This window comes from Pedobacter nyackensis (assembly GCF_032678475.1).
Taxonomy (GTDB): Bacteria; Bacteroidota; Bacteroidia; order Sphingobacteriales; family Sphingobacteriaceae; genus Pedobacter; species Pedobacter nyackensis_A.
Map to the genome: position 1 here is coordinate 461,373 of NZ_JAVTSF010000002.1, position 115,343 is coordinate 576,715.

Consider the following 115,343-nt stretch of genomic DNA (forward strand, 5'->3'; position numbering starts at 1 on the left):
ACAATAAAGGGACCTGGTCAGGATTTGCACCCAGGTTTTCATATATACGTCCCATATTGGCCCGTTGTAAATCCCAGCCGAACTGAATGCCGAAAAAGCCGACACTCATATTAATGATCTGGACTAAACTTAGCTTTGGGTTTTCGGTTAATGTTTTTAAGCTCATCTATTTGGTTTAAAATTCTATAATCTGTGCAGAAACAGGTAATACGGTTATAGGAATATTGACTCCTTCGGAAATATCCAGCTTTTTACCGGTCAGCAAATCCGTAACAGGTACCGGAGCTTTTATATTCAAGATTTCTTCCGGAAGCACTATATTCGCAGCTAAGACATCTGTACGGTCGAAATTCACAATGATCAGCAAACGTTGTTTTGCTGTATATCGGATATAACCGTACATCCTGTTGTTCATATTGCCCAGGGGTATTTCATACATCTGTCCATTCTTAATGGCATCAGATGTAGCAACAATCCCCATCAGTTTTTTATAGTAATTGCGCAGCTCCAGCTGTTCTTTACTTAGCAAGGCCCCATCAAATGCCCCCTCATTCATCCATTTTTGATGTTCAGGAACGCCCCAATAATCAAATATACTGGTGCGGTTATCATCGCCACCAAAGCCTTCTATGCCTTTACCTGGTTCACCTACTTCCTGACCGAAGTACAACATGACAGGGCCGGCAGACAGGGTAGCGGAAACAACCATTGCCGGCAGCGCGTAGAAAGGATTACCGGCAAACCCGGTTGAAGCGATTCGCTCTTCATCGTGGTTTTCAAGGAAACGCAGCATGCGGTCGCCGAAGCCAGCGGTTTCGACCTGCCAAACCCTTGAAATCTCCTTAACATCTGCATTCGGTTCATTTCGGATAAGTCTTTTTAGTCCATCATACAAACCTACCTTATCATATAAATAATCAAAATGGCCTTTATTTAGATAGGTAGCATAAACGGCAGCATTGTAAGCTTCACCGATGAATATGATGGAAGGATATTTGGCCTTTACATTAGGAATCACCCATTCCCAAAATTCCACAGGCACCATTTCAGCCATATCGCAACGGAAACCATCGACACCTTTTGCAGCCCAATAAAGTAAAATATCACGCATTTTTAACCAAACCGGTGGTTTGGGATCAAAATACTTTTTCTCTCCGTTCAGATAATCCACACCATAGTTCAGCTTCACCGTTTCGTACCAGTCATTTTGCGAGGGTGCTTTAGAGAAAACATTGTTACCTGTAGCCTTGGCCGGCATTTCATCAAATTTCAGGTCTTTTAATTCGAACAGCGGATCGTTCTTATCCAGTTGTCCGGGTACTACAAAATGTTCACCTGGAATGTAATAAAAGTCATTGCTTACACTAAAAGCTTTTGTGAGATCGTCTTTTACACCAAAGTCTTCCACTCCTTTAGGTTTCATACGGGAATGATAATGACGGGCTACATGGTTGGGTACAAAATCAATGATCACCTTCATTCCCATTTGATGCGTGCGGGCAACTAAGGACTCAAATTCTTTCATTCTGTCTCGTACATCAACTGCCAGATCTGGATCTACATCATAATAATCCCTGATTGCATAGGGCGAACCTGCCCTGCCTTTAACCACATCAGCATCATCAGCTTTAATGTCAAAGGCACTATAATCGGTCATACTTGCATGAGCAATCACGCCGGTATACCAGACATGAGTAACCCTCAGTTCCTTAATACCTTCCAATGCTTTTACATTGATGTCATTAAACTTACCACTTCCATTCTGTTCAATGGTGCCATAAGTAACATTGGCGGTCTGTTTGTTTCCGAACAACCTCGGTAACAACTGGTAAATTACAGGTTTGTTTTGCGCCTGGCTAACAGCCGGGTCTGCAACAATAGTCAGTACAATCAAAATAAGGATTCTTAGGAGCGTCGTCATACCAATTGTTCGTTGTAAGTAATCACCTTTTCTCCGTTAGGAACTGTATAAGGTTGATTAAATATACTGATTTCCAATGCTTGATCTGCATTATTTACAATCTTGATTTGTGATGCCGTAATATGTACGTTTAACTGAGCACCTCTAAAACCAATGTTAAAGGAGAATGAATTCCATGCTTTTGGTAAAAAAGGTCTAAAGTTTAACTGTCCGTTGCGCACACGCATTCCGGCAAATCCTTCTACAATACTCATCCATGTGCCTGCCATTGAAGTAATGTGTAGCCCATCTTCTGTATCGTTGTTGTAATCATCCAGATCTAAACGTGCCGTACGCAGGTAAAATTCATACGCTTTCTCTTCATCACTTAATTTAGCAGCCAAAATACTATGAACACATGGTGATAAAGAGCTTTCATGGACAGTCCTGCTTTCGTAGAAGTTGTAATTCCGTTTTAAAGTTTCCTGATCAAATTCATCTTCAAAGAAATACATTCCCTGTAAAACATCTGCTTGTTTGATGTAGCAGGAACGTAATATCCTGTCCCAGCTCCATTTCTGGTTCAAAGGGCGCTCAGTGGCTGGTAGGTCTTTAACCAATATTTGCTCCTTATCCATAAAGCCATCCTGCTGAAGGAAAACCTGTTCTTTCTCATCGTAAGGATAGTACATCTGATCGGCCACAGCTGTCCAGTCAGAAAACTCCTGTTCTTCTTTGAAATTTGTCTTTTCTAAAATTGCCTTATATTTTTCCGGATCCTGTGTTTTAACAACTGCCGCCGCCTCAATCGTATATCTTAAACACCATGCGGCAAGCTTGTTCGTATACCAATTGTTATTGATATTGTTTTCATATTCGTTAGGGCCTGTTACGCCAAGCATGACATATTTTTGTTTGTCGACACTCCAGTTTACGCGCTGTTTCCAAAAACGTGCAATACCTATAAGTACCTCCAGTCCATATTGTGCCAGGTAATTTTCTTTACCTGTATACCTGATGTAGTTGAAAATAGCAAAAGCTATAGCTCCGTTTCTATGGATCTCTTCAAAAGTAATCTCCCATTCGTTATGACATTCCTCGCCATTCATGGTTACCATTGGATACAAGGCTGCACCATTGTTAAAGCCTAACTTTTTAGCATTTTCAATCGCTTTATCCAATTGTTTATAACGATAAACCAACAGGTTTTCTGCCACCTCCTGAGGGGCTGTTGATAAGTAGAAAGGAATACAATAAGCTTCAGTATCCCAATAGGTAGAACCTCCGTACTTTTCGCCCGTGAAACCTTTGGGACCAATGTTTAAACGGGCATCTTTACCTGTATAGGTTTGGTTGAGCTGGAATATATTGAAGCGAATGGCTTGCTGGGCTTTAACATCGCCTTCTATAACCATATCGCTTTCCTGCCATTTGGCAGCCCAGGCATCAATTTGTGCTTTAAGTAACTGATCAAAACCTTTTGCAACTGCCCTTTCCATCTTTGCTTTAGCGGCAGCAAGTAGTTCTTCTTTACTATAATTTTGTGAAGAGAGGTTTGCCGCAACTTTATAGATATCAACAGCAGTGCCTTGTTTCAAATATATAGCAGCAGTCTGACCAACATATTTTTCTTTAGAAACAGGCTTTAAATTTTGTGTCTCACTATTATACACTATAGTCGTATGGCTGGCCGTACAAACATCAAACTCTGTCTTTTTGGTACGCAACACCAGGTAATCGGTATCATTTACCTGCTCTTGTTTTACTTCGTTCCAGAATTTCTCATCATAGTTGGCATCCTGATTTTTTACATCACCATCAACAAATGAAGTGATCGCAATACTGCCTTCAAAATTAACCGCTGTGATTTTGTAACGTAAAGCTGCCAGCTCATCTTCAGCAATGCTACAAAAACGGATGGCTTCAACCTGAACAATTTTACCACTATTTAGTTCAGCAGTAAAAGTACGGCTCAATGTTCCCTGCTGCATATCCAACACTCGTTTAAATGCTGTGACTTTACAGGTAAAAAGATCCAGTACCTCACTTTCAATACTGATATCGATACCAATCCAGTTGGCTGCATTCAATACTTTGGCAAAATATTCCGGGTAGCCATTTTTCCACCACCCTACACGGGTTTTGTCTGGATAGTATACACCGGCCACGTAATTACCCTGCAGGGTTTCTCCAGAATAGGATTCTTCAAAATTAGCACGCTGGCCCATACGTCCATTACCAATACTGAACAAACTTTCTGACACTTTATTTAAATGAGGATCAAAACCTTCCTCAATAATATTCCACTCGTCTGCTTTTATGTAATTCTTCATCGTTATACTACTCTGGTACACTTTACGGTTAAACCTTCAGCGTACATTATCCTTTTTCTATTTCCTGATTTTTCAAATCCGAGAGTTCGGTTATTGTTATTTCTGAGAGGTCTTTTATCACCAGTTTTGCACCGGGTAAATTTTCGGGTTCGCCAATACCTACCACATGCATTCCGGCAGCAATAGCTGCCTGTACGCCTGCCAGCGCATCTTCAAAAACGATACAGTCTTTGTTTGCTGCACCTAGAAGTTCAGCAGCTTTCAAAAACACTTCCGGATCGGGCTTGGAGGTGGTTACTGCATTACCATCTACAATAGCATCAAAAAAATGAGTAAGGCCTGTCCGTTCTAATATCAGCGAAGAGTTTTTACTGGCTGAGCCCAGCGCGATTTTTATACCCTGAGCTTTCAAATCCTGTAATAAGGCTAAAGAACCCGGCAATACTTCCTCAGTAGTCATTTTACTGATCATCGCTACATACCATGAGTTTTTAAGCGAGGCCAGTTCTTCTTTTTCCGTTTCCGTTACTTCTACTCCACCCCAATTGAGGATCATGTCTAACGAACGCATGCGGTTTACCCCTTTTAGCTGTTCATTTTGCAAATGCGTAAAATCAAAACCCAGTGAGTTTGCCAGTTGTTTCCATGCCTGATAATGGTACACAGCGGTATCTACCAGGACACCATCCAGGTCAAATATGCAGGCCATTTGTTTTGTTGTATTGTTCATTTAATTCAGTTCAAGTACCAATGTTGTTTTTGCGGGTACTGCAATTGTTTTAAGTGTATCTAATTTTTCACCATTGATGATATTGGTTGCAGATGATGAATATCCAATACGTTCAGCAAATCTTGAAGTTTCCAGGCTTTTTGCTGTCTCTTCTGCATTTACAATAACCATTACCGTTTTACCTGCGTTACTTCCTGTAGTACCTTCAGGCTGATATCTGAAATAAGTATAAATACCATTTTCAGGAACAAACTGCATCAGTTTACCTGTTTGTAGGGCAGGATTGTTTTTACGATAATTGGCTAGCGTTCTCACAAAATTGAAGGCTTCGTTTTCTTTTTCCGTACGTCCTGCCGCTGTAAACTTATCTGTTTTATCCGTTGCCCAGCCACCAGGGAAATCAGAACGTACCAGGCCATCGGGGTTAGAATAATTCTTCATCAGGATCTCCGTACCATAGTACAATTGTGGGATGCCCCTCATGGTTAACAACAAAGCCATCCCTGACTTATACTTGTCTATGTCTTCATTTACCATGGAATAAAAACGGCTCATATCGTGGTTATCCATAAATATGACGTTACGTTCGGCATCCTGATAAAGGAAATCCTGTGCCACGGTAGAATATAATCTAAAAACGCCATCGGTCCAGCCCGACTTACCATTCAATGCTTCGTAAATTGCATTTTTTAGTACGGCATCTGTTATACCCGGCAGTTCGGTATCAAAACCACGATTTACGGTGTTACCACCTGTAAAAAATGCCTGCGCTGCAGCAGTATGCACCAGGGTTTCTCCAAAAATGGAGAGTGTTGGAAATTCCGCTTTAATTTTTTGTATCCAGTCTTTCATATAATCCGGATCGTTGTAAGGATAAGTATCCAGCCTTAATCCATCAATACCTGCATATTCTATCCACCATATATGATTTTGGGTGATGTAGTTTTGTACAAATGGGTTTCTCTGGTTAAAATCCGGCATACTTGGCACAAACCATCCGTCCAGCATTTTCTTTTTATCCGCTTTAGAAGTATATGGATCCATTACAGGCTCATCGCGATAACTGGTTTGCGTATAAGCCGGCCATTGATTTACCCAGTCTTTCATTGGCATATCATTGTATAACCAATGCCCGGTACCCATATGGTTGTGCACTATATCTTTGACAATCTTTAAGCCTTTTTCATGCGCTTTATCGACATAGCTCTTATAAAGAGCCAATGTGCCATAGCGTGGATCTATTTTGTAATGATCGGTAGCTGCATAGCCATGGTAAGAAACCAACGGCATATCGTTTTCTATTTCCGGAGTCATCCAGATGGCAGTTACACCAAGATCTTTCAGGTAATCCAATTTGTTGATCAATCCCTGAATATCTCCACCATGACGGTAGTACATGGAGTCACGATTTAACTTGGTTTCGCGCATTCCTTTTACCACATCATTTTTAAGATCGCCATTTGCAAAGCGATCTGGCATCAGCAAATAGATCAGATCTTTATTACTTACGCCTTGTATCCTTAACGGTCCAGTTTCCCTGGTTTTAAGTTCATAGCTATATTGCAGTTTTCTTTTCCCTGCCTGCAAGAATTCAATTGGGAATTTCCCTGCTTTGGCATCCGCAGCAATTTCAAGATCAAGGAAAAGGTAATTTGGGTTCTCCACCTTATTTACCTTTAGTAGCTTAACGCCGGGATAATTTAAGTTAACATCAAGTTTGGCGATGTCTGTTCCGTGTACCAGTAACTGTAATTTAGGATTGTTCATCCCTACCCACCAAAACATGGGTTCTACACGTTCCAGTTTCTGGGCATTTACCAGGCCAGTTAACAGGGTAAAAAATAATGCAATAAATAGTTTTCTCATATTAAACGGGGGTTAGGCGTTAGATCAGGAAAGCAATACCGACCCGGAATATTCCTGGCCGGCATTACTTAGTTAATCTGTTATTTATTATAGAAAATATAGTCTCCGGTCAAATCGTTAAACTGTATTTTGTAAGTTCCCGCCTTCATATTAATATTCTTGCCATCTCTTACCGCCTTTCCATATTTACCATTTACATTAGCTTCTACAGGGCCCCAGTTCACATCCCATCCCGTATCAATTCTAAATTTCATTTCAGTGTCTGCTGTGATGGTTTGCGTAATTGTCCAGATGTGCGGATTAAAGGTACTCTTACTCATAGCAGTAATATTTCCCCATCCGTTAAATCCTCCTATGATCCCAATTGAATTGTACACTGTTGCTCCTGAAGCATCGTAAGGACTGATGGAGAAAGTCAGCGCATTGATATCGATTTTAACCGTGTAGTAACCTGCAGTAGCTACATTATATGTTCCGGGATCAGGATCAGATCCTTTAGCTTTCAGTTTAACTCCGTTACTTCCATCATTGCCATACTGAGTTTCCCAACTGCCAACAACAGTAATAAATTTAAAGTCCCCGGCATTAAGGTAACCTGTATAAATGTAATTACCTCTATTGGTTTCATCACGGTACATATAGGTTGGGTTACCATTGTCCCATGAAAACTCAGAAGCGCTCCCCACCATAAACAGGCTTACATCCCTAAGAACAGAAACATCATTGGTATAATCAGAGAACTTTTTAAATGTACCAGAAGTAGCCTCAACACTCCATTTTAAGGTAGCAACGGCCGACTGATCTGCTAAACCGGCAGCAGTCAAAGCAGCATCAAAGTCTTTATAAGATACATTTAGGTTAGAGTCCAGCCCATTATTGTTTGAAGTCAGCTCAAATAAAGGGGTTTCAAAGGTGCCATCAGGTTTGATGAACTTAACTTTGTATGTAGTATTTGCACCTGCTTTTCCGGCAAACGATTTTTGCCATTTAAAATTAAGTGTCTGTTCTGTTAATATCGGGTTGATGGTAATTACATCGGCACTTGAAACAGGACCATATAATATAAAGTTAGATACCCCATCGCCAAATCTGGTTACAGAGATGTTAAAGGTATCTCCATTCACTTTTACCGTACCATTGTCGGCAACAACTCGCCAAATTAGCTCTGCTTTAGCACCGTCTGCTATCCCTTTTGCTTTCAGTGCATCATCCAGTTGTTTTTGGGTTAAAGTAAGTGTATTTGCCTTGCCACCATTATCTGATGGAAATTCTATGATCGGCTGATCTATTGAACCTGTCTTTAAAGCTGCTACCCATTTATAAGTAGGGGCTGTGCTTACACCTGGTTTTGCCGCTGTCCAGGTAATTTCAATTGTTTTACCTGGTGTCGCGGAATTGAGGACTAGCATTGTATTGTTGGCAGGTGCCGTTGCTGCAAAAGTTCCCAACGCCTCTCCTTTTGAATCCTCGTCATACGTATTTTTTTTACATCCAAATGCAAATGCTACAAGTGCAAGGAGTGTATATAATATTTTGTACTTCATTGCCTTTTAGATTAATTGAACACTGTATAAACCACTTCTATTACCGGACCGCTGGTTGTGACATCCAGTCCGTTTGCATCTTTTACTGTACCTGTAAACTGGTAACTGAACTTGCCTAGTTTTATTCCAGCAGGAATGGTAACCACCCGATCAGGAATAAAAGAGTAAGAAAAAAGAATGGCTGACTCTTTTGCTGTTGTGATGCCCTGTTTTGAGCCAACCGGATCCCCCGCTTCATTATAGAAACTTAAGTTTACCTTTATGTTTGTCATTCTTTGCAGGTTAATATCCGTAGCCAGACTCTGGTGAAAATAAACGGTAGCCATGTCCGTATAATCCAGCTTTGCAGGAAAAATCCTGAACTGCGAAGCGGTAAACACCAGCGGATCAAACTTAAATGGTTTATAATCCGGTGTTTGTTTAGAGCCATCTTTAGCTTTTCCAAGGAACCCGAAGTTAATCAGCTCGGCCGGACTTTGTCCGAAAAGTGTAGTTCCGGTAAATTTAAAGGTGAAGATGTTGGCTGCAGTTTTAGTCATTTTTGCATCTTCCGAAGAGTTGCCCCACTGTCCGTTGGTACTGGCATCTTTTCCTCCCCCAACACCATCGTTAGAAAATGCCCATATGTATACGTCGTTAGCTCCCTCCAATGGGGTTCCAGTAACATCTAAAGTAATCGTCACCTCGTCTTCGGCAGTAAATGTGGCCGGACTAAAAGTAACTTTTCCCTGTCCTGATGCCCACATTGCACCAAAACAGCATACAATTAATAATAATATCTTTTTCATAACCGCTTTACTTTTTGGTGAATTCATACTGGTAAGAAAGGATAACCTTTCCGTTCAATTTCTTGTCTCTTTTGATGATCAGTTTTCCTGCCTTTAAGCTTACATAAGAACCTATACTTAAGCTGTTGGTTACTGCTCCATTTATTAAAGAAATGGTAGTTGGTGCTTTTAGATCATCTACCTTCCAATTGCCAGATGTTAAATCGGCTATTTTAGGTGCATTACCAGAAGTAATGGTAAATGTGGTTGGATTACCTTGCGCATCTCCTAAAAAAGCAAGTGCCAGATCAGTATACGGATATACTGAAGTAATGTCCAGCTGTTTATAAGGGAAGCCCTTTGTACTGGCATCCTGATCAATTTGTGTTACTTTGGTTAGTCCCCAGTTGCCCTGGATTGATTTGACAACATTTTGAGGCTCGCCAATTGGTGCAAACTCCTCTGGCTTGCAGCTCCATATCGAGAGGATACAGATGGCGAAAAGGATATATTGAATACGTTTCATACGTTTATCTCTTAAAGTTTAGAATTAAAAACAGTTGCCTTCCGGATTGCGTTGGAAAGTCAGGTTTGTAGCCATTTCTTCCTGAGGGAATTGTAAAAGGAAACCAGGGCAGTTCCAAACTGATCCACGCTTATCTACATTCTCCCCACTTCTTGCACCAATACGTTTGATTTCTGAAAGTCTAACACCTTCGCCAATAAATTCAAGGTTACGCTCTAAACGTGCATTGGTAATGATAAATGCTGCGCTTGAATTTGTGGGGATACTTTTTGTACCTGCATAGGCCCTGTTCATTATATCATTAACATCTTTAACTGCTACATCAAGGTTGGCATTGGTTTCAGCAGCAGATTCCGCCCTGATTAGTTTTAATTCTGTTAAATAGACAACAGGAATATTAAACCTATCCTTATTGTACTTTGTAAGCGGATAAAATGCAGGGTATTTAACAGCATCCAAAAAAGTCTTTCTTACATCATTTGGTGTATTCAGCAAATCATAAGTCGCTTTTGTGAATCTAATGTTAGGTAATACAAAATCCGAACGCATATTGTCCCTTAAATGCCCACCAGCCTCAAACACACCTCTCGTTGAGATGATCTGGAAAACAGCTTCTTTAGACAGTCCTTCCGAAAAACGTGTGGTATAAGTGGGGTCCAATTGAAATTTATCGGTAGTAATTACCTGGTTGGCATAATTGTAAGCATTTTCAAAGTCATTCATTTGGAAATAGACTTTAGCCAATAAGCCCTTTGCTGCCCATTTTGTTGCAAACCCCGTATTCTCACCTGTCAATTTTGACTCTGCCAATTTCAAATCGCTAATGATCTGGTCATAAACTTCCTTTACAGTGGCTCTATTCTTAGACTCGGTAGACGTAGCAATACGTAAAGGAATACCTAAATGAGAATTGTCAGTTGTGCTGCCATAAGGCTGAGCAAACAGCTTTACGATTTCAAAATGAAGTATAGCACGAATAAATAATGCTTGTCCTTCAATATCATTTCTATTGGCAGGATTGGCTTTATCCAAAAACTTAAGCACAACATTTGAACGGTAAATACCTTGATACAACTCTTTGTACATATCTTTCTTGTAGTCACCAAAAATGGAAGATTTTCGCTGAAAGGTCTCACCAAAATCCCCACTTTGCTGGCTACCGTCAAGTTGGTCAGCAAGCAGTTCACTCATTACTTTTATCCTTCCACCAAATGCGAAATCGCCACCCACACTTTGATATCCAGCAATGAGTATAGTTCTCAATCCTGCTTCATCGGCAATTGCTTCCTCTTCGGGCATCTGCGAGGCAGGAGGTGAATCAAGAAATTTTTTACATCCTGTCCCTGTACCAGCTAATACAGCCAGAACAGCTACGACTTTTATAATATTTTTATAGTTGATTTTCATCTTCGTTTTATTATAGTCAACAATTAAAATGATGTAGATAGGCCAAATGTTACACTCTTTTGTTGAGGAGTCGTCAAATAAGTGACATTAGGACTCATATTTCTGTCCTGCGGATTCGCAAAATCTCTGGCTATTTCGGGGTCACCTCCAGGATACTTGCTAAAGGTCAGCAAGTTCATTCCTGCAGCAAATACTTTTAAACTCTGTAACCGTAACTTTTGTGCAAAACTAACAGGCAGCGCATAAGAAAGGGTAACTTCTCTCAATCTCACAAAAGTGGCATCGTATAAGAACAACGTTGAATTGTACTGCCATTCGCTCGCCAGTCCGGGATATGCATTCGTATTTAAAGTTAGTCTTGGGAATCTAGCGATGTCCCCAGGTTTTTGCCAACGGTCTGCAATATCTGTACGAATATTCCAATCTGTAACAATGCCTAACTGACGCTTTGCAGATCCATCATAAAGATTACCACCGATTGCAAAAGTGAACAGGGTGTTTAACTCAAAACCTTTATATGAAAAAGTATTCGTTAAACCTCCTACATAATCAGGCAATACCTGTCCGGTAATTACGCGGTCATCCAAAGAGAAGGTCTTAGTTTCGTACCCATCTTTATTCAGCCAAATTGGTAATCCATCAGCAGGGTCAACCCCTTTATATCTCACCAAAAAATTTACACCTAGTGGGTAGCCTATGGCTAACCGGGTATCATTTGTTCCACCAGACACCGCATCAGCAGAAAATCCATCTAAATCCAACACCTTATTGCTATTCTGAGATATATTTAATCTCGTCACCCATTTAAACTTATCAGACTGGATATTAATCGTATTTAAACTTAATTCCAGACCTTCATTTAAAATAGTCCCGACATTTACCCAACCAGTTAAAAAGCCAGTTGAAGGAGATACGGCACCGTTAAGTAATGCACCTGATGTTTTTTTATGATAGTAGGCAAGCTCTCCACTTATCCTATTGTTAAATAGGCCAAAATCAAGACCAAGATCGAAATTGCGACCTTCCTCCCATTTCAGATTAGGGTTAGCTACGTTACTTGGATATACAGAAACTCCTCCATTGTATATGCTTCCCGGACCATAATAGGCATTATACTGTGCAGAAGGAAACTGCGAACTACCGACTAAACCATAGCTTGTTCTTATTTTTAAATTTGACAGCACTTTATTTCCCTTCAAGAAATTTTCCTCGCTGATATACCATGAAGCAGATGCTGCAGGAAAATATCCATACTTGTTATTCGGCCCGAACTTGGAAGATCCGTCTCTCCTTGCAAGAACCTGTAAGTAATATTTATTGTCATAAGAATAGTTGATTCTTCCAAATAATGACTCAAATGTATCTCTAAGATCTCCAGGTACATAAAAAAGAGGTGTAGATTTTAGAATATTTATTGCTTGATTCAAACTTTCACGGTCTTTATTGAAAGGCCCGTTAGCCTCTCCATAAATACCATTAGGATGACGGTGACGGTAAGTAACTTGTGTTTCTACACCGGCAAGAAATGAAAGTTTATTCTTATCATCCAATTGCAAATCGTAATTAGCCGTTCCAGTTAAAGTATTGTTGAATATCTTAGTTGGCCATGAATTAGCATATCCTCTCGATTGATTTCTAAGTTCTGCAGGTTGAAACTGATTTTCTTTAACATTCATGTTATCGATGTTCGCAATCGCTTTGATGCTTAAGTTCTTTACAGGTTTAACTTCAAAAGTAACCCCGGCAATTACACGATCAGTAACCGCTTTCCAATCTAACAAATTCACATTTCTTACTGGATTAGCACCACTGTTGAAATAAGAGCCGTCGGCATTATAAACGGGATAAATTGGTAATGCTGTAGACATTGCCTCACCTAAACCACCGCCCCAGGCTGCATTTACCCTGGTATTCGTTCCTCTATCGTACCCTACATTAATGCTGGTATTGATATACGAATTTGCTTTAATGTCCAGATTGGTTCTGAAACCATATCGTTCGTAACTGTTACCTTTGAGAAAACTTTGATTATCACTATAATTCGCAGATACGAAAGCTTTTATACGCTCTGTCCCCTGACTGTATGAAATGCTTTGATCATTCGTATGCCCTGTTTTTGTTAACAATCCCCACCAATCAGTGTTATTTTTTTCAGCTGTTTCCCAACTTATTCCATTTGGCAAAGTAGCCAGGCCTACATTTCCATCATTAGCCCATGCTTCCTGACGCAATTGCAACCACTCCGATCCGCTCACAAATTCCGGACGGTTAGCATAGGTGGTCAACCCGTATTTGGTAGATAAATTGAAAGTCGGCCTGCCCAACTTTCCTCTTTTAGTAGTAATTAAAATCACCCCATTTGCACCACGGGAACCATAGATGCCTGCTGCACCTGCATCTTTTAATACCTCTACAGATTCAATATCATTAGGATTAATGGTTGCCAGTGGATTCTGGTTCATTCCACCACGATTATCACCAATAAATGGATCTGAAGTAATCGGAATACCATCTACTACATAAAGTGGATCACCACCGGCAGAGATTGAACCGATACCGCGGATCCTGATTACAGAACCACTTCCTGCAAGTCCGCTACCCTGGGTAACCTGTACACCTGGTGCCTGTCCTTGTAAACTAGCTTCAAAACTTGGTGTAGGAATAGCGGTAAGCTTCTCGCCGGTTACTTTGGAGATAGATCCTGTTACTTCACGGCGTGTTTGTGTGCCATAACCTACTACCACAACTTCGTTTAAGCTCTGTTGATCTGGCTTCAAACTAAAGTTAGCAACGGTATTGCCATTTATCTTTACTGATTCCTCTTTAGGCTGATAACCTACGTAGCTAATTAACAAAGCTACAGTACCATTATTTAAACCTGTAATCTTATAAGTTCCGTCAGCATTGGTGAGTGTACTTTTATTGATACTCTTGATCTGTACAGATGCGCCTGGTAGTGGAATTCCGGTCTCATCCAGTACTTTTCCAACCAGAGCTCCGGTCTGGGCATTTGCCCCTAGTGCTGTTAAAACCAAAAGCACCAAAAGGTAATGCTTTTTTAGGTAAAATACTTTCATATTTGAACTCGTTTTAAGGTGTAATATTCGGTTAACGTTAAGTGTATGTAACACTTAGGGTAAATTTACAGTCACCAACGACAATTCAAAATTTTATATCACATTTTTTTTTAACACCATATTTTATACTTCAAATCAGAATTTTTTTGCAAAATAATTTGCAAGCTCATTTTGCAAAAAAACAGCCTTTCAAAAACTTAAATATCTAAAATACAGATTATTAAAAAACAAAAACACCAAAGAAAGTGTATTTATTACACTTTACATTTTCCGCCTCTTTTTTCGGGATCGTTCCCGGGATCGTTCCCGGAGTTTTCAACACTTTTTAGAGAGACTGTTGAAGGAAAGAGTAAAAATTCTGCGTAAAACGGGAAAACCATCGGATATTTTTTTCAAAATTGCCCTTTTTTGAGGTTCCAAAATGCAGGGATTTTAAGGCTAAAATTCCACCCATCTCCTGACTTGTTAAAAAGAGGATTTTTGACCGGAATATCAATCGGGTTTAGCCTTCTTGAGCGGCCAAATAGCGGCGACAACAACTGTGCCCTGCTATCAATAATGATTGTTGGAAATTTGCTTATTTATTTTCTGTTGAACGTCTTTTAACCAGCTTTGAATTCAGGACAATCTTTTCTTTCGGATCTACAGACTCCGGGTTCTCCAGCATTTTAAACAAAAGGTTTGCAGCTTCTGTTCCAATCTTTGTAGCGGGCTGTGTAATGGTAGTTAAAGAAGGGTTTAGCAATGGAGCAATTTCCAGACTGGAGAAACCAATCACTTTTAGCTGTTCTGGCACAGCTATATTTAAATCATAGCAAGCATAGTAAGTAGCAAAGGCCAGCCTTTCTACAGAAGTAAAGACACCATCTGGTTTTAGCTCTTGCAGCATTTGCTTTAGGATTACATTATTCTTAGCGTAGCTATTGGTACAATCAACTACATAACGGTCATCATAGGGTATGTTATACTTCAGTAAAGCATCAATATATCCCTGCATTCTGAATTTACCTATAGACAGATTTTTATTGATGACCAGGTAAGCAATGTGTTTACAGCCTTGTTTAATCAGGTGTTGTGTAGCGGAAAAACTACTGTCATAATCATTGGTGATTACCCTTGGGGTGATGATATCCTCGTAAACCCTATCAAAGAAAACAAGAGGTAAGCGCTTCTGGGTTAATTCGTTCAGATAAGTATGATCGTTTGCTTCGCCTGTTACAGACATAATGATACCATCGGCCCTGCCATTATGTAAGTGTCTAATGAAGGACACTTCTTTTTCATAGACATCATCCGTTGAATAGATCAGGATGTGGTAACCTTTATCACGCGCAATTTTTTCAATACCATGTATGGCCTGTGAAAAAAAGTTATTGGCCAGCTCGGGAACAATTACCGCAATGGTTTTACTCCGTTGCTCCCTAAGATTACTTGCATAATGGTTAGGTTGGTAATTGAATTCTTTTGCTTTAGCCAGTATTCTTTCTTTTGTTTCCTTATTGATATCGCTATTATCCCTAAAAGCTCTGGAAACTGTTGATGTTGACAGGTTCAGGGCTTTAGCCAACTGCTTGATATTGATGTTTTCCATCGATGTATAGATAATGATTGGTAAAGAACCATTAATTTACCGGTAAATATAAATGAAAAACCAAACGTATTGTGATTTCGTAACTAAATAATAATATCAAAACATAAAATAATAATATGATACTCCGGTGATGTATGTTTTAATTATGTTACATTAGCAAATCGACACTAAGATACAATACTACCCAGCAGGGAATAATTTATGATAAAAAAGGTTAAGTTCACGAATGTCAGTAAGTCGACATTTTACGTGACAGTGCGGAAAAGGGTAGATGCTTATTTTACTGACAACAACATTTCCATCCATGCAAACCCAGCGATGTGGTTTAAAACGATTTTCTTTCTGGCCGGTATGCTGGCTATTTATTTATTGATACTTCTTGGAGGTTTCAATTCAACTATAACCCTTCTATTATGTGCTTTATTGGGCATGTTTGGTGCTTTTGTAGGGTTTAATGTTTGCCATGATGCCATCCATAAGGCCTACTCCTCGAATGCCAGAGTCAACCAGGTTTTTAGTTTCGTATTTAACCTCATAGGTGCCAGTCCATATGTATGGAACATCTGCCACAATATTGTTCATCATACTTATACCAATATTGCAGGGCATGATGAAGATATAGATGTTGCGCCCGGATTAATTCGGTTCTCGGAATCTGAAACGGTAAATAAGGTGCAGAGTTACCAGCATTATTATGCTTTTGCGCTGTATAGCCTTGCAATGCTTTCCTGGGTATTCAGAAAAGACTATAAGAAGTTCTTTCAGAAAAAAATTGGTGAACATGTAGCAAAACACCCTAAAATAGAATATTTTAAACTCTTCTTTTATAAAGGAATTTATTATTTCCTGTTCATTTTGCTCCCTTTACTGGTGATGGACATTACCTGGTGGCAATTTGTAATTGGCTTTCTGGTGATGCAGTTTTCGCAGGGTTTGGTATTGGGACTCGTTTTTCAACTTGCGCATGTGGTGGAAGGAACTAGCTTTCCTTTCCCTAACGACGAAGGGAATATTGAAGAGGCCTGGGCTGTACACCAGATGCAAACTACGGCAAACTTTGGGGGCGACTGCAAAATCACCAGCTTTCTTTGTGGGGGCTTAAACAGACAGGTGGAGCATCATCTTTTCCCTAAAATATGTCACATCCATTACCCTGCCATAGGCGCTATCGTAAAGCAAACGGCTGCTGAGTTTGATCTTGATTACATTGAAAGTCCAACTTTCGGTGCGGCACTCGTTTCTCACTATAAAACGCTTAGAAGACTAGGTAAGGAGACCTATAGCGAAACCCCATACATAAACAGGCCTGATCAATATATGAACAGGCCCGCAATGGCATATGTAAAGAAATAAGCTTATCAGATTATTTTAAATAGCCTCCATTTTTAAGTACTTCTGCCCATACCTGATATCCTTCTGGCTTTAGATGTAGTCCATCATGTGTCAATTCAGCTTTTAAATGATTCTCCGCGTCAAGAAAATGAGGATAAAGATCGATTATTGTTACTTTTTTTGCGGCTAATTTTCTGATTTCGGAATTCAGCCACAAAATGTGCTCGTCTTTACCATAATGGTTTTTAAACTTATTAAAGGAACTGTTTACCGGCAACAAAGTATAAAAATAGATTTTAGTCCTTTTGGAACCTTTCCTTATCCTGCTGATCATCTGCTTGTAGTTATTCAAAATAACACTATCAGGGATATTACGTGAGATGTCGTTTATTCCTATTAACACAAAAACTTTTTTGGGCTTACCAGTGACCACCTGATCCAGACGTTCCAAAACACCAAAAGTTATATCACCAGAGATTCCTCTGTTTTTGGCTTTTGGCAGATCCAGTAATTTAGTCCAGTCTGTTCCTGCGGTAATGCTATTTCCCAAAAACACAAAATCCTTTTTAGCGATACCTTCCATTTTAAAAGCTTCAACCTTTTTGAGATAAGCTCCTGGTCGGTAAGTACTATCCCATTTTATCTCCTGGGCATTTACTGTACTCAGGGTAAACATTAACGCAAAGCTTAATCCTGCAATAATCTTTTGAAATCTATGGTTCGTTAACATGAGTTGTTTAAAATAATTTTATTGTGCTGCCAAATTACGTTTTTCTCTGTTCCAGGTCAATGCGGTAAAGAAGATAGATAATAAACAGGCTGCAACGACTACCTCAAAACCTCCGTCCCATCCCCATTTGTCGACTACCAGACCTATAGCAATATTTGCGAACAATGCGCCGCCCATATAGCCAAAAAGACCAGTTAAGCCAGCTGCCGTACCCGCTGCTTTTTTAGGGACCAAATCAAGTGCCTGCACCCCTATTAACATTACGGGACCATAAATCAAGAAGCCAATTGCAACCAATGCTACGTTATCAATCCAAATGTTCCCCGGTGGATTTTTCCAGTATACAATTACTGCAACTGTTACCAGTACCATGTAAATAATGGTAGCGGGAGCCCTACGGCCTTTAAATACTTTATCACTGATATAACCGCAGAGTAAGGTTCCTGGAATACCTGCATACTCATATAAAAAGTACGCCCAACCAGACTCCTTTAACGAAAAGCCTTTTGCCTCTTCGAGAAAGGTTGGCGACCAGTCTAAAATGCCATATCTAACCAGATACACAAAGGCATTTGCAAAAGCAATATACCATAGTACGCGGTTATTGAATACATATTTAAAGAAGATCTCTTTAGCAGACAATTCTTTCTCATGTTCAACAGAGTAGTTTTTTGGGTAATCATTTTTATACTCTTCAATAGGTGGGAGACCACAAGATTGGGGTGTATCTCTAACTAAAATATAAGCGATAACGGCAAAAACCAGTGCTATCATTCCCGGGAAATAAAACTTACTGTGCCAATCGGCAAAGATTTCTATAGCCAGAATAGCGATAGGGCCTACTAGTCCGCCACCAACATTGTGCGCCACATTCCAGATAGACATCATGGTACCGCGTTCTTTTATGGAATACCAATGTACAACCACTCTCCCACAGGGAGGCCAGCCCATCCCCTGGAACCATCCGTTTAAGAACAATAATACAAACATGACGGCTATAGATGAAGTTGCAAAAGGAAACATCCCCATAAAAATCATGGTGAATGCAGAAAGCACTAATCCTACGGTAAGAAAATTACGGGCATTGCTTCGATCAGAAACATTTCCCATTAAAAACTTACTTAAACCGTAAGCGATAGATACACCAGACAAAGCAAATCCAAGTTGTGCTTTACTATAGCCCTGATCGATAAGATCTGGCATTGCCAGTGAGAAGTTTTTACGTACAAGATAGTAGCCTGCGTAACCTAGAAAGATGCCTAAAAAAACTTTAATACGTTGTTTCTTATATTCCGGATCGATCCTGCTTAGCGGCAAAAGCTCCTTATGGGGAGCAGGTGAAAATAATTTACTCATGTGAGTTGGTTAGTATTGCTGTTTAATTGTTGTTGATTTGTTGATGAGCGCGCTAAGGCTATTTGCGGACTAAAATTTAGTCGACCAGCAAATTGGTATAATCAGAAATGATCCCATCTACGTTTAGTTGTTTCAATGCAATAATTTCTTCCTTGGTATTTACTGTCCAGGGAACGACTTTGACGTTCCTGTCGTGGCATTTTTTTACCAGATCAGCGTCTACCATTTTGTAAGCCGGACTTAAAATAAAAGGATTAAATCCAAGATCTTCGAGGTTTTCTTCCACTGTCTTTTTGTTGTTTACCAGGAAAGAAGTTCTAACATGTGGGTACTTTTTATGTAACACCTGCAGCGTTCTTTTATCGAAAGATTGGATGACTACATAAGGGGTAATTCCTTTCTTTTCAATTACATCCATCAGTAGTTTTACAAATTCTTCCGGACCAGGGTTTACAACACCATCGCCTTTTGCACTGCATTTGGTTTCGATATTATAGAACATTTGTTTCTTTCCTTTACTATATTGCTGTACATCATCAATCAGATCGGCCAGTAAAGGAATATGTGTTTTTATCTTTTTTTGCTCCGGAAAATCGGCATGAAACTTTGAACCCAGATCAAATTGCTTCAATAAACTATAGTCCATCTGGTATACCGGATATTTCTTAGCATCAGATTTAGGGATTTCTTTGCCTTCGGGGGTCAACATAAATGAAGGGCTCAGATAATCATCATGTGTAACCACAACTTTTCCATCTTTAGTAATATGCGTATCCATCTCCAAAGTGGTGATACCAAAATCTATGGCATTCCGCATTGCGATAATGGTATTTTCGGGCATCAGGCCTCTTCCCCCTCTATGTGCTTCAGTACTAAATGCCGGGAATTCTACTTTTGTCGTTGAATTGGATTTTTGCATGGTTTTACATCCAGACAAACTTAACAAGGCCAAAGCGGCTACACTAACTACGTATTTCATTGAATCTAGTTTTGTTTTTTTTAATGGTATTGAGGCTATCATAAGCATATTTATTGCTGTTTTTAAACAGTAACTGTATATTTTTCGCCAAAGCGGTCTGTCGCCACGACTTTAACGTTTTTTACGTCAGGATTAAAATGCGCCATAAACAAGTGGTCCATTTTTCTTGGTTCAGCGAATGAACGGGTCGCCGGCATTTTATCACCTTTGTACAACTGAACGGCTAGCGGATCAAATCCTTTTTGTTGCTCGAGCGCGCCCATCGGCTTATCATCTAAGAAGTATTCGACCTTCCATTCCGGGTCCCAGTTCCATACGTTGGCTAACACCCTTTTTTGGTTGGTTAACTCTTCTACATATACAGTAAGCTGCTTGATCCTATCTTCTCCTGTTGATTTATAATACCATTTCAGATCAGTTCCATTCACTTCATACACACCATAGCCCCTCGGCGTACCATCTTCGCAGATTGGGCCTGTCCACCAGGCACCACACACTGTTCCGTGGTTATGTTCGTATATGCCATTGGTAATTTTATTGAGGTTGTAATGTGTATGGCCCGACATGATGTGGACATTCTTATATCCTTCAAGTAAGGCGTATAGCGCTGTATTATTTTTAACACCACTATGTACAGGAATATGCAAACTAATGATTACTAACTGATCTTTACTGACATACTGAAGGTCTTTTGCCAGCCAATCCAATTGGTTTTCGCTTATATATCCATCGTAGTTACGCTCGGTTCCAAGGTAACGCACATCATCCAACACGATATAGTGTGCCTTTCCACGGTTAAAAGAATAATAGGTTGGCCCATACACTTCTTTAAAAGTTTTGTCTGATGTTTCGTCACCTCCCATTCTGTAATCCATATCGTGATTACCTAGTGCCTGGAAAAACGGGATTCCCATTTCGGCCACCGCCTGATTATAATCAGGGAATAACGCATGATTATCCCAAACGATATCTCCAACGCAAATCCCGTGACATAGGGCATCGTACCCCATTGACTTTACCAGCTGTTGCACATCAGGTACCGAGGTATCCATCATTTGCTTTACATCTTTTTTTGTCTTAACCTGTGGATCGGCCCAGATGATAAAGTTGTGTTTGTTATCGTTCTTTTTTAATGCCTTAAGTTTAAAATCGTATTCGTTACGGCTTCCTAATGTTTCGTATTGTTTGGTTACGCTATAATCTGTTTTAAACTCATAACCTGCAGGCGTACTCATAAAAATGTTGGTCGCCTTATCGTCTGTAGTTATCGTATATCTTCCTTTTGCATCGGTAACCACAACACTATAGCCATCAGAGATGACTACGTTTGCTATTCCCTTTCTTCCGTCTGTAACAGTTCCAATAATGGTTCTGTTTCTCTCTAGTGTAGAGAAGGCATTGGTCTGTAAGCTAATGAATGCGCCCCCTGTAATGAGGCCAATGGATTGTATAAAGGATCTTCTGTTCATTTCAGGTGGTTCTAACTTAGTTTATTCCCGGAAGTTTTTTCATTGCCGAGTAATAGGCCTGGTAAGTATTGAAAATACTGTCGTAATTTTTAAGGAGCAATAAAACCTCGTTATTATTACGTAGCGCATTGGTGGTATAATTATGGCTCCCCGTTGCTACAATTTTGCACTGCTCACCTTTATATTTCCCATTAATTAGCATAAACTTAGAATGAATATTGGTTTGTGAGATATTATATATTTTAATTGTGGCGCCTCGGGTTTTCATATCCCTTAATACAGTCTGAACCTCCGCATCTATCTTATTTTTCACCACCACTTCAACTTTGGCCCCTTTAGACAAAAGTTCGCTTAGCTTATTGGCAACGTTAATTCGAGATACTACCCAGTCCGACATCCCCACCTGTATGGTTGCATTTGGCAAATCGGTAATGTTATCCAGAATCTCGATCATGGTGTCGTTACCATAAGATACTCCCCCTTTTCTTTTAGGGAAGAAAAAGCCTATGATTCCATCTGATGTTCCGTTGTATTCCCTATAGTCGAAGTTTTTCATGCCAGCCATTGCTTTAGCATTGATGTCTTTCCAAAAAGTTAAATAAGCAGCGTACAGTCCATCATTACTTAATGTTACCGCATCTTGTATTTTTTTAGAATCGTCTACTGTAAAATTATGTGAGGTTTGGAAAACTACATTTGTTGCTTTTCCCTTATTGGTGTTCAATTCTGAGAAAAGAACAAATTTATTGTGATTGATAGAGGATGTATTTACATCATTGGTAACCACAGAGAGCTCTGAACCGCTTTTTAGAAAAGACCTGATACGGCTTATCGTTAATACATTTTGAGTCTTCGTATCGTCGATGCTGCTGTCTATCATAATATGGAGTATAACTCCTCTATCGGACGCAGCCTTTAAGGCATCAATAACTCCTGCATGATCAAAACCAAAAATGGAAAGATAAATATCCGCTGATTTAGGGGTAGCATTGATCATTTCGATCAGCTTGTTCATAATTACAGGTGAGGCCTGTGCGATACCTACTTTGGTAAGGTCTGTGAAATAAACACCTGGTATATCAACAGAAACAGAAGCCCCTGTCTGGGCTTCTGTTCCATTGTTTGTACTTTTTTTACATGCTGTAAAAAGTAACAGCAAGATCAATCCTACGCTATTAAAATGTCTGATTTTACTTTTAATCATTATTTTTATTGTTCAATCGTAGTAAATCCTGTTCCTGTTTCAATGGCCGTTAATGGTGTGGTTTTATTAAGCGTAACATTTGTTAATGTTCTACCTACAGACCACCTACCTGTAGTTACGTTATAAATTCCACCAAGTTTCGCAAAACTTGCTGCTGCAGGAAAACCAAGACGACCAGTATTTGAGCCTTGCGTAAACATAGGTTGTTCTGCCTGACTTATTGGATTAAGCATATCGTAATAATCAGTATTTGTAATCCTATAACCTATTGGTGGAGGACCTGCAGAATAAACTGCTCCATTAGATGCAGTTCCCCAAAAAAGTACATCTATCGGAACAGAAGTAGCGGTTACAGTTGTTGTTCTGAATACCGCAATTCCGCCTGGATTTCCACTATTTGCGAGCAGATTGGTAGAAATACTACCCAAACCATCACCTTCTACAGTATTATATGCAATATTTCTCATCCATTTTGCATTGCTGATATCTGTTGAGCCGGCACCATTTATAAGCTTAGAAGTAGCGCCTACATAGAAGAACTCACCTTTTGCAACTGTACCAGAAGTAAGGTCAAACTTATAAGTCCGCTGATTACCCGTAGCCCAACCGTTTACCGGTGCACCGGTAGGAATATTACTACCTGCATTGTTGGTGGTAACCACAGAGAATGGATTAATGGCAAAATCTATAGCTTCTGTTGCCATCAGCTGAATGTACTCTTGATTAAAATCATCCCCATCTGGATTTGTCAAAAACCCGGTAATTAAAATAGGACTTGCTTCCAGACTTCGTAAAGGAACGATGTCATCCTTAGTCCTTGGCCAAATCTGATGATTTGAACCTTCGCCGCCAGCAAAAACAAGACCAACTACGGTTACACCTTCCGGCATCACTTCATTAGCATAATCTGCTGTTGCTTCCGTATGCAAGGTTAAATCTCCAAAACCATCATTAATGGTTTTATTTCCTGCATAGATTTCTCCTGCGGCGGGAGCTGGATTAAACGTTGCGTTCGTTACTGTTACTAATGTTCCTTCGTAATCCATTGGTTTAGCAATGATCAGATTTGATGGCACAGTTAACATTTTTTGCGCTTTACCTGAAGCTACTTTATTAATAGCATTTAGTGATATGCCTTTCAATCTTAGAGACCCATTTACATTTGCCAATGTACTTCCACTAAGGTTTATGGTTACAGAATCGCCGGGCACAAATGGCACATCTACATTGCCCAATTCTATGATTAGTCCCCTTGTAAAACCTCTTGCTGTATTTTGTACAACCACAGTTCCTTTTGGGATGTTGCCTTTTTGCGAATCGGAGATTACAACACCACCTGTACTGTTAGCTCCTTCTAAATTATCCGGGCCAAGTTTTACATCAGTCCCTTTATAAGCCTTTTTTACAACATACATTGCAGCAAAAGGATTTACAGTTCCCAATGCATTATTAGGATCTTTCTTACAGCTACTTAAAAACGTGCCGGTTAAGATAGTTGCGATTAAAAATAAATATATCTTTTTCATATTGATTACGTTATTTGTTCCACCACATTTTTGTATTCAGATCATCCGCACCAAATACTGATAAAGCTGCTTGGTAATTGGCTCCGTTTAATGATTGTACATAGACCGGATACCTCAATCTTACCGGCATGTTACCATCATTCTGTAAACCGCTACCTTTAGGTAGAACGGGGTGTCCCGTTCTGCGGTATTCGAACCATTGCTGGAAATCTGTAAAAAATAAAGTGTAATATTTCTGCGCATGAATTTTCTCCATCTTATTGAATTCTGTATCACCGTCGTTCCATACTAAAGCTGGATTAGCCATGTAATTAGTTGGTACATTTAGGCCCCAGAAAGTAATCGCATTATTCACCCCATTTTCATAATAAGTCTTGGCACTGCTGCTGATATAATTCTTCACCGCACATTCTGCCAGTATAAACTGTACTTCTGCATAGTTAATGATATTACCCAGTAATGGCTCGTTCATTAAAGCTGCATTGTACCTCGATTCTGGTTGAGATGCTTCTCCCCTTGGGTAACCACTAGGAATACCTGCGTATGCACCTTCATATAAAGTAGACCACTTAGCCCTGCGTGGATCTCCCCAAACATTTAAATTATTCAGGAAGAAAATAGTTAAGCCATTGTCTCCGTTAAAGTCAAATGGACGATACGTATTAAAAGGAGAAACAAAAGGCTGTATGGTTGTATACCTGATCACCGCTGACTCAGCATTTGATGAAATGATCGGGTATTTAGTTGGATTATTTACAATCTCATTGATCTTGGCAATTGCATTTGACTCTGTCCTGGCAGATGCACGTAATAACAATCTTAAATATAAAGAGTTGCTAAATTTACGCCATGCTGTAGTAGTTGCAGTTGAGGCCTGCGCTACATCTGGCATTGTTGAAAAAATCGCCTTACCGTAAAGTGGTTCAATAGACAATTGATCTGCAGTCATTGCGGTTGGCGCAGCCAACAAGTTATTTGCCTCTTCAAGCTTTCTAAACAGATCAGTATAAATACTCTGTTGTGTATCAAATTTAGGCTGAAGGATTCCTTCCTTACCTTTATTTGCCTCTGAGTAAGGTACATCACCAAATGTATCTGTGATCAATGAAGAAGTAAACACATCGCAGATTAACCCAAAAGCCATATAGGTTTTATTTTTCAAGGCCATACCGCTGGAGTACATATCCTTAAAGTTTGTAATCTGCAAATACCAGTTGTTCCACATATAGTCCGACTCACTTGGTCTGATCACGTATCTGTGAATTTCATCGCCATCGGTTGTGGTTACATGTACTTGCATCAATTCGTTGGTTAAACGTAATGCTCGGGTATTGTTTCTTGATACCACATCCCAAATTGCAGGCGTAAGTAATGCCTCCGGACGGGCAGCCTTACTGCCGTTTTTATCGGTATTAATTTCTTTAAAATCTTTTGTACAAGCACTTAACACCGTCAATCCGGTAAGTCCAAGTAAAATATATGTTTTTAATGTTTTTTTCATGATTGCATATTTTATGTTAGAAACCTACGGTTATGTTAAGACCAAAAGTTCTGGTTGACGGGAACTGTCCCGTTTCAAAACCCTGCGTAATTTCACCGTTACCACCGATCGTTCCGAATTCAGGGTCAAATACTGGCCACTTGGTAAAGACAAATAAATCTCTTCCATAAACACCAATGCTTGCTTTTTCTAACCCAAGCTTGCTAATCATTTTAGGGCTTAAGCTATAGTCGAATCTTGCCTCTCTGAATTTTATAAAGTTGGTGCTAAAAGTATTAGACTCTACATTGTCTCTATTAAAATGCGCTTTGTAGTAAGCTGCTGCAATTGGCGATACTACCGTATTAGGGCTATAACTACCATCAGCATTTTTAACCACGCCATTTCCAAGAATTCCATTATACCTACCTGGAATTGTCTTTTTCAATTTACCTTCTTCAGCCAAAACAGAATGGGTTAAGGAGTAAGCTACACCTCCAAACTGTCCATCGAACAAAGCATTAAACCTAAATCTTTTGTAGCTAAAGTTAACGCCCATACTTGCCTTATATGGCGAAGTAGTATTACCGATTTTCTGTGAGTTTAGGCCAAGAACCGGGTAACCTCCGTTATAAACTATCTGTCCATCAGGTGATCTTTCATAACCTAATCCATACAGATCACCCAAACTACCACCTACTCTAGCCTCTACTGTTCCTCTTGGGCCAGATGACATCACATAGGTACTAATGCTGTCCTGCAATTCAATTACTTTATTCCTGTTTAATGAAAAAGTACCGTAAACCTCCATATTGAATCCTTCCTTGTTAACTATGGGCTTACCACTCAACTGAACTTCAACTCCTTTGTTTTGAATTTCGCCGGCATTTAAGATGATGGAAGAATAACCTGTAGCTCGATCGATAGGGCTACTAATGATCTGGTTATATGTATTACTTTGGTAAACGGTTACATCTAAATTCAATCTGTTATTTAAGAATTTAACGTCTACTCCAAATTCTTTACTCAGTGTTTTTAATGGTTTCAAATTTGAGTTAGAGATCATAGTCGGATTACGTAAGCTACCAGGAAACAAGCTTCCGTCGTACACATAATCAGTATAATAAGGAGTTATACCTCCACTTCCAACATCAGCAATTGAGGCCCTAAGTTTTAAGAATGAAATAAATTCCGGCAGTTTAATTTTCTCAGATAGAATTGCGCTCAATGACACTGATGGATAGAAAAATGAGACGTTATCTGTTGAAGTTGGTGTTGCCAATGTACTTCCCCAGTCGTTTCTTGCAGTAACGTCCATATAAAGGAAATTATCGTAGCTCAAAGTACCTAATGCATACAAACTGTTCACTGCATACTCTGCCGTATAAGGTAAAGCAACTACTTGATTCTTCGAATTGGCAAAGGTGAAGATGTTAGGATATAAAAGCTGATCTGCTCTCAATTCATCTTTCTTATAGCGGTTCATCATGCGACTTCCCCCTCCGGTAATACTGTATTCTAACTTACTACCGATCTTATTGTCGTACTTTAATAAAAAGTCTGAGTTGACCTCCTGACTAAAAATATTTTGAGTACGGTACATACCAGTAGCATAGCGGTTGGTACTGAACGGACGTTGTTGTGACCTGGATTCGTAAGACAAATCAACAGCCGTTCTAACCATTAGGCTCAGGTTTTTTAGGAAATTATAAGTTGCACTTACATTTCCAGTAACCTGATTACGGTTAGACTTGTTTAACATCTCATTAGCAATAAGATATGGATTATCCAGCAAGCTACTAAAAGGACGTGTCTGCGTAAGTCCTTCTTCGCCCGGCACCCAATAATCTTTAAACCAATCAATATTCATGTTTGGTGTCATCCCTCTAAGGAAATACATTATTGTTTGGTTATTATACCCTGTAGAAGGAAGGTTGTCTGAGAATTTATTGTTATAATTTACTTTACTGGCAATTTGCAATTTGTCATTAAATTTGCTGTTTAAAGACAAGGAAACTGTGTTTCTGTTATAGCCAGTATTTGGAACGATCCACTTGTTTTTAAGATTGGTAACCGACAAACGCGCAGTATTTTTATCATTTCCTCCATCAAGCGAAAGACTGTTTATAAAGGTGTTTGCAGTATTAAAAAAGTCTTTTCTATTGTTTGGATAAGCTACCCATGGCAATCTTGTTGCACTTGTTGTTCTGGTAACAGGGTCGTATTGAAAATAAGACTGCCCATCAAACTTTGGTCCCCAGGCAGAACTTGTACTTCTTGTACTTGCACCATCCGCTGTTGCGAGATAAGAATAATATAAATCTTGTCCAGCATCACCCTGTCCATATTCATATTGATAATCCGGCCATCTATTGATGGTTTCAAAAGAGGTATTGGAGTTTAATGTGATCCCAACACCTTTACGTTTCATTCCAGATTTTGTAGTGATGATTACCGCGCCATTTCCTCCTCTATAGCCATACAAAGCTGTAGCTGCAGGGCCTTTCAAAACAGAAACACTTTCGATATCATCCGGATTGATGTCGGCCAAGCCGTTACCAAAATCTGCAGGTGATTCAGCAGAGAGGTATGCACCACTTCCCGTACCTGTAGAACGCCCACTACTTGCACTTGTAATCACTCCATCTATTACGATTAATGCCTCACTGCTTCCTCCTAATGAATTTTCACCACGCAGGACAATCTTGTTTGTTCCTGCCGGACCTCCTCCTGATTTTACAAGATTTAATCCTGCAACCTTACCAGTTAAAGCATTAGTCCAGTTATTTGACATTGCATTGGTCAAGTCTTCATTGGTTACTTTACCAACTGAATATCCCAGGGCTTTTTCTTCCCTTTTAATACCCAGCGCTGTAACAACAACTTCATTCAGCTCTTTACTTGAACTGCTCAGGCTGATACTTAAATTATCCTGATTCGCGCTGATCAGATTTTTTACCGTAGCATAACCCAACATATTAAAAGAAACCTCGGTTCCTTTCGCCACTTTCAGGTTGAAAACACCGTTTCCATCTGTTACGCCCAAAACCTTTTTCTCTTGATCGGTAATTGTTACACCAGGCAATGGTAAACCATCCGTTGCATCTTTTACAGTACCTTTTACGGTAACCGTTTCCTGAAAAAACAATTTACCTGAAACCGACGCTTCGTTGGCTTTAAGTAATTGTGGCAACTGTAAAAAAACCACCATCAATGCATAAGCAAGATATCCAAATGGCCTTTTAAATTGCACGTAGCTTGTAAAATTTTTAATCATAATGCTATTTAATAAATTGGTTTTTGTTCTTCTTTTTATCTTTTAGCCAAACCATAGCTATCCCAAGAGAATAATTACTCCTAATTATTATCCCTTAGCTAGTTGAACAATATCAAAGCCTACGCTAGAATTTTCTACATAGCGTTCAACTCCAATATGTCCATCAAACAATACTTTATTTTTAACAACTGAGGCAACCAACTGACCAACAACACGCTCCTCCCTCTCCTCATTAGACTCTGCATAAGCAAAACAAAAGAAAACGACAAACAAAACGAAAGCCGTCCATTTAGCCACCAGAGCAGAAAAATGCAAATCTAAGGATATATGGTAAAACTTCTTCATTCAATTTTAATTATTCGGCTAGTTCTTTTTGTTTTGCAGCATTTCGTTTTATTTCGATTTCCGAATTTGCTGCAAAGATCATGGTTGCAATTTTAAGCTAATGTTAAGTCTTCATTAAGTTAGACGGCCATTATTAATACCGCCAACCCAAATCTTATCCTACCGGCGAGTACAATAAATACCGTCCGACAAGCTTGGTAAACTCAGCAACCTGCACATTTATCCACTGTTCATCTTTACCCAACTCCTCAGCCATTACCTTAGCAACAGCCGGCGCCAGCATCAACGCTCCTTTCGCATCAAGAAACAACAAACGCATTCTACGGGAAAGCACATCCTCAACGGTACGGGACATTTCATTCCTCACCATCCACACCACTTCAGCTTTCACATATTTAAAGCCCACGTGCAAAACCTCACCCAATTCCGGTTTAGCTTTAATCAATCCACGAATCCCATCTGCATCAGCGCCATACAAACCAAGCGCACCTTTTTGCATCTCGGCAACATAACCATGGATTTTAACGTCCTGGGTAATACATTTCTTAGCTGTCAACTTACCCAAAGCAATCGCTTTATCTACTACATCCATCGCCATTCTGCGATAAGTCGTCCACTTGCCACCAGTTATAGTAATCAGTCCAGACGCACTAATGATCAACTTGTGGCTTCTCGAAATCTCTTTAGTACTATCCGTATCCTTACCTGGAGCAGCCAATGGACGCAAACCCGCAAATGCAGCCAACACATCTTTTCTTGAAGGCTGTTTTGTCAGATACTTACCCGCAGTAGTCAATATAAATTCAATCTCCTCCTCTAAAGGCCTCGGTTCTAAACTATGTTCATTTAAAGGCGTATCAGTAGTCCCCACTAATACTTTTCCATGCCAAGGCACAGCAAACAAAACCCTACCATCTGAGGTTTTCGGAATCATCAATGCACTATCACCATTCAAAAACGACGGATCGAGTACAACATGAGCACCCTGACTCGGACGAACAATCGCCCTACCTGTCGGCACATCCATTTTTAAAATCTCATCCACAAAAACACCAGTAGCATTAATCACTACTTTTGCATTCAAGTTGAAACTTTTGTTTGATTCCGAATCAACAAAACTCACTCCACTCACTTCGCCGTTCTCCTTGATTAAACCTACAACCTTTGTATAATTTAACAATACACCACCGTATTCAGCAGCAGTTTGCGCAAGGTTCAAAGCCAGCCGGGCATCATCAAATTGCCCGTCACTATAACTCACGCCACCAATCAAACCATCAGGTTTTAAACCCGGAATCACCTTCAAAACTTTTTCAGCAGACAAAAAAGAGGATTTCTTAAAACCACTCTTTCCAGCCAGCAAATCATAAAGCTTTAAACCAATCAGATATTTATATTTAGATAACCATGAATAAACAGGTATAATGAATTCCTGGTCTTTAACCAGATGAGGCGCATTCTTTAATAATAACCCGCGTTCGTGCAACGCTTCATACACCAATGCAATATCCCCCTGCGCGAGGTAACGAACCCCGCCATGCACCAACTTAGTGCTCCTACTCGACGTACCTTTCGCAAAATCAGACTGCTCCAACAACAAAGTACGATAACCTCTACTCGCAGCATCAACAGCAGTACCCAAGCCCGTTGCCCCACCGCCAATAATAATTACATCCCAATTTTCTTGCTCTTCTACCTGTTTTATGAAGGATTCGCGACTAAACACCATTTCGTTTGTTTTCAATTTTAAATATCAATATTTCATAAACTTTCGTTTACAATATCAAATGTAATAAAACGAAACTAAAAAAAGATATATATTATAAAAAACAAATTGTCATTTTTATTTTTTAGCCTTAAGTTTGTTCATGACTTAATTTTGGAATTAAAAATTATGTTTATATTACTAACGCTTTATTTATAGATAAATGATCAACATAGCTGAAAGACATCAGTATATTCTAAATAAAATCCAAACAGATGGCGCAATAGACGTGCAGTCTCTTTGCAAAAAACTGAATGTTTCGTCCGTAACAATTCGGAAGGACTTGAAACTCCTGGAAGACAAAAATCTTTTATTCAGAACACACGGAGGTGCAACACTCAACAATCCTTACACCGTAGATAAGCATGTAAATGAAAAGGAACATTTGCAATCTGCAGAAAAAATGAGGATAGGTGCCTTAGCGGCTGATTTGATTGAAGACAACGACTCCATCATCATTGCTTCAGGAACAACTGTATTGGCCATGGCCCGTAGCATTAAACCTAAAGGAAGCTTAACAGTCATCACCTCAGCCTTAAATGTAGCTCTTGAACTGCTTAACCGCAACGACATAGAGATTATCCAGCTGGGAGGTACATTAAGAAAAAGTTCGGCATCGGTTGCCGGTCCATATTCGGACAATGTACTTGGCAATGTTTTCTGCAGCAAATTATTCCTTGGTGTAGACGGCATAGACCTCGAATTTGGTTTAACCACAACCAACGCTTCAGAAGCTCACCTAAATAGACAAATGATTGAATCTTCACAGAAGATCATCGTATTGGCCGATTCTACAAAGTTCGGCAGACGCGGTTTCGGGAGAATCTGTGGAATTGAAGAGGTTGACCACATCATAACTGACGATGGAATTTCCGATCAAATTAAAAAGGGATTAGAAAGTCACGGTATTAAAGTCTCCATTATTTAACTGGAGACTTATTTTTTACGTTCTGTAGTATACCTAACCAGCTGCTCAAGCCCGGCCCTGGCATCGCAGGGTTCAAAAGAATGTAGAATATCGAATGCTTCCTGCTGATACTGGACCATTTTTTCGTTTGCATAACGCACACCTTCTTTTGCATTTACAAAATCGATGATCTCCTGTATTTTCGCGGGCTCTTCCTGATGGTTCTTCACCAGGTTGATGATTCTTTTCTTTTCTGCCTTTTCGGATCTGTTCAGTGCATAAATCAAGGGCAAGGTAACTTTCTTCTCTTTAATGTCAATTCCCAGCGGCTTACCCACATCGTCAGTACCGAAATCAAACGTATCGTCTTTGATCTGAAAAGCAATACCTACCTTTTCTCCAAACAGTCTCATTTTTTCTATTGTCTCCTCATCAGCACCTGCGGAAGCTGCACCACAAGCACAACAAGAGGCAATCAACGAAGCCGTTTTTTGCCTAATGACATCAAAATAAAGCTCCTCACTGATGTCCATCCTCCTTACCTTCTCAATCTGCAACAGTTCACCCTCACTCATCTGCTTTACAGCTTCAGAAACGATCTGCAGTAAACGGAACTCGGAGTTATTTACAGAAAGCAACAAACCTTTAGCCAACAAATAGTCACCTACCAGGACAGCAATCTTGTTTTTCCATAATGCATTAATGGAAAAGAACCCCCTGCGCTCATAAGCGTTATCAACAACATCGTCGTGTACCAATGTCGCCGTATGTAATAGCTCTACCAATGCAGCCCCTCTGTGGGTAGACTCAATGATTCCACCACATAGCTTAGCCGCAAAAAACACAAACATTGGCCTGATCTGCTTCCCCTTACGTTTTACAATATAATGGGTTATTCTGTCAAGCAATGGAGCGTCGCTATGCATAGACGCTTTAAACTTTTCTTCAAATGCAGCTATGTCGGCAGCGATAGGTAGTTTTATCTGGTTTATTCCCGGCATCTTGTTAGGCTTTCATCGCTTTAGAAGGACAAGCAAAATCAGTACGTTTTAACCCTGTATTCTTGATAGCGCCATAGCCCCCGGCAATATCAATTACCTGATCAACACCTCTGGCTTTAAGAATAGAAGCTGCAACCATAGATCTGTAGCCTCCTGCGCAATGAATATAGTACGTATCTTTATGGTCAATTTCAGTCGTCCATTCGTTGATATAATCAAGCGGACGCGTCATCGTCATTTCAAGATGCTCGGATTCATATTCACCTGGCTTCCTCACATCAAGTACATTGATAGCGCTATCCGTTTTTACAATCTGCTCAAACTCGTCAGCGCTTATAGATTTAATGGTATCTGTATCCTTTCCTGCCAGTTGCCACTCAGCAATACCACCAGCCAGATAGCCGATTGTATTATCGTAACCAACCCTTGCCAAACGAGTAATCGCCTCCTCTTCTTTACCTTCTTCCACAACCAATAACAAAGGTTGCTTCAGATCAGTAATCAAAGCGCCTACCCATGGTGCAAATTGTCCGTTCAGGCCTATATTTACCGAAGAAGGAACAAATCCCTTAGCAAACACCTGCGGATCTCTTGTATCTAATATTAAAGCACCGGTTAAATTTGCCATTGCTTCAAATTCCGCGGGAGCCAAAGGCTTAAGTCCTTTCTCAAAAACATCATCCACACTTTCATAACCATGCTTGTTCATTGCGGCATTTTTTGCAAAATATTGAGGAGGAGGCAGAATACCATCTGTAACCTCTTTTATAAATTGTTCTTTTGATGCTGCTTTGAGTGCGTAATTCACTTCCTTTTGGTGACCAAGGGTATCGAAGGTTTCTTTACTCATGTTTTTACCACAAGCAGATCCCGCACCATGCGCCGGATAAACCAGCACATCATCTGGAAGTGTTAATATTTTATGATGTAAAGAATCGTATAAAGTTGCAGCCATGTCTTCCATAGTCAGATCGCCTTGTTGTGCTAAATCGGGTCTGCCAACATCTCCAATAAACAAGGTATCCCCTGTGAACAGACAATAAGGTTTTCCATCCTTATCAGCAAGCAAATAGGTAGTAGACTCAGGCGTATGGCCCGGAGTATGCAACACCGTAATGGTCAGCTCTCCAACCTTAAACTGCTCGCCATCTTCCGCGATATGTGATTTAAATGAAGTTGTAGCTGTTGGCCCATAAACAATCTCCGCACCCGATTTCTCTCCCAGATCGATATGACCGGAAACAAAGTCAGCGTGAAAATGCGTTTCAAAAATATACTTAATTACAGCACCATCTTTTTTTGCCTTTTTAAGATAAGGTTCTACCTCGCGCAAAGGATCAATAATCGCGGCCTCGCCGTTACTCTCTATATAATAAGCGGCTTCTGCCAAACATCCTGTATAAATCTGCTCTATCTTCATTACTTTTTTATTGATCCTCAAATTTAAAATTATTAATCCTGCCTAAAAAACAAACGCAGAACTTTTACTTTATGCGGTTAATTCTCCGCGAAGCGACTGCTCCATCAATTTAACCACCTCAGTATAGTCATGTCCTTGTGCCATCAAATACATGAGTTTAGTAATCGTGGCTTCAAATGTCATATCATAACCACTTACCACACCCATTTCCTCCAACTGCTTACTGGTTTCATATTTACCTAACTCAACCGATCCACGCTGGCACTGAGAAATGTCAACGATAATTTTACCACTATTTACAGCTTCCTGCAAACATTTGATAAACCAGGGAGCAGTAGTGGTATTTCCAGATCCGAATGTTTCCAGAACAATCGCGTCTACCGATGAATGCGTAATCGCCATCACCGCTTGCTGCGAAATTCCTGGATACATCTTCAATACACCAATATTAGAGTTAAAATCCAGCAATACCTGTAGTTCCTTTTCAGGCTGAGGCAATATATAGTTATTGAAAAAAGTCAAATGTACACCCGCTTCTGCCAACACCGGATAGTTTGGAGAACGGAAGGCTTCAAATTTTTCTGAATTGTATTTAATGGAACGATTACCACGAAACAACTGTGAATCAAAATATATACAAACTTCGGGAACTTTAGCTTTCCCGTTATCTTTCATTGCAGCTATTTCCAGTGCAGTAATCAGATTCTCCTTAGCATCAGTTCTGATCTGTCCAATTGGAAGCTGTGAGCCTGTAAGGATCACTGGCTTGCTCAAGTTTTGCAGCATAAAACTAAGTGCAGAAGCTGTAAACGCCATGGTATCGGAGCCATGAAGAATTACGAACCCATCAAACTCATCATATCTGGTATAAATGAGCTTTGCCAATTCTGCCCAGATATCGGGATGCATATTTGAAGAATCCATAATTGGATCAAAAGAGTGCACCTCAAGTTCATAATTCAATCTGGCCAATTCTGGCACATTTTGTTGAATTTGCTTAAAGTTAAAGGGAATCAGTGCACCGGTATCGGTATCATTTACCATACCTATAGTTCCGCCCGTATATATGATGAGTATTTTGGTCATGTTAGATTTTAAAAATGCTGATGGAATTTGCTGTGGTCACAGAGGCAATCTCTTCTACGCTGGTATTATATATTTCGGCCAGTTTTTGCGCAATATGTACGAGGTAGCTACTTTCATTTGGCTTTCCTCTATGCGGCACCGGTGCCAGATAAGGGGAATCTGTTTCCAAAACAAGATTTGCCAAAGGCACATGTTTTAAAACTTCATCCAATCCTGCTTTTTTATAAGTCACCACTCCACCTATTCCTAAGTAAAAGCCTAACCCGATAGCTTTATTAGCCTGCTCAAGGTTTCCGGTAAAGCAATGCAAAATTCCTCTGAGCTGTTCGTCCTTTTCTGCTTCCAGAATCTCAAAAATCTCATCAAAAGCTTCTCTGCAATGAATTACAATAGGCAGATCTAAATCCTTTGCCCATTTAATCTGTTCACGAAATGCGGCCTGCTGAATAGCAAGTGTACTTTTATCCCAGTGTAAATCTATACCAATCTCTCCTATGGCATAAATATCCCTGTCGACCATACTCTGACAGATTTCATCCAACACCTCTTCATAATCTTCTTTTACATCACAGGGATGTAAACCAGCCATTGCAAAACAGTTCTTAGGATATTTTTTTACCATACCGTCAATTTTTGCGATAGATGCAACATCTACGTTAGGCAAAAATAAGCGCTCAATTTGATGATCAAAACAGCGCTGCATGAGCTCATCTAGTTTATCCGCATCCGTTTCGTAATACAGATGTGTATGGGTATCGGTTAAAAGCATTGGCGAAGTTAATAAAAACCATCGGAGCTTAACAAATAAAAAACCCGGTATGCAAAAGCACACCGGGTTTTTTATTTGTTTATCCAACTTATGGATAATATGTTAATTACTTTTTAGCTGTCGGAGCTGGAGTAACCGGGGCAATTGTAGCGCCAGCCTCTGCAGCAGGAGCAGCAGGTTTTTTAATGTCTGTTAACTCAACTTCAAATACAAGTGGAGAGAAAGGACTGATACCACCCTGAGGCATACCACCTTCGCCGTAAGCAAGGTTTGAAGGGATGATTAAAGTGATTTTCCCACCTTTACCGATCAACTGTAAACCTTCGTCAAATCCTGGAATTGCTCTTCCTAAAGTAATTGGACGAGGACCATATTGAGCCATTGCATTATGTTTACCAGCTTCTTTTGCTATTTTCTCATCACTAGTATCGAAAATATTGTCTTTACCGTCAGATTTTTTAGTAGTTAATTTACCAGTATAGTTAACCATCATAGTATCACCTAAAGCTGGTTTAACTGCATCACCTGGTTTGCTGATCACATATTGCAAGCCTGAAGCAGTAGTAGTAGTTTTCAGGTTATTCTCTGCAATATAATTTTTGATTTTACCAGCTTCAGCGCCTTTCTTTTTCTCGATGTTAGCTTTGTAATCTTTTTCAAAGAAATCTCTCGCTTTTTTCTGGAAGGTAGAATCTGCTTCATTAGCACCTTTAGCCAATACTTTTTCTACTTTAACAGTAAACACGATGTATTTATCTTTTGTGCCCGGAGGTTTTGGCTGACCAGAGCGTGCCGCCATTGTATCCAAATCCAATTTAAATGTTGCACTGTCACCTTCTCCGAACAACGTTAATACATCATTCATATCACCGTCATATACTTTTTTCGCTACTGGAAAAACCTGAGGCTGATCCATATCCCATGTATTGAACATCACAGAATCTTTCTCACTTTTTTGGATAAAGTTTAATTTAACAATATCGCCTTCTTTAATTTTTGCATTACCACCATCTTTATGGATGATGTAAGACAGGCCTCCCGGACCTTTTTTGTAGTTGTTACAAGCAGCCAATCCAAGTGTAGCTGCGAAAAGAATTACTATACCTTTCTTCATGTGGTTTTTTAAATTATACTTTTTATATGTTTATTTTCAATATTTACAAGCTACATGTTACCGCAGCAATTGGTTTTTATATTCGGTTAAAAGCGCTTTAAAATCAAGCACTGTATCTTCTAAATTCTTATCTGAATACCCTCCGGCAGCGTTTCTATGTCCACCTCCATTAAAGTACCTTCTACAAATTTCGTTCGCCGGAAAATCTCCGGTGGAGCGCAAAGATAATTTAACTTTATCAGTTCTTTCAATAATAAATGCGGCCAATTTAACACCATTTACTGACAATGCATAATTTACAATGCCCTCGGTATCACCGGTTACAATATTATATTTTTGTAACTCTTCTTTTGTTACCTTAATAATAGCGGTATTAAACTCCCTAAGTATCTCCAGTTTCTCACTTAGACAATGTCCCAGGAAACGTAAACGATTTTCAGTAGCATTATCGTATACCAGTTGATGAATTCTCCAGTGTTCGGCCCCCAAATCGATTAAATCAGCAGCAATGCGATAAACCGCAGCATTTGCAGACTCAAACCTGAACGATCCCGAATCTGTCATGATACCAGTATACAAGCAAGTCGCAATATCCTTGTTCATCATTGCGCCATCCTCTAATTCGTTTACAATAAAATCATAAACCAATTGTGCCGCAGCACAGGCATTGATACTCCAATGACGATAGTCATCAAAATCTTCAGGCTCCAGGTGGTGATCAATCATGACCTTGTAAGCCTCGGATGCCCTAACTAATTCACCAAGCTCATTGATCCTGCTTAAAGCATTAAAATCAAGGCAGAAAACAATTGACGCTTCTGCAACCAGCTTTGCCGAACGTTCCTGTTCATCGGTATAAATAATTACATCGGCATTATTGGGTAACCAATGCAAAAAGTAAGGATAATCGGTTGGGGTAATCACTTTCACATGGTGTCCTTTCTGGATCAGATAAGCATATAAGCCCAATGATGAACCCATTGCGTCACCATCTGGTTTATGATGTGTAGTAATTACAATTTTCTGTGGCGTAGCCAGTAACGATTTTAATTCTGAAATTGATAGCATAACATTCGCTGCAAAGCTAGTAATTTAATGATAATTGAAGCCTATAATATTTAGGGCTTTAAGCTATAATTTTAAACGTAATAAAACAGCCCTTTAATATTAACTGTATAAAATGTAATTTTGCAAAAAATTAAAAAATTAAGATGAGTACAAACAGAACTTTTACCATGATTAAGCCTGATGCAGTTGCTAATGGCCATATTGGTGCTATCATTAACGACATTACTGCTGCTGGTTTCAAAATCATTGCATTAAAATACACAAAACTAACTCCGGAAACTGCTGGTGAGTTTTATGCAGTTCACAAAGAACGTCCTTTTTATGCTGACCTGGTAAGCTTCATGTCTTCGGGACCAATCGTTGCTGCGATCCTTGAAAAAGACAATGCTATCGAAGATTTCAGAAAATTAATCGGTGCTACTAACCCTGCTGAGGCTGCTGAAGGAACTATCCGTCAGAAATATGCTAAATCAATTGATGCAAATGCTGTTCACGGTTCAGATTCTGACGAGAATGCACAAATCGAAGGTGATTTCTTCTTTACTGCTGCAGAACGTTTCTAAGCACTAAAATACTTCCTTCATCTAGGTTATCAATCTGACAACCTAGGTGATAAAAAATAAGCACCTCAAAAAAAGGTGCTTATTTTTTTATAAAGTTTGTACCTTTCAACCGCAACAAATAAAACAAATGAAGAAGACCGTAATTACACTAATGCTCCCTTTTTGTGCCTTAACGCTAAACGCACAAACCACAAAAAAAACTACTACAGTTAAAAAAACAACCACTACAGTAAAAAAAGTGGCCCCGGCAATTGTATTTAAATCGACATTGGATTCAGCAAGTTATGCTTTTGGTAACACCATGGCCAACAGCATGAAAAATGACGGTTTAAACAGCTTAAACTACGAATTACTGATTAAAGGCTTAAAAGATGGCTTTGGAAATGCAACACCGTTAATCTCTAAAGAAAAATCACAGGAAGCCATCAGTAAATTGTTTGCTAACGTAAGCAAACAAAAATATGCCCCTGCAATTGCCGAAGGCAAAGCCTTTTTAGAAAAAAACAAATTACAGACAGGTGTACAGGTTACCGCAAGCGGAATACAATACCAGGTAATCAACAGAGGAACAGGAATCAGACCTAAAGCTACCGATACGGTATTGGTTAACTACAAAGGAACCCTGTTGAATGGCAAACAGTTCGATAGTTCCTACGACAGAAATGAACCACTATCATTACCTTTAAATGGTGTTATTGCAGGTTGGACAGAAGGTGTACAATTGATGCAGACAGGTTCAAAATACAAGTTCTTTATCCCTTATAACCTGGCTTACGGAGAACGTGGTGCCGGTGCCGACATCCCTCCTTACAGCACACTTATATTCGAAATCGAACTACTAAAAGTTAACGGAAAATAGTACTAATAAAAACCATTGTCGCGGTTTATTGTTGTTTAATTACATCAACCCATTGAACCTATGACAACGAAAAAATATTTTCCATTAGCAATCATCGCCTTCCTTTCAACAACACTGATGAGTTGTGACCTTATACAGGGCATCTTTAAAGCTGGAGTCTGGACAGGCGTAATCGTAGTAATACTGGTATTAGCGCTTATCGTATGGTTAATCAGTAAAATATTTGGCGGATAGATTTTAATTAAAGAAAAACAATATCTGTAATCACTTCAACACCGGCACGTTCATTTATTTTTTGAATGATGCCGGTTTTTACCATTAATAGCTCATTCTTTATTACCGACGACTCAATCCTCAAAAACAACTTCTTTTGTGAAACATAGATTTGCTTTGTCCGGTTCGAAATAGCCTTCCCCATCAGGTCCGGCCACAACGCGACTACCGAAGTCTCATCAAATTTGCCTTTAAGCTTATAAACATTCAGCAATTTGCCAATGCCTTCTTTTAGTGTAATGTCATTAGGTTTACGCATGATTTATTGCTCCATTAGTTACCTCAAATAAAGTTATCGGCACCTCAATTTTATTAAATACAGCCAGCACACGTTCTCTCCCCGTATCTGTAATAAAGATCTGCCCAAAATCATGATGCGATACCATCTCCATCAGTTTGTGCATTCTGCTGTCATCCAGTTTATCAAAAATATCATCCAGCAACAACAAAGGCTTAAAACCTTTATATTTCTGAAGATAAGCATATTGCGCCAGTTTCAAGGCAATTAAAAAAGATTTCTGCTGCCCTTGGGAGCCAAACTTTTTCAAAGCCATATCGGAAATGGTAAATATCAGGTCATCTTTATGAATCCCGGTAGTCGTTCTTTCCAGAATTTTGTCTTTTTCTATCGACTGCAACAACAGCTGCTCAAAAGATGTGTCGTGAAGCTGACTCTGGTACTGTAAAGTTACCTGCTCCTTGTCATTGGTTAAAAACTGATAATATTTATCGAACAATGGGATAAACTCCACCATAAACTGCTGACGCTTGGCATAAATTTTTGTCCCTGATGCCACCAGTTGTTCATTATAGATTTCCAATAAAGTTGGGTCATAACTACGTGTGATAGCAATCTGTTTAAAAAGGGCGTTACGATTCAACAGATGGCGGTTATACATGATCAACTCGTCCAGGTAACCAGTATCCGTTTGCGAGATCACATTATCCATAAAACGTCTCCGCTCCTCACTCCCTTCCATAATAATATTGGTGTCATAGGGAGAAATCATCACCAAAGGAAATAAACCAATGTGATTGGCCAGCTTATCGTATTCTTTTTTATTCCGTTTAAATTGTTTTTTCTGATTACGTTTTACCCCGCAGGTAATCTTCTCGTTTTTTTCATCGCGATCAAAATCACCCTGGATCATAAAAAGATCATGACCAGATTTAATCTGCTGCGTATCGATAGGATTAAAATACCCTTTACACAGACATAAATAATGAATAGCATCCAGTAAATTAGTTTTACCAGCTCCATTATCGCCTACAAATGCGTTTACAGTTTTCGAAAAACTAACATTTGCATCCGTATAGTTTTTAAAATTAAGAAGGGTAATGTTTTTTAACCACATAGTATCAGTAGCCAAAGTTACCGTTTAGCTTTGTTAATTCTATGATTTGTTTTTCGGCTCCAACAAGCCATCCATTTATAAATATTAACCTTTACCTCGGTTCTAATTAACGCTCAGTTCATTAATTTTGTTTAAATACTTAGAAAAGGGTTGATACTTTGATGTAAAAATGTATTTTTGCAATCCTTAATTTTTTTAAATAAAATGTCTACAACAGAAAAAGAAGTAAATCAGCCGGTAAGAAAGGGCTCTTTTTTAGAAGAGAATTCGAAAAGCCTTTTATTCATTGCAGGTGCAATTGTAGTATTAATTGGTATATACTTCTGGTATCAGAATGTATATCTTAAAAACAGGGCTGAAGAAGCATCTGCTAAAATGTACAAGGCAGAACAATATATCGGTGCTGCCGATTCATTGGCTAACAAAGCGATTAATGGTGAAGGTGGATACCCTGGTTTAGAGAAAATTGCAGATGAGTATGCCAATACAAAATCAGCAAACCTTGCTAATCTGTACCTTGGAGGTATTTATCTGCGTAAAGGTGAATATAAAAAAGCTACTGAAGTTTTAGGAAAATATGCTGAAACAGGAAGCCCGGTTGCAGATCCATTAGCACTTGGTTTATTAGGTGATGCATACAGTGAGTTGAAAGACTTTAAACAAGCAGCTACTTACTACAAAAAAGCAGCTGATAAAGCAAGCAACAAATTCACTTCTCCTATGTTCCTTAAAAAACTAGGTTTGGTTTATGAGAACCTTAAAGACTTTAAAGGCGCTGAAGAAGCCTATACAAAAATAAAAACTCAGTATCCTGAAAGTCAGGAGGCAACTATGATTGATGAGTACATTGCACGCGCATCTGTACAAGTTAAATAGAAAGAGTTAAAAATTTGACTAAAAAGGTTAGCTTACAGCTAGCCTTTTTTTATGCCCTAACTTCAACTCATTTCTGAAATTTTATCTAAGTTTGCAGCATGGCAACACAATTAAAAAACCTTTCCGATTTTTCGCATACGACAATCCCTAATGGCAGTGCTTTCAAATTTGCAATCGCGGTTGCAGAATGGAATGCTGAAGTAACAGGCGCACTGTACAATGGAGCATTAGAAACCTTGCTTAAACACGGTGTATTGGCGGACAACATTATCTCTGTACCGGTACCAGGCAGCTTTGAACTAACCTCTGCAGCTGAAATACTTTTACAAAAGCATAAGGATCTGGATGGCGTAATCTGTTTGGGTTGTGTAATTCAAGGCGAGACGAAACACTTTGACTTTATTTGTGATGCCGTAGCCAATGGCATTACTCAGGTAGGCATTAAACATGCAAAACCAGTAATATTTGGTGTATTGACTACCAATGATCAGCAACAGGCGATTGACAGAGCTGGTGGTAAACACGGCAACAAGGGAGATGAAGCTGCCATTACTGCTTTAAAAATGGCAGAGCTAGCTGCAACAGTATAACAAACTTTGATTCTTTTGTTAAAATCTGTAGATTAGTACAAATATTTCATTAAAGAAACCCAATAAAGATGAAAAGAGTTGCAATACTATTGCTTGGCGTGTTTTTTGCAATAACTGTCCTGGAAGCCTGTTCTAATAAAATCTGCCCGGCATACAGTTCGTATCCCGAAGGCAAAAGAAGAAGAGGATAGGGCGGGATAATTTCGTAAATATGCAGTGGACAAACATTACCGATCTGGCACAGATCAATCAGATACAACAACAAGAAGGCTATAGCTTGATATTCAAACACAGCACACGCTGCTCTGTTAGCTTAATGGCAAAAAAACGTTTCGAAATGGACTGGTCTGTCTTGCCTGAAGACACTTCTTTATACTTTTTGGACTTAATCAGCTACCGCGACATTTCTGCGCAGGTAGCCGAAACTTTTCAGGTACATCATGAATCGCCGCAAATCTTATTGATTAAAAACGGCGATTGTATATTAGATGCTTCACATAGTGACATTTCAGCTGAAGAAGTAGCTGAGGTGATTAATAATTAAAAGTTACTGTTTTCTGAATATCCGGGTGTAAACTATACATCACAGGACAGGTATTAGCTGAACGTTCAATAATCTTTTTGTCTTTATCTGAATAGTTATTTGCCGGAAATTGGAAGTTAACTACAATCTCTGCAACTCTTCTAGGATTTTCAGCCATAATCTTTGTGATGTCACAAGTAGTACCATCAATGTTAAAGCCATGCTCATTAGCGGCAATACCAACAATGGTAAGCATACAATTCCCTAATGAAGTAGCTAATAAATCAGTTGGTGAGAAAGCCTCACCTTTACCTTTATTGTCAACAGGCGCATCGGTAATAATTTCCTTGCCGGAACGCTCATGTATCGATGTGGTTCTTAAACCACCGTTGTAAGTTATTTTTGAAGTGCTCATGACGTAAAATTAAACATTACAGCGCTAAACAAGCATATTTTTTCGCTGATAAATTCCATTTAGAATTAACTAACTTTAAATAAAAACAAGATCAAATACCATGAAAAAAATCATCACACTTATCCTTATCGCTATAAGTACCTTAACAGCCTGCAATACGATGAAGAAGGGTCAATCCAGCGAGAAATTAACTGGCAACTGGGAACTAAACTACATTACAGGAGTAAGAATTGCCTTTAATGGTTTATACCCGGACACTAAACCCAGCCTTAATTTTAAAGCCCCATTTAAAGAAGTAAGTGGCAATTCCAGCTGTAATGGATTTAGCACAAAGCTTGAAGTTAATGGAAACAAAATGACCGTTTCCCAACCTATCGCAATTACAATGAGACATTGTGAAGGTGAAGGAGAACAAAGGTTTATGGACATGCTGAAAAAAGTAACAGCTTACAGCATCGAAGGCAACACCCTTACCTTATTACAGGATGATATTGCTGTAATGAAATTTACAAAGAAATAAAATCTTCGTTTCTGCTTAGTTTAAAAGAGGTTTTATCATTAATTCAAAATAACGATTGAATTGATGATAAAACCTCTTTTACTTAAATATTTAGCCAGTACACCAGCTTAAGTACCAGCGCTCTGTTTTTCACAGAGAAAGGCTCAGGCAGATAATTATCAGTATAAACAATAAACAAGTCTGAAGCCGGACGATAACGCCACTGAAACCTGGTATTCAGGTTCACATTCTTGCGCTGTTCATTATATTGTGCAAACCCGGTAAAAAACAGGGTATTCGTCATCGTTACATCCAACCTTGGCCCTACCAGCCAAAAATCATTATTTCCCCAGGGTTGTTGCAGTTTTAATTTATTGTAATTCGCACTCATGGCCAAACTCACATAAGGCTGAAAACGATAACCAAATTCACCGCCTAAAGTCAGTCTTTTACCATCTGCATAATACCCCCCATAACGGGCACTTAAAGTATAGGTAAACAAACTCTGCGGTTTGGATACATAATCTACACCTACAGTGCTCCAATTGTGCTCGGTCCCTCTAGCTAAGCTATCCGTCCCGCTATTCAATGGATTAAATGGCTCTAGCAACTTAATATAAGTACCCGAACCCCATACATTCAGTGTATTTCTACTACGAAAAACCAAACCATAAGACGCCATTAACTCATTATCGGTACGGTTCATCTGCTCATCAAAGAAGTTAGTGGAAGTTATTTGTGGCCCATGACTCAACAAAGGTCCATGTTTAGGGAAGAAAAGACGGGTAATCTGTGGTGCAAATTTAACATACCCCTGTCGTGGTACATAACCTACCTCGGCTGTATAGTTTTTACCAACATACTCCTGCTGCCAGCTAATGTTCCATTCCCTACTGGTATACTGCAAATTGGCTGCGTGCGTCCAATCCTTACCCGTTTTACCCGGACTAAAAGATTTCAGCATAATTGCCTTACCGGTCCAAAAATTATTGGCGGAAGCCAAATTGTACTCCATCCCGAAATTACGGTTGTAACGGGAATAAGTTGGCGTCCCGGATGCCACCTGACCAGGATCATAATTAAGCGATTCCTTATTGATCAACAGGAAGCCGACATTAGAACGGGCAAACACCCTGCGTTGTAATGCAGCTACTGTAAAATTCTGTGCAGGCAATGAAGTAGAATGCTGCTTTTCAGTTTGCATATTCATCACACCCAGACGCCAGTCTTTATTGAGCTTACCACTTAAACGTGCCCCAAACTGAATTGGTACTCCTAAACCTATCCGACGAGAAAAAAAAGGACGAATCCCTGCATAACCGAAATTGCTAAACTGGTCCCCATTTTCAAGGAAGAATTGTCGCCGTTCCGGAAAGAAAAGTTCAAAGCGATCCAGGTTAGTCACCTGCTTATCCACATCCACCTGTGAAAAATCAGGATTTACCGTAAGATCAAGATTTAATGAGGAAGTAACCGCAACTTTAGCATCCAGTCCAACATCCCTGCGCCACTTAGTCGGAGTACCATTCTGATAATCTTTATTAATACCCCCAAGTACATAAGGGATCAATGAAACCGTAGTCCCAGGGTCTGGAGGTGGCACATCCCAAACCAATACACCGGTATAAGCAAGTGAAGCCGAAGGAAATTGTCTGGGTACAGGAGCCCAGCTACTTTTCTCTGTGGTTTTTAAATCATTACGCCCAAAGTTAATGCCCCAACGCGAAATCCCCTTTTTGTACCGGATACTTTTAAAAGGAATTACCGCTTCAAAAACCCATTTATCAGGATAATTTTTAACAACCGAATGCCATTTATTATCCCAGCTTAAATCGACCTTACCTCCGTCATACATCAGGCCATCCCATTGCGCGCCAGCCGCATTAGCGCCAAAAGAGAAACCGTTGGTCTGGTCATCAAAGGGATCCATAAACATCAAAAAGTTATCATTTTTCAAAAAAGAGAAATCGCGGCGTAGCGATTCCACCATATATGGACCGGGCATACCGTTGTAATTCACCACCAGCATATAGATATTTTGTGCGTCATAAGTCATCCGCACATCTGTACGCACCTTAGCATAGCTCGTATCCATTGGCAGCACCATGAAAAAATCAGTAGCAACATCAGCATCGGCCCAGGCCTGCTCATCAGCTACGCCATCTATCTTTACAGGTGATGACGCTTTACGAATATTTAATTGGTAAGCTTCATTCTTTTTTTGGGCGGTCAACTGTAAACAAAAGAAACAGAAAAGTACCGAGAGTGTTCTACGCACAATATTTGGTTTAGCGGTTAAAATTCTCCCAAGATAAAAAAATATAACATGTAATCGACAGACGCCTTTATAACAATTCAAACCTATTGCTTAACTTTGTGGCATGATCGCACTTCCGGTTGTTTCAGAAAACCCAGTACAACGTAAACCAGATTGGCTTAGAGTAAAGCTTCCTGTTGGTAAAGAGTATGCACAAGTACGCAGTTTGGTAGATACCCATAAGCTGCATACCATCTGCGAAAGCGGCAATTGCCCGAATATGGGCGAATGTTGGGGAGCAGGTACTGCAACCTTCATGATTCTTGGTAACATTTGTACCCGTTCCTGCTCATTTTGTGCAGTGGCAACTGGACGACCATTGGCTGTAGATACCGATGAACCTAACCGCGTTGCAAATTCGGTTAAGTTAATGCAGGTAAAACATTGCGTAATCACATCGGTTGATAGAGATGACCTTAAAGACGGAGGTTCAATTATATGGGCTGAAACTTTGCAGGCAATCAGAAGAGAAAGTCCTCAGACAACTTTAGAAACCTTAATCCCTGACTTCAAAGGTCAGTGGGACAACTTGTACCGCGTTTTGGAAGAACGCCCTGAAGTAATGTCACACAACGTGGAAACGGTAAAACGTTTAACGAAACAAGTACGTATCCAGGCTAAATATGACAGGAGTCTGGAAGCGCTAAAACGTATTTCAGAATTCGGTTTAAGAACAAAAACAGGTATTATGCTTGGACTTGGCGAAACTGAAGAAGATGTTTTAGAGGCTATGGACGACCTCGTTGCAAATGGTGTACACATTCTAACCTTAGGGCAATACCTGCAACCCACCAGAAACCATCATCCTGTGGTAGACTGGATTCACCCTGATCAATTTGCTAAATACAAAGAAATTGGATTAGCTAAAGGGTTGAGGTATGTAGAAAGCGGACCGCTTGTACGCTCTTCATATCATGCAGAAAAACATCTGTTTGATTTTTAATTAGTTCGACCCCATTTAGAAAAAACAAATATCTCTTTGTTCTTGTTGTTGTTTCTGTATATTAGTAAACAATTGACACCTACAAATAAAATATCCCTATCTGAAGATCAGCTGGTTGTTGCGATAAAAAGCCAAGACACCCAGGTGATGCATGCCCTGTATGATATGTATTCAGGGGCATTAATGGGGGTAATCTCCCGAATTATTCCGCAAACTGAAATTGCAGAAGATCTCTTGCAGGAAACTTTCATAAAAGTATGGAACGCTGCAGAGAGCTACGATCCTGAAAAAGGTCGATTATTTACCTGGATGCTCAACATAGCGCGTAATTTAGCCATCGACAAATTACGATCTAAAGATTTCAGAAACGCGGGGAAAAACCAGGACATAGAAAATAACGTAGATTTTATAGACGCACAAAAAGAAGTTACTTTCAATGCGGATACACTAGGAATAAAGGACATGGTAACTGATCTGAAACCAGATTTTTTTGTTGTACTTGATTTGGTGTATTTTAAGGGATATACACATGTAGAGGCTGCGGAGGAGTTAAGTTTGCCCTTGGGGACTGTAAAAACCAGGATCCGAATGGCAATTATGGAGTTAAGAAAGAAGTTTAATTAAGGTGGAAGAAGGAAGAGCATATATTGAAACAGGCATACTTGAAGAGTACGTTGCAGGACTGTTAACTAAAGAACAGCAACGTGAAGTTCTTGCAATGGCAGCAAAATATCCTGAAGTAAAACAGGAAATTGAGGCTATTGAAATTGCTTTGGAAAAATATGCTATATCAAAGGCTATCCAACCTTCAGACGGATTGAAAAACAAAATCATTAACCAGATTTCCAATCAATCACCTCAAATAAATACACCGGTAACAAAACCAGCAGCACTGGAAGCAAGAGCAGAAATCCCAGCAGATAAACCTGTAAATGAAATACCGATAGTACCGCTACATGCTTATGAGGCGAAAATAAAAACCCTCCGCATTGCACTTGTTGCCTGCATTGCATTGTTAGCAATGACTCTAGTCGCCTTATTTACTTCGCGAAACGAACTTGATGAAGCCAAGAACCAGATTATTGCTTTAAATCTGGATAAACAAAAATTCGCTTCGAAAGCAAGCTATCTGGAAGAAAGCAAAACAGAACTACAAAAAATTGCTGATATGGCCGATGATCCAGATTGGAAGAGGGTAAAACTTGCCGGAACAAAAATGGATCCTAAGGCCAAAATGGTTGTTTACTGGCATGTAAGTGGACAGCATGTAATGGTCGACAACTCAAAAATGCAGCTCCCACCTAATGATCAGGAACATCAATACCAGCTATGGGCCTTAGTTAATGGCAAACCTGTAGATCTGGGCGTGTTTGATATGAAACCAGACACAAACCACGTCCTGCTCAACATGAAAGAAATTACCGGTGCTCAGGCTTTTGCCGTTACACTCGAAAAACGAGGGGGAAGCGTTGCACCAACCATGGATCAAATGATTGTAATGGGTGGTGTTTCTATCTAATATTTCTATTTAAAAACCCTTTAACAGTTACAGGAATCTGCACTGCAAGCTGCGAAGCTGTTATATTATAATGGTTTAAAGCCAGTTCATCACCAGCTTTTCCATGAAAGTAACACCCTAGGATAGCTGCGGCTTTGGCGCTATAACCATGCGCAACATAGGCAGCAATCAAGCCGGCCAATACGTCACCCATCCCTCCCTGCGACATAGCAGCGTTACCTGATGGATTGATGAACACATCGCCTTCCTGATCAATAATAAAAGTATACTGATTTTTCAATACAATTACCGAGCCCAGCTTCTTGGCCATACTTCGGGCTGTTTGCAGGCGATCCCACCAATTCTTATGCTTACCAAACAAGGTATCAAACTCCTTGCAATGAGGTGTAAGTATAGAATTTTTTGCCAGATGTAAAAGCAGATCCTGCCGTTTAGATAAGATATTTAAAGCATCTGCATCTGCAACAATGGGCACTTTCATAACCACCAGCTCCTCAACAATACTTGCCGCTTCAAATAGCTTACCCAAGCCCGGACCTATGGCTATGGCATTGTATTTCTTTAAAGATTTAATATTAATCAGATGACTTCTTTCCAGATACATAGCTTCGGGCAGCACTGTGTTTAAAGCAGTTAGCCCTGTTTCGGGGATAGACACCGTTGTTAAACCCGAACCACCATATACACAACCACTTGCACATAACAATGCAGCGCCCATAGTTTTCACATCTCCGGCAATAATAAGCGCATGTCCATAAGTCCCTTTATGAGAAAAAGGCTTTCGTGGCTTTAATATAACGTTTATGTCCGTCGACTCAATTAATTTATAAGGAGAGCTTTCCGTTCCTGCACCTAACTTATCTAATCCCTCATCAACAACCTGCAATTTGCTGGAAGCATCAGAATCAGGCAGAAAATCGCTTAAAAACACTGCCATAACAATTTATGTTTACAGGCCCATTTCTTTTTTAAGGAATTTGCCAGTTAAGCTAATTGGATTTTGGATTAAGCCTTCAGGCGTACCTTCAAAGAGGATTCGTCCCCCTCCTGCGCCACCTTCCTCGCCCAGGTCTATTATCCAATCGGCAACTTTTACCACATCCAGGTTATGCTCAATAACCAGCACTGTATTACCACGCTCTACCAGTTCATTAAGCACACCTAGCAATACATTTATGTCCTCAAAATGCAGGCCAGTTGTAGGCTCATCTAAAATATAAAATGTCTTCCCTGTATCTTTTTTCGAAAGTTCTGTAGCCAGCTTAACACGCTGAGCTTCACCGCCTGATAAAGTAGTCGAAGATTGACCAAGCGTGATATATCCTAAACCAACATCTTTCAAGGTTTTGATCTTTCTGTATATCGAAGGCATGTTTTCAAAAAAGTCACAAGCCTCTTCAATACTCATATCCAATACATCACTGATGGATTTACCTCTGTAACGAACTTCCAGCGTTTCGCGGTTATAGCGTTTACCATGACACTCTTCACAAGGCACCTGCACATCTGGCAAAAAGTTCATCTCAATGACCTTCATACCGCCACCCTGACAGGTTTCGCAACGACCACCTTTTACATTAAATGAGAAACGGCCCGGTTTATAACCTCGTATTTTCGCCTCAGGCAGTTGAACATACAAATTCCTGATATCAGAAAAAACACCTGTATAGGTAGATGGATTAGACCTCGGTGTACGACCAATAGGTGCCTGATCTATCTCGATTACTTTATCTATTTCTTTTAAGCCATTAATCTTTTCGTAAGGCAAAGGATGTTTCTTGGCTCTAAAAAAATGATGATTTAATATAGGATATAAGGTTTCAGTGATTAAACTTGATTTACCACTGCCCGACACACCGGTTACTGCTATAAATTTCCCTAAAGGAAAATCCACAGACACATCCTTTAGATTGTGTCCACTAGCTTTAATAATGGAAAGCTTATGTCCCGTACCCTTTCTGCGTTTTTTTGGAACTTCAATTCCTTTTTTACCATTTAAATAAGCCGCAGTAAGTGTATCCGAATTCAATATATCCGCCGGAGTACCTTGTGCCACAATTTGTCCACCATGCACACCCGCAGCCGGACCAACATCAATTACATGGTCAGCTTCCAGGATCATGTCCTTATCATGCTCAACCACCAGCACCGTATTTCCAAGGTCTCTCAGATTTTTCAAAGCACCAATCAAACGCTCGTTGTCCCGCTGGTGAAGTCCTATACTCGGCTCATCCAGGATATACATCACATTCATCAGTTGTGATCCGATCTGAGTAGCCAACCTGATCCGCTGTGCCTCACCACCCGAAAGCGTACGTGCAGTACGGTCCAACGACAAATAATTTAATCCTACATCACTTAAAAAACCAAGTCGAGAACGGATTTCTTTTAAAATTTCCTTAGCAATGGTATTTTGACGTTCACTTAATCTATCCTCCAATCCTACATACCAGCCTTTAACTGTACTGATATCCATTTCAGCAAGTTCAAAAATATTCTTGCCGTCAATTTTAAAATTCAGACTCTCTTTCTTTAAACGAGCCCCATTACAAACCGGACAGGTTTTCAGCTTACGGAAACTCTCCATATCATCCACCGCACCTTCACCTTTTCGTTCCTGTTGCTCTTCCAAGAGCTTAATGATGCCGTCAAAAGTGATCTGATAGTTTTGAACATTCCATTTATTGTACTCAACCGCCACCGAAAGCAACTCATGAGAACCATTTAAAATGATATTGATGATGTCATCACCCAATTTTTCAATTGGAGTGGACAAAGAGAAATTATATTTTTTAGCCAGGGCTTTTAACACCTGGAACATCCATATATCGCGGTATTCACCTAGCGGTGCCAGTCCGCCGCTCATAATACTCAACTTAGGATTTGGCATTACGGACTCTTTATCTACCACAAAAATATACCCCAAACCATCGCAATTTTCACATGCACCATACGGTGAGTTGAAAGAAAAGCTATTTGGCTGCGGTTCATCATAAGAAATACCCGTAGTAGGACACATTAAAAAGCGGCTAAAATGAGCCACGTTGTTATCCTTATCACTAATCTTAATAATACCCTTACCCAAACGCATAGCTGTTTGTAAAGAGTCTTGTAAACGTTTTACATCTGTGCGATCTACAATCAAGCGATCTACGACAATCTCTATATCATGAATCTTGTAGCGGTCGACCTGCATTTTTGCCGTAATATCCTGGATATCTCCATCTATACGAACTTTTACATAGCCTTGCTTCCGGATCTGCTCAAACAACTCCCGATAATGTCCTTTACGTCCTTTTACTACAGGAGCAAGAATATTTACAGGCATGTTGCCAAACTTCTTAAAAATGTTTTCAAGAATCTGGTCTTCACTCATGCGCTCCATCTTTTCGCCGGTATTATACGAATAAGCATCTGCGGTACGTGCATACAGCAAACGCATAAAATCATAAATCTCGGTAATGGTACCTACTGTTGACCGTGGATTTTTACTGGTAGTTTTCTGTTCGATAGCAATAACCGGACTCAACCCTGACACTTTATCTACGTCGGGTCTTTCCATCCCCCCCATAAACTGTCGCGAGTAAGCACTAAAGGTTTCCATATACCGACGTTGTCCCTCAGCATAAATGGTATCAAAAGCCAGTGACGACTTACCACTACCACTTAAACCAGTAATAACTACCAACTTATTCCTTGGAAAGGAAATATCAATATTTTTAAGGTTATGCACCCTGGCACCATACACTTCTACATCCTTTTGCTCGCCTAGGTCAACAGTATTTTTGCTCATATATATTAAAAAAAAGATACTGAATCTATAAGTTTAAGATTGCAGCTCTCTACACTGCAAAATTGCTAAAAATTTTATCAAAATAACGGCGCAAAACCAAAAATTACATTTGCGTTGTTACTACCTACCAGACTAATGTAGTCCCATCTTCAGTAGGATGTCCGGTACAAACCAATACTCTTCCCGCAGCAATCTCATTATCCATCAACACCTCGTTATAATCCATCTCTACTCCGCCCTTAATACAATTGGCGGTGCACGTACTACATATACCGGCATGACAACTATAGGGTAAACTGATTTTATTTTCCAGTGCCACATCTAATATTGTCTTGTTGTAAGGAACAGCAATCTCGTAAATATTGTTCTTAAAATTTAATATTACCGTATAGGTGTTGGTATGCCTGGCCTGTTTTTCCGTTTCATCATCCTCATCTATCTCATCTTCGGGCAACACAAAGGTTTCTCTTTTAATCTGATTTTGATCAAAACCTAAATTGAGTAAAGTAATGCGACATACATCCATGTAATCAACCGGACCACAGGTATACAGCAAAGTATCTGCTTTATCGAACTCCAGGTTTTCTTTTACCAAACGTTCTATGAGCGGACCATTTAACCGGGCCATTAAAAGGTTCTGCGACTGACTAAAAATATAAACGATTTTAAACCGATCAGGGTATTGCCCCTGTAATTCATTCAATTCAGCATAAAACAAAGTTTGTGCGGCCGATCGGTTGCTGTAAATGAGGACAATCTTACTATTCTGCTCCCGGATAAGTGCTGTTTTAACAATCGAAAACAATGGTGTAATGCCAACCCCAGCACCGAATAAAAATACCGTACGTTTAATTTGGGATTCTGGTTCATAATTAAAACGACCATTAGGTTCAACACCCGTCAGGATATCGCCAACAGCTGTTTTATGGTGCAACAACCTCGAGATCTCCCCATTCTCTACCCTTTTAATGGCAATAGCCAATGGTTCCTCCACATCCGGTGAACTACAAAGGGAATAAGAGCGTCTCAGCTCCTTTCCAAGAACATTAAACACCAGTGTTAAAAACTGACCGGCCAGATATTTAGGTTTCGCTCCTTCAAGTGGTTCAAAACGTATAATCAACGTTTCCCCTGGACAAAATGTCATTTCAATTATTCGCAGTTTCAACAATACCATAAGCGGGTAAAATAATAATTTTCCTAGAAAACAAAAAGCTGTTTAACATTAGACTGCCCCAAAAATTTAGTCAATTTTAATTATACAGTTGATTTCTCAATGCTTTGATTTCGTCGTAAGAAACTCTTAATTCTGTTTTCTGATCAGTAATCAAAGATCGCAAATTTGCAGACAATCCATCTGCTCCCATGATCATTTTGTAGACTTACTGAGTAGCATCTTCGCCAAACTCGCATTAACCGAATCGGTTCTGAAGGTAAAGAAGATGATAATGAACAAAAGACTTTTATCCTTAATCTAAAACTCTGATGAACAATCGTTAACTCAAAAAACATTTTCTATATACTTTTGACAAGCAGGAAATGTTTTTTTGTTACCATGATAATAAAATGTTCTTTTGTTATAAAATATCTCTAAAGACCGTGAACATCAATTCCTTCACCCAACACCGGATTGTTCAGTTTCAAATTCCTACTCCTCTCTGCAGTATAGCTGATGAAATCAAATTTCGCTGTTTTTTATTCGCTTATTTTATATATCTCAAATATTTTAAACTATTCTATTTAACAATCTTAACGTATGAAAACAATCATCCCTATTTGTTTTGCGTTAGCTTCCGGAACAACGGCCATTGCCCAGCAACCTCAACTTCAGCGGTCTGTGGTAGCCAGTGGCGGAGGTACAGCGCAAATTAACAACACCATTGTTCAGTATACGATTGGAGACGTACTGGTGAGCCCGGTAGAAAGCCCTCCTCTCCTTCTCACGCAGGGGTTTCAACAACCAGAAATCGCTGGTAATGAATCTAATCCTGAAATTAACTTTGTAAACGGCTTTATTGTCTATCCCAATCCTGCAACAGGTTCAACCAATATTGAATTCGACCTGTTGAAAGACGGAGTTGTAAACATGCAGCTGGTAAACAATGCAGGACAAACTATAAGAAATTTTACAGTTAAACTGCTTGCAGGCAAGGTAAAATATCCATTAAATATATCCGGGCTTTCCTCAGGTCTTTATTATGTTGTAGTTAAGGCTGCATTTAAGCAGTATTCAGAAAAACTAGTCATTCAGTAAAGCCTATGAAAAAGACGATTTATCTTGCTGTATGGTATACGGCCTGTATGATCTTTTGCTGCCTTTTTAGTTTTGCACAACAGAATAACCGGATAGTCAATGCAGGGGCAGGTTTTCTCCTGCTTAGTCCTGATGCACGGAATGCTGGTGTTGCAGAAGCTGGAACCGGACTTCCTACCGATGCCAACTCCTTGTTTATCAATGCAGCGAAATCTTTGTTCGGCGAAAAGATGGGGATCAGTGTATCCTATACACCATGGATGAGAGAACTGACCAAAGATTCGCATCTGGGGTACATCAGCGCTTACAGACATCTGAACAACCGCGAAGCACTTGGCATAGCGTTAAAGTACCTCGACCTGGGTGCAATAAACTTTCGCAATGAATCCGGTGAATTACTGGAACAATACAACGCCAATGAATTTGCGATCGACATTAGTTATGCCCGGAAATTTGGTGAATATTTTGGCATGGCTTTAACCGGACGTTATTTCCAAAGCGATATTGGATCGGGTACATACAACAGTTTACTTTTAAAACGTACCGATGCCTTTGCAGTCGACATTTCTTTATATTCCGACAAAGAATTTCAAAGCGGAAAATACGGAAAACGTTTCGGTTGGGGACTAGCTTTAAGCAATATAGGCACCAAATTGAAATATAATGAGGTAAAAACCACTTTTATGCCTATGAACCTGCGGATTGGGGCAGGTTATTCGCTATTTGCTACACCCGAAAACCGGCTAACTCTATTGCTGGATGTAAATAAACTGATGGTTCCTACTCCTCCCCAGTACCGGCTTGATCAGGATGGAAATCCGACCACAACAATTGAAAAAGGAAAAGATCCAGACAGGAGTGTGGCAAATTCTCTAATTACCTCACTCTTTGATGCCCCAGGCGGATTCAAAGAGGAAATGTCGGAATTTAGTATTGCCGGAGGGTTAGAATTTTCTTACTACGATCAATTGTTTATCCGGGCAGGTTACTTCTATGAAGATCCTGAAAAAGGTAACCGGCAGCATTTTGCAGCTGGCATAGGCTTTAATGCCAATCCCATACGAGTTGATATCAGTTATGTCTTTCCAAGCGCCGAACGCTATGTTATGCGCAATACCATGAAGTTAACTTTAAGCTATGCCCCGATGTTGAGCAGGCTACAAAAAAAATAATCCTTATTCATCCAAATTAAACAAAATCACATGAAAAAATTTGTGGCATTCATTTTCCTAATTGCGCTTTTTGCCGTCCGTAACGCGTCGGCACAAAGTAGCTTTACCGGAATTAATTATCAGGGAGTTGCCAGAAACACGAATGGCACCGTACTGTCTAACCAGTCTGTTAAAGTAAAAGTTTCAGTACTCGGTGGTTCAGCTAACGGACCTGTACAATATATGGAAGAACATTCTACCAACACCAATGCGCTTGGACTTTTTACTTTACAGATTGGTAAAGGAAAAGCTGCAACAGGAACTTTTGCAGCTATTCCATGGCAAAATGCAAACCAATATGCAAAAATTGAAATGGCAATTGGGAATGGCAGCTACACTACATTGGGCGCTACACAGTTAATGAGTGTTCCTTTTGCACTATACGCGGCATCAGGAAACCCTGGGCCTACGGGGCCAGCCGGCCCTGTAGGTCCCACAGGGGCACAAGGGATTACAGGTGCTGTTGGACCGGTAGGACCAGTAGGTCCCGCAGGTGCTCAAGGCCCGCAGGGTGTTGTAGGTGCTACAGGACCAGTTGGAGCAGTTGGAGAAATCGGGCCCGTAGGTCCACAAGGTGCTGTAGGTGCCATAGGAGCGCAAGGACCAGCAGGTATTCCAGGACCAATCGGACCAGTGGGACCTGAAGGTCCGGTGGGCCCGGCAGGAGCCCAAGGGCCCCAGGGTGTTGTAGGCGCCACAGGAACACAAGGACCAGCAGGTGTTCCAGGGCCAATCGGACCCATTGGTCCGGAAGGAGCAGCTGGAGCAATCGGATCCGTAGGCCCTGCAGGTCCCGTGGGCCCGGCAGGGCCTCAAGGGCCTCAGGGTATTGTAGGCGCCACAGGAACGCAAGGCCCAGCAGGTGCTCCCGGACCAATCGGTCCGACTGGCCCCGAAGGAGCAGTTGGAGCAATCGGCCCCGTAGGCCCTACAGGTCCTGTGGGGCCCGCAGGGGCACAAGGTCCCCAGGGTGTTGTAGGCGCCACAGGAACGCAAGGTCCTGCAGGTATTCCAGGACCAATCGGACCAGTGGGACCTGAAGGACCAGCTGGAGCAATCGGACCTGTTGGCCCTGCAGGACCGGCGGGGGCAGATGGTACACTGACAGGCTCTGCGGGAGGTGACCTTAGTGGGACATACCCCGACCCTAAAGTCGCGAAAATTCAGAATACTCCTGTGGCTACAACCGCACCAATTGCCGGACAAGTACTTCGGTTCGATGGTACATCATGGGCACCAAGTGCTGCCGGTGGCGGTTTTACCATTCCCTATTTTTCAAGTGAAAATAATGCTACTACCCTGTTCTCCCTTCAAAACAATGGCGATGGCACATCTTTAGAAGGCACCAATTCCACTACAACCTCCAGCATTACAGCTGTAAGAGGTATCGTAACCAGTACAGCGCCCGGAGGCTTTTCTTCTGGTGTAAGGGGCATCAACAATGGTACCGGAGGTTTAGGTATTGGCGTATGGGGCAGCCACGCCGGTTCAGGCTGGGGTGTTTATGGCACTACCCCCAATGGCCTTGGCGTATACGGCAATTCAACAGCAAATGGATATGGGGTGTATGCGAATAGCAATTCCGGGACGGGTTTGCAAGCAACAAGTACAAACGGTATTGCTGCGGCAATGAGTATCTCCAACAATGCCAACCACAATGTCGTTTTAAGTGCCAGAACGGTGGGTAATGGCAACGTTATTAGCGTTACCAGCACTGGGAATGGTGCGGGTATATTCACCAGCAGTACGGGCGGAAGCGGTATAGACGCATCTACTGCAGTACAAACTTCTGCCGGAGTAATTGGCCGCAACAGTGGTGCGGGAGAAGCTGTTGTCGGACTTACCACAAGCGATATTGCAGGTGCGGTAGTAGGCCGCAACGACGGCGGAGGATATGGCGTGCGTGGCTTCATCAGCAACAATACAACAGGTACGGGCATTGGAGTACTGGGACAGGTAGGGATCAGCAACAGTACCGGCCGCGCGGGCAGATTCGAAAACATTAACCAGACCAACACCACCGGCAATGTACTCGAAGTGGAAACAAATGGTAATGGTAACATACCCGACAATACGCAGGGTAACGCGGCATCTTTCCTGGTTAACAATTCAAACAGTGTAGGTGCAGCTGTGAGAGCCGAAGTGAATACCATTTTCGGTAATTTCGGCGCAGCCGGTGTGTTTGGGGTTTCGTCCGGAACTGGCGGTCGGGCAGGACTTTTCTATGCCTCCAATCCTGCCGGCAATGGTGCTTCCCTGGTGGCACTTACTGATGGTAATGGTAACGCGTTTACTGCTAATGCAGGCAAAAATGGCAATGGTGTGGAAACCAATATCGATGGAACAGGAAATGCCATTTATGCCTGGGTACCCTCTTTCTCTCTGGGCCGTGCAGCCAGGTTTGAGCATTACAACGAGGACAATGACAATCCTGTCGTGACTGCTAAAACCATAGGTAATGGTAACGCCGGAGAATTCATCGTAGACAATACGCAAGGTACATCCGCAGGTGTGGTGGGCATTGTAAATTCCATTTTCTCCAATTTTGGCACCGCGGGTGTTTATGGCCGTTCAAATGGAACCGGCGGCACAGCTGGCTTGTTTTATAATTCAAATGCGGCCAGCCCCCGTCCGGCTTTGATCGCGCAGACCGATGGCACCGGAACCTCATTAATGGTAGATCATCATGGCGCTTCAGGCAATGTAGCCGAATTCAAGAACGTAGGAGCTAATGTAGCCCGCATCAACAAAGCCGGGCGTGGCTTTTTCAATGGTGGTACGCAAACTAGTGGCGCGGATGTTGCCGAGGCATTCGATGTAAGCGGACATATCTCCGCTTATGAACCGGGCGATGTATTGGTTATTTCTACCGATGCGGACCGCATGGTAGAAAAATCAACAGGAGCCTACTCTACCCTTGTCGCAGGCGTTTACGCCACAAAACCAGGGGTACTATTAACAGAAGAACATATGGATGCAGACCTTAGTGGCAAAGCCCCGATGGGCGTTATTGGTGTAATACCTACCAAAGTATGCCTTGAAGGTGGTGCCATTGGTCGTGGAGATATGCTGGTTACCTCATCTACTCCGGGCGTAGCCATGAAGGCCGACCCTGATAAAGTTAAAATCGGCCAGGTACTGGGTAAAGCCCTTGAACCATACAATGGACAAGGCATCAGCAAAATAAAAGTATTGGTAAGTATCAAATAAACATATACAGATGAAAAGTACATTTAAAAACGGCCTGGGCCTTATCCTCCTCAATACCCTGTTTGTATTTGCAGCAAAAGCTCAGGAAAAAGAGCCGGCAACGGCACAGCAAATTAAAGAAGACAGGGTACCAGGATTAAAATATGGTCCAAAGAAAACTGAGGTTCCCCCACAAAGCAGTGAAAAAGAGAAAAATTATAAACAGGGCGATTCTAAAGCTTACCTTTTTACCGACTACAGAAAACCCCAACAAGGTCTGAAACAAGCTTCAAAGCAGACTTCCACGAAAACGGCTGCCCCAGCCAAACTTCCGAGTGAGGCTGAACCAGTACAAAGCAAAGAGAAAAAGGCTGAAATACCCAAAGCCCCCCCTATGCAAAACGAGGAATCAAACTAAGCGCTTTTTTACACAAAATATAGTCAAATCCCGGGAGTATGCACCATGCAAATACCAGGGATTTGACTATATTAGCTACAGGGCCTTTGAAAAGATTGCTGTAGAGAAATAGGACGAACGTCTTGCGCACATCATCGAACTCTATAAAACAGTATTCAATTTGCGAATATCTATTTTATTCTGAAGTTTTAGCTTCAGCTTTTTCTGCGTTATATGCCAACAGTTCCCTTGGAGCTGTATACCCATAACGAGATGGATCTTCCATGATTTGTTTCATAGAAATCAATTTGTAGACGTAACCACCGGTTTCGTTATTTAATTTCAGCTTGAAATAATTGTCCTGATTTTGTTTGTTAATCTGGCGCTTCATGTGGTTATCACCAACATTATAAGCCGCTGCAACCAAAGTCCAGCTATCAAAAATACCGTAAAGTTCTTTGATATACTTAGCGGCTGCAACAGTGGATTTACGTAAGTTCTTACGCTCATCAACACTACCGTTAACTTTTAAACCATACATGCGGGCAGTTCCGGGCATAAATTGCCAAAAACCGGCTGCGCCCTTAGGCGATGTCCCACCATGTAATCCTGATTCCACCAAAGGCATATATTTAAAATCTTCGGGAATGCCATAGGCGGCAAGGATCGGTTCGATAATCGGAAACCATTCCGCCGCCTTTCTGTGCAGCTTGTTGGTTTGTAAATTACTGAAATAATGTGCAGCAAGCGTCTTTTTCATTTTCCGCTCTACTTTGACATCTCCAATCGGCAATGTCTCATCTGCAAAATTTAACTGGGCCATGAGAGACAGAGGCTTCGTTATGTTAAATGTTAGTGTATCTGTACTTGTTAATTCTTCTTTTTTTGTAATACTATTCGCTGCTTGGGGCATGTTGTAAGCAAACACTTTTGCCATAACCAGTAATCCAATAATTACCGTACATGTTATTATGTGTTTCTTTATCATTTTCCTCCTTTTTTTGGTTAACAATTTTAAAACGCCTGCAAAGGTACAACATACTAACCTAATTATCAACTAATTACAAAACAAAGCGCTAAAATCAATGTTTAAACAACTTTAAAGGGCGATTGTAAAACTGCTAAAAAGTACCATTTTACCCGACTATACCAGACCACGGGACTTCAGGGGTAGCCAACAATTTCAGTTCAAAACGAATGTATGGTTAGCGACTTTCAGACAGAAATTCGGCAACAATAATCGAAGCAAAACAAGCAATTTCAGGAAAGTAATTCCAAACATCAAATGATTTCAGGAACAAGTTTCCTACTAAACAATCAAAATCAGGAATAACTAGTATCGAACCAGTTCGAGTTAGCCTAAATCGACAAGTAATATCCGGATAAGACAGTTACATCATAAGGCTGTATAATTTCTGGCAAAAGCGTGCTAAAAGCCTGAATAACTCTACGGTTGGCATACCTTATCCTTAGGGTTGCCTTACCCTGTATTTTACCGGTCGTTTAGCAATAATTTAGATAAAATTATTCCAAAAAAAGACACGCAAAACCATAAACTTTAAGCCAGCAACTTTATAACCAGAAAGGAGTTTTAAATGCTATATATTTGTTAATGAGCTAAAAACACAGTAAAAATTGTTATCTTCACCAATTTTACGTAATTTTGTCGCCCGCATAAATTATGCGGATAAAAGCGTATCATGATAAAAAACAACAACAGGAACAGTCGGGATGACAAGTCCAAACCGGGAAACCGAAGCACAACAGGCAGAAGACCAAGTGGAGCAGAGTCTTCATACAAGGGAAAAAGCAAGTTTGACGATAAAGAAGGAAGAGACAGTAAGTTTGGTGGTGCTAAAGACTTTAAGCCAAAAACGCCAAGAGACGGGGACAGCAGAGACTTTAAACCGAGAGAAGGAGATAGAAGAGATTTCAAGCCAAGAGTTGGGAAAGACGGTGATTTTAAAAGCTTCAGACCAAGGGGCGAAAATGATTCGAAAGAATTCAGACCTAGAAGTTCGGGTAGCGATTTCAGACCAAGAGAAGGAAGAGACGGCGATAATAAAGGCTTCGGTTCGAGAAGCACAGGTTCAAGGGATTTCAAACCCGGCAACAGAGACAACGACAGCAGAGATTTTAAACCACGTTCTTTCAGCAAAGAGGGTGGTTCAAAAGAAACTCCTTACGGAGAAAGCAAACGTAGTTATATAAAGAAAGACAACTTTAGTACAGGAGGTGATAAACCTTTCCGGAAATTTGATGATAAGAAAAGTCAATCTTCAAGAAGTACTGATAGCAGACCTTTCAGAAAAAGAGAAGATGGTGATGGTAAAACTGGATTCAAAGGCGCTGGTACACGTCCGGAACGTTCTTTTGATCGTTCGGAACGCTCAGACCGTACAGCTCGCCAGGATCGCAACAACACATGGGCAGGACCTGAAAAGGCGCCAACCATGCGCAGCAGAAAAAACACTTCTGTTCAGAAAGATGATGGACTAATCCGCTTAAACAGATATATTTCTAATGCAGGTATCTGCTCACGTCGTAAAGCCGATGAACTTATTGCTGCAGGTGTGGTTTCTGTAAATGGTGAAGTCGTTTCTGAATTAGGTCATAAAATTGACCCGGCGAACGACCAGGTTCGTTACAATGGCGAGTTGCTAAAGCGTGAAAAGAAAGTTTATGTATTGTTAAACAAACCTAAGGATTACATCACAACTACAGATGATCCTCAGGAGCGTCGTACAGTAATGCAATTGGTAGAGAAAGCAAGTAGAGAGCGTATCTATCCGGTTGGAAGATTAGATCGTAATACGACTGGTTTATTGCTGATGACCAATGATGGAGATCTAGCTGATAAGCTTTCTCACCCAAAAAATGGCATCACTAAAATCTATCACGTTGAACTTAGCAAAAGCTTAAGTCAAGGCGACCTGAATAAAATTCAGTTCGGTTTGGAACTTGAAGATGGTATTATTAAACCAGATTCTGTATCTTACGTTACCGGAGGTTCGAAACGTGAAGTTGGCATACAAATCCACAGTGGGAAAAACAGGATTGTACGCCGCATTTTCGAGCATTTGGGATACGATGTAGTGAAGCTAGACCGTGTTGTTTATGGTAACTTAACTAAAAAAGATCTTCCTCGTGGAAGATGGCGTTACCTGGAAGAGCATGAACTGATTCAGATCAAGCACCTGATTAAATAAAAAATATAATGAAAAAAATTCCCTCGCTTTTATTACTTACACTTTTTACAATGCAGAGCTTTGCACAAAAAAAGGATTACAATTTAATAATTGGGACTTACACCAGTCCGGGTAAAAGCGAGGGGATTTACACCTATAACTTTGACGTCAACACTGCTGAGTTTAATCTTAAAGGTGTTGCCAAAGCGATTACCAATCCCAGCTATGTAGCTGTCAGCAAAAATAATAAGTTTGTATACTCCGTTGCCGGGGGATCGGACAATAGCGCAGTTGCGGCGTTTAGCTTCAACGGTTTAAAAGGTGAGCTGAGTTTTCTAAACAAAGAGGCAACTGGCAGTCCAGGTCCCTGCTTTGTACTTGCCGATGAAAAACATGCTTTCTCGGCCAATTATGGAGGTGGTAGCATTTCTGTTTTTGGAATCGAAGCTAACGGCGCTTTAACTCCGTTAAAACAACTGTTACAGCATAATGGGAAAAGTATCGATCCGCTGAAAAGACAGGAAAGTGCTCATGCACACCAGGTTCAGTTTACGCCAGACGGAAAGTATGTGGTTTGTACCGATCTTGGTGAAGACCAGATTTATATCTATAACTACAATCCAGATGCAAAAGAGCAGGTTTTAAGCATAAAGACCGTTGTTAAAACTACAGCAGGAAGTGGCCCGAGGCATCTGACCTTTAGTCCGAACGGCAAGTTCGCCTACCTGGCACACGAGTTTAATGGCAGCATTACGACCTTTGCTTATAAAGCTGGCAACCTGAGCAAGATTCAGGAAATTGCAACTACAGATAAAGACTTTACAGGAAAAGTTGACGCAGCAGATATACACATCTCTCCTGACGGCAAATTTTTGTATGAAACCAATCGTGGCGATGCCAATACTATTTCTGCATTTGCCATACAACCCAACGGTAAACTTACCTTCGTATCACGCATCAGTACTTTAGGCAGAGGTCCTAGAAATTTCGTTATTGATCCTAGCGGGAAATATTTATTGGTTGGTCATCAATACACCGATAACGTGGTGATTTTTGAACGCAATAAAAAAACCGGCACCTTAAAGGATACCGGTAAAAGGATCGAATTGGGCTCACCCGTGTGCCTGGTATTTGCGCCAATCCGATAATCCTAACCCTATTATTTTTAAAAGTTTATATTAACCATAGTGCTGCTATTCTTCTTTTGAATGAAAGAGCAATTGACTAGTTCTTGTGTTTTCGGTTTGATTGTTACGGCGCATGGACAACCTCAATACACTGGCACCGCCAAGGTCAAAATACTTTAATTTAATTTTGTGCAATCCTTTAGCAAGCGGAATCATACCACTCTTTTGGATAGAACCATGCTCAAAATCATTGTTCACAACCAGCTCATCATCAATAAAAAGTATTGACCCATCGTCTGATGTTAAGGTGAAAGTATAAGTTCCGGCTTCTTCGGCTTTAACAAATCCTTCATAGACAACACCAAATGGTTCATCATCCTGTCTTTTTAGTTTTGCCAAGGAAAAATCTGTGACTACCCCATTTGCAACAACTTTTGCAGTATCCAGTTGTTTCGCTTCTTTAAAAGCTCCCTTTACCAATTTATAATTCAAGCCACTTTCTACATTCGCGACCTTAGCAGCTGCCGAATACGGACGATTGTACATCACTGTTTTGCTGGCTATACTTCGCTTTCCACCCGCGGTTATCACAACAGACCGTAACTCCCTGCTTTCATTTAGCGGCACCTGAAAAGTGATAGGACCAGTATATTCCATATCTACCTCGGTAGGAATTCTTCCATTAATGGTATAAAAGATCTTACTCCCGGGCAAGGGAGGATTTAAAGTAATGGTAAAACGATCGCCAATCATTACCGTATCTACCGGTTCCACTGCATCCGGCACCCGGAAATTGATACCTTTCCGCTCAAAGGCATTCAGATGTGTCGGGACAGCAATGCGAGTAAAACGATCAAAGTCCTTTAGCATCGGATTTGTCCAGGCGATCTCTGAAAGGGCAAACATCCTTGGAAACAACATGTACTGAACCCTGGCAGGTGTAGCAATAAACTCAGTCCACAGATTGGCCTGCACACCGATAATGTACTTCCGCTCTTCAGGACTTAGGACTGACGGTACAGGATCGTAGGCATAAGTTTTCCTTAATGGTGAGTTGTAACCGATATTAACTGGCTCCTGCGCCGATCCGCTATGGCTATAATCGAAATAGAGACCATTTGTACTGGGTGTCATAATCACATTATGTTTTTCACGTGCAGAACTTATCCCTCCCTCTTCCCCTCTCCAGCTCATTACAGTTGCATTTGGCGCCAGGCCTCCATCCAGTATTTCGTCCCAGCCAATAATACTCTTTCCTTTGGTATTTAAAAACTGTTCTATACGTTGAATAAAATAGCTCTGTAAACCGTGTAAATCTTTTAAGTTCTTTTCTTTGATCAGATCCTGGGTAAATTTCGACTCTTCCCAAGGCAACAAATAAGCTTCATCGCCGCCAATGTGAATATATTTACCCGGAAATAAAGCCGCTACTTCGGTCAACACATTTTCCAGAAACCGGAAAGTTTCTGGTGATGGATTATACAAGTAATGATAGGCATTGGGATCTTTTGAATCTTGAGGCATCTGCACTTTAAATTCCGGATAAGCGCGCAATGCAGCAAAACTATGTCCCGGCATTTCAATTTCCGGAACAATGGTAATGTGTCTTTGCGCCGCATATTTTACAACGTCTCTGATTTCATCCTGAGTATAAAAACCTCCATAAGTATTTCCATCCAGCTGATCCCGGTTAAAACTCAGGAAAAGATCCGACCTGAAAGCGCCAACATTGGTCAGTTTAGGGTATTTTTTAATTTCAATACGCCAGCCCTGATCGTCTACCAAATGCCAGTGAAAAGTATTCAGTTTATAAAATGCCATCAGGTCTAACAGGTTTTTAACGTTCTCCACCGAATAAAAATGTCGGGCTACATCAAGCATTAAACCTCGATAGCCAAACCTTGGCTGATCATCAATATCCAGGCAGGGAATTTTATACCCCAAGGATTGTGCATCCGGCAATAGCTGTAAAAGGGTATTGATACCATAAAGTAAACCGGGGCCATTTCCACTAAGGGTAATTTGATCGGGCTTAACATTTATCTTGTAGGCTTCGGTAGGCATTTCACCCGATTTGGATTCCTGTATCACAATGCTATTTTTCTGGCCTTTTGAAACACTTCCTTTAGTCAGAGGAATGACATTCAGATATTTCTTATGCGTTTTGATATAGGTGATTAAAAAAGTTGCGACTTCAGCCGTTTTGCCTTCAACATATATTGTTGTTTTAGGGTTCAGCACAAAATTACCGGGATGATACTTGATTAAATTGGGCATGGGGATTAAGGCTAAATCAGTCTTTTTAGGCTGGCCGATAGCCTTAATGCTCAGCAAAATGAGCAGAATAACTATAATTTTAGATTTCATTTCTGGTGTTTTGGTTAAAAACGCCCATACCATAAGCATACTGATTATGCAATAGGGCATGGACGCTAAAATTTAGAAAGCGGCTATATCCGACAAATAAGAGAACGCTTTATTGCCATGTGTAGCGGTTATGGTTAGCTTAAAATAGCGGGCTGTTTTAAACTCGGGCAGATAAATGGAATTTTCTAATTTATTGGCTAAAGTGAACTCTCCTGCATTTACCCAGGTTTGCCCGTCGTCGCTAAGCTCGACAGTGATATTACTTGGATTTCCGCTATCGGCATCAGACCTTCCTTTGATTTTAAATCCATGGAACAGGTGTGCAGTCTTTGTATCTACTTCAAGCCAGTGTGGTGGTGGCAGTGCTACTGGTCTATAAACCGTGTGCCAGTAAGTATCACTGCTGGCGTCAATAGCGAAAATAGCTCTTCCATTGTTTGGCCCTTCACCAACAGTTTCTTCATCCGACACATCTACAAGGCTCCATGCTGTCTTATCCATAATCGTAAATGGATTGGTTTCATAAGTAGCACTAACCACAAAATAAGCCGTTTTTAAATCATTATTGATTTTATAAGGATTATTACCTGAAGACAAAGTAACAGGTAGCAAGTATTTACGGACGCCCGGGATTTTATTAGTTTTTATTTTGATCACCAATGGCCCGGTAGTTACACTCCCTTTTAAAATGACTGAACTAGGTGTTTCCATTTCATAAACATCAGCCGGCAACAGTTGAAAATCGCTTCCTGTTTTTGTATTATATGGAGCAACCAATGCGGGATCTACTTTAAACTGAACACCGATATCGTAATCATTGTTAGCTGGACCGCCAAAATTAGCTCCATAAATCAGCGTATCTATATCATCAGAGAAAAAGAATGTACTTTCAATTGGATTATTTACAGCCTGTGGCATATATATCTGGGTATATGTATCGGAGTTCTCTATCCCAAGCTGTGGCTTACAGCCACAGGTAAATAAAGCCAGATAGGCTATTAAAATATAATATGATTTCATGTTGTTTGATTTTAGGTACTACCAACCTGGATTTTGAACGATATTTTTATCTCTGTCGATTTCCGACTGAGGTATCGGAAAAAGATCGAAATTATTAAAATAGATCCTGTTACTTAATACAGTCCTCTTAAAGAAATTGGGATCCTGTAGATGTGTACCACCGTCCATATTCATTCCATACATTAGTCCGGAATTTACTTGTCGGGCAATTTTCCACCTCCGAATATCGAAATATCTCAGATTTTCGACTGCCAGTTCTATCCGTCTTTCATGATGTATTTTTTTTCGCATGCCAGCCTGATCAAGTCCGGGAGCAACGTTAGGTAAACCAGCACGTTCCCGAATCATATTTAAATATTTTGCGATGTCGGCATGCCCTGGCGTATATTCATTTAGGGCTTCAACATAGTTCAGCAAGACTTCAGCATACCTGTACAATATATATGGTCTTGAAACATATTGTCCTAGACGAACATTGCTGTTTGGGTGTACATTTTTATACGATATGTAACCGTATTTTGGAATATCCCGGGCTCCCAGTTTTCCTGAAGTTCCGGTATAATAAAATTCCATCACTTTTTCACCTTCCCCTACATAAGGCCAGATGCTACCACAATAACCAACGTTTACGTAAAAGCGAGGTTCTCTATTTACGTACATATTAAATGTACCTGCTCTGGTATACTTGCCATCCACCGATGAAAAGCCAGTTTCGCTATAACCTGATCCAGATTCATCTTTCCCCAAACCATTTGCCATTTCAAATTCATCTACCAAAGATTGTGTAATGCTATTGCTTGGCCAACCATTTATGGATCTGGGAGCCCCATGTTTCTCATAAGTACTTGATGAATTATTATTCCTCGCCAGGATCACTTCTGTGTTCCAGGGCTCCAACATCACATCCCGGCATGACTGGAAAGGATCTATTGCAGCGCCATTGTAGACTTTATATAAAGAAAAAACATCTAAATCTATTATCGCCTTCGCTGCATCTGACGCTAATTTCCATTTTTCTTTATTGTACTGCTGACTGATAAGCTGTTTACCATCAAGATTCTTTAATGTAGCATAATCTGTGTTCCCATTAAACTGAGGACTTGCAGCATATAGTAACATTCTACTCTTCACCGCCATACACATGGCTTTAGTTGCCCTGCCATAATCCCTTATATTTTGTTGTTTAGGATATAAGGGAAGATCCGCAGCTGCTGCATCCAGTTCGGCGCTGATGTAAGCTACACATTCATCATAAGAACTCCTCGGGAGTTGCATCATTTCGTTATCTTTCGACAAATCGGTTGGAATAAGTTTGTCACCCAGTAAAACACAGGGGCCATACTGCCTTAAAAGGTTGAAATAAAAGAATGCCCTTAAAAATCGAGCCTCAGCTGTGTATTGTTTAATTAGTGCCGCGCCATTATTAGTTTGAAGGATAGCCTGGTTCTTACCTATGTTTTCCATAAAATAGGTTGCACTTCTAATTCCCTTATAATAATGATCCCAATATTCATAATAACCTGATCCAGCAGTCCAATTTCCCTGATTGATGACATAAATGGGACTTTCTGGGTATGGAATATCAAAATCATCCGACAATCCGTCAAAGGGCACTGCATCTTTCCGATGTGCTTCATCCCGAATATTACTGTAAACATTTGCCAGAAATTCTTCTGAGTATTGTTGATTTTGAAAAACCAGGTCAAGTGTTAAACGATCATCTGGAACCTGGTTCAGAAAATCCTTTCTGCAGCCAGATAACGTAATCATGGCCACTAATGTAAAGTATAGCGTATATGTATTAAATTTCATTTTCTTTGGCTTAAAAGTTTACATTAAAACCTACACTATAGGTCCTTAAGTTTGGATAAGAGTCACCTCTTCCATTTCCCTTTTCAACATCCCATAGCTTAAATGAGCTTATCGTGAATAAATTGACCCCCGAGAAAAAGATATTGGCTCCTTTTACCTTGATACTTTCTATCCACTTTTTAGGTAGATTATAAGCAAGCATTAAGGTCTTGAGACGGACATAGCTTACATCCTTCATCCAGAAAGTACTGGGCTCAAAATTTGAATTAATCCGGCCCTCAGATAATCTTGGATAAAATGCATTAGGATTAGGATTTTCCAGAGACCACCGATCCCAGATGTTGGCCAACATTGTACCATTGGTAATGTTGTTAGAAAATGGTAATACAGCCTCTCCGCTCACTATAGCATTCACATTTCCTGCGCCTTGAAATAAGGTGGATAAAGAGAATGCGTTATAATTTAAGGTAAAACCGAAACCGTACATAATTTCCGGGATCTGACCATAACCAATTGCGGAAATATCCTGATCGTTAATTTTCCCATCACCATTCATATCTTTAAACTTAATGTCTCCAGGACGGACAATCCCAGGTTGTTGAGCAGAATTGGCTATTTCTTCATAGCTTTCAAACAGTCCTAAGGAGATGTAGCCGAATTGCTGGTCTCCCCTCCTGCCCTTAGTTCCCTGCCATGGAAACGGTGCCGGCCTGTCGTTCTCAATCACTTCATTCCTGTTGAAACTAAAGTTTCCAAAAAGCTGAACATCCAGCTTCCCAAAACGATCGTTGTAGGCAAGCTGACTTTCAAAACCTTTATTGTTCACTTTACCCACATTTCCATAAGGATCCTGATTAATTCCTACGTAAGCAGGGATGCCTGATCTGGCTAAAAATATACCATCCCGTTCCTCTTTAAAGACGTCAGTTTGTAGACTTAGTTTTTCACCAAGGAACTTGAGTTCAATCCCCAGATTAGCTTTTCTTGAAGTCTCCCAGCCAACATTTACCGCGATATCACCTTCTGCTTTACCTCCAAAACTATTGTTTGAGGTACTGCCAAAATTATAACCTGGAACGCCATCATTTACCGTCGCAATATATGCAAAGCGTCTTCCTCCCAGATCGCTATTACCCACAAGACCATAGGTTGCTCTTATTTTCATAAAATTGACAACTTTCTTGATGGACTTGAAAAACCCTTCTTCGGATGCTACCCATCCAAGTCCTACGGAAGGGAAAAAGCCGTATTGCTTATCGGGTGCAAAATTTTCCGAGCCATTGTATCCAAAGTTTCCTTCAAGCAGGTATTTTGATTTGTATGCATAAGTAGTCCTGCCGGCATAACCAACAAAACGATAAGGCAATGATGTAATCAGGTCTGAAGCCTGGGTGTTGATATTGTCGCTCTGATTATAAAGCAGCAAGCCCGTTACATCATGATCTCCAAAATTTCTGGAGTAATTAAGCGCCACCTCACCATAAAATTGTCTGGATCCAGAGTTTTCTTTGTTGTAATTTAAAAAGCGGCTGCCTATAAACGATTGCGATAAAATAAGTTCACCATTGGCATCTCTTCCGGTAGCGATATAGGTATCAGGGGATTTCCGCCTATTTGCTTTATAAAAATTAAAAGCATCAAAAGAGTACATTCCTGTTGCTTTCAACCCTTTTACCAGGCTTGAAAGATCCTGGGTAATCCGGAGGTTAGACATCAGTCTATTCTCCCACTGATTAGAATATCCGGTTTGGGTAAGTAAAGCATATGGATTTGACAGCCATGATGGTGCTCTATCGGCGATCTCGCCTCCAGGATATTTTACCGGAAAATCGACTGGTATACGCTGATAAGCTGCTGAAAACAAATCGGTCTGACTAACGCCCGGATAGTTCACATTAAACAAGAATCCCTGTATCCCCAATTTAACCTCCGTTGAATTGGTGACCTTAAATTCCATATTAGAAGTCAGGTTATAGCGTTTTGATTTGGTATTGAAATCATATTTCGCCAGCTCATCTGTCTTATATAAACCTGCCTCTTCAAAGTATCCTAAGCCTACATAAAAAGTAGAACGATCTCCACCTCCTGAAATATTTGCATTAAAACTCCTTACATTCCCATTGTCTTTAAAAATCTCATCAAACCAGCTTACATTAGGGTATAGATAAGGATCCGATCCATCTCTTGTCTTTTCTATAATTTCCGGCGAATACTTAGGCTCTTTACCATCTGTAGTTAAAGCTTCATTTACAAGGTGCATAAACTCCACACCACCTACCAATTTTGGCCTGTCTACAAATGTGGTAATCCCTTCGTTATAGCGGACATTAAAATTTGTCTTGCCGGCTTTTCCACTTTTGGTAGTGATCACCACCACACCATTGGCCCCGCGTACGCCGTACAATGCTGTTGCGGCCGCATCTTTCAGAATGGAAAAACTCTCTATATCTTCCGGATCAAGATTCGAAAAAGAACGAGGAACACCGTCTACCAAAATAAGCGGCATACTTCTGCCGGCACTCAATGTTGAAATCCCTCTGATCCAGATATCAGTATTATCCGTTCCAGGTTCCCCGCTGCGTTGTACACTAACCACACCAGGGACTCTACCTCCAATTGCGGTGGTTAAACTTCTAACGGGTAGTTTTAACTCAGCTGGTTTAATGTCACTAACGGCGCCAATTACACTCAGTTTCTTCTGCACACCAAAGGCCACCGTTACCATATCCAACATATTCTCATCTTCCCTGAGGACAACATCTATTCGTTCCCTGTTTCGTATGGGTTCCTCAATAGTTTTATAACCCGTATAAGTAACAACCAGTACATCATTAGGAGAGGTGGTTACAATCTGAAATCTCCCGCCCCGGTCTGTTGATGTACCACGGTTCGCTTTTCCTTTAATGGTAACAGATGCCGCGACTAAAGGGTTACCAATAGAATCTCTTACAGAGCCGTAAACCACAGTATCCTTAACAATAGTTAAATCACTACGATTACCGTTACCTGCTTCCGGCAACCCCGGCTCCTTGCTGAGTGAAATTGTATTGTGCGTGATTTCGTATAAAATGGACTGATTTTTTAGGGTAACATTTAAAAAATCGCGGATGGGCATATTGTACACATTCAACGTGACCGGCTTTGCCTGATCCAACAATTTTTTATTGGTGAATACGACATATCCCGTCTGTTTTTTTACCTGTGTAAAAACATGCTTCAGACTCATATTACTTCCCGAAAGCGTGACAGTTTGTGCGCGACTGTTTGCCTGGACATTAACAAATCCTAAAAAAAGAATGAGTGTGGTGAATTTCATTGTGTTTAAGATAGTTCTATAGTTACCCAGCGGTTCAAAAGCAGGTTCAAGACTGCGATCAAACTTGATTTTAACATCTAACAACAATCGGTGGACACAATTCAATACAAACATTAGACCCTGCGCAGAGAAAAACCACTGCGCCCGATTGCGTATAAATTTATTTTTCATAATTTTACGATTGGTTTGGTTAAAGAAATTTTAAAGTTTACTCAACTTAAGGTATGATTGACCCAACTTTTAGCCGCTATGGAGGCCAATCCATAGCGGTTTTTTTAATGCGGCCAACTATTGTTTTTTCCCATCTGGCAAGCAACCGCTTGTACACCAGCCTTTATTTGCTTTTTTATTTTTAGGTTTATTTTGATTTGATTTGATTTATTTTGGTTGTTTGGTTTTGAAACTAATGTTTACGGCAATACCGATAATTTTCTGTCTTTCTCGATTTTAAAGTTGACGCCTGTTTTTTTCAATAAGTGTAATACCTGAGATAAATTTAAACTACGGCTCATCTCTCCCCAGAATTCAATATCAGGCACACCTTCTTCATACACCACATCTATATCGTACCAACGGCTAAGCTGGTTCATGACTTCTTTTAATTTCTTTTCATTGAAATTGAACAGCCCATTTTTCCAGGCCATCACCTGTTCAACATCAGTCTGAATTACTTTTATACTTCCCTTTTGTATTTCAGCAGCTAATACCTGCGCCTGTTCACCCGGCGCTAAGATCGCCTCACGTTTACTATTTTCACCGGCTATATGCTGTTGAAGCAAACGTACTTTTCCTTCCAGCAAAGTAGTGTATATCGTTTCTTCGTCGGCATAAGCCGATATGTTAAAAGACGTTCCCAAAACTTCAACAGCAGTCTGATTATTTATTTTCACATTAAAAGGCATATTTACATTTTTTGCTACCTCAAAATAAGCCTCTCCGCTAATCTCAACATTCCTCTTTTTGCCGGTAAAAACAGTCGGGTATTTTAATGAAGAAGCAGAATTTAGCCATACTTTAGTCCCATCAGCGAGCACCAGGCGGAACTGTCGGCCGCGGGGAATAGTAATTGTATTGTAAGTAACCTCTTCCTGTGCTTCGACTGAGGAATCATAAACAACTTCATTTTGCTTGAGCACAATACTGGCGCCATTTTGAGTACTCACAAGACCTTCGTTCAAGCTGTCTAAAACTATTTTCTTTCCATTACTCAGCGTCAAAATAGCCCCTGACTTTCCAGGACCTACATCAACCGTTGATGTGGAAATTGAATTAACATTTTGCTTATATCCAAAATAGTAAATACTGAATGCAGCGAATGTGACAATGATTGTTGTTGCAGCAACAGATAGCTGCCGGCCAATTTTACGTTTAAAAAATGGGGTGTTTGTTTTGATTCGGTTAAGACCGGTGATCCTGGTTAGTATCCGTTCCTCAAGTTCTTCCTGATCAACGATGCGAGAAACATCGTACTTCGACCATAATGCGGCTAATTCCACATCCGCAAATGCAGCATTTTCTGCTTTGGTGATCAAATCCAGAAATTCAATCAACTCTTCTTTTTCTAAAGAATGATCAATGTATTTATGAAACAGTTGTTTTAACCGGACTAGATTTACAGGCATAATATGACGCTTACAACTACATGACGTAGCTGAAACCAAATCGTACTAATCTGTGTTTAAAAAAATGAAAATATTTAATTTTCAGGGGTTACCTCAGGTAGTTCACAATAATTACCCATGATACAAAGAGGTCTGTTTTATTATCTTTCAAATATTCCTTAATAGATTTTAAGGCCGCATTGAGTGTATTTTTAACCGTTTGATGGGAAAGGTTCATTCTTTCTGCTATTTCCTTGTGCGACAAGCCTTCTTCTTTGCTCAACACAAAAACCATTCTTCGTTGACTTGACAATTGCTGAACAGCCTGTTCCAAAATTGCTTTTGTTTCTTTATCGAGCAACAAATGATCTGCGCTCTTCTCCACATTCTCCTCCATCTTTTCAGAAAGCACTTCCTGAAGCTTCATATTTTTAGCGCTGGTTCTAAAAAAATCCATTGCCTTATTTTTGGCCGTGGTCATTAAAAATGCATCGAAATGACGAACATCTATCAGAGATCCCCTATTGATCCATATTTTCAAAAATACATCTGCGACAAGATCCTCTGCTATTTCCGCAGATTTCGTAGTTTTCTTTAAGTAATTAAAGAGATGAACCCAATGCAACTTAAAAAGTTTAGAAAATGCCGCAACATTCCCGTTGGATACTTCGTATAAAAGTTCCCTTTCGTTCAGGTTTTCTTCTTTTCTCACAATAGTTTTAAGTATCTGGTCTTAAGCTAAAGTAAGAAAAAAACTGATACAAGATTAATTTCCTGCTGCTTCTCTGATAACCTTATTGTAATAAGCTACATAATCAGGAAGAATTCTCTTTAAATCAAAATCCTGCGCCCTTGCGAATGCATTTTCTTTGAATTGTTGTAGCATCTCATCATTTTCCAAAATCTGTATAGCCTTATTTGCCATATCTTCTACATCGCCTACATTACTCATAAAGCCAGAAAAGCCGTCGATATTTAATTCCGGCAGACCTCCTGAGTTTGAGGTAATGGCAGGAACTTTACAGGCCATCGCTTCTAATGCTGCTAAGCCAAAACTTTCAGATTCAGAAGGCATCAGAAACAAGTCGGAAACAGATAAGATCTCTTCTACGGCATCCTGTTTACCCAGGAAACGTACATGCTCACAAATGCCCAGGTCTCTGCACAATTGTTCATCATAAGCACGTTCCGGTCCATCACCTACCATCAGTAGTTTAGATGGAATTCTTTCCTGTATTTTCTGGAATATGCGGATAACATCGGAAGTACGTTTTACCTTTCTAAAATTAGACGTATGAATTAGGATACGTTCATTATTTGGCGCAATCGCCTTTTTAAAATGGTCTTTAGGTTTTAAGCTGAAACGGCTGAAGTCAATAAAGTTAGGAATCACTTTGATCTCGTTACTGATTTCAAAATGCTCTTCCGTATCTTTCTTTAAACTCTCTGATACGGTAGTTACGCCATCAGATTTATTGATAGAGAAAGTAACTACGGGTTTATAGGTAGGGTCCTTTCCTACTAGTGTAATGTCTGTTCCGTGCAGGGTGGTTACAAAGGGGATATGAATACCATAAGTCTCCAGAATCTGTTTTGCCATAAAGGCAGCGGAAGCATGCGGAATTGCATAGTGTACATGGAGGATATCCAGTTTCTCAAAACGCACTACATCTACAAGTTTACTGGCCAAAGCAGATTCGTAGGGTGCATAATCAAACAATGGATAATCTCTTACAGATACTTCGTGATAAAACAGGTTCGCTGAGAAGAAATCCAGACGGGCCGGCTGACTGTATGTGATAAAATGTACCTGATGACCTTCATCGGCGAGCGCTTTTCCAAGCTCGGTAGCTACAACGCCACTTCCGCCAAAAGTCGGGTAACAAACAATACCTATTTTCATAAAAACAATTTAGTTTATGAAGCTATCATGAGCATACGCACGCTTTTGTAATCGCTATGCTCACGACGGTTTCATTGAAATTATTTAACGCTGCAAAGTACAGCACTTAAACCGTCTTTTGTGTTAAACAATTGCAATTATTTAACTAACTCTTCATTTCTTCCTGAATAACCAAATACATCTCATTTGGTCTTTGTGTACCAATATAATACTCCAATCCATCGCGATCTGTAAGTACGATTGCGTCCTTACCAGATGAATAAAACCTTATACTTCCTTTGCGGTGCAAGTTGTATACAGGATTATTGAACAAATAATTACTGTAAGTATCTTTTCTGACTTTAACTATTGAATTTAAGTCTATAACTACCTTTTTGGCCGACCATAGTCCATCAATAATGATTTTCTTCTGGTCTATTATCGTTTTATATTGAATAAGAAATAACAGTAAAATAGATACCCCAATGATGCCAAAGCCGACCACCAGAAACAGATCCTGGGTATTGTCACGATCACGTTCATAAACATAGGCTGCAAAACAAAATGCCGCCATCACCAGCCTGATACATATTCTTATATAATCGCGGCCAATGTATTGTTTCTCAAAAAAAGCGTATCGGTTTCCCATGTGTGTGTATTTTTCAATAAAGTTACAGGTTTTTTAATTGCGCCATGCCTTCTGCCCCGTTTAAGATTGTTTAGTAATTGTAATATGTAGATTACGTAATTCAAAAATTGTTACATGTCGCGTATTTTCGGTCAGCTTATACCTGTTATCCTGCCTCCAACCTGCAATCCAGATCAGTTCTCCATTTCCATTTATCAGAACCGGAATCTTATTTTTTTCACTAAGGGGTACTTTCTCATCGATAAAAAAATCACTCAGTTTTTTATAGCTGTTCATTCCTATAGGCTTAAATTTATCCCCATGTTGCCAGCTTCTCAATATCAGCGGAAAAATAAGTTTATCTGCATCAACATAAGCCATACTGCTGTTCTTTTTAAAATTAAGATCCGCGGATTGCGTTATGGTAATCCGGCTTCCCAGGAATTCTACAGCCTCCAGATCAGGATGGATCAGTACATTTTTCACAGCGCTAGCCTGATCGGCAACCGAGTCAATAATTAATTGTTCCCGATCGACAATAACCCGATGGGAAACGCTAAAAAAAGTAGTGCCACTTTGTTTATCCAACCCTTCCAACAACTCAGCTACTACCGGTTCCAGAAAACCGAAAGGTCTGAGCAGTTCAAAAAGCAACAGATGCCTGGGACTTAATTCCTTTATGTCCTTTATTGACAAGTAAAACTTACCTTGCCTTTCTTTAACTATCTTTTCCTTTAATGTTGCCACCACCTGCTGCAAAACAAGTTCCGTATCTGCAAACCTTTGAATGTTATGCCGGAAGGTTTCGTCGAGGTTGGGGTTGATCTCTTTGAGATAAGGGATCACGTTTAGCCTTATTTTATTCCGTGCGTAATTGGTACTCAGATTGGAACTATCTTCTACATACTCTATATGCTCTTTATGAATCAAGCCAGCAATATCGGCAGCTGAAAGAAACAACAACGGGCGAATGAGTTTATCTCGTTTAGGCAAAATGCCGTGCAGCCCCGCAATACCAGTCCCCCTGGTTAAATTTAACAAAACAGTTTCTACAGCGTCATCCTGATGTTGTGCCAGTGCAATATAATCATATTGTTCTCGCAATCTAATTTTTTCAAACCATTCATAACGAAGCGTTCTCGCGGCCATTTGAGTAGATACCTTATGTGTTGCAGCAAACTCTTTGGTCTTAAAATGGGTAACATAAAAGGGCACATCTAAAGTCGACGCCAGCATTTTCACAAAAGTTTCATCTCTTTGCGACTCATCTGCCCTTAAATTAAAATTGCAATGGGCTATACCAAAATCAAATCCCGAGAGTTTAAATAAGTGCGCCATTAAAACAGAATCCTTACCCCCACTTACTGCCAGAAGGATTTTATCCCTCTCCGTGAAAAGAGCATATTGATTGATGTAGGTCTTAAAATTTTGCAGGGGTAACATGGTCTCAAAAATAATGAATAAAAATGCATGATGGCTTCATAACCTTTAAAAAAACAAATTATAAAACTAACTTTGTAACGTGCAGATATTACGCTATTTCTTATTCTTATTATTATGTTCTTGCTCTGTGTTAGCGCAGCAGAAGACAAAAATTGTTGTTAGAAGCTGGACAGCAACTAACGTTGACGCAAAAAAGAACATCTCTTATTTAAAGAATCCCGTTTTTGTACACGAAAACTCGATCCTTACTTGTGACAGTGCCGTTCTTTATATAAATGAGAATGTTTTTGATGCGTATAACAATGTACATATTAATCAAGGTGATACCATCAACATTTATTCCACCCGTTTAAATTACAATGGCAATACCAAAATTGCCCACTTAACAGAGAACGTAAGGATGGTTGACAACCAGTCGGTATTGACGACCAATATTCTGGACTATAACATGGCCACCAAAATAGGAACCTACATCACTGGTGGAAAAATTGTGGGTAAAGACGCTACTATAACCAGTAAAAATGGTTACTATTTCTCTAATTCAAGAGATGCATATTTCCGCTACGATGTAAAAGTGGTTACGCCTGAAAGTGTGATTACATCAGACACCTTACGTTACAACACTTTAACTAACTGGTCTTATTTCTATGGACCTACTAACATAAAAGGTAAAGACGACAACCTGTATACAGAAGATGGTGCTTATAACACAAAAACTCAGTATGCTTATTTTGGGAAGAAAAATCTGTATACGATGGGTGCAAAATCTCTTAAGGGAGATAGTTTATATTATGACGGCATTGCGGGTTACGGAAAAGCGGTGAGGAATATTGTTTTCAAAGACACGACCGATAAAACAGTAATGTATGGTCATCTGGGTTTTTATTATAAAAAAGATGAGCGAACCCTGGTTACCAGGAACCCATACATTGGATTGGGTACGGCAGATTCTATAAAAGTTAATGATAAATTACAACCCGACAGTCTTTGGATGGGGGCTGATACCCTGGAAACGCAGATGGTACTTAAAAAATCACTGACACTGATTTCCTCCCCTGTCATTAAAAAGGATAACGAACTTGGGGAAGCAGACGAGGAAACGCCAGAGAAAAAGATTAGTACAACAAAACCAAAAGCTAAAGCAACTGAAGAGACCATATCACCTAAAAAACAGGGTAGGATTGACAAAAAGAATGCTAAAGCAGAAAAGGAGGCACCAAAAAAGCCATTGATAGGCGATAAAATCACGCTGGGCAATGATAGTTTATTACGAGATAGCGTGGCAAAAGACAGCCTGAACCTCCTTAAGAAGGCAGTCCCCATTTTAAAAGATTCAATATTAACAGCGAAAGCAGATTCTGTAGTAAAGAAGGGAAAAGACAGTATTTCGAAAGTATTGAAAACTGTTACGCCTTTAGCGAAAGCAGACACCAGTTTAAAAGGGAAAGCTGTTACAGATAAAATAAAAGCAGCAGCTCCGGGTACTAAGCTGCTAAACGGAAAGATACAAGGAAAACAATCTGCCCTTAAAGATTCCATTCCTTCTAATCCGGAAGATACAGTACGCACAAGGATCATCAAAGCTTACCATAATGTAAGGGTACACAAGGCCAATATGCAGGCCAAAGCAGATTCTTTGTTTTACACTGCGGCAGATTCAACACTACGTTGGTACCGCAATCCTATTCTTTGGGCTGAGGGTTCTCAGCAAACAGGTGACACGATTTACTTACAGCTGAAAAACAAGAAACTAAGAACATTACAGGTAATTCAAAATGCATTCCTGGTTAATGTGAATGCTGACTCCGCCAAATACAATCAGATAAAGGGACGCCTCATTACGGCCTTTTTTAACGAAGGAAAACTTGAAAATATGTTTGTCGACGGAAACGCGGAGAGTATTTACTTCAACCAGAATGACAAAAAGGTTTATACAGATATGAACCAGACCGTAAGCAGCCGGATAAAGATTCTGTTTAAGAATAAGGAGATTGCAAGGATTGTGACGATCAAAGAGCCCGAAGGGGTAAGGACTCCCGTTCCCGAATTAAAAGAAGATGTATTTTTGACTGGTTTTATCTGGAAACCTGAATTAAGGCCACGTTCTAAAAAAGAGGTTATTAATGGACGAGTGCAGGCTAAGCCTGCTGCAAAAAAGGCCGCTACACCAGGTAAAGGAACGGCTGTTAAAGGTGCGACTAAAGCTCCGGCTACAACTAAACCTGCTTCCACAACCAAAGTACCTGGCAACACCAAACCAGCGGCTGTGCCTAAAGACACAACTAATCAAAAAACGGTGATTAAACCAGTTGTTCCTCCGGTACAAAAAGAAAAGGATGTTAAAGCAGATACTGTTAAAAAGAAAGAATCGGATACGCTTAAGGCCGTTCCTTTAAAAAAGTAATCAGCTTGTTCATGGCCAGGGCCCTGTGACTAATCTGATTCTTTTGCTCCATACTCATTTCAGCGAACGTATGGTCATACCCTTCCGGCTCAAAGATCGGATCGTATCCAAACCCTTTTTCACCTGTGGGTGTTTCCCTGATCGTACCATTCACAATACCTTCAAAAAGAAAGACCTCTCCACCTCTGATCAAGGAGATCACTGTCCTAAACCGTGCTTTCCTGTTTGACTGCCCTTCCATTTTACGAAGTACCAGCTTTAGATTTTCCAGGTCATCTTTAACCCCCGAATACCGGGCTGAAAAAATACCTGGCTCCTGATTTAATGCTTCTATTTCCAGTCCGCTATCATCGGCAAAACAGTCCATTTGATAATGATCCGCAACATACCTGCTTTTTAAAGTAGCATTTCCGGCAAAGGTATCAGCAGTCTCCGGGATATCAGTTGTACAACCAATATCATTTAGGTTTAATACGCTATATTCGTTTAACAACAGGTTACGTACTTCCTGTGTTTTATGTTGGTTATTGGTCGCAAAGACAAGTTCTCTCATATTATAATCCAAGGTTTTGAAGACTTCCCCACAATGCTTTTTTACCTGCAGGATTCTGATCAAGTGTTTTAAGTTCTGCAGAAAAGATCATTTTTACAGCATCTTCAAGAACGATTACGTGCTCGGGATACGCTGTACCAATACCGAGATGTGCTGGTGTTACACCGAAAGCAAAAACCAGGTTGCAGGAGAAATATTCCTGTAACTGTTTAAGGCCTGTACCTTTATAACCCGCATAATTTAAAAGCGCAAAATCATTTGCGGTAAGGTTAACTGACTTTACGATTTTACGCAACAATTCGCGCCCCGCTTCGTCACTCACCTCATTTTGTTCATCGTTAACCAGAATAAGTATATTTCGCTTATTCTTACCCAAAAACCTGAACTCAACAGTCTGTTGGGTTACCGTAGCAGCAATCGGCACTGGAATAGCAGGAATTCCCTGTTTCATTAAAGGAACCTTAACAACAGATTCTGAGACTACATCCACAGGGGTAGAAGCGAGGCTTTTCGCTACCCCATCATACTGAATACCAGGCTCATTGACAAAATAAACATCATCTGTAAAAAATAAATGAAGGGCAGCTCCATCAGCTGTTAATTGGTTATCCATTAATGATAATTTTACTGGGAATCTTTTTTCTGTTAAAATTAGTTAAATATCTTATTATAGTGCCTTTATTTATTACTTTTATGCCTTAAAAATATACACTATATATCTTTTGTGAGAAAAGCTTATTGCATTATTGTCTTCTGTTTTTTTATTAACGGTGCATTTGCACAGAATGTTGCGACCATTAATGGAAAACCGATAACTAATAAAGAGTTTATGTGGTTTTATAAAAAGAACCACATAGGTAATTCAGCCGTTTCTGCTCAGGATCTGGAAAGTTATTTAAACCAATACATCAACTTTAAGCTTAAAGTTCTGGATGCAAAGGAAATGGGTTTGGATGCAGATACAGCTTATCTGGCTGAAATAAAAAATTATGAAGCTGCATTAGAGGCTCAAAAAAAAGGAACTGCTAAAAGTAGTAAAACCTATACGATGATCATGAACGAGTACTGTGACGCTGCGTTGATGTTTAATGCATCGGAAATAAAAATATGGAACAAGGAAAAAGACGATCAGGAACGTCTTGAAAAAGAATGGATTGACACACTCAGAAAGAAATATATTATAAAGATTAACCAGAACGAGGTAAAGAAACTGGCAAAGTTGTAAGTAAACTAGTCATTACCTGTTGAGAATAGTAAATTTGCAAAAGGAATACAATTGAACAAAGATATAATGAAGAAATTTTTAGTGATCGCAAGCGGATTCATCTGTTTGTTTTTAAATACCCAGGCACAAAAAAAGAACATAGACAAAGTGGTAGCGGTGTTGGGAAGCAATATTATTTTGTTATCTGATTTAAATCAGCAATATGCGCAGTTCCTGAATTCAGGAAACACTGATGACCCTAAAATAAAGTGTTATATCCTACAGCAAATGCTTGCACAAAAATTATTGAAACAGCAGGCAGAGATTGACTCTGTAGTTGTGGAAGAATCTCAAATTGATGAAGAAGTAGAAAAACGTATGCGCTACCAAATTCAGAAAGCAGGTGGTCAGGAACGTCTGGAGCAATTTTTAAACCGTTCGGTACTTCAATATAAAGATGAGATCAGACCGGACATTAAAGAGCAACTGATTTCAAACAAAATGCAGCAAAAAATCACTCAGGATGTAAGCATTACACCTTTGGAAGTTAAAAAATATTTTGATGGATATAAAAAAGACAGCTTACCTGATATTCCTACAGAGTATGAAATTGGTGAGATTGTCATGTATCCGAAACTAACTAAAGCGGAGAAACAAAAGTATCACGATAAAATCGATGCTTTACGTTTAAGAGTAAAAAGCGGTGAAGATTTTGCTTTCCTCGCTAAATCTTATTCTGAAGATCCAGGCTCAGCACCTGATGGTGGTGATTTAGGTTTCTTTGACCGTACAAGGATGGTGAAAGAATTTACTGCACAAGCATTTAAATTAAAAGCTGGTGAAATTTCGCCTGTGTTTGAAACGGAGCATGGGTTCCATATTCTACAGGTGATAGAGCGTCGTGGTGAGCAGGTACAGGCACGCCATATCTTGATCCGTCCGCAAAATACGCAGGCTAGTCTTGACCGCGTGAAGCTTAAAGCGGATACCATTTATCAAAACCTTACGAGTAAAGACCCGGCGAAGAAAATGCCATTTTCTTATGCTGCCTCACAATATTCAGACAACAAAGAATCTCAATATAATGGCGGGATGTTGCTTTATGCAGATAATGTTACAGCCAGAACAACCTTCATTCCGGCTGACAAGCTGGAGCCTGGTGTATTCCTTATTGTAGATACCATGAAAGTTGGTGAGATGTCTACACCTACCCGCTTCACTGATGCGAGTGGTAAAGAGGGATATAAAATCCTTTATTTAAAAAACAAAATCCCACCTCACAAAGGTAATCTGGAGCAGGATTATGCTAAGTTTAAAGAGAAAGCACAACAGGAAAAAACGGATAAGATTCTAAGTGAATGGTTTGAAAAAAGAAGAGAAAACTCTTATATCCGTATTGATGAAGACTATGACGATTGCGATGAGTTAAAAATCTGGTCGGCAAAATCTAAATCCGCACAAAAATAAACGCTTATGCAGTTTGACAATGACATTAAGGCTGTTGATGCTTTGCATGAATCCTACAACAGCATTAAAGCCGAAATAGGAAAGGTTGTTATCGGGCAGGACGACATTATTAAGTCTGTACTCATATCAATTTTTAGTAATGGACATTGTTTGCTGGTTGGAGTACCTGGACTTGCAAAAACCTTACTGGTTCAAACTGTAGCAAATGTACTGGATCTTAATTTCAACAGGATCCAGTTCACCCCTGACCTGATGCCGAGCGACATTATAGGCGCAGAGATATTAGGTGAAGACAGAAACTTCAAATTCATTAACGGACCGATCTTCTCAAACATTATCCTTGCTGATGAGATCAACAGAACACCACCAAAAACTCAAGCGGCCTTATTAGAGGCCATGCAGGAAAAAGCGGTAACTGCTGCCGGATTAAGACACGTTCTTCCCAATCCTTTCTTTGTTCTGGCTACCCAGAATCCAATTGAGCAGGAAGGAACATACCCCCTGCCCGAAGCACAGCTGGATCGGTTTATGTTCAATGTTCATTTGGGTTATCCAACATTTGAAGATGAATTAACGATTGTAAAGAATACGACCAGCAATAATGAAGTTAAACTGAATAAGATCATCAATGCAACTCAGATTCAATACTTCCAAAAGCTGGTAAGAAATATCCCTGTAACCGACAATGTAGTTGAGTACGCAGTAAAGCTGGTTAGTAAAACCAGACCAAATACGCCGTTGGCGACCGAGGAAGTCAACAAATACATCAATTGGGGTGCAGGCCCAAGAGCCTCACAATTCCTCGTTATAGGCGCTAAATGCCATGCTGCGATCACAGGAAAATATGCACCTGATATTGAAGATGTACAAGCCGTTGCAGAAGCAATCCTTCGTCACCGCATTGTACGTAATTATCGTGCAGAAGCAGAAGGTCTTTCTGTAGAACGTATTATTAAAAACCTTTATTAAAACTTATTCCTGCTGCATTATCCTGGTATACTGATTGGGATAATCTGTTATGATACCATCAACCCCCAGGTTAATCAGATAGCTCATATCTTTAGCGGTATTGACTGTCCAGGGAATAATTTTTACGCCAGCATCATGACAACGGTCTACCAATCCTTTTCCTACCAATACATAATAAGGACTATAGTAATCCGGTGTAAATCCTAAAGCCTGTATCCCGTCTTCAAAGTCCTGCTTCTCATCTATCATCAAAGACGTTTTGATGTTCGGATAGTGTTCGCGCAGATATTGGAGTGTACGCAGATCCAGCGATTGGATGATCACCCTCTTTGTGAGTTTCTTCTCCTTCACAATTTCCATAATACGCTCAATAAATACTGAAGCATCTGGTTGAAATTCTCCGTCTCCTTTCCTGATCAGTGCAGTTTCTATATTATAAAGCGGCTTTGCAAGCTTGTTTTTCTTTACATAGGCTTCGACAGAATCAACAACCTCAGCCAGTAAAGGTTTATGAGCTTTGATCTTCATTTGGCCGGGAAACCGAGGATGAACCTTACTACCTACATCAAACTTCCTGATTTCGGCATAATCCATTTTAAACATGTTGTATTTCTTCTCATCTTTAAAAGAGATAGGTTTTCCATCTGGTCTTGTACTAATCTCATTATTAAAATAAGGTTCATGTGATAAAACAACCTGCTCGTCTTTAGAGATTACCACCCCCATATTCAACACATTCACATCCAGATCTAAGGCTTTAATCATCCCCTGAATAGTATTTTCGGGCATAATTCCCCTTGCCCCCTGGTGACCTATCAGCATGAATTTCTGCGCATTTGTGGTAACAACAGAGGCCAGTGCAAATCCTGCAATTAATAATAGTTTCTTCATTTATTTTCTATAACGGCATAAAATAAGGTTTTATTGGGGACCAAACAAAAAAGGCACTATAAGTGCCTTTTTTAAGTATCATTTGCTTTACATGTATTTTTCGGGATCCTGAAATAAATTCAGGACGACGCTACGCTTTAGAAAACATCTATTAACGCTCAGCAGGAGCAAAAGCCTGTACAATAATATTCCAGTTATGGTCAGCCTGACGCTCATAAATAAACACATAATTGAAGCTTTCTCTTAAGTCGGCCTTATAATCAACTGTTGCAACCCCATAAGTATAGGCCAGGTCACCGCCATCAGCTTTACTCACTTTAGTTGTTTTAAAAGAAACCTTACTTACCATACTATTAAAGAAAGGCACTATATTGTCTTTACCAATCATTGGCTCATAACCCGGGAACAACAAACGGGCATCTGGATTTAAAAAGCCAGCAAAAGCAGCCATTCCATATGATTTTAAAGTAGCATTAAGTGTTTTCTCAGTAGTGGCAATGATATCGGCACCAGCAGCTCTTTGCTTATCATTTAAAAACTTTGGCTTGTAAAAGTCTTTAGGTTCAACAAACAATGGCGTAACCTTATTTAATGGCTTATTGTTAGAAGTACCCATATCAAGGTCGAGCTCCCATTTGCCGTCTTTAGCTTTCCATACGCTTAAATATTGTCCATATGAAGTTTTATCACCTTTTTCAATATAAGAACCTGTTGAGAAGCCCCAGTCACCGCTCCTCGAAACTTTAGCATAAACAGGTGTCCAGCTAAGGTCTTTACTTTCAGGTTGTGTGGCATAAAACGTTTTTGCATTTACCGGATTAGGTCTAAAAACCAGTCCATCGGCAGCTGCGAATGTAGTAAATGCCATTTTAGCACCGTTTTTTGCCAGACTTTCTGCAAATTCTTTTTCCGCTTTTAGTAAAGACTTTGTACTTCCATCAGACTTTTGGGCATAAGCACCAAGGGTTACAGAAGCAGCAATAATTGTATAAAGAAACTTGTTCATCATGATATTTAAATAGTTTGCGTTACGAATATAGGGTTTGGATATATTTCTCTTTTAAAAAGTAATTAACAAATACACAAAACTAAGCTTTAGTCCAGGTTGTTCCGTCCTTGCTGTCTTTTAGTTGTATACCCATACTTTGCAGGCCAAGACGGATTCTATCAGAAGTGGCATAGTCTTTATTTTCCTTAGCAGCTTTACGAATATCTATAACCAAATCCAATACGGAGTTTAGTTCCACATTTGAAGTTTCTTCATCTTTTAATCCAAAAATTTCAAATACGAAATCATTCATCAGCTTTTTCAGCTTATCTAATTCAATAGCAGAGATTTTACCTTTTCCATCGTAAATGATGTTGATGATCCTTGCAGCTTCAAAGAGTTCGGCAATGACTACCGGACTATTGAAATCATCATTCATTGCTTTTGAACAATTGTTTACTAAAGGCCCGATTTCAAAATCACTTTCGGTTGAAGGGCTTAACTTCCCAAGTAAGCTCAACGCATTCATTAAGCGTCTGAAACCTTTTTCTGAAGCATCCAATGCCTCATTTGAGAAGTCCAGTGTACTGCGGTAATGTGCCTGTAGCATAAAGAACTTAACAGTCATAGGGCTAAATCCGCGTTCCAGTAAAGGATGGTCACCAGTAAAAAGCTCACCAGGCAAAAAGCCATTACCTGCAGATTTCGACATTCGTGTCCCATTTACAGTAAGCATATTGGTATGCATCCAGTATTTTGCTGGTTGTTTACGACTGCAAGCTTCTGATTGCGCAATTTCATTGGTATGATGTGTTGCAGCAAGATCCATCCCACCACCATGTATATCGAACTCATCCCCAAGATATTTAGCACTCATCGCCGAACATTCGATATGCCAGCCAGGAAATCCTACACCCCATGGAGAAGGCCAGCGCATAATAGTTTCAGGCTTTGCCTTTATCCATAGCGCAAAATCAAGTCGCCCCCTTTTATCATCCTGCCCACCCAATTCACGGGTATTGGCCAACATGTCCTCCAGGTTTCTATTGGTTAATATGGTGTAATTATAATTCTTGCTATATTTCTCCACGTCGAAATAGATAGTTCCATCTACCTCATAAGCATACCCATTGTCCATAATCACTTTGATCATTTCAATCTGCTCGGTAATATGACCTGTAGCAGTAGGCTCTATACTTGGCGGCAGTGTATTAAACATTCTTAGTACATCATGAAAACCAAGTGTGTATTTCTGCACAATCTCCATAGGCTCAAGCTGCTCTAATTTTGCACGTTTTGCAAACTTATCGTCTCCCTCATCACGATCACCTTCCAAATGTCCTGCATCGGTAATGTTACGCACATAGCGCACCTTGTAACCACTATATTTCAGGTATCTGAATATTAAATCGAAAGAGATAAAAGTGCGGCAATTGCCTAAATGAACATCACTGTATACAGTAGGGCCGCAAACATACATGCCTACATTAGGCGAGCTTAGCGGTTCAAAAACTTCCTTTTTTCGTGTAAGGGTGTTGTATAGGTATAAGCCTTTATCCATTGTGCAAAGGTAAAAATTTTAGGGGTTTAATCTTAAATCACTACGAACAGGAAAATGATCTGACAATTCTGCTTCAATGATGTGATAATTGAGCACATCAAAGTTTTTGGTAGTTGCGATGTAGTCTATCTGAAAATTTGGAAATTTCCCGTTATAGGTCTTTCCAAATCCGGTTCCTTGTTCTTTAAAAGTATTGTTTAATGACTTCGTCATTTGCGTTACGACATACGACGCTGGTGTATCATTAAAATCGCCGGCAATTATAAAAGGTATTTCGCAAGTTTTCATGTGCGCTTTCATAATATCAACCTGATCACTACGCTTCAGAAAGGCATTCCTCAACATCACCAGTATTCTTTTTGAAGAATAAAGCTCAGGCTCCATCTTTTGTTTCACCTGATCTAAATACATATAATCCTGTTTACCAAAAGAGATCGACTGCATGTGTACATTATAAACTCTCAGCAATTTATTTTGAATCATGATATCGACATAAATACTACCATTCCCTTTATAAACCTGATTAAACTCAATCGCTCCTTTGTTCTTTATCGGGTACTTTGAAAAAATAGCAAGCCCGGTAGCTTCGTAGTCATTCTGAGAAGTAGGATCAAAATAGTAATACGGTTTATCAAGTATAACTTTAAGGCTATCCGTGATGTCGTAGCTCCCCTTTTTTCTGGTAAAATACTCCTGGAAACAGATAATATCTGGGTTTTCTGATGCAATAAGGCTTAACATTTCCTGTTTTACAGATTCCACATTTTCTTCGCCATAAGGTTTAAAACTATGGACATTGTAAGTCATCATACGAATCAGGTCTTTATCTGTCTTAGGACCTAATCCTTTTTCACCGGTAAACCCAAATGTCGTGGTCAGCGAATTCCATCCCAATAAAATCAGAGCGAGCGTTGACGCCGCGAACAGCCATCTTTTCCGGAAACACCACCACATAATCATCAATACATTCAACAACAGAATATAGGGATAAGCAAGGCCGAAGAAAGCTATAAGCTGAAAACTTCGGGGATCAAACCTACCTGCCAGAATGCCCAAGGCAAGACCGATTGCGAGCGCAATAGCCAGCAGGCGAACTAGTCTGTCCAGGAATGTAGGTTTGGTTGGTTTCATTATTTTTTGCTTGCCTTAAATAAGGTCTCTTTCTCTTGTCTGTTTAATTTATCGTATCCTGTTTTAGAAATCTTATCCAGTATCCGGTCTATTTCTTCCTGATTTACGCTATCCGTTTGTTTTCTGTCGGTTTGCTTTCCCGAGTTATTTTTCACCACTCTTAATTTAGGCTTACGTTTAAACAAGCTACTCCAGTCGGTGCCGCTTTTTAACAATTTTATATAGGTAAAACCCATTACTGCACCACCAATATGGGCAAAACTGCCGCCCGCATCTTTAGAAGCAATACCTATCAGATCTAAAACTATATAAGCCAGGGCCAGGTATTTCAGCTTAACATCTCCGAAAAACATTAATCGCATGCTGTAATCGGGCAACAAGGTCGCCGTAGCTACAATAATTGCCATGACTGCGGCCGAAGAACCAATAACTGTTGCATCGGACTTTACATCGGCAAAAACGGGAAAAATATTATAGGCGAGAAAATAGAACAATGCACCAGCGATACCTCCCGCGAGGTACACAAAATGAAACTGGCGCGGCTTTAAAAAATCCAGGAAGATATTACCCAACCAGAACAACCAGAGCATATTGAAAAGTATGTGCCAGATTCCGTCGTGAAAAAACTGATAGGTAATGATGGTATAAAACCTTAAAGGCAGTTTTGAAAGAGAGGCCGGAAAGCCCACATATTCCCTAACCAGCATATCATACCCAATTCCCCCCTTGCCAGATAAAAAGAAAGGAATATTTAGCAGTGATAAGACTACAAAAATAATGACATTGATCCCTATATAAAGGAACACCGGATTCCCCGATTGGAATACCTTATACTTTAAATCTTTTAACAGGTTGTTATTCATAATAGGTATAAAATCTATCGTTATTTCTGTCGCCCCAAAGTTTGACTAATATAAAACCTACCAATCCACCGCCAAGATGCGCATAATGCGCAACAGAATCACCTGGAATTTGTGCAACTCCAAGAGAGAGTTCCATAACGATATAAATTGGAATCAGATACTTGGCTTTAATAGGTACAGGAATAAACATAATATACATTTCAGTATTGGGATACAACATTCCGAAGGCCACTAGGAGACCGAATATCGCACCCGATGCTCCAAGCATCGGCCCTGAATAAATCCCCTGCAGAGTGAGTGTCTGATTTGGTGTTAGATTAACCAAATTAAGTAAACTTTCTCCAGGAGTAGCAGTTCCGACAATCTGGTAAACTTCAAAAGCCTGCACTGCCCATTGTAAACCTAAAGCACCTAAACCAGTAATTAAATAAAAATTCAGGAAACGTTTTGCTCCCCATCTTGATTCAAGCACCCCTCCAAACATAAATAAGGCAAACATATTAAAGAAGATGTGTGCAAATCCAGACGGGCTGTGCATAAACATGTAGGTTATTGGTTGCCAAATTTTAAAAAATGGTGAATCAAAATAAAACACGGAGAGTTTCTCTACCAATAAATAGTTCCCCTGATAGTCTTTAAACATGAACATCGCAGCAAAAAACAGCACATTAATGATCAGCAAATTCTTTACGACTGGTGGTATATGTATATTATTCATTTATCTATTTATCAAATTTTTTATCAAGTTCAGCTAATCCAATCGTTTGGATAACCGGTTTACCACTAATACTAAAGTTAGGTGTTTTACAGGCAAAAAGTTGCTCAATCAATGTATTCATCTCTTCCTGTCCTAATGCAGCTCCATTTTTGATGGCACTATTTCTCGCCATACTTCTGGCCAAGGCATCTCTTTTATCTAATTTCAGTTCCTGCTGCGAATTTTTAAACCCTTCTATCAGGTGTTCAAACAACTGGGTTTCATTCACATTTCCTCCACCCAAATCAACAGGTATACCTTCAATCACTAACGTATTTTTACCAAACTCTCTTACCTCGAAACCTAAACTTTTTATGTCTTCCAGTAAACTCTTTGCCAGTTCATAGTCATTTGGGCTTAAAGTAACAGTTTGTGGAAACAGACTTTGCTGCGAAGCACCCTTTCTGTCTTCCAGGTGTAACGTAAAACGTTCATACAGGATCCGTTCATGTGCAGCTTGCTGATCTATCAGCATTAAACCCGATTTAATCTGAGAAATGATATAACGGTTATGCAATTGCATCAACTGTTTTTGAACCGGGCTAAACTGATGTTCTGTTTCTGCAAGAGGTAAATCCAAAGCCCCTTGCTCTACCTCTGCATGGTTTGCAATCTCATACAATGAACCCCAGTTCTTCGTACTTGGAGATATACCACCTCCGCCGCCATAACTTTTTGGGAAACTAGCATAAGCAGATTCCCGCGTAGTAGAGGGCTTATCCCCGGCAAAAGGGTTAAAATCAGGGTTAAAACTGATACTTGGAGGAACAATTTCTTCTGGTGATTTATGGGTAATCATTCCACTAAAGCCAGTCTCCTGATCGAAATCTATAGTCGGACTAATATTAAACCGGCCCAAAGATCTTTTCACTGCTGAGTGAAGTATGGCGTAAATGGATTTCTCGTCCAAATACTTGATTTCTGTTTTCGTAGGGTGTACGTTCACATCGATATTCGCCGGATCAATATCTATAAAAAGCACATACATAGGAAAATGATCGTCCTGTAGCAGCTCTTCATAAGCCCTGTTAACCGCATGGTTCAGATAAGGATCTTTAATGAAACGATTGTTGACAAAAAAGAACTGCTCACCCCTTGTTTTTTTTGCGTACTCCGGCTTACCGATATAGCCTTTTAAATTGATGATGCTGGTTTCCTCTTCTACCGGAATCAGGCGCTCATTATAATTGTTCCCAAATAAATGAACAATCCGTTGCTTTAAAACGGAAGATGGTAAACGATAAATCTCAACCCCATCGTGATGAAGTGTAAAGGAAATTGCAGGATTTGCCAAGGTTACCCGTTGAAATTCATCAAGGATATGACGCATTTCTGCCGGATTACTTTTCAGGAAGTTCCGTCTAGCCGGTGTATTATAAAAAAGATTCTTTATGCTAATGCTTGTACCTTCAGGAGTGGCTACCGGCTCTTGTTTTACAAAAACTGAGCCCTCTATTTCGATCTTGGTCCCAAGCTCTTCATCATGCTTACGGGTTTTCATTTCCACCTGCGCAATTGCAGCGATAGAAGCCATAGCTTCACCTCTAAAGCCCATAGTACGTATGGCAAAAAGGTCTTCGGCTTTACGTACTTTGGATGTAGCATGGCGTTCAAAACACATTCTTGCATCGGTAACGCTCATCCCCGAGCCATTATCGATCACCTGAATCAGCGCTTTTCCCGCATCCTTAACAATTAACTGTATTTTATTTGCTCCCGCATCAATCGCATTCTCCAATAGCTCTTTCACCGCTGACGCAGGCCGTTGTACTACCTCGCCTGCGGCGATTTGATTGGCTACACTATCGGGTAAAAGCTGTATAATATCTGACATCTATTTCTCTTCAGTAAAGTTGCTAATTTAGGCAAAATACGGCTTATCTTAACCTATCTTTTTAGATATTTGCGGCACATCATCCAGATATTACCATAAAATTACCATTATATTTACCTCAGCAATGACAGATTAAAACCCTGATAATTACGTTTTATAATCAAAGCTATTACAGAGAAACTCCGTTCATGAAAAAAAACAAGCTTGCAGGCATCATTACCACTAGTTTATTCGCCTTATCTACATTCACCGCATGCGCACAACAGGAACACCAGCAAAACGAACAGATATTGATGGTTTCCAACACCATTACCAGCAATACAGCACTACTTAACAATCAGGACAATACCATTCCACTGTTAAATCTGGATAAAAAAAACATCGCTTCAGTAAATCTTGGTTTTAACAACCAATCTGTCTTTGATAGCCTATTGAGCAAATATGCAAAGATTGGCACTTTCAGTGCTGCTGACTATGCCAATTCAGCGACATTAAACGATCTGGAAGACGATCTCAAATATTTCAATACTATACTAATTACCATACCCTCCGCTGCTGCCAACGATTCCCGGAACATTAATTTTATACTAAGTATAGCAAAAAGCAAACAGGTGATAATTTCCCTGTTTGGAGAAGGGAGGGCACTTAATGTATTAGACGCGCTTAATGCGCCTATCCTGTGGACTGAACAAAACACTCCTATAGCTGCGGCCATTATACCACAAATGATTTTTGGCGGCATAGCTGTCAGTCAGAAACTCAATCACAGTTTTTCTCCAAAATACACTTTAGGCACTGGTTACACAACCAACGTTATCCGGTTGAAATACACATTGCCTGAAGATGCCAAAGTAAATGCAAACAACCTGAGCGAAATAGATCATATCGCAACCGAAGCCATAAAAGCACATGCTACTCCAGGCATAGTTGTACTGGTTGCGAAAGATGGAAAAGTAATATTCAATAAGGGATATGGCAATCACACTTATGAAAATAATAATCCAGATAAGCTAACCGATATTTTCGACGTTGCCTCACTAACCAAAACCACTGCTACTACTCCTACCATCATGCGCCTGGTTGAGCAACAAAAGTTAAACCTGGACACCAATATCGGCGCTTATATTCCGAAAGCAAGAACTACCCCAATGAACAGCATTAAGATAAGGGAAGTCATGTTGCATCAGGCTGGTTTTATCCCTTACATCGCTTTTCACAACAATATACAACCCGGCGACTACAGCAGAGACTCCAGTGCGCTGTATAATACAAAAGTGGCCGATAATTACTATATCAGAAAAAACTATTTTAAAGATGTCATGTGGCCTAAGATGCTAAATTCACCAATAAGAACCAGAGGTACTTATGTGTATAGTGATATCAGCATGTATGTCATGAAAGAGATTGCAGAACGTATTTCCGGCATCCCGCTGGATCAGTACGTACAAGAAAATTTTTATAAACCTCTTGGTATGCAAACGGCTGGTTTTTTACCAAGAAACAGGTTCCCGAGAGAACAGATTATTCCGACAGAACAAGATAATTACTTTAGAAAAACGCTATTGCAGGGATATGTTCATGACCAGGGTGCAGCACTTTCCGGGGGTGTTTCAGGTCATGCAGGCTTATTCGCAAGTGCTAACGACATCGCGATCATTTACCAGATGTTTCTAAATAAAGGCAGCTATGGAGGGCAGCAATACTTTACACCTCAAACTGTAGATATGTTTACAGCAAAGCAGTCCAATGTAAGCAGAAGAGGTCTTGGTTTCGATAGATGGGACCCGGATCTGACCAAAAAATACCCTTCAGAAACCGCATCCCCGCAAACCTACGGACACACGGGATATACCGGAACCTGCGTTTGGGTTGACCCGGCAAGAGGCCTGGTCTACATCTTCCTTTCCAATCGTGTATACCCCAGCGTTACCGATAAGCTAAGCACTATGAAAATCAGGGGACGAATACAGGACGTAATTAACAAAGCTATCGATAAAGGGATATAATTTTCCTTATAACTGATGACGGGTAACTTTCCCTTTCACTATAAATAGTCTTTTGATCATCTCTTTGTCCAATACGGTGTCTCCTTTAAAATTAGGATTTGAAGAGCGAAGCACAATCTTCTTTTCATTTGAATGTTCAAACAATAACTTGACAGTTGAAATGCTGTTTGCCCGCTCATCAGCAATTAACAAATAAGCCTCTCCCCATTGTATTACTTCAAAGTTTTTGATTTCTCTAACCGCTATGATTTCCCCGCTGGCGTATTTGGGGTACATGCTATCGCCATATATGGGCAGATAAGCATCGCAATCGTTAAAAGGCCTGTAGTTTACATAGTATTCAGGCGGTTCATTCAGTGTACTAAAGCTCTCAAATGATATTTCAGAAAGATTTACGTTAAAAAAAGGCACCCCGGGATCAATCACCTTTGCGGCCACCGCCCCTTCATCAAACATATCTCCTTCTCCAGTAAACAACCACTCCGGATTAACATGATGATGTTTAATAATTTCATTTGATAAACGCCTGCCAATCTTTCTTTTACCATGCTCTATGGCAATACAATTGCTGATGTGGGGAGTTATATCTTTATAAAATAACCTTCTTCCCATCCCCTTCGCTTCGCGGACTTCTTTTATGCGAGCACCAATTTTATCGTCCTGTAAATCAGTATCTTCCAAATTAATATCTTTTTTATAGTCTTTTGATTTGGTTTTTCGATCAAAAGATATCACGTTTACACTCTAGTTAAGCTAATGTAGTAAACATTAATATAATAAACACAATATAAATTAAAGTATGAAAAAACGAAAAACACCGGGCATGGCTGCTCAAGACACGACAGTCAATGTAGAGACCAAAGAGCTGAGGAGCATTACACGAGCTATCCTCACCAAAACCAAGGCAGAAAAGATCATCTGTTTTGGCAGCACTATCAAAAATGTACAACATAATAGTTGTTTTATACAAGAAAAGCCACAAATTACGCTAAAACAAAACAGTTACTATCTTCTCGTTATTCCGGCAGTTAATGAGCTCACCACGGATATCATTTTACAACAAAAACTAGAGGAAGCAGTTAAAGAAATTGCCAGTGTAACGATTATTGTACACCGTATGGAAGAAATTAATATGGCCTTACAGAATGGCAGTTCTTTTTTTAGCGCCATCTACAAAAATGGAAAGCTACTGCATGATAATGATGTCGAACCATTTATTGTTCCAACAATAGGTATAGCCATTAGTAAGCGCATTAGCAAACGGGAAAAATTCTGGGATCAATGGTATCTGCTTTCCGATAACTTTTTACAAGGCGCTAACTTCTACTATGAGAAGCAACTCAACAATCTGGCAGTCTTCATGTTGCACCAAAGTCTTCAGCATTGTTATTCAGGGATGTTAAAAGTACTAACAGGCTATCGAAGTAACAGTAACAGCCTTAAAAGATTGTTAAAACTCATTGACAATATCCTGCCTGAATCTTCATTTTCACCCGATCAGCACACACCTGAAAATGCCAGGTTATTAGGCTTGCTTCTGAAAGGTTTTGGAGATGCCCGATATAGTGACAAGTTTGAAGTTACCAATGCTGAACTAAATATTTTGATAACCCGAATCGAAAACATTCTAAAACAAGCCAATACCGCCTGCCTAAATCACCTCAATAACCTAAAACTAGGAAAAACGCCCTACATCGCCTAATCCCTCCGCAATCTCCTTCACTCCCCCCTAATTGAACACCATTTTTGATTTATAAAATTTAGTGCAGCTGTTAGTAAAGAGCGCACTAAATTTTTCTTATTATTTTTTCAAACCAATTTCTCTTAACCTTTCATCCAGGTATTCACCAGCCGTCATATCGACATACTTTTTTGGATGTTCTGCATCAATACAAGATTCCAAACTGGTTAAATCCATATCTCTTCTTGGATGTAAAAAGAATGGAACAGAGAACCTTGATGTTTTCATCAGCTCAGGTGGCGGATTAACGACCCTATGGGTAGTCGACTTTAGTTTATTATTGGTTAACCGTTGCAACATGTCTCCAACATTCACTACAATATCTGTATGGTGTGCTTTAATTGGCAACCACTCTTCGCTTCTGGTTAACACTTCCAATCCATCAGCACTTGCACCGATCAACAATGTAATCAGATTAATATCCTCATGAGCACCGGCACGAACCGCATCATCCGGCAAAGCATCGGGGTTTTCAATTGGAAAGTAATGAATACCTCTTAAAATAGAGTTTCCATTGTGGACATGCTTGTCAAAATAATCGATAGGCAATTCCAGATAAGTAGCTATTGCCCTCAACAGGTGTTTTCCGTTCGTTTCCAGATGTTGATAAATCTCTCTTGTTACCTGGTTAAAACCGACAATCTCCTCCAGATATTCGTTAGCGGGATATTGCTCTTTTATAGGATCGCCATCTGTGACTTCCTGACCGATTTGCCAGAACTCTTTCAAGTCGGCCGTTTTTGCACCTTTCGCAGTTTCCTTACCTGGGCTGGTATATCCACGCTGACCGGCTAACTCAACTTTTTCGTATTTCTTTTTTTGCGCTTCGGGAAGATTAAATGCTGCCTGTATATTTTGATACAACTTATCTATCAATTCCTGACTTAAGCCATGATTGGTAATAGTTACAAAACCAGAATCGTTAAATGCCTTGCCCAGTTCGTCAGAGAACTTTTTTCGCTGTGCTTCACTTCCATTAATGTATGAGCCCAGGTCTAAACAGGGAATATATGGTGTAGACATATGTTTTATTTTATAGGTAATAACAATCTAATTTAAGAAACTCTTGTTAATAAATCTTAACCTGGCAAATGCGCACCATTTAAACATCTGCTTGTAAATATGTTAAGTTACCAACACAAAGCACCTCAAATTGAGTAAATTATCAGATAATTGTAAATCCAATCCTTAATCTATTACGTAATTTAAGTATTATGAAGTTTTTAGCAATTATGATTATAACGCTTTTATCAGGAATCCATACAGATGCCCAGATTAAAAAACCGCAGAAAGCAACCTTTGGAATGGGGTGTTTTTGGTGTTCCGAAGCCTTATTTCAAAAACTGAACGGTGTAATAAGCGTACGGTCAGGATATGAAGGAGGAACAGTTGCAAACCCTTCTTATGAAGATGTTTGTAGTGGAACAACCGGCCATGCCGAGGTTATTGAAGTGACCTATGATCCCACAAAAATCAGATATGATGAATTGCTGGAAGTGTTCTGGAAAAGCCATGACCCTACTACTTTAAACCGTCAGGGGGCTGATATCGGCACACAATACCGGTCCGTTGTTTTTTACCACAATGACGAACAGAAACAAATTGCCGAAAGATATAAAAAGGAATTAAACAACGCCAAGGCATTCGACAAGCCAATCGTCACTGCAATTAACAAATCCCAGATATTTTATCCGGCCGAAAATTATCATCAGGATTATTTTAACAAGAGTAAGAATCAACCTTATTGCCGGTTAGTTATTCTACCTAAAATGGAAAAACTAGAGAAAATATTTAAAGCAAAACTAAAGCAATAGGTTTTTGTTTATTCTTGTAAACAAAATACCTGTATCACATGAAAAAACAAATCTTCAGCATTGCACTTGCTTCCATCGTTATATGGGGCTGTAATTCAGCAACAAAACAAAGTTCCTTAACAGACAGCACAGCTGTTTCCGACGGGATCGATACGCTTGCTGTAGACAAAGTACCGGGTAATGATACACATAATGCACAAAACTCCTTAGACTGGGCGGGCACCTACAAAGGTGTTACTCCTTGTGCAGATTGCGAAGGAATAGAGACTGAAGTAACACTGACCAGCGACATGACCTTTGTGATTAAGACAAAGTACAAAGGAAAAGGAGAAAAAGTTTTCGAAGAAACAGGTAGTTTTAAATGGGATGATAAAGGCTCAAACATTACACTTGAAGGATTAAAAGACCGTCCTACTCAATTTTTTGTTGGCGAAAACACCTTAACACAGTTGGATATGAACGGCAACAAAGTAACTGGTGATCTTGCTGAAAAGTACATTCTTAAAAAATAAAACTATGGATAACATCTTGCAAAAGCAATGGGAAGAAAGGGACAAAAAACTATATAAAGCCATTATATTTAAAGATTTTCAGGAGGCCTTTACTTTTATGATAAGAGTTGCCTTTCTGGCAGAGAAAAACGACCACCATCCTAAATGGACCAACGAATGGAATAAAGTAGAAATTTGGTTATCTACGCATGACGCAGGCGATGTGGTCACTGAGAAAGACAGGACTCTTGCAAAAGAAATAGATAAACTATTCAGCGATACCTAACCCTTCATCCTTTCTAAAGTATTTCGTATCTACCAGGTATCCTAAAATAGAGTCTGGGTTTTTATCCTTTACCTGGTTAACAGAAAACTCCTGCAAATGCCCTAATTTGAGTAAAGAACCGCATCCGGCATCTCTAAACAGTTTACTAAGCTGCTCGTTTCTGTCGATATGGTAAGCATTAAACTCCGGGAGATTATCAATTTGCATGTATTGTTTATCTGCTTTTTCAATTTCAACTAGTTTTTTCAGCTGATCCCCCTCAGGTGTATCATCATTAGTCAGAAATAAAAAAGTATGGACTACCAGTTTATCTGTATGTAATTTTACCACCAAATATCCGGCCTTCTCACCCGACACCCGATAAGTTACCAGACAGTTACCGTTATGCCAGCAATACTCGATTTTATCCTGCATAAAGATCAGAAAAAGAATCTCGTGCATTATTCCCGGAGTAATGTTAATGCGCTCACTTAAACGTTTCAGGGCATGTGTTTGTACGTAAATATCCAGGGGAATATCCATAATACCTGATTTAAAACCCAGCATCGAAGGTTTAACTTTCACATATTTCCATTTCAGGTCGGGATATACCCAACCCAACCGCTTAGTACTATGCAGACCGTCTTTTAATGACACCGTAACCGCATCTGGCTTAAATGCATGAATTAAAATATCATTAGCTGGATAGAACTGTTCAAAACACGCAGAGGCAGAAGTGTCCAACTGCAGAATACTTTCATTGTAATCGCTAAAAAACCTTATTGCATCTATAAGCAGTTCCCTTAATTGGTTTTGTATCTCAATGTATTCCTGAGTATCAGGAAAATAGGGTTCAAAAGGCTTAAAAATAAATTCATTTGCAGGATCATTATCTTTAGCAAGCTCAGTCATTGCGTCGATAAGCATAATTCCTTCAGATACATACCAGCTTAACGGGATTTTATTACCGTTTTCCAACTGCACATACATATCCTCCATCAGGCTGTACAATAACTTGTTAAACTTCACAATCGTAGACTTAGGAATAGAAGATCCTTCAGCTGCCTTAGCCTTCAATATAGGATAACGGCATTCGAATAATTTCTCGATATATATGGGAGGTATTCTTGCAAGTAGCTCCGTCCCCCCATACAAAGTAAATAATTGCCTTACACGGTCTTCAAACCTCGCTCGCAATGCAAGTTCCTGTTGTTTGACATTTAAAGATGTTTTTAGGGCTGTACTTTTCTTCTTCTTTCTGTTCACGACATTGAAATTACTTCTGATCAAGATAATTAATTTCTCAAAAAAAACAAGAAACCCCTACCAGCTTAAAAGCAAAACTACATCGAATGCCGTCTTTTCAAAAGACACTAAGGTAATTTAACCCCTCTATACTTAGTAACATCAACAACTGGAATACTTGAACCATATTTGGCATTGATGGCCGAAATAAAAGCATTGGCCGTTATAGCATATCCCAATGGAGTTAAATGTATCCCATCTAAAGAAAAAAGATTACCGGTAATAAATGCTCCACTAACCGGGATCCCATTAACCGCCTTTCCCGAACTGTATTCGTTGAGCAAAGCATAGGCATCCATTATAGCTAATCCTTTAGCATTTGCGATACTTTTAATACTGTTATTATATGAAGTGATATAATCATTCACCACAACCACTTCATCTATATCCAACACATACTTACTTTCCACAGGGTTTAAAGGATGTAAACCATAAGGGATATTCCCCTTACCAATTACGTTATCAGAATTTAATGTCAAGGTAAACAAATCATTCGCTGTAGCGGGTCTTGTTACACCCGCACCCGTTTTAATATAAATTTTATCAACAGTAGGTGCAGTAACCTGAATGCCTTTTAATAAAGCAGCTAAAGTTACCGTTCTGAAATACGCTGTTGTCGTAACATCAGGAATAGTCCCCACCACACCTTTAGCTCCGGTTGAAGTCAGCTTATCAATCACAGCACTATACTCGCTCGCAAACAATGCTTTTGGCGTTGGCAAATCTCCCGTTGCACCAACAGAAGCGTAAGCTAAAATATCATTATTACCCAACCAGTTACTAAAAAAAGTCCAGGGTTTAGCAGTAACAAAATCCAGATAAGTAGTTGGGTTAGTCCCATAGTCACCAGGCAGCATGCGTTCAAAAAGACCATTGAAATTGCCGTAATTTGACAATCTTGCATGTGCCAGTTTAATATTCGGCACCCCATAATTGTTAATGTCTCCGGTATATTTAGCATAAAGTGTAACCCCGCCAACCTGACCGCGAATAGCAAGATTAGAAGTTTCTTTTCCAAAAGTCGGCACACCATTGGTTAAGGCCGTTAATTTTAAATAACCAGTTCCATTGAATTGGGCGGCCGGAAAAAAAGGCGTACTAAAACTGCCCCCTCCAACTGACTTCATCTGTTCAGCAATCATCCCAGGAAAAGAGTTCTGTTGTCCTTCAAGGTATAAACCTCCATCCGAAAATCCAGCAGTAAGCGAATTACCCAAGGCTATATAACGTGTAAAATCAGCTGTTCCTTTACTTGGAGTAAAAGTTTCAATGTTAGGTTTGCAGGACACCAGTCCAAAAATGGCTAATGCCAGCCCAACTTTATAAAAATATTTTGAGTTCATGATGTTCAGTTTGGAGATTAAAATTTATACGATAACGCCATTCCAGGAATATAGGCGACAGTTTTAAAAGTCCCGCTCAGACCTGTTTCCCGATTGGCTTCAGTTCTTGATTTTAGATTTTCATATAAGAAAGAGAAATCAATGCCTAAACGCTTCGTAGGCTTTATACCAATACCCGCACTTAAAAGAATACGATTTGCATCCGGCACTTCCGGCGTAACAAACCCCTTGCCCACAGGAGATAGCGCATAGCCGGCACCAGCTCTTAACGTTAAAAAGGAAGTAGTTTCATTTTGTATTCCTATCCTAAAAGTTGCGGCATCATGGTAATTACGTTCCGATAAGGTAGGACTTCCCTTGTCGTAATAAAAATTAAGGTCTTTGTAAGTATGCCACCATACCCAGTTGACATCAAGGGCAATTGTTGTTTTGTCTGAAGGATAAAACCCAAATCCAATTGTACTTGTTGCTGGCAACGGTAAAGTGGCATTAAACTTAGTAGGCAGCAAAGGCTGTACTGCTGCAGGTGCATTGAAGAAATTAGCATCGCCATTTTCTACTTTAGCCGTCACTTGTGACCGGTGAGTAACACCAATAGACACTCCCGAAATCGTTTTTATAAATATACCGGCATTCCAGCCGAAATCTTTTGAGTCGCCTTTTAACTGAGCCGTAGTTTGCACCCCATTATTGCTATAAGGAACTGCTCTCTTAAGGTCTACCTTCCCCAGTGCATAAACCAGACCACCACCGATACCTATCTCATCAGTAATTCTTAAACTTAAAGTAGGCTGGATATAAATAGCCTGCAAATCAAGAGAAGTAACCGCATACTTTCCAGTCCAATCCTCATTCCAGTGCATTGCGCCTCCAAATGGAGTATATACACCAATACCAAATCTCAGACGGTTTTCTGCTGAACCAAAAACAGCATAAGCAGCTAGTGGTGTAGGTACTTTATTTTTATTATACTCTGTGTTGGGTGAACCTGTCTGGTTAAATGCTGTTTTAAGCCAAATTCCATGTGCCCCGGCTTGCACTCCATTTTGTTTAAGAAAGGAAACAGCTCCCGGATTAAAAAATATAGCAGCTTCATCAAGTGCAAGTCCTGCACCTGCACCGCCCATTGCAGTTTGCTTTTGCCCTTGTAGGTTTACCTGAAACGACTGGGAGAAACCCAGAACCGGAACAGCAAGTAAAAAACTCAGTAAGATCTTTTTCATTGGTATTGTGTTTTAAGGATGATGGTTTTTATAAATGTAGATGTGATTACAACAAACATCGTCAGCAGTAAGTTTTAGCTAATATAAAACTATGCATGCATAACAAAAAATATTTTTTTCATTTAAAAGTCAAAAGCTCAGGATTGTTACCGCTGATAATAATAACATGTGTACATTTGCTAACACTGTTATTATTTGTTAAAATAACAGAAAGTAAAAATTGGAAAAATAGATTTAAATAATAGATTATGAGCTTAATAGAAGCACTTAACTGGCGTTATGCTACAAAAAAAATGAATGGTGAGCAGGTTGCTCAGGAGAAAGTAGATCAGATTTTAGCTGCAGCGCGTCTTGCACCTACTTCATCTGGTTTACAGCCGTTTAAAATTATTGTGGTAACCAATCCTGAATTAAAAGAAAAGATAAAAGCCGTTGCTTACAATCAGCAACAAATAACAGATGCCTCTCATGTATTGGTTTTCGCTGCGTGGGATAATTATACAGAAGAGCGTATCAGGTCAGTATTTGCTTATACAAACGGCGAACGTGGTGTACCTGAATCAGCTACTGCTGACTATGTAAATACACTGATCGGCATGTACACCAACAGAACTACTGAAGAGAACTTTCATCATGCAGCCAAACAAGCATATATCGCTTTCGGTGTAGCACTTGCTGAAGCAGCATTGTTAAAAGTTGATGCCACACCAATGGAAGGTTTTGAATCTGCGAAATTAGACGACTTACTTGGCTTAAAAGATCTTGGCCTACGTAGTACAACCATTCTACCACTTGGTTATAGAGATGAAGCCGGCGACTGGTTGGTAAACCTAAAAAAAGTACGTACACCTTTAAACGAGTTTATCATCGAATCTAAATAGTCGTAGTTTTTTTACGATAAGATCCGAAAACGGCTCAATTTGCTTGTCCTCATGCTCAATATATTCCGGCATGAAGACAAGCTTTTTTTTGTTATAACTGTCAAAAAATGTTAAAGATGCAAGCTTGTTAGCCTATTCATTTCATAAATGAATATATTAGCAATATTAATTGTATATAAACATTTTGATGAGATTTATAAATTTTGCAATCGCACTGCTATTACTTTCAACGGTGGCTCACTTTTCGGCCTTTGCGCAAGATCAGGACAGCGTTGTTTTAGATAACATTTTAAAGAAAACTAAAAAGCTGACCGACGAGCGTCCGGTAGAGAAAGTATATCTGCATTTCGACAAACCGTATTACAGTGTTGCCGACACCATGTGGTTTAAGGCTTACCTGACCATGGAGCAAAATTTGCCTTCGCAATTGAGTAAAATTGTGTACGTAGACATTATGAATGCGAAAGACTCACTGGTACAATCCATAAAATTACCTGTAGTTGCCGGGGTTGCAGCCGGATATGTTCCGCTCAGCCCAACCAGTTTTCAACAAGGTAATTATTACATTAAAGCTTACACCATATGGATGTTAAACTTTAGTGACGATTACTTCTTCAGCAAAACGATAGCAATTGGCGAAGCCATAGAAAAGCAACTAAATACTCATTTTAGCTATAAAACTACCGAAACTGATAAAACACAGGTCATAGATGCCGTTATCCAGTTTAAAAACCGCGACAATGTTGTCCAGGCCGGAAAAACCGTAAACTGGAGGGTCTTGTCTAACTACGATGTCGTTACAAAAGGTAAGGGTGTTACCGACGCAAATGGCTTTCTAAGAATAAAGATCGATCCAAAGAAAAGTGATAAAATCAAGAATGGTGAACTGATCACCGACATCAACCTTACGGAAAAAGAGATATTAACCTCAACTTTCAGCTTTAAACCCAGCACTTCGGCTACTTACGACGTTCAGTTCTTTCCGGAAGGTGGCGAGATCGTTACCGGAATTGCATCGAGAATAGGATTTAAAGCATTAAAAGAAAATGGCGCGGGTGTAGACCTAAAAGGCACCATTGTAGATAATGGTGGTAATAAGCTCATTGATTTTAGCTCCAGCCATCTGGGCATGGGGTCTTTTTACATGAATACTGAAGAAGGAAAAACCTATAAAGCCAATGTAACTTTTAAAGATGGCTCAACCAAAAGCTTTGACCTGCCAAAACCTGTATCATCGGGTATAGTAGCCCAGGTTAGCAATACAGACTCGCTTGCATTCAATTTAAAAATTATGGCTAATGATACTTATTTTGAGGCCAATAAAAGTAAAACATTATTCATTGTAGCTACTAATGGTGCTGTTATTTATTATGCTGCAAAAACAAAGCTGAATACCCAGGTAACTTCGGCAAAAATCCCTAAGGATAAATTCCCAGGTGGTATTGTACAAATTACCTTGTTTGCTGAAAACGGTGAACCGATCAGTGAAAGGCTTGCTTTTAATTATCAGCCCAATGCAGTCAAACTTTCGTTAAAAACAGATTTACCTACTTACAAACCACGACAAAAAGTAAAACTTGCAGTAACAGCTAAAAATGGCGCCGAGTTTGCTGAAGGAGATTTCTCTGTTTCTGTTACGGATGAGCAGAAAGTGCCTGTAGATGAGAACTCCGAAATAACCATTTTAAGTTCATTATTGCTTACATCGGACATAAAAGGTTATGTAGAAAAGCCTAACTATTATTTCACCAAAACCAATGCAAAGAAACTAGCAGATTTAGACGTACTGATGCTTACTCAAGGCTTCCGTCGTTATGCATACAAAGAAATACTTACAGGCAAATTCCCTCCTGCTACATTTTTACCTGAACAGAGCATGGTTCTATCGGGTACATTAAGAGATCGTACCGGTATGCCTGTAAGAAAAGGTAATCTACGTTTAACGGTCCCAGGAACAAGGATCGGTGTTGAGACGCTAAGTAGTCCCTCAGGGATTTTTGCTTTCCAAAACCTTAATATTCCCGACTCTTCAGAAGTGGTCATCAGTGCAAAATACAATCCGAATGGCAACAACCTGATGATTATAATGGATGGACAACCTGCACCGCAACTAACCAGGAACCCTCATCCTGCAGAAGAAATTGTCAATATTGACAGTACCATGTCTGCTTACTTAAATAACAGCAAAAGACAGTATAGTTACTTGCGTACGCTAAAAGAAGTAAAAATTGAAGGCGCAAAAGCAAAAAGACCCACCCATGCCGATTACCCGGCTTTGTCCGGATTGAGTTCTATTTCGGGGACTTTAATTGAGGGGGAACGCTTTAAAGGCTGTAACATGCTCACCATGTGTTTACAGACAATGGCGACCGGACTAATCTTTTATGAAAACAACTTTTACGTAAACAGAGATTACCAGCAAGGCAGCAGAGTACCAGTACAGATCTTTTTAAACGGTATGCCTATAGACTATTTCGGCCTTGCAAGTGTACAATCTAACGACGTAGAAAATGTTGAGGTATTTACTAAAGATGAGTTGGGTACGGTAAATAGAATGTACAACACCAATGGCGTATTGGTGATAAATACCAAGAAAATACCTAAGGGTACAAAAATGAGCATGGAAGACTTTAAAAAGTTGATCCCAGATCCAAGTGTACTTAAATTTAGCCCTAAAGGGTTTAGTAAACAGCGTGAGTTTTATTCACCGAAATATGTGAATGCAGCTGCAACTTATAATTTTAATGATTTAAGAACTACAATTTACTGGAACCCTAAAGTAGTAACCAATGCTACCGGAGGTTTATCTTTAGAGTTTTATAACGCCGATGGTAAGGGAACGTATAAAGCCGTTATTGAAGGCATAGATAAGAATGGGAATGTTGGTCGTTTTGTCTATCGCTATACAGTTAAATAAAACAAAAAATATACATTTTTAAACAACAAAGGAGGCCGTGGCCTCCTTTGTTGTTTAATCTTCTTCTTTATGCTTTTCGAATTTACATTTTGGCCCAGTTTCTGTCATAACCCAGGTAGTATAATCAACCCCAGGTTCATCTTCGCAGTCCCAATAGCCATAGCTATTCAAATGTTTGCTGAACGCATCACTAATTTGCACCTCCGTACCTACGGGTACACTTAAAGTAACCTCTACTTCTTGTCCACGCCAATTGCTTATTTTCGGAATATGTAATACCGGGCTGAAATTTAATGCTGCCCCCTCCTGCAAAAAATCATAGTGGATATTCTGTGCATTTTTTAGCGCAGCTTCAAAAGTTTTACCTCTCGATTTAAAATTCGTGCTTAAAGAAGCCTTACCATCTAAACTTTTCTCCATTCTAAAGCTGATATTCCTCGGCCTGTTAAAATTTTCATCCCGGTTATTTAATATCTTCCTTCCTTTATAGCGAGCCGGATCTATCCGGTAGTTCAAACTATCTTCTTTTGTAAAAAACCTTGCTGTATTTACATTCAGAGAATAAACCGGATAAGTAGCCAAAGGAGTTGCCTGTGCAAATTCTGCCCCTTCTTTAAATTCGCTGGAAATCTTTGCCACATAGAATATTCCCGTTACCACACCTGCCAACCAGATCAACAATAAACCGTAGGACAATACTTTATTTGCAGGGCGTGCATAGAATGCAACACGTATTGAAAAAAGCACCAGTGCCAGCAATGGAATAGCCATGATAATAAATGCAGCTATAGTTAGGGTTATCAGATACTCCTGGTTAACAATGCTAATTGGGAAATAATTATAAACATCCGCGTTCCAAAACCCTAAAAAGGCGGCCAATGCGACAATGAGTGCCAGGAGAAAAAGTGAACCAAAAAGTACTATTGTACCCGCAGTAAATTTAAATATTACCTTACCTGTACCTTGTATAAATTCCCCTATTGCCTGGATAAAACCAGCAAAAAAACCACGTGATTGTTCTGCAAATGGATGCATATAGCTATTTGCAAATCCCTTCAGATTTGTTTCTTCACCGCGCATCTCCATTTTCTCAACCCTGGTTTTTGCTGTGGGCACCATAATCCAAAAAATGACATAAACCAGCAGACCTGCTCCAAATATAAATATGCTTACAAAAGCAAACAGTCTTACCCATTTTGTGTCTATATCCAAATAATGGCCCAGTCCCGAACAAACACCAGCAACAACGGCACGATCAGTGTCTCTATATAATTTTTTAATAGGATCATATTCGGCAGAAGCCCTACGTTCGCCCTCCTCTTCTTCTAATCCTTCAAAATCCTTAACTGAGCCCATTTGTTGAATAACCGATTGTACGTCTGCAATATTAATCACCTGCTTTTGTTGAGTAGCCAAAACCTCTGCAAACATTTCTGCAATCCGGTTCTCTATATCCGTTACAATTTCAAAGTCATCAGCACTTTTCGAAAAATGCTGTTTCACCTCGTTTAAATAAACGGTCAGCATTTCATAAGCATCCTCTTCTATATGAACTATGGAGTTACCTATATTGATATTGTGTGTTTTCTTCATGATTCTGTTTGATTAGTTTGTTCTTTTGATTCCTTATCAGCTACTTTTCTGGAAGTATTGATTGCATAAGAAAGCTCTTCCCAGGTTCCGTCCAGTTGTTTTAAAATACCTTTCCCGCTTTCTGTGAGCACGTAATACTTACGTGGCGGCCCGGAGGTAGACTCCACCCAATTATAACTTAGCAATCCGTTGTTTTTTAAACGGGTAAGCAAGGGGTAAAGCGTCCCTTCAACCACCAGAAGTTTAGCCTGTTTCAATTCGGCGATAATATCAGAAGCGTAAATCTCGCCCCTCGATATTATAAGCAGCACACAGTATTCAAGTATGCCCTTTCGCATTTGTGTTTGCGTATTTTCTGCTATCATCATACAAAGTTATATGTTTTATATAGTAATATGCAATACATAGTACTATAAAAAGAACAAATAATAATATATCAGACTGATAATCAGAACAATAATTTACAATAAATTTTAAGAATTAAACAAGAAAATTAACAGAAAGGAAGAAAAGAAGGAATCTATCAACAAATCAACTTTCTGATTTATTATGGCTCACAATTTGCTAATTGTTAAATACATCTATAAAAACATCTACCTATGTTAATCAAACTTAATCCGTTTCTTCACGTTTTCGCCAGGCGAAAAGAAGAAAAAGCAGAACGGCCACTAAGCAGAAAAGAATGGATTAATGTTGATCGTATTGTAATGATCATTTTGATACTCGCAGTTATTATTGGTGCCGTTATATTTTCCTGATTTTTAAAGCAATAAGGTATCTATCCTGTACGCCTGAACACGGTTTTCCTGCGGAGACCAATTGTATATGGTAAAATGACCATCTTGTGACGCGACCAGTGCGGTAGCGTCGCGCTGATCATGAACAAACTGGGCTGCCGACAAATGTCTTGTACCTCCTACTTTTGCAGGGTGCATCACCACAGCAGCACCGCCTAGTATCGGCTCTGAAAAAGATAATTCATCAATATTTTCCTTTCCTTTTGCCCGTCCTATTTTTGCTCCAAATGCAAGCAATTCGTATTCGTTGCTAATCACCGTTGCACCATCGACAGCAGTTAATCCGGCCAGATGTTCAACTTCTCGTTTCAAGGCCGTTTGCCAAAAAATCTGACTGGCCTCTTTCCTGTCCTGTTGTAAAAGTTTAGATAAACCTGTAAAAGAAGGCTGTATCCCATACTGAATAGGTTTTATGATAGACTGAAGCCAGTTATTAGTGGAATTCGGTACGACCAGCAAGGTTCCCCCACGGCCATGAGCCCGCATAGAAACCGCCAGCTGTATGAGTACATTAACAGAATCATTCCAGTAGGATGGTGCGGTGAGATCTAATAAAGACAGCAGCATTGGCGGACAATCCGGCAAATTCGTATGATCGGTATCGACCATTTTAACCTGATCACCTTTCAACACCGCGATATTGGTAAATTTCCCGAAGCCGTAAATTCTGCGGTGTTTGATCACCAACAATGCCGGTTCAGAAACATCAACGACAAAACAAAAATTAGGAATACTGACCGTGGTTCCCCAGACGTACAGCTCCCCTTCCTCGATCCAGATTCCCAAATGAATGCCTGCACGCTCTACACCCGGAGCAATTTTAGTTAATGTTCCTGGACTTAAAGGTAGGCGCTGTTTAAAAAGCAAAGGATTGCCAGCTTGTTCCGGAGGCAAATAAGCAAGGGATATTTTTGGAGAATGTCCCTCTTCTTTTCTCAAACTTGCCCAAAATGTAGCATCTATAATTGCTTCAACCACATTTGCTGTTGGTAACGGCGCCAAATCTTCTTCACCGCTTTCACTGGCTGCAGCAAGGTGCTGCGCAAAAATCGCTTCCACTTTTGGAGCAATTATTCTTGCGGCCTGGTACGTTGTGCGGTATATCATGCCATAAAGTTAATTGATTTACCGCAAACCACCACATCATTTAATTGTCAATCTAATACCCAGGAATCCCCTGATATTTTGATTTGGACCATACACATAAGTAGGATCAAAAGTTAAACCATACGGATTGTCAGCGGTCATTTTTACACTCCCGTTTGCATTGTACGTTACATTGTTATCGAAAGGATCATTCGCTCTTGCAATAATAAACGGGTTACCGCGGTTAGGTGTCCAGTTCAACAGATTCTTAACACCTCCATACACTTCAATGTTTTTAAAGCCGCCGAAAGTAAGCTGTATATTCTGAATGCTCCATACCGGCGAATACTCACGACGCGGATCTGCTTCACTCAATAATGGCAGACGCATAGGGCTATAAATATTTCCGGTATAGTCAATTATTAGGTTCAGCGGATTGATCTTATAAGAAACAGCCCAGTTACCCGAAAACTTCTCCGTAAGAATCTGCTGCTCTTTAACTCCATTTTCGTAGGTAGCCACATCCTGATAAGTACCCCCTACAATAAACTTCAATCCATTGGTCAAAGTCAGATCCATATTGGCGCTAAAACCTTTACTTACTGCGTAACCATCCAGATTACTATAATTAATCTCATTCGGATTCGTATCAAAATCACCAATAATCCTGTTATTGAAATAGGTATAAAAAGCCGAAGCTTCGATACCAAAGAAAGTTCCGTTGGCGCTATACATTTTTTTAAGATAATTCAAATTTACATTATAGGTTTTTTCCGGCTTAAGCTTACCGTTAACCTTCACTTCCCGTGCTCCGGTTAAAGCAGCATGGTCTTCCGTAAAAATATTCACTACTCTGAAACCCGTTCCCGCATTTAAGCGTAAGATATTATTTTCGTCAATACTCCATTTATAGGCAACCCTTGGCGTAAATATATTTCCATGAACAGAATTATAGTCGTACCGGAAACCTGCCAGAAACTTGTGCTTCGGAGACAATGTGATTTCATCCTGTACAAAAATTCCCGGGAGCCAGGTGTTTCTTTTTAAATCCTGATTTACCCCTGTTGTAGCAGGCGTATTGTCGTCATAAAAAGTATAACGCAGTGCCGACCCAAACAAAAGGTCATGATTGCCTGCTTTCTTGTCCCAGGTTAGTTGCGCGAAGCCGATTTTCTGTTCTGCGATATATGATGTTGTTCCATATCTGCTATCCTGATCATGTTCATTATAAGAGAAAGCAAGAAACAGTTTTTCCTTTACCGGCAACTGGTAACTACCAATCAGTTCCCATCTGTTTGTATAAATACTTTCCCCATAAACCTGATCACCTCCCCTGTACGATTTGTTCCATTGCATCTCTCCGCCCCAACGATCTTCATACACATATCTGCCACCTAAGGTGAACACACGATTATGCTTTCTCTTAAAATTCCATTTCTGAAAGACAGAAATTCGGTCCTGAAGCGTAACATCTGTAAAATTATCGTGGTTATGATCTACCGGATTACCGTACTTAAAATAGTTTACACCGGTCAACACATCAACGTTACTCCCTGCCTTAAATTTAAATCCAAGATCGGTATTGATTTCCCCGTAAGTAGTGCTAAAAATATCGGCAGATAGCTTTGGGGCGTTCTGTGGCTTTTTTGTGATGATGTTGATCAGTCCGCCAACAGCCTCACTACCATACAATGATGAAGCTGGTCCCTTCACAATTTCAATTTGCTCTACCAATGAATTTGGTATACCCGACAAGCCGTAAACGCTGGACAAACTACTTACAATCGGCATTCCATCGATTAAGATCATCGTATAAGGTCCTTCAAGACCATTGATATGAATATCACCCGTATTACAAATGTTGCAGTTCAATTGTGGTCTAACTCCATTCACATTTTGTAAGGCTTCAAAAATACTTGGTGTAGGATTTTTCCTAAAATATGCCTGGGTATATACTTCAACAGGAACAGGACTTTCCAGTCGCTTCACTTCTTTCAAAGTACCTGTTACGACTACCTCGTTCAGGTCATTTTCAAAATGACTTAAATCAAAATTCAAATCAACAGTTTCTGCTTCCTTTATGGTAACGGATTTAATCACTTTTCGAAATCCTACTGCACTTGCTACTATTTTATAACTTCCTAAAGCAATTTTATCAAAAACATAGTTACCGGCACTATCTGTTTTCGTAGTGACAGCAGTACCCGTTAAGCTGACGCTAACGTCGGTCAACGGAGTGCCTTTAGCCACCACTTTTCCCCCTACGCTTCCTTTTTGCGCAAAAACAATCATGGAACAAAAAGTAAGAAGCATAGAAGTAAAGATTTTAACAGAAGTTTTCATTTATCTAATTTTATAATCAACAATACAAAACTATAAAAGTTAGACGAACCTAACAAATGTAATTTGATATTTATTGTTTTATATTTGTGCATGCTATCTTATACTGAAGAAAACTATTTAAAAGCATTGTTAATGCTGAGCTTCCAGAATGAAGAACGTCCAGAAGCCGGCACCAATGAAATGGCCGCCTACCTCGGTGTAAAACCCGCTACCGCTACAGACATGCTTAAAAAGCTAAAGGAAAAGGAGTTGGTTAGCTATCAGAAATATGGCAAAATCCTGCTCACTGAGCTCGGCAGGAAAAAAGGGGTAGCCATATTGAGAAAACACAGATTATGGGAAACGTTCTTATATGAGAAATTAGACTTTAGCTGGGATGAGGTACATGAAGTAGCCGAACAACTGGAGCACATACAGTCCGAGAAGTTAGTGAATAAGCTGGAAGAATTTCTCGATTACCCAGATTTTGACCCTCATGGCGATCCGATACCTAAAGCCAATGGCGACATTCCGGTAGTTGACAAAGTTTTACTAGCTGAAATTACGGCTGCTGAAAACTGTAAAGTTGTTGCCGTCAAAGATACTTCAACTTTATTTCTACAATACCTGGAAAAGCTAAATATCACCATCGGCACAAAAATCAGAGTACTGGAAGTCATTGACTTTGATGGCTCTTTAAACATTCAGATTGAAAACGAAGAACCAAGAAGCGTATCTATGAAGTTCGCCGAAAGTCTGTTTGTAAAGAGATAATATTAGATTTGTACTGATTCCTTAAATTTCAACCTGAATATGTCTACAGAAATAAAATGTCCAAATTGTTCGCACATCTTCCCTATTGAGGAAGTAATGGCAGAGGAATATAAAAAAGATCTTCGTGAAAAGATGGTTTCCTTTACCAAACAAAAAGACGAGGAATATAGTAAAAAACTAAACGAATTTGCCCAACAGCAAAAGCAACAGGAGCAGGCGTTTGAACTACAAAAAAAGCAACAAACACAACTCTTCGAGGAAAAATTAGCAGCAGAGAAAAAACAGTTGCAAACCGTACTGGAAGAGAACTTGCGCAAAAGTATTACTTCTGATTTCGAGAATAAACTGCAAATGCTCGATAATGCCAATAAGGAAAGTGAAGAAAAACTGAAACTAGCCCGATCCAAAGAACTGGATTTTTTAAAGAAGGAACAGGCAATGAAGGAGAAAGAGGCGGAGATGGAGCTTGAAATTCAACGCAAACTACAGGAACAACGCGGAGAAATGGTTGAACAAATCCGCAAACAGGAAGCGGAAAAGACCAATTTAAAAGATACTGAGCACCAGTTAAGGGTAAAAGAACTGGAGAAACAACTGGACGACCAGAAAAAACTTGCCGAAGAAATGAAACGTAAAGCCGAACAGGGATCTATGCAACTGCAAGGTGAAGTTCAGGAGCTTATTCTGGAAGAATTACTACGTAATGCATTTCCTTTTGACCTGGTAACCGAAGTAGGGAAAGGTGTTCGTGGTGCCGATTGTGTACATCATGTACGTAACCAATTTGGTCAGGACTGCGGTAAAATCATTTACGAGAGTAAACGTACCAAAGATTTTTCGATGGAATGGATTGAAAAACTTAAAAAAGACATGCGTAGCATGGGCGTTGATGTAGCGGTAATTGTAACTCAGGCCTACCCAAAAGGCATGGATTGTTTCGGAGAAAAAGACGGAGTTTGGATCTGCTCTTTCGATGAAGTAAAAGCTGTTTCGTACATATTAAGGGACGGCATTGTTAAACTTTTCAGCGCCACTAAATCACAGGAAAACAGAGGTGATAAAATGCATATGCTATATGACTACCTGACCAGCAATGAATTTTCTGAACAATGGAAAGCCATAAGAGAAGGATTTATGAGCATGAAACTATCTATTCAACGGGAGCGTGATGCTATGGAAAAATTATGGAAAGCAAGGGAAAAGCAACTGGAAAAAGTAATGTTGAACGCAGCACATATCCGTGGCTCTATTGAAGGTATCGCCGGTACGGATAGTATTCAGCTAAGCCTGACTGACGATGACGAACCATTATTATTGGATTAAAAGAAGATGGGATGGAACTATATCCCATTCTATCTTCCTTGAACCCAGCTTCGTTGTTCAGCCGGCTCCATAAATGTCCAGGCCACAAATCGACTAATTTTTTGTCCCTGGGCCATTTCAATAGTTTTTACTTCCGCAACATCAGCGCTACGTAAAGCACCATAGATAAATGACAGATTGGCACTTTTAGAAACCAGACTACTAAACCATAAACACTGATCAGCAATACCAGTACTTTCGTCAATCATTTTCCTGATAAATGCGACCTCTCCTCCTTCGTACCACAATTCTGAGTTTTGTCCGCCAAAATT

The 115,343-nt window shown here is 39.8% G+C and carries 96 protein-coding genes (2 of these 96 cut by a window edge); 33 read left to right on the forward strand and 63 right to left on the reverse strand.

Annotation, left to right across the window (positions count from 1 at the left end; translation table 11 throughout):
• The 11 genes from R2Q84_RS09535 to R2Q84_RS09585 form a co-directional block, all read right to left on the reverse strand.
• Positions 1 to 166, reverse strand: partial view of an MFS transporter gene (locus R2Q84_RS09535; RefSeq protein WP_316816300.1) — the 5' portion only. The gene continues 1,208 nt to the left of window position 1, outside the view; the window shows 166 of its 1,374 coding nt (coding positions 1–166); its start codon is at positions 164 to 166; its stop codon lies beyond the left edge, outside the window.
• Between the two features lie 9 nt (positions 167 to 175).
• Entirely contained in the window at positions 176 to 1,921 is a 1,746-nt protein-coding gene (locus R2Q84_RS09540; RefSeq protein WP_316816301.1) for an alpha-amylase family protein, read from the reverse strand.
• Positions 1,918 to 4,233 carry a glycoside hydrolase family 65 protein gene (locus tag R2Q84_RS09545; protein WP_316816302.1) on the reverse strand — a complete coding sequence of 772 codons (2,316 nt, stop codon included), beginning with the start codon at positions 4,231 to 4,233 and terminating at the stop codon, positions 1,918 to 1,920. Before R2Q84_RS09545 ends, R2Q84_RS09540 begins: the two co-directional genes overlap by 4 nt.
• A 46-nt stretch (positions 4,234 to 4,279) precedes the next feature.
• Positions 4,280 to 4,963: a beta-phosphoglucomutase gene (gene pgmB, locus R2Q84_RS09550; protein WP_316816303.1), complete on the reverse strand. Its 684-nt coding sequence runs from the start codon at positions 4,961 to 4,963 to the stop codon at positions 4,280 to 4,282.
• Entirely contained in the window at positions 4,964 to 6,829 is a 1,866-nt protein-coding gene (locus tag R2Q84_RS09555) for a glycoside hydrolase family 13 protein (protein WP_316816304.1), read from the reverse strand.
• Positions 6,830 to 6,909: 80 nt separating this feature from the next.
• Complete coding sequence (locus R2Q84_RS09560; RefSeq protein ID WP_316816305.1) at positions 6,910 to 8,373, reverse strand: SusF/SusE family outer membrane protein; 1,464 nt, start codon at positions 8,371 to 8,373, stop codon at positions 6,910 to 6,912.
• Positions 8,374 to 8,384: 11 nt separating this feature from the next.
• Positions 8,385 to 9,161, reverse strand: coding sequence for a hypothetical protein (locus R2Q84_RS09565; RefSeq protein WP_316816306.1), 777 nt, complete (start codon positions 9,159 to 9,161; stop codon positions 8,385 to 8,387).
• A 7-nt stretch (positions 9,162 to 9,168) separates the two neighbouring features.
• Positions 9,169 to 9,666, reverse strand: a complete 498-nt coding sequence (locus R2Q84_RS09570; protein WP_316816307.1) for a DUF5004 domain-containing protein — start codon at positions 9,664 to 9,666, stop codon at positions 9,169 to 9,171.
• A gap of 24 nt (positions 9,667 to 9,690) precedes the next feature.
• Complete coding sequence (locus tag R2Q84_RS09575) at positions 9,691 to 11,073, reverse strand: RagB/SusD family nutrient uptake outer membrane protein (protein WP_316816308.1); 1,383 nt, start codon at positions 11,071 to 11,073, stop codon at positions 9,691 to 9,693.
• Positions 11,074 to 11,096: 23 nt separating this feature from the next.
• Entirely contained in the window at positions 11,097 to 14,150 is a 3,054-nt protein-coding gene (locus R2Q84_RS09580) for a TonB-dependent receptor (protein WP_316816309.1), read from the reverse strand.
• Positions 14,151 to 14,727: 577 nt separating this feature from the next.
• Positions 14,728 to 15,741, reverse strand: a complete 1,014-nt coding sequence (locus tag R2Q84_RS09585) for a LacI family DNA-binding transcriptional regulator (protein ID WP_316816310.1) — start codon at positions 15,739 to 15,741, stop codon at positions 14,728 to 14,730.
• Positions 15,742 to 15,942: 201 nt separating this feature from the next.
• Between R2Q84_RS09585 and R2Q84_RS09590 the strand changes: the two genes are divergently transcribed.
• The gene (locus R2Q84_RS09590) at positions 15,943 to 17,094 is read left to right on the forward strand and encodes an acyl-CoA desaturase (RefSeq protein WP_316816311.1); all 1,152 of its coding nucleotides are present in this window, start codon (positions 15,943 to 15,945) and stop codon (positions 17,092 to 17,094) included.
• 10 nt (positions 17,095 to 17,104) lie between these two features.
• On the opposite strand, the gene R2Q84_RS09595 is transcribed toward R2Q84_RS09590, so the two are convergent.
• The 10 genes from R2Q84_RS09595 to R2Q84_RS09640 all read right to left on the reverse strand — a co-directional run bounded on the left by R2Q84_RS09595 (position 17,105) and on the right by R2Q84_RS09640 (position 31,168).
• Entirely contained in the window at positions 17,105 to 17,803 is a 699-nt protein-coding gene (locus R2Q84_RS09595; RefSeq protein WP_316816312.1) for a GDSL-type esterase/lipase family protein, read from the reverse strand.
• Positions 17,804 to 17,821: 18 nt separating this feature from the next.
• Positions 17,822 to 19,159: a glycerol-3-phosphate transporter gene (glpT, locus tag R2Q84_RS09600; RefSeq protein WP_316816313.1), complete on the reverse strand. Its 1,338-nt coding sequence runs from the start codon at positions 19,157 to 19,159 to the stop codon at positions 17,822 to 17,824.
• Between the two features lie 76 nt (positions 19,160 to 19,235).
• Entirely contained in the window at positions 19,236 to 20,138 is a 903-nt protein-coding gene (locus R2Q84_RS09605) for a glycerophosphodiester phosphodiesterase family protein (protein ID WP_316816314.1), read from the reverse strand.
• Positions 20,139 to 20,200: 62 nt separating this feature from the next.
• Entirely contained in the window at positions 20,201 to 21,607 is a 1,407-nt protein-coding gene (locus R2Q84_RS09610; RefSeq protein ID WP_316816315.1) for a calcineurin-like phosphoesterase family protein, read from the reverse strand.
• Positions 21,608 to 21,623: 16 nt separating this feature from the next.
• On the reverse strand, positions 21,624 to 22,811 hold the full coding sequence (locus R2Q84_RS09615; RefSeq protein WP_316816316.1) for a phospholipase D-like domain-containing protein: 1,188 nt from the start codon (positions 22,809 to 22,811) through the stop codon (positions 21,624 to 21,626).
• Between the two features lie 5 nt (positions 22,812 to 22,816).
• Positions 22,817 to 24,337: a DUF5689 domain-containing protein gene (locus tag R2Q84_RS09620; protein WP_316816317.1), complete on the reverse strand. Its 1,521-nt coding sequence runs from the start codon at positions 24,335 to 24,337 to the stop codon at positions 22,817 to 22,819.
• A 10-nt stretch (positions 24,338 to 24,347) separates the two neighbouring features.
• On the reverse strand, positions 24,348 to 25,838 hold the full coding sequence (locus R2Q84_RS09625) for a SusD/RagB family nutrient-binding outer membrane lipoprotein (RefSeq protein WP_316816318.1): 1,491 nt from the start codon (positions 25,836 to 25,838) through the stop codon (positions 24,348 to 24,350).
• A 16-nt stretch (positions 25,839 to 25,854) separates the two neighbouring features.
• Positions 25,855 to 29,094 carry a SusC/RagA family TonB-linked outer membrane protein gene (locus R2Q84_RS09630; RefSeq protein WP_316816319.1) on the reverse strand — a complete coding sequence of 1,080 codons (3,240 nt, stop codon included), beginning with the start codon at positions 29,092 to 29,094 and terminating at the stop codon, positions 25,855 to 25,857.
• 87 nt (positions 29,095 to 29,181) lie between these two features.
• Complete coding sequence (locus R2Q84_RS09635; protein ID WP_316816320.1) at positions 29,182 to 29,439, reverse strand: hypothetical protein; 258 nt, start codon at positions 29,437 to 29,439, stop codon at positions 29,182 to 29,184.
• Positions 29,440 to 29,593: 154 nt separating this feature from the next.
• Entirely contained in the window at positions 29,594 to 31,168 is a 1,575-nt protein-coding gene (locus R2Q84_RS09640; RefSeq protein ID WP_316816587.1) for a glycerol-3-phosphate dehydrogenase/oxidase, read from the reverse strand.
• Positions 31,169 to 31,367: 199 nt separating this feature from the next.
• On the opposite strand from R2Q84_RS09640, the gene R2Q84_RS09645 reads away from it, so the two are divergent.
• Positions 31,368 to 32,132: a DeoR/GlpR family DNA-binding transcription regulator gene (locus R2Q84_RS09645; RefSeq protein ID WP_316816321.1), complete on the forward strand. Its 765-nt coding sequence runs from the start codon at positions 31,368 to 31,370 to the stop codon at positions 32,130 to 32,132.
• A gap of 8 nt (positions 32,133 to 32,140) precedes the next feature.
• Here R2Q84_RS09645 and R2Q84_RS09650 read toward each other — a convergent pair whose 3' ends face one another.
• From R2Q84_RS09650 to R2Q84_RS09675, 6 genes are all read right to left on the reverse strand, one after another.
• Positions 32,141 to 33,112: a polyprenyl synthetase family protein gene (locus tag R2Q84_RS09650; RefSeq protein WP_316816322.1), complete on the reverse strand. Its 972-nt coding sequence runs from the start codon at positions 33,110 to 33,112 to the stop codon at positions 32,141 to 32,143.
• Between the two features lie 4 nt (positions 33,113 to 33,116).
• Positions 33,117 to 34,532, reverse strand: coding sequence for an MBL fold metallo-hydrolase (locus tag R2Q84_RS09655; protein ID WP_316816323.1), 1,416 nt, complete (start codon positions 34,530 to 34,532; stop codon positions 33,117 to 33,119).
• Between the two features lie 69 nt (positions 34,533 to 34,601).
• A complete protein-coding gene (locus R2Q84_RS09660; RefSeq protein WP_316816324.1) occupies positions 34,602 to 35,618 on the reverse strand; it encodes a type I asparaginase in 1,017 nt (338 codons plus the stop codon).
• A 1-nt stretch (position 35,619) separates the two neighbouring features.
• Complete coding sequence (locus tag R2Q84_RS09665; protein ID WP_316816325.1) at positions 35,620 to 36,387, reverse strand: TatD family hydrolase; 768 nt, start codon at positions 36,385 to 36,387, stop codon at positions 35,620 to 35,622.
• Positions 36,388 to 36,493: 106 nt separating this feature from the next.
• The gene (locus R2Q84_RS09670; protein ID WP_316816326.1) at positions 36,494 to 37,501 is read right to left on the reverse strand and encodes an FKBP-type peptidyl-prolyl cis-trans isomerase; all 1,008 of its coding nucleotides are present in this window, start codon (positions 37,499 to 37,501) and stop codon (positions 36,494 to 36,496) included.
• Between the two features lie 57 nt (positions 37,502 to 37,558).
• Entirely contained in the window at positions 37,559 to 38,569 is a 1,011-nt protein-coding gene (locus tag R2Q84_RS09675) for a DHH family phosphoesterase (protein WP_316816327.1), read from the reverse strand.
• A gap of 143 nt (positions 38,570 to 38,712) precedes the next feature.
• On the opposite strand from R2Q84_RS09675, the gene R2Q84_RS09680 reads away from it, so the two are divergent.
• The 3 genes from R2Q84_RS09680 (at position 38,713) to R2Q84_RS09690 (ending at position 40,225) form a co-directional block, all read left to right on the forward strand.
• Entirely contained in the window at positions 38,713 to 39,132 is a 420-nt protein-coding gene (locus R2Q84_RS09680) for a nucleoside-diphosphate kinase (RefSeq protein WP_316816328.1), read from the forward strand.
• Positions 39,133 to 39,259: 127 nt separating this feature from the next.
• Complete coding sequence (locus tag R2Q84_RS09685; RefSeq protein ID WP_316816329.1) at positions 39,260 to 39,991, forward strand: FKBP-type peptidyl-prolyl cis-trans isomerase; 732 nt, start codon at positions 39,260 to 39,262, stop codon at positions 39,989 to 39,991.
• Between the two features lie 60 nt (positions 39,992 to 40,051).
• Positions 40,052 to 40,225, forward strand: a complete 174-nt coding sequence (locus R2Q84_RS09690) for a hypothetical protein (RefSeq protein ID WP_316816330.1) — start codon at positions 40,052 to 40,054, stop codon at positions 40,223 to 40,225.
• A 7-nt stretch (positions 40,226 to 40,232) separates the two neighbouring features.
• Here R2Q84_RS09690 and R2Q84_RS09695 read toward each other — a convergent pair whose 3' ends face one another.
• Together R2Q84_RS09695 and recF are read right to left on the reverse strand one after the other, a co-directional pair.
• Entirely contained in the window at positions 40,233 to 40,523 is a 291-nt protein-coding gene (locus tag R2Q84_RS09695) for a DUF721 domain-containing protein (RefSeq protein ID WP_316816331.1), read from the reverse strand.
• Entirely contained in the window at positions 40,516 to 41,619 is a 1,104-nt protein-coding gene (gene recF / locus R2Q84_RS09700) for a DNA replication/repair protein RecF (protein ID WP_316816588.1), read from the reverse strand. Before recF ends, R2Q84_RS09695 begins: the two co-directional genes overlap by 8 nt.
• Positions 41,620 to 41,823: 204 nt before the next feature.
• Between recF and R2Q84_RS09705 the strand changes: the two genes are divergently transcribed.
• From R2Q84_RS09705 to ytxJ, 4 genes are all read left to right on the forward strand, one after another.
• Positions 41,824 to 42,495 (forward strand): tetratricopeptide repeat protein, encoded by a 672-nt coding sequence (locus R2Q84_RS09705; protein WP_316816332.1) that lies wholly within the window; start codon positions 41,824 to 41,826, stop codon positions 42,493 to 42,495.
• 98 nt (positions 42,496 to 42,593) lie between these two features.
• Positions 42,594 to 43,085 carry a 6,7-dimethyl-8-ribityllumazine synthase gene (gene ribH / locus R2Q84_RS09710; protein WP_316816333.1) on the forward strand — a complete coding sequence of 164 codons (492 nt, stop codon included), beginning with the start codon at positions 42,594 to 42,596 and terminating at the stop codon, positions 43,083 to 43,085.
• 68 nt (positions 43,086 to 43,153) lie between these two features.
• Positions 43,154 to 43,276, forward strand: a complete 123-nt coding sequence (locus R2Q84_RS09715) for a hypothetical protein (protein WP_316816334.1) — start codon at positions 43,154 to 43,156, stop codon at positions 43,274 to 43,276.
• 20 nt (positions 43,277 to 43,296) lie between these two features.
• The gene (gene ytxJ / locus R2Q84_RS09720; RefSeq protein WP_316816335.1) at positions 43,297 to 43,629 is read left to right on the forward strand and encodes a bacillithiol system redox-active protein YtxJ; all 333 of its coding nucleotides are present in this window, start codon (positions 43,297 to 43,299) and stop codon (positions 43,627 to 43,629) included.
• On the opposite strand, the gene R2Q84_RS09725 is transcribed toward ytxJ, so the two are convergent.
• Positions 43,619 to 44,023, reverse strand: a complete 405-nt coding sequence (locus R2Q84_RS09725) for an OsmC family protein (RefSeq protein ID WP_316816336.1) — start codon at positions 44,021 to 44,023, stop codon at positions 43,619 to 43,621. The genes ytxJ and R2Q84_RS09725 overlap by 11 nt on opposite strands.
• A 100-nt stretch (positions 44,024 to 44,123) precedes the next feature.
• Here R2Q84_RS09725 and R2Q84_RS09730 point away from each other — a divergent pair, with 100 nt between their 5' ends.
• Positions 44,124 to 44,543 carry an META domain-containing protein gene (locus R2Q84_RS09730; RefSeq protein WP_316816337.1) on the forward strand — a complete coding sequence of 140 codons (420 nt, stop codon included), beginning with the start codon at positions 44,124 to 44,126 and terminating at the stop codon, positions 44,541 to 44,543.
• An 82-nt stretch (positions 44,544 to 44,625) separates the two neighbouring features.
• Here the strand turns inward: R2Q84_RS09730 and R2Q84_RS09735 are convergent, their stop codons facing one another.
• Positions 44,626 to 46,800: a DUF5916 domain-containing protein gene (locus tag R2Q84_RS09735; protein WP_316816338.1), complete on the reverse strand. Its 2,175-nt coding sequence runs from the start codon at positions 46,798 to 46,800 to the stop codon at positions 44,626 to 44,628.
• A 103-nt stretch (positions 46,801 to 46,903) separates the two neighbouring features.
• On the opposite strand from R2Q84_RS09735, the gene lipA reads away from it, so the two are divergent.
• The 3 genes from lipA to R2Q84_RS09750 all read left to right on the forward strand — a co-directional run bounded on the left by lipA (position 46,904) and on the right by R2Q84_RS09750 (position 49,301).
• Positions 46,904 to 47,782 (forward strand): lipoyl synthase, encoded by an 879-nt coding sequence (lipA, locus tag R2Q84_RS09740; RefSeq protein ID WP_316816339.1) that lies wholly within the window; start codon positions 46,904 to 46,906, stop codon positions 47,780 to 47,782.
• A gap of 72 nt (positions 47,783 to 47,854) precedes the next feature.
• Positions 47,855 to 48,406 carry an RNA polymerase sigma factor gene (locus tag R2Q84_RS09745; protein WP_316816340.1) on the forward strand — a complete coding sequence of 184 codons (552 nt, stop codon included), beginning with the start codon at positions 47,855 to 47,857 and terminating at the stop codon, positions 48,404 to 48,406.
• A 1-nt stretch (position 48,407) separates the two neighbouring features.
• On the forward strand, positions 48,408 to 49,301 hold the full coding sequence (locus R2Q84_RS09750; RefSeq protein ID WP_316816341.1) for an anti-sigma factor: 894 nt from the start codon (positions 48,408 to 48,410) through the stop codon (positions 49,299 to 49,301).
• Here R2Q84_RS09750 and R2Q84_RS09755 read toward each other — a convergent pair.
• The 3 genes from R2Q84_RS09755 to R2Q84_RS09765 form a co-directional block, all read right to left on the reverse strand.
• Entirely contained in the window at positions 49,294 to 50,238 is a 945-nt protein-coding gene (locus R2Q84_RS09755) for an NAD(P)H-hydrate dehydratase (protein ID WP_316816342.1), read from the reverse strand. The two genes, R2Q84_RS09750 and R2Q84_RS09755, sit on opposite strands and share 8 nt — an antisense overlap.
• Before the next feature lie 12 nt (positions 50,239 to 50,250).
• Complete coding sequence (gene uvrA / locus R2Q84_RS09760) at positions 50,251 to 53,094, reverse strand: excinuclease ABC subunit UvrA (RefSeq protein WP_316816343.1); 2,844 nt, start codon at positions 53,092 to 53,094, stop codon at positions 50,251 to 50,253.
• 124 nt (positions 53,095 to 53,218) lie between these two features.
• On the reverse strand, positions 53,219 to 54,241 hold the full coding sequence (locus R2Q84_RS09765; protein WP_316816344.1) for a ferredoxin--NADP reductase: 1,023 nt from the start codon (positions 54,239 to 54,241) through the stop codon (positions 53,219 to 53,221).
• Positions 54,242 to 54,850: 609 nt separating this feature from the next.
• On the opposite strand from R2Q84_RS09765, the gene R2Q84_RS09770 reads away from it, so the two are divergent.
• Genes R2Q84_RS09770 through R2Q84_RS09785 form a run of 4 tightly spaced genes read left to right on the forward strand, consistent with a single transcriptional unit; the run spans position 54,851 to position 60,166 of the window.
• Positions 54,851 to 55,348, forward strand: a complete 498-nt coding sequence (locus R2Q84_RS09770; protein ID WP_316816345.1) for a T9SS type A sorting domain-containing protein — start codon at positions 54,851 to 54,853, stop codon at positions 55,346 to 55,348.
• Positions 55,349 to 55,353: 5 nt separating this feature from the next.
• Entirely contained in the window at positions 55,354 to 56,520 is a 1,167-nt protein-coding gene (gene porV, locus R2Q84_RS09775; protein WP_316816346.1) for a type IX secretion system outer membrane channel protein PorV, read from the forward strand.
• A gap of 30 nt (positions 56,521 to 56,550) precedes the next feature.
• The gene (locus tag R2Q84_RS09780) at positions 56,551 to 59,769 is read left to right on the forward strand and encodes a collagen-like protein (protein ID WP_316816347.1); all 3,219 of its coding nucleotides are present in this window, start codon (positions 56,551 to 56,553) and stop codon (positions 59,767 to 59,769) included.
• Between the two features lie 10 nt (positions 59,770 to 59,779).
• The gene (locus R2Q84_RS09785; RefSeq protein WP_316816348.1) at positions 59,780 to 60,166 is read left to right on the forward strand and encodes a hypothetical protein; all 387 of its coding nucleotides are present in this window, start codon (positions 59,780 to 59,782) and stop codon (positions 60,164 to 60,166) included.
• Between the two features lie 175 nt (positions 60,167 to 60,341).
• Here R2Q84_RS09785 and R2Q84_RS09790 read toward each other — a convergent pair whose 3' ends face one another.
• A complete protein-coding gene (locus R2Q84_RS09790) occupies positions 60,342 to 61,133 on the reverse strand; it encodes a lytic transglycosylase domain-containing protein (RefSeq protein ID WP_316816349.1) in 792 nt (263 codons plus the stop codon).
• Between the two features lie 712 nt (positions 61,134 to 61,845).
• On the opposite strand from R2Q84_RS09790, the gene R2Q84_RS09795 reads away from it, so the two are divergent.
• Positions 61,846 to 63,354, forward strand: a complete 1,509-nt coding sequence (locus R2Q84_RS09795) for a pseudouridine synthase (RefSeq protein ID WP_316816350.1) — start codon at positions 61,846 to 61,848, stop codon at positions 63,352 to 63,354.
• A gap of 8 nt (positions 63,355 to 63,362) precedes the next feature.
• Positions 63,363 to 64,481: a lactonase family protein gene (locus R2Q84_RS09800; RefSeq protein WP_316816351.1), complete on the forward strand. Its 1,119-nt coding sequence runs from the start codon at positions 63,363 to 63,365 to the stop codon at positions 64,479 to 64,481.
• A 45-nt stretch (positions 64,482 to 64,526) separates the two neighbouring features.
• On the opposite strand, the gene R2Q84_RS09805 is transcribed toward R2Q84_RS09800, so the two are convergent.
• The 9 genes from R2Q84_RS09805 to tilS all read right to left on the reverse strand — a co-directional run bounded on the left by R2Q84_RS09805 (position 64,527) and on the right by tilS (position 78,529).
• Complete coding sequence (locus tag R2Q84_RS09805; protein ID WP_316816352.1) at positions 64,527 to 66,827, reverse strand: family 20 glycosylhydrolase; 2,301 nt, start codon at positions 66,825 to 66,827, stop codon at positions 64,527 to 64,529.
• Between the two features lie 72 nt (positions 66,828 to 66,899).
• Positions 66,900 to 67,847, reverse strand: a complete 948-nt coding sequence (locus R2Q84_RS09810) for a BT_3987 domain-containing protein (protein ID WP_316816353.1) — start codon at positions 67,845 to 67,847, stop codon at positions 66,900 to 66,902.
• An 18-nt stretch (positions 67,848 to 67,865) separates the two neighbouring features.
• Positions 67,866 to 69,659, reverse strand: coding sequence for a RagB/SusD family nutrient uptake outer membrane protein (locus R2Q84_RS09815; protein ID WP_316816354.1), 1,794 nt, complete (start codon positions 69,657 to 69,659; stop codon positions 67,866 to 67,868).
• A gap of 10 nt (positions 69,660 to 69,669) precedes the next feature.
• Positions 69,670 to 73,146: a TonB-dependent receptor gene (locus R2Q84_RS09820; protein WP_316816355.1), complete on the reverse strand. Its 3,477-nt coding sequence runs from the start codon at positions 73,144 to 73,146 to the stop codon at positions 69,670 to 69,672.
• A gap of 239 nt (positions 73,147 to 73,385) precedes the next feature.
• Positions 73,386 to 74,597, reverse strand: a complete 1,212-nt coding sequence (locus R2Q84_RS09825) for a FecR family protein (RefSeq protein ID WP_316816356.1) — start codon at positions 74,595 to 74,597, stop codon at positions 73,386 to 73,388.
• Between the two features lie 88 nt (positions 74,598 to 74,685).
• Positions 74,686 to 75,288, reverse strand: coding sequence for an RNA polymerase sigma-70 factor (locus tag R2Q84_RS09830; protein ID WP_316816357.1), 603 nt, complete (start codon positions 75,286 to 75,288; stop codon positions 74,686 to 74,688).
• A 54-nt stretch (positions 75,289 to 75,342) separates the two neighbouring features.
• On the reverse strand, positions 75,343 to 76,479 hold the full coding sequence (gene bshA, locus R2Q84_RS09835; protein WP_316816358.1) for an N-acetyl-alpha-D-glucosaminyl L-malate synthase BshA: 1,137 nt from the start codon (positions 76,477 to 76,479) through the stop codon (positions 75,343 to 75,345).
• A gap of 145 nt (positions 76,480 to 76,624) precedes the next feature.
• Positions 76,625 to 77,107, reverse strand: coding sequence for a hypothetical protein (locus R2Q84_RS09840; RefSeq protein ID WP_316816359.1), 483 nt, complete (start codon positions 77,105 to 77,107; stop codon positions 76,625 to 76,627).
• 60 nt (positions 77,108 to 77,167) lie between these two features.
• Positions 77,168 to 78,529 carry a tRNA lysidine(34) synthetase TilS gene (tilS, locus tag R2Q84_RS09845; protein ID WP_316816360.1) on the reverse strand — a complete coding sequence of 454 codons (1,362 nt, stop codon included), beginning with the start codon at positions 78,527 to 78,529 and terminating at the stop codon, positions 77,168 to 77,170.
• Positions 78,530 to 78,656: 127 nt separating this feature from the next.
• Between tilS and R2Q84_RS09850 the strand changes: the two genes are divergently transcribed.
• Complete coding sequence (locus R2Q84_RS09850) at positions 78,657 to 80,933, forward strand: OstA-like protein (RefSeq protein WP_316816361.1); 2,277 nt, start codon at positions 78,657 to 78,659, stop codon at positions 80,931 to 80,933.
• Here R2Q84_RS09850 and R2Q84_RS09855 read toward each other — a convergent pair.
• Together R2Q84_RS09855 and R2Q84_RS09860 are read right to left on the reverse strand one after the other, a co-directional pair.
• A complete protein-coding gene (locus tag R2Q84_RS09855; protein ID WP_316816362.1) occupies positions 80,908 to 81,486 on the reverse strand; it encodes a non-canonical purine NTP diphosphatase in 579 nt (192 codons plus the stop codon). The two genes, R2Q84_RS09850 and R2Q84_RS09855, sit on opposite strands and share 26 nt — an antisense overlap.
• A 1-nt stretch (position 81,487) precedes the next feature.
• The gene (locus R2Q84_RS09860; protein WP_316816363.1) at positions 81,488 to 82,099 is read right to left on the reverse strand and encodes a hypothetical protein; all 612 of its coding nucleotides are present in this window, start codon (positions 82,097 to 82,099) and stop codon (positions 81,488 to 81,490) included.
• 111 nt (positions 82,100 to 82,210) lie between these two features.
• Between R2Q84_RS09860 and R2Q84_RS09865 the strand changes: the two genes are divergently transcribed.
• The 3 genes from R2Q84_RS09865 (at position 82,211) to R2Q84_RS09875 (ending at position 85,126) form a co-directional block, all read left to right on the forward strand.
• Positions 82,211 to 82,711: a hypothetical protein gene (locus R2Q84_RS09865; protein WP_316816364.1), complete on the forward strand. Its 501-nt coding sequence runs from the start codon at positions 82,211 to 82,213 to the stop codon at positions 82,709 to 82,711.
• Positions 82,712 to 82,777: 66 nt separating this feature from the next.
• Complete coding sequence (locus R2Q84_RS09870; RefSeq protein WP_316816365.1) at positions 82,778 to 84,157, forward strand: peptidylprolyl isomerase; 1,380 nt, start codon at positions 82,778 to 82,780, stop codon at positions 84,155 to 84,157.
• Positions 84,158 to 84,163: 6 nt separating this feature from the next.
• On the forward strand, positions 84,164 to 85,126 hold the full coding sequence (locus R2Q84_RS09875; protein ID WP_316816366.1) for a MoxR family ATPase: 963 nt from the start codon (positions 84,164 to 84,166) through the stop codon (positions 85,124 to 85,126).
• Between the two features lie 3 nt (positions 85,127 to 85,129).
• On the opposite strand, the gene R2Q84_RS09880 is transcribed toward R2Q84_RS09875, so the two are convergent.
• The 7 genes from R2Q84_RS09880 to mutL form a co-directional block, all read right to left on the reverse strand.
• Positions 85,130 to 86,017, reverse strand: a complete 888-nt coding sequence (locus R2Q84_RS09880; protein ID WP_316816367.1) for a glycerophosphodiester phosphodiesterase family protein — start codon at positions 86,015 to 86,017, stop codon at positions 85,130 to 85,132.
• 151 nt (positions 86,018 to 86,168) lie between these two features.
• The gene (locus tag R2Q84_RS09885; protein ID WP_316816368.1) at positions 86,169 to 87,026 is read right to left on the reverse strand and encodes a nuclear transport factor 2 family protein; all 858 of its coding nucleotides are present in this window, start codon (positions 87,024 to 87,026) and stop codon (positions 86,169 to 86,171) included.
• Positions 87,027 to 87,105: 79 nt separating this feature from the next.
• Positions 87,106 to 88,566, reverse strand: a complete 1,461-nt coding sequence (gene cysS / locus R2Q84_RS09890; protein ID WP_316816369.1) for a cysteine--tRNA ligase — start codon at positions 88,564 to 88,566, stop codon at positions 87,106 to 87,108.
• Between the two features lie 18 nt (positions 88,567 to 88,584).
• Positions 88,585 to 89,697 carry an endonuclease/exonuclease/phosphatase family protein gene (locus R2Q84_RS09895; protein ID WP_316816370.1) on the reverse strand — a complete coding sequence of 371 codons (1,113 nt, stop codon included), beginning with the start codon at positions 89,695 to 89,697 and terminating at the stop codon, positions 88,585 to 88,587.
• Positions 89,697 to 90,560, reverse strand: a complete 864-nt coding sequence (locus tag R2Q84_RS09900) for a rhomboid family intramembrane serine protease (RefSeq protein ID WP_316816371.1) — start codon at positions 90,558 to 90,560, stop codon at positions 89,697 to 89,699. Before R2Q84_RS09900 ends, R2Q84_RS09895 begins: the two co-directional genes overlap by 1 nt.
• Entirely contained in the window at positions 90,553 to 91,278 is a 726-nt protein-coding gene (locus tag R2Q84_RS09905; protein ID WP_316816372.1) for a rhomboid family intramembrane serine protease, read from the reverse strand. The genes R2Q84_RS09900 and R2Q84_RS09905 overlap by 8 nt, the downstream gene beginning before the upstream one ends.
• A gap of 4 nt (positions 91,279 to 91,282) precedes the next feature.
• Positions 91,283 to 93,151: a DNA mismatch repair endonuclease MutL gene (gene mutL, locus R2Q84_RS09910; RefSeq protein ID WP_316816373.1), complete on the reverse strand. Its 1,869-nt coding sequence runs from the start codon at positions 93,149 to 93,151 to the stop codon at positions 91,283 to 91,285.
• 188 nt (positions 93,152 to 93,339) lie between these two features.
• Between mutL and R2Q84_RS09915 the strand changes: the two genes are divergently transcribed.
• Complete coding sequence (locus tag R2Q84_RS09915) at positions 93,340 to 95,157, forward strand: serine hydrolase domain-containing protein (RefSeq protein ID WP_316816374.1); 1,818 nt, start codon at positions 93,340 to 93,342, stop codon at positions 95,155 to 95,157.
• 6 nt (positions 95,158 to 95,163) lie between these two features.
• Here the strand turns inward: R2Q84_RS09915 and R2Q84_RS09920 are convergent, their stop codons facing one another.
• Entirely contained in the window at positions 95,164 to 95,892 is a 729-nt protein-coding gene (locus tag R2Q84_RS09920) for an XRE family transcriptional regulator (protein ID WP_316816375.1), read from the reverse strand.
• A 64-nt stretch (positions 95,893 to 95,956) separates the two neighbouring features.
• Between R2Q84_RS09920 and R2Q84_RS09925 the strand changes: the two genes are divergently transcribed.
• Positions 95,957 to 96,859, forward strand: a complete 903-nt coding sequence (locus R2Q84_RS09925; protein ID WP_316816376.1) for a HEPN domain-containing protein — start codon at positions 95,957 to 95,959, stop codon at positions 96,857 to 96,859.
• A 99-nt stretch (positions 96,860 to 96,958) separates the two neighbouring features.
• Here R2Q84_RS09925 and R2Q84_RS09930 read toward each other — a convergent pair whose 3' ends face one another.
• Positions 96,959 to 97,921 carry an isopenicillin N synthase family dioxygenase gene (locus R2Q84_RS09930; RefSeq protein ID WP_316816377.1) on the reverse strand — a complete coding sequence of 321 codons (963 nt, stop codon included), beginning with the start codon at positions 97,919 to 97,921 and terminating at the stop codon, positions 96,959 to 96,961.
• 191 nt (positions 97,922 to 98,112) lie between these two features.
• Between R2Q84_RS09930 and msrA the strand changes: the two genes are divergently transcribed.
• The 3 genes from msrA to R2Q84_RS09945 are packed head-to-tail and all read left to right on the forward strand — an operon-like array spanning position 98,113 to position 99,489.
• Positions 98,113 to 98,712 carry a peptide-methionine (S)-S-oxide reductase MsrA gene (msrA, locus tag R2Q84_RS09935; RefSeq protein WP_316816378.1) on the forward strand — a complete coding sequence of 200 codons (600 nt, stop codon included), beginning with the start codon at positions 98,113 to 98,115 and terminating at the stop codon, positions 98,710 to 98,712.
• Positions 98,713 to 98,750: 38 nt separating this feature from the next.
• Positions 98,751 to 99,224: a copper resistance protein NlpE gene (locus R2Q84_RS09940; RefSeq protein ID WP_316816379.1), complete on the forward strand. Its 474-nt coding sequence runs from the start codon at positions 98,751 to 98,753 to the stop codon at positions 99,222 to 99,224.
• Between the two features lie 4 nt (positions 99,225 to 99,228).
• The gene (locus tag R2Q84_RS09945) at positions 99,229 to 99,489 is read left to right on the forward strand and encodes a 4a-hydroxytetrahydrobiopterin dehydratase (RefSeq protein WP_316816380.1); all 261 of its coding nucleotides are present in this window, start codon (positions 99,229 to 99,231) and stop codon (positions 99,487 to 99,489) included.
• Here R2Q84_RS09945 and R2Q84_RS09950 read toward each other — a convergent pair.
• The 3 genes from R2Q84_RS09950 to R2Q84_RS09960 form a co-directional block, all read right to left on the reverse strand.
• Positions 99,472 to 100,758 carry a hypothetical protein gene (locus R2Q84_RS09950; protein WP_316816381.1) on the reverse strand — a complete coding sequence of 429 codons (1,287 nt, stop codon included), beginning with the start codon at positions 100,756 to 100,758 and terminating at the stop codon, positions 99,472 to 99,474. The genes R2Q84_RS09945 and R2Q84_RS09950 overlap by 18 nt on opposite strands.
• A gap of 83 nt (positions 100,759 to 100,841) precedes the next feature.
• Complete coding sequence (locus R2Q84_RS09955) at positions 100,842 to 102,116, reverse strand: SGNH/GDSL hydrolase family protein (protein WP_316816382.1); 1,275 nt, start codon at positions 102,114 to 102,116, stop codon at positions 100,842 to 100,844.
• A gap of 17 nt (positions 102,117 to 102,133) precedes the next feature.
• Positions 102,134 to 103,339, reverse strand: a complete 1,206-nt coding sequence (locus tag R2Q84_RS09960; RefSeq protein WP_316816383.1) for an OmpP1/FadL family transporter — start codon at positions 103,337 to 103,339, stop codon at positions 102,134 to 102,136.
• Positions 103,340 to 103,587: 248 nt separating this feature from the next.
• Here R2Q84_RS09960 and R2Q84_RS09965 point away from each other — a divergent pair, with 248 nt between their 5' ends.
• Entirely contained in the window at positions 103,588 to 104,220 is a 633-nt protein-coding gene (locus R2Q84_RS09965; RefSeq protein WP_316816384.1) for a nitroreductase family protein, read from the forward strand.
• A gap of 187 nt (positions 104,221 to 104,407) precedes the next feature.
• Positions 104,408 to 107,137, forward strand: a complete 2,730-nt coding sequence (locus R2Q84_RS09970) for a carboxypeptidase regulatory-like domain-containing protein (protein ID WP_316816385.1) — start codon at positions 104,408 to 104,410, stop codon at positions 107,135 to 107,137.
• 54 nt (positions 107,138 to 107,191) lie between these two features.
• Here R2Q84_RS09970 and R2Q84_RS09975 read toward each other — a convergent pair whose 3' ends face one another.
• On the reverse strand, positions 107,192 to 108,730 hold the full coding sequence (locus R2Q84_RS09975; RefSeq protein WP_316816386.1) for a PspC domain-containing protein: 1,539 nt from the start codon (positions 108,728 to 108,730) through the stop codon (positions 107,192 to 107,194).
• Positions 108,727 to 109,095: a PadR family transcriptional regulator gene (locus tag R2Q84_RS09980; protein WP_316816589.1), complete on the reverse strand. Its 369-nt coding sequence runs from the start codon at positions 109,093 to 109,095 to the stop codon at positions 108,727 to 108,729. The genes R2Q84_RS09975 and R2Q84_RS09980 overlap by 4 nt, the downstream gene beginning before the upstream one ends.
• Positions 109,096 to 109,329: 234 nt before the next feature.
• Between R2Q84_RS09980 and R2Q84_RS09985 the strand changes: the two genes are divergently transcribed.
• Positions 109,330 to 109,488, forward strand: coding sequence for a hypothetical protein (locus tag R2Q84_RS09985; protein WP_316816387.1), 159 nt, complete (start codon positions 109,330 to 109,332; stop codon positions 109,486 to 109,488).
• Between the two features lie 3 nt (positions 109,489 to 109,491).
• Here R2Q84_RS09985 and R2Q84_RS09990 read toward each other — a convergent pair whose 3' ends face one another.
• Both R2Q84_RS09990 and R2Q84_RS09995 read right to left on the reverse strand, forming a co-directional pair.
• Positions 109,492 to 110,634, reverse strand: coding sequence for a putative sensor domain DACNV-containing protein (locus tag R2Q84_RS09990; protein WP_316816388.1), 1,143 nt, complete (start codon positions 110,632 to 110,634; stop codon positions 109,492 to 109,494).
• 36 nt (positions 110,635 to 110,670) lie between these two features.
• Entirely contained in the window at positions 110,671 to 112,956 is a 2,286-nt protein-coding gene (locus tag R2Q84_RS09995) for a TonB-dependent receptor (protein WP_316816389.1), read from the reverse strand.
• A 90-nt stretch (positions 112,957 to 113,046) separates the two neighbouring features.
• Here R2Q84_RS09995 and R2Q84_RS10000 point away from each other — a divergent pair, with 90 nt between their 5' ends.
• Positions 113,047 to 113,709, forward strand: coding sequence for a metal-dependent transcriptional regulator (locus R2Q84_RS10000; RefSeq protein ID WP_316816390.1), 663 nt, complete (start codon positions 113,047 to 113,049; stop codon positions 113,707 to 113,709).
• 39 nt (positions 113,710 to 113,748) lie between these two features.
• On the forward strand, positions 113,749 to 115,032 hold the full coding sequence (locus R2Q84_RS10005) for a DUF2130 domain-containing protein (protein ID WP_316816391.1): 1,284 nt from the start codon (positions 113,749 to 113,751) through the stop codon (positions 115,030 to 115,032).
• A gap of 29 nt (positions 115,033 to 115,061) precedes the next feature.
• On the opposite strand, the gene rlmF is transcribed toward R2Q84_RS10005, so the two are convergent.
• Positions 115,062 to 115,343, reverse strand: the end of a protein-coding gene (rlmF, locus tag R2Q84_RS10010; protein WP_316816392.1) for a 23S rRNA (adenine(1618)-N(6))-methyltransferase RlmF. 657 nt of this gene lie beyond the right edge of the window; 282 of the gene's 939 nt are visible here — the last part of the coding sequence; the start codon falls outside the window, past its right edge — the gene reads right to left on this strand; it ends in the stop codon at positions 115,062 to 115,064.

Excerpts from the sequence above, each read along its gene's own strand:
- R2Q84_RS09575 (WP_316816308.1), bottom strand. The coding sequence starts at position 11,073 with ATGAAAATCAACTATAAAAATATTATAAAAGTCGTAGCTGTTCTGGCT.
- msrA (WP_316816378.1), top strand. The coding sequence starts at position 98,113 with ATGAAGTTTTTAGCAATTATGATTATAACGCTTTTATCAGGAATCCAT.
- uvrA (WP_316816343.1), bottom strand. The coding sequence starts at position 53,094 with ATGAGCAAAAATACTGTTGACCTAGGCGAGCAAAAGGATGTAGAAGTG.
- R2Q84_RS09795 (WP_316816350.1), top strand. The coding sequence starts at position 61,846 with ATGATAAAAAACAACAACAGGAACAGTCGGGATGACAAGTCCAAACCG.
- R2Q84_RS10000 (WP_316816390.1), top strand. The coding sequence starts at position 113,047 with ATGCTATCTTATACTGAAGAAAACTATTTAAAAGCATTGTTAATGCTG.
- glpT (WP_316816313.1), bottom strand. The coding sequence starts at position 19,159 with ATGAGTAAATTATTTTCACCTGCTCCCCATAAGGAGCTTTTGCCGCTA.
- R2Q84_RS09675 (WP_316816327.1), bottom strand. The coding sequence starts at position 38,569 with ATGCTATCAATTTCAGAATTAAAATCGTTACTGGCTACGCCACAGAAA.
- R2Q84_RS09755 (WP_316816342.1), bottom strand. The coding sequence starts at position 50,238 with ATGGCAGTGTTTTTAAGCGATTTTCTGCCTGATTCTGATGCTTCCAGC.
- R2Q84_RS09555 (WP_316816304.1), bottom strand. The coding sequence starts at position 6,829 with ATGAGAAAACTATTTATTGCATTATTTTTTACCCTGTTAACTGGCCTG.
- R2Q84_RS09585 (WP_316816310.1), bottom strand. The coding sequence starts at position 15,741 with ATGGAAAACATCAATATCAAGCAGTTGGCTAAAGCCCTGAACCTGTCA.
- porV (WP_316816346.1), top strand. The coding sequence starts at position 55,354 with ATGAAAAAGACGATTTATCTTGCTGTATGGTATACGGCCTGTATGATC.
- R2Q84_RS09970 (WP_316816385.1), top strand. The coding sequence starts at position 104,408 with ATGAGATTTATAAATTTTGCAATCGCACTGCTATTACTTTCAACGGTG.
- R2Q84_RS09975 (WP_316816386.1), bottom strand. The coding sequence starts at position 108,730 with ATGAAGAAAACACACAATATCAATATAGGTAACTCCATAGTTCATATA.
- R2Q84_RS09810 (WP_316816353.1), bottom strand. The coding sequence starts at position 67,847 with ATGAAATCATATTATATTTTAATAGCCTATCTGGCTTTATTTACCTGT.
- R2Q84_RS09665 (WP_316816325.1), bottom strand. The coding sequence starts at position 36,387 with ATGCTTTTAACCGATACCCATACACATCTGTATTACGAAACGGATGCG.
- R2Q84_RS09965 (WP_316816384.1), top strand. The coding sequence starts at position 103,588 with ATGAGCTTAATAGAAGCACTTAACTGGCGTTATGCTACAAAAAAAATG.
- R2Q84_RS09870 (WP_316816365.1), top strand. The coding sequence starts at position 82,778 with ATGAAGAAATTTTTAGTGATCGCAAGCGGATTCATCTGTTTGTTTTTA.
- R2Q84_RS09660 (WP_316816324.1), bottom strand. The coding sequence starts at position 35,618 with ATGACCAAAATACTCATCATATATACGGGCGGAACTATAGGTATGGTA.
- R2Q84_RS09765 (WP_316816344.1), bottom strand. The coding sequence starts at position 54,241 with ATGACATTTTGTCCAGGGGAAACGTTGATTATACGTTTTGAACCACTT.
- R2Q84_RS09650 (WP_316816322.1), bottom strand. The coding sequence starts at position 33,112 with ATGCCGGGAATAAACCAGATAAAACTACCTATCGCTGCCGACATAGCT.
- R2Q84_RS09605 (WP_316816314.1), bottom strand. The coding sequence starts at position 20,138 with ATGAAATACGTAGTTAGTGTAGCCGCTTTGGCCTTGTTAAGTTTGTCT.
- R2Q84_RS09730 (WP_316816337.1), top strand. The coding sequence starts at position 44,124 with ATGAAAAAAATCATCACACTTATCCTTATCGCTATAAGTACCTTAACA.
- R2Q84_RS09840 (WP_316816359.1), bottom strand. The coding sequence starts at position 77,107 with ATGGGAAACCGATACGCTTTTTTTGAGAAACAATACATTGGCCGCGAT.
- R2Q84_RS09645 (WP_316816321.1), top strand. The coding sequence starts at position 31,368 with ATGATCAACATAGCTGAAAGACATCAGTATATTCTAAATAAAATCCAA.
- R2Q84_RS09670 (WP_316816326.1), bottom strand. The coding sequence starts at position 37,501 with ATGAAGAAAGGTATAGTAATTCTTTTCGCAGCTACACTTGGATTGGCT.
- ribH (WP_316816333.1), top strand. The coding sequence starts at position 42,594 with ATGGCAACACAATTAAAAAACCTTTCCGATTTTTCGCATACGACAATC.
- R2Q84_RS09930 (WP_316816377.1), bottom strand. The coding sequence starts at position 97,921 with ATGTCTACACCATATATTCCCTGTTTAGACCTGGGCTCATACATTAAT.
- R2Q84_RS09925 (WP_316816376.1), top strand. The coding sequence starts at position 95,957 with ATGAAAAAACGAAAAACACCGGGCATGGCTGCTCAAGACACGACAGTC.
- R2Q84_RS09570 (WP_316816307.1), bottom strand. The coding sequence starts at position 9,666 with ATGAAACGTATTCAATATATCCTTTTCGCCATCTGTATCCTCTCGATA.
- R2Q84_RS09615 (WP_316816316.1), bottom strand. The coding sequence starts at position 22,811 with ATGATTAAAAGTAAAATCAGACATTTTAATAGCGTAGGATTGATCTTG.
- R2Q84_RS09940 (WP_316816379.1), top strand. The coding sequence starts at position 98,751 with ATGAAAAAACAAATCTTCAGCATTGCACTTGCTTCCATCGTTATATGG.
- R2Q84_RS09885 (WP_316816368.1), bottom strand. The coding sequence starts at position 87,026 with ATGATGAACAAGTTTCTTTATACAATTATTGCTGCTTCTGTAACCCTT.
- R2Q84_RS09640 (WP_316816587.1), bottom strand. The coding sequence starts at position 31,168 with ATGGTGTTTAGTCGCGAATCCTTCATAAAACAGGTAGAAGAGCAAGAA.
- bshA (WP_316816358.1), bottom strand. The coding sequence starts at position 76,479 with ATGAAAATAGGTATTGTTTGTTACCCGACTTTTGGCGGAAGTGGCGTT.
- R2Q84_RS09915 (WP_316816374.1), top strand. The coding sequence starts at position 93,340 with ATGAAAAAAAACAAGCTTGCAGGCATCATTACCACTAGTTTATTCGCC.
- R2Q84_RS09705 (WP_316816332.1), top strand. The coding sequence starts at position 41,824 with ATGTCTACAACAGAAAAAGAAGTAAATCAGCCGGTAAGAAAGGGCTCT.
- R2Q84_RS10005 (WP_316816391.1), top strand. The coding sequence starts at position 113,749 with ATGTCTACAGAAATAAAATGTCCAAATTGTTCGCACATCTTCCCTATT.
- R2Q84_RS09560 (WP_316816305.1), bottom strand. The coding sequence starts at position 8,373 with ATGAAGTACAAAATATTATATACACTCCTTGCACTTGTAGCATTTGCA.
- R2Q84_RS09540 (WP_316816301.1), bottom strand. The coding sequence starts at position 1,921 with ATGACGACGCTCCTAAGAATCCTTATTTTGATTGTACTGACTATTGTT.
- R2Q84_RS09680 (WP_316816328.1), top strand. The coding sequence starts at position 38,713 with ATGAGTACAAACAGAACTTTTACCATGATTAAGCCTGATGCAGTTGCT.
- R2Q84_RS09620 (WP_316816317.1), bottom strand. The coding sequence starts at position 24,337 with ATGAAAAAGATATATTTATTTTTAATCGCAACTATCTTAACCGGCACG.
- R2Q84_RS09565 (WP_316816306.1), bottom strand. The coding sequence starts at position 9,161 with ATGAAAAAGATATTATTATTAATTGTATGCTGTTTTGGTGCAATGTGG.
- R2Q84_RS09625 (WP_316816318.1), bottom strand. The coding sequence starts at position 25,838 with ATGAAAAAAACATTAAAAACATATATTTTACTTGGACTTACCGGATTG.
- R2Q84_RS09875 (WP_316816366.1), top strand. The coding sequence starts at position 84,164 with ATGCAGTTTGACAATGACATTAAGGCTGTTGATGCTTTGCATGAATCC.
- pgmB (WP_316816303.1), bottom strand. The coding sequence starts at position 4,963 with ATGAACAATACAACAAAACAAATGGCCTGCATATTTGACCTGGATGGT.
- R2Q84_RS09995 (WP_316816389.1), bottom strand. The coding sequence starts at position 112,956 with ATGAAAACTTCTGTTAAAATCTTTACTTCTATGCTTCTTACTTTTTGT.
- R2Q84_RS09985 (WP_316816387.1), top strand. The coding sequence starts at position 109,330 with ATGTTAATCAAACTTAATCCGTTTCTTCACGTTTTCGCCAGGCGAAAA.
- R2Q84_RS09770 (WP_316816345.1), top strand. The coding sequence starts at position 54,851 with ATGAAAACAATCATCCCTATTTGTTTTGCGTTAGCTTCCGGAACAACG.
- mutL (WP_316816373.1), bottom strand. The coding sequence starts at position 93,151 with ATGTCAGATATTATACAGCTTTTACCCGATAGTGTAGCCAATCAAATC.
- ytxJ (WP_316816335.1), top strand. The coding sequence starts at position 43,297 with ATGCAGTGGACAAACATTACCGATCTGGCACAGATCAATCAGATACAA.
- R2Q84_RS09695 (WP_316816331.1), bottom strand. The coding sequence starts at position 40,523 with ATGCGTAAACCTAATGACATTACACTAAAAGAAGGCATTGGCAAATTG.
- R2Q84_RS09595 (WP_316816312.1), bottom strand. The coding sequence starts at position 17,803 with ATGTTAACGAACCATAGATTTCAAAAGATTATTGCAGGATTAAGCTTT.
- R2Q84_RS09820 (WP_316816355.1), bottom strand. The coding sequence starts at position 73,146 with ATGAAAAATAAATTTATACGCAATCGGGCGCAGTGGTTTTTCTCTGCG.
- R2Q84_RS09635 (WP_316816320.1), bottom strand. The coding sequence starts at position 29,439 with ATGAAGAAGTTTTACCATATATCCTTAGATTTGCATTTTTCTGCTCTG.
- R2Q84_RS09960 (WP_316816383.1), bottom strand. The coding sequence starts at position 103,339 with ATGAAAAAGATCTTACTGAGTTTTTTACTTGCTGTTCCGGTTCTGGGT.
- R2Q84_RS09805 (WP_316816352.1), bottom strand. The coding sequence starts at position 66,827 with ATGAAATCTAAAATTATAGTTATTCTGCTCATTTTGCTGAGCATTAAG.
- R2Q84_RS09690 (WP_316816330.1), top strand. The coding sequence starts at position 40,052 with ATGACAACGAAAAAATATTTTCCATTAGCAATCATCGCCTTCCTTTCA.
- R2Q84_RS09955 (WP_316816382.1), bottom strand. The coding sequence starts at position 102,116 with ATGAACTCAAAATATTTTTATAAAGTTGGGCTGGCATTAGCCATTTTT.
- lipA (WP_316816339.1), top strand. The coding sequence starts at position 46,904 with ATGATCGCACTTCCGGTTGTTTCAGAAAACCCAGTACAACGTAAACCA.
- R2Q84_RS09825 (WP_316816356.1), bottom strand. The coding sequence starts at position 74,597 with ATGCCTGTAAATCTAGTCCGGTTAAAACAACTGTTTCATAAATACATT.
- R2Q84_RS09900 (WP_316816371.1), bottom strand. The coding sequence starts at position 90,560 with ATGAATAACAACCTGTTAAAAGATTTAAAGTATAAGGTATTCCAATCG.
- R2Q84_RS09860 (WP_316816363.1), bottom strand. The coding sequence starts at position 82,099 with ATGGATAACCAATTAACAGCTGATGGAGCTGCCCTTCATTTATTTTTT.
- R2Q84_RS09630 (WP_316816319.1), bottom strand. The coding sequence starts at position 29,094 with ATGATTAAAAATTTTACAAGCTACGTGCAATTTAAAAGGCCATTTGGA.
- R2Q84_RS09905 (WP_316816372.1), bottom strand. The coding sequence starts at position 91,278 with ATGAATAATATACATATACCACCAGTCGTAAAGAATTTGCTGATCATT.
- cysS (WP_316816369.1), bottom strand. The coding sequence starts at position 88,566 with ATGGATAAAGGCTTATACCTATACAACACCCTTACACGAAAAAAGGAA.
- R2Q84_RS09725 (WP_316816336.1), bottom strand. The coding sequence starts at position 44,023 with ATGAGCACTTCAAAAATAACTTACAACGGTGGTTTAAGAACCACATCG.
- R2Q84_RS09880 (WP_316816367.1), bottom strand. The coding sequence starts at position 86,017 with ATGAAGAAACTATTATTAATTGCAGGATTTGCACTGGCCTCTGTTGTT.
- R2Q84_RS09780 (WP_316816347.1), top strand. The coding sequence starts at position 56,551 with ATGAAAAAATTTGTGGCATTCATTTTCCTAATTGCGCTTTTTGCCGTC.
- R2Q84_RS09685 (WP_316816329.1), top strand. The coding sequence starts at position 39,260 with ATGAAGAAGACCGTAATTACACTAATGCTCCCTTTTTGTGCCTTAACG.
- R2Q84_RS09855 (WP_316816362.1), bottom strand. The coding sequence starts at position 81,486 with ATGAGAGAACTTGTCTTTGCGACCAATAACCAACATAAAACACAGGAA.
- R2Q84_RS09790 (WP_316816349.1), bottom strand. The coding sequence starts at position 61,133 with ATGATAAAGAAACACATAATAACATGTACGGTAATTATTGGATTACTG.
- R2Q84_RS09895 (WP_316816370.1), bottom strand. The coding sequence starts at position 89,697 with ATGAAACCAACCAAACCTACATTCCTGGACAGACTAGTTCGCCTGCTG.
- tilS (WP_316816360.1), bottom strand. The coding sequence starts at position 78,529 with ATGTTACCCCTGCAAAATTTTAAGACCTACATCAATCAATATGCTCTT.
- R2Q84_RS09590 (WP_316816311.1), top strand. The coding sequence starts at position 15,943 with ATGATAAAAAAGGTTAAGTTCACGAATGTCAGTAAGTCGACATTTTAC.
- R2Q84_RS09545 (WP_316816302.1), bottom strand. The coding sequence starts at position 4,233 with ATGAAGAATTACATAAAAGCAGACGAGTGGAATATTATTGAGGAAGGT.
- R2Q84_RS09715 (WP_316816334.1), top strand. The coding sequence starts at position 43,154 with ATGAAAAGAGTTGCAATACTATTGCTTGGCGTGTTTTTTGCAATAACT.
- R2Q84_RS09580 (WP_316816309.1), bottom strand. The coding sequence starts at position 14,150 with ATGAAAGTATTTTACCTAAAAAAGCATTACCTTTTGGTGCTTTTGGTT.
- R2Q84_RS09945 (WP_316816380.1), top strand. The coding sequence starts at position 99,229 with ATGGATAACATCTTGCAAAAGCAATGGGAAGAAAGGGACAAAAAACTA.
- R2Q84_RS09815 (WP_316816354.1), bottom strand. The coding sequence starts at position 69,659 with ATGAAATTTAATACATATACGCTATACTTTACATTAGTGGCCATGATT.
- R2Q84_RS09655 (WP_316816323.1), bottom strand. The coding sequence starts at position 34,532 with ATGAAGATAGAGCAGATTTATACAGGATGTTTGGCAGAAGCCGCTTAT.
- R2Q84_RS09990 (WP_316816388.1), bottom strand. The coding sequence starts at position 110,634 with ATGATATACCGCACAACGTACCAGGCCGCAAGAATAATTGCTCCAAAA.
- R2Q84_RS09800 (WP_316816351.1), top strand. The coding sequence starts at position 63,363 with ATGAAAAAAATTCCCTCGCTTTTATTACTTACACTTTTTACAATGCAG.
- R2Q84_RS09610 (WP_316816315.1), bottom strand. The coding sequence starts at position 21,607 with ATGAACAGAAGATCCTTTATACAATCCATTGGCCTCATTACAGGGGGC.
- R2Q84_RS09980 (WP_316816589.1), bottom strand. The coding sequence starts at position 109,095 with ATGATAGCAGAAAATACGCAAACACAAATGCGAAAGGGCATACTTGAA.
- R2Q84_RS09785 (WP_316816348.1), top strand. The coding sequence starts at position 59,780 with ATGAAAAGTACATTTAAAAACGGCCTGGGCCTTATCCTCCTCAATACC.
- recF (WP_316816588.1), bottom strand. The coding sequence starts at position 41,619 with ATGTGGTTAAAAAACATTACCCTTCTTAATTTTAAAAACTATACGGAT.